We start from the raw sequence: 115,343 nt of genomic DNA, 5'->3' as shown, positions 1-115,343 counted from the left end.
GCAGATCGGCAATCCAGTAAGACTGCATCAGCACCAAAGACATCTGACTGCGGACAGGCTTGAGCAAGGTGAAACGCGCGTCCACGACCATGATGGCCACAGACAGCACGACCAGCACCAGTAGACGGACGCCCAGGGACGGGCCCTTGGAGAAAAGCGGTTTAATGGGCCGCTCCTTCCAGAGATGCGTGCAGAGGTGCTTGAGTGTGGCTGTGCTTATTCATGCGACATGAAACCGGCCTGATGCGGGTTGATGGAAATGCAGGGCGTCAGACTTGCAACATCGCTGCGCGACGTCAACAGGCCGGACACGAACAGGCAGCACGGTGAGGTGCTGCCCGTTAAGCGCAACATGCTGCGTTCCGGCGACTTATTCGCTGGAGAGCAGGTCCATGGTGTGCTTGTCCATCATTTCCAGCGCACGACCACCGCCACGCGCGACGCAGGTCAGCGGGTCTTCGGCAACGATTACCGGCAGACCGGTTTCCTGGGCCAGCAGCTTGTCGAGGTCACGCAGCAACGCGCCACCACCGGTCAGCACCAGACCGCGCTCGGCGATGTCCGAAGCCAGCTCTGGCGGAGATTGCTCCAGCGCACTTTTCACGGCCTGAACGATGGTTGCGAGGGATTCCTGCAACGCCTCCAGCACTTCGTTGGAGTTCAGGGTGAAGGCACGTGGGACGCCTTCGGCCAGGTTGCGGCCGCGTACGTCGACTTCACGCACTTCGCCGCCCGGGTAGGCCGTGCCAATTTCCTGCTTGATGCGCTCGGCAGTGGATTCGCCGATCAGGCTGCCGTAGTTGCGACGCACGTAAGTGATGATCGCTTCGTCGAAACGGTCGCCACCGACACGGACGGATTCGGCATACACGACGCCGTTCAGGGAGATCAGCGCGATCTCAGTGGTACCGCCACCGATGTCGACGACCATCGAACCGCGGGCTTCTTCGACCGGCAGGCCGGCACCGATGGCCGCAGCCATCGGCTCTTCGATCAGGAATACTTCACGTGCACCGGCGCCCAGCGCGGATTCACGGATCGCACGACGCTCGACCTGGGTCGATTTGCATGGAACGCAGATCAGTACGCGAGGGCTTGGCTGCAGGAAGCTGTTCTCGTGAACCTTGTTGATGAAGTACTGAAGCATTTTTTCGCAGACGCTGAAGTCGGCGATGACGCCGTCTTTCATCGGGCGAATGGCGGCGATGTTGCCCGGGGTACGGCCCAGCATCCGCTTGGCTTCCATCCCGACAGCAACAACGCTCTTCTGATTTCCGTGGGTCCGAATGGCCACAACTGATGGCTCATTCAGCACAATGCCGCGCTCACGCACGTAAATAAGGGTGTTGGCAGTGCCCAGGTCGATGGAAAGATCGCTGGAAAACATGCCACGCAGTTTCTTGAACATGGGGAAAGGACCCTAGGCAACGCGTGGGTAAAAAAGTGCGGCAAACTCTAACAACGACAGGGATTTTGGGCAAGGAGCCAATATGTTAAATTGGCGGTTTTTCCGAGCACTACCCTGGTAGATCGCGGCCTTATGACCGTTTAAAGGGCGTAGTGTTCCGCAATCTGACGTACGGCCTGGCCCGTACGCATTCCACTGGAGAACCCCATGGCGCTTGATCGCTCCGACGTGGAAAAAATCGCTCATCTGGCCCGACTGGGCCTCAATGACGCCGATATCCCGCGTACTACTGAAGCACTGAACAGCATTCTCGGGCTGATTGACCAGATGCAGGCGGTCGATACCACCGGCATCGAGCCCCTCGCGCATCCCCTTGAAGCCTCGCAACGCCTGCGTGTAGACGCCGTGACCGAGGTCAATCATCGCGACGCCTATCAAGCCATCGCACCAGCGGTCCAAGACGGCCTTTATCTGGTTCCGAAAGTCCTCGACTAAGGGAATGTGCCTGCAATGCATCAAATGACTCTGGCAGAGATCGCTCGCGGACTCGCCGATAAAAAGTTTTCCTCCGAAGAACTGACCCGCACTCTGCTGGCGCGCATCGCCCAGCTGGATCCGCAGCTCAATAGCTTCATTACTGTCACCGAAGACCTGGCGATCACCCAGGCCCAGGCCGCCGACGCCCGTCGCGCGGCAGGGGAAACCGGCGCGCTGCTGGGCGCTCCCCTGGCGCACAAGGACCTCTTCTGCACCAAGGGCATTCGCACCAGCTGCGCGTCGAAGATGCTCGACAACTTCAAGGCGCCCTACGACGCCACCGTGGTTGCCAAGCTCGCCGCCGCCGGCACCGTGACCCTGGGCAAGACCAACATGGACGAATTCGCCATGGGGTCGGCCAACGAATCCAGCCATTACGGCGCGGTGAAAAACCCGTGGAACCTGGAGCACGTCCCGGGCGGCTCGTCCGGCGGTTCAGCTGCGGCGGTTGCCGCGCGTCTGCTGCCCGGCGCCACCGGCACCGACACCGGCGGTTCCATTCGCCAGCCTGCCGCACTGACCAACCTGACCGGCCTTAAGCCGACTTACGGTCGCGTGTCGCGCTGGGGCATGATCGCCTACGCTTCCAGCCTCGATCAGGCCGGCCCGATGGCGCGCACCGCTGAAGACTGCGCGTTGCTGTTGCAAGGCATGGCGGGTTTCGACGTCAATGACTCCACCAGCATCGACGAGCCCGTGCCGGATTACAGCGCCAGCCTGAATGCCTCGCTGCAAGGCCTGCGCATTGGCGTGCCGAAGGAATACTTCAGCGCAGGTCTCGACCCGCGCATCGCCGATCTGGTCATGGCCAGCGTCGAGGAGCTGAAAAAGCTCGGCGCCGTGGTCAAGGAAATCAGCCTGCCGAACCTGCAACACGCGATTCCGGCTTACTACGTGATCGCGCCGGCCGAGGCCTCTTCCAACCTGTCGCGTTTCGACGGCGTGCGCTTCGGCTATCGCTGCGAAGACCCGAAAGACCTCACCGATCTGTACAAGCGCTCCCGTGGCGAAGGCTTCGGCCCTGAAGTGCAGCGCCGGATCATGGTCGGCGCCTACGCGCTGTCGGCCGGTTACTACGACGCTTACTACTTGCAGGCGCAGAAGATCCGCCGCCTGATCAAGAACGACTTCATGAACGCATTCGCTGAAGTCGACGTGATCCTCGGCCCGACCACGCCGAACCCGGCCTGGAAAATCGGCGCCAAGAATGCCGACCCGATCGCCGAGTACCTGGAAGACTTCTACACCATTACCGCCAACCTCGCGGGCCTGCCGGGCCTGTCGATGCCTGCCGGTTTCGCCGACGGCCTGCCGGTGGGCGTGCAACTGCTGGCGCCGTATTTCCAGGAAGGCCGCTTGCTGAACGTTGCCCATCAATATCAGCAAGTCACCGATTGGCACACCCGCTCGCCGGCTGGCTTCTAAGGAGAAAACACATGCAATGGGAAGTCGTCATCGGGCTGGAGATTCACACCCAGCTCACCACCCAATCGAAGATTTTCTCCGGTAGCGCCACCACGTTCGGCTCCGAGCCCAACACTCAGGCCAGCCTCGTCGACCTGGGCATGCCCGGCACGTTGCCGGTGCTGAACCAGGAAGCCGTGCAAATGGCGGTCAAGTTTGGCCTGGCCATCGACGCCGAGATCGGCCAACACAACGTGTTCGCCCGCAAGAACTACTTCTACCCGGACCTGCCGAAGGGTTATCAGATCAGCCAGATGGAATTGCCGATCGTAGGCAAAGGCCACCTGGACATCACCCTGGAAGACGGCACCATCAAGCGCATCGGCGTGACCCGCGCCCACCTTGAAGAAGACGCCGGCAAGAGCCTGCACGAAGACTACAGCGGCATGACCGGCATCGACCTGAACCGCGCCGGTACGCCGTTGCTGGAGATCGTTTCGGAGCCGGACATGCGCTCGGCCAAAGAAGCCGTCGCCTACGTCAAGGCGATGCACGCGCTGGTTCGCTACCTGGGCATCTGCGACGGCAACATGGCCGAAGGCTCGCTGCGTTGCGACTGCAACGTGTCGATCCGCCCGAAAGGCCAGGTTGAGTACGGGACCCGATGCGAGATCAAGAACGTCAACTCGTTCCGCTTTATCGAGAAGGCGATCAACAGCGAGATCCAGCGCCAGATCGACCTGATCGAAGACGGCGGCAAGGTCATTCAGCAGACTCGCCTGTACGACCCGAACACCAATGAAACCCGCGCCATGCGCAGTAAAGAGGAAGCCAACGACTACCGTTACTTCCCCGATCCTGACCTGTTGCCGGTGATCATCGAAGACGCGTTCCTGGAGCAGACCCGTGCCACCCTGCCGGAACTGCCGCCGCAAAAACGCGAGCGCTTCCAGTCGCAGTTCGGCTTGTCGCTGTATGACGCCAGCGTCTTGGCGTCCAGCCGCGAACAGGCGGACTTCTTCGAGAAGGTGGTGAGCATTTCCGGTGACGCGAAGCTCGCGGCCAACTGGGTGATGGTTGAGTTGGGTTCGTTGCTGAACAAGCAAGGCGTCGAGATCGACGAGTCGCCGGTCAGCGCTGAACAGTTGGGCGGCATGCTGCTGCGCATCAAGGACAACACCATTTCCGGCAAGATCGCGAAGATGGTGTTTGAGGCCATGGCTAATGGTGAAGGCAGCGCCGACGAGATCATCGAGCAGCGCGGCCTGAAGCAGGTCACCGACAGCGGCGCCATCGAATCGATGCTGGACGACGTCCTGGCTGCCAACGCCGAGCAGGTCGAGCAATACCGTGCGGCGGATGAAGCCAAACGCGGCAAAATGTTCGGCTTCTTCGTCGGGCAAGCGATGAAGGCATCGAAAGGCAAGGCCAACCCGGGCCAGGTCAACGAGCTGCTGAAGCGCAAGCTCGAAGGCTGAGTGCATTCACCCCAGTGATCGTTCCTGCGCCGGGCGCGGGAACGATCATCGCTTTCTGTAGGGACTCTGCCCCATGCAGCGAATCCTCGGCGCCTGCGCCCTGCTCTCTCTGCTGGCCGGCTGCGCCAGTGACGGCATCATCGACCCGCACGGTTACGACGCCACCGGCGGCGCCTCTTATTACGGCTCGCAACATCACGGTCAGCGCACCGCCAGCGGTGAACGCTTCGACGCCAATTCCCTGACCGCCGCGCACCGGCAATTGCCGTTCGGCACGCGCGTGCAAGTCACCAATCTGGACAACGACCGCAAGGTCATCGTCCGTATCAACGACCGCGGCCCGCACACCCGGGGGCGGCTGATCGATGTGTCACGTGCAGCCGCCGCGCAATTGGGTATGCTGCGCAGCGGAACCGCCCAAGTGCGGGTACAAGCCCTCGACGACTGACTGGTGCCCTGAATTCTCGCCCTAACGAATCTGCCCTTGCCCACACTGATCGAGCTAGTCAGCGGCCTGCTGCTGATGATCATCGGTGCGCAACTGTCGGTGCGCGCTGCCGTGGCCCTTGCCGCCCTGCTCAAAACCCGCCCGCTGTTCCTCGGCCTGACCGTCGTCGCGCTGGGCAGCAGCGCCCCGCAACTGGCGGTCGGGCTGCAAGCGGCATTCACCGACAGCACCGACATTGCGGTCGGCAGCGTCATCGGCAGCAATATTTTCAACATATTGGTCACGCTGGGGCTGTCCGCCCTGATCATCCCGCTGCGCGTGGCCCGGCAACTGGTGCGCGTTGATCTGCCGCTGATGATCGCTGCCACTGCCCTGGTCGCGGCACTGGCGTGGAATGGCGAGCTGAGCGCGCTGGATGGCGTCGTGCTGTTGCTGGGCATGGCGGCGTATCTGTTCGTTGTGGTCCGTCAGTTCGCCCACGGCGCGCGGCATGTGCCGAGAACAGACCTTGAGCCGCGCCGGCGCATCTGGCCGTTGCTGGGTCGTCTGGCACTCATGGCCTGCGGCCTGGCGCTGCTGACGTTTGGCAGTCATCTGCTGGTCGGCGCGGCGGTCTCGGTGGCGCTGGATCTAGGACTGTCGGAGCGGGTGATCGGCCTGACCGTGATCGCCGTCGCAACCTCGCTGCCCGCGCTGATGACCTCGCTGGTCGCCGCATTGCGCGGCGAGCGGGATATCGCAGTGGGCAATATCATTGGCAGCAACCTGTTCAACCTGCTGGGCGTGCTCGGCATCACGGCGCTAATCTCCACCGGGCCGTTGTCGATCTCGCCCAATGCGCTGGATTTCGATTTGCCGGTGATGCTGGGCGTCGCGGCGCTGTGCGTGCCGCTGTTCTATTCGGGGTACCGAATCACCCGGCTGGAGGGGCTATTGATGCTTGGGCTTTACGCGGTGTACGGGCTGCACATCGTTTCGTTTACCACGGGCATGCCACTGGCCGAGCGGCTGGAACGACTGATGATCCATTACGCGCTGCCGGTGATTGCGCTGTGCATTGTGGTGGGGACGGTGCGGGCGTGGCGGCGTCAGCATTGATTGGCGACAGCCCGAATCAAGACTAAATCCACCCGCCCCACTGCAGAATGAAAATCCCGACGTTGGTCGTCACCGCCGCCGCCAGGGTGGTCATGACGATGATTGAGGCGGCCAGTTCATGGTTGCCGTTGGCCGCGCGGACCATGACGAAACTGGCGGACGCCGTCGGGGCACCGAAGTACAGAAACAGAATCCCCAGTTCCGCATGTCGGAAGCCCAGCAGCCACGCACCGAGCGTGCAGATCAGCGGCAGCCAGACCATCTTCATCAGGCTCGCGCTGATCGCCAGCGTGCCGCTCTCTCGCAACGACTTCAAAGACAGCGTGCCGCCGATGCACATCAGCGCCAGTGGCAGGGTCATCTGCGCCAGATAGCTGCCGGAGGTGTCGAGCCATTTGGGGAGCGGGATCTGGAAGTAGGCGAACGGCGCCGCGACGACAATGCTGATGATCAGCGGATTGGCCATGACGCTCTTGGTGATGCTCCACGGGTCGGACTTGATCACCGGGCTGTAGACCGCCAGCACGACGGTGGACAGGGTGTTGTAGAAGAGAATGACCAGCGCGGCGAGGATCGCACCGAGGGAAATGCCGTAATCGCCGTACATGCTCGCGGCCAGGGCAAGGCCGATGACGCCGTTGTTGCCGCGAAACGCCCCTTGGGTGTAAGTGCCACGCTCGGCGAACGGCACGCGGTAGATCGCCCATCCCCACGACAACGCGAAACCCGCCAGGGTGGCGACGATGAAGTAGATCAACACGCCCGGCTGAAACGCCGCGTGCAGGTCAGCGTGAATGATCCCAAGAAACAGCAGCGCCGGCATGGTGCAGTTGAACACCAGCGACGAAGCGGTGTGGATGAAGCTGTCGTTGATCCAGCCCACGCGCTTGAGCAACACGCCGAGGAACAGCATCGCGAACACCGGCGCGGTGATGTTCAGGGTTTCCAGAAAGATTGCCAGCATGCACGCCAAACCCTGAGCCGTCGTTAGGTGGCTAATGATAGGCCAGCGGCGCGGGAAGTGTTACGGCAATTACGCAGTGGTCGTACAACCCAAGGGCTGCGTCAGGCGATGGGCGCAGGCTGCAGCTTCTTCTCGAACACTGAAACCCCGTCCAGATCCCGCAGCGTTACGGTCATCTCCCCTCTCTGACCGTCGATGTTCACCTCACCAAAAAACTGGAAGCCGGCGAAGGGTGAAGTGTTCTGCGCCGGGGGAGCTTTCTGGAACACCAGTTCAGGGCCGAAGGTTTTGTCCAACGTATTGGGCCCGAAGCTGCCGGCATTCAGCGGGCCGGCAACAAACTCCCAGAACGGATCAAAATCCTGAAACACCGCCTGATCCGGATGGTAGTGGTGAGCCGCGCAGTAATGCACATCGGCGGTCAGCCAGACGGTGTCGCGCACCTTCTGCTGCCGCAGGAAGCCCAGCAATTCGGCGACTTCCAGCTCGCGGCCTTTCGGCGCGCCGTTGTCGGTGTTGGCGATCGCTTCCCAGCGCATCACGCCAGGGCTGATCTCGCCGTCGGGCACACCGAGGCCGATGGGCATGTCGGCGGCGATGACTTTCCACTGAGCGCCGGAAGCTTGAAGTTCGCGTTTGAGCCAGTCCAGTTGCTGGCGGCCGAGGAATGCGGTGGTCGGCCCCGGTTTGTCGGCGAGATTGGCGTCGTTGCCGTCGCGGTAGCTGCGCATGTCGAGCACGAACACGTCGAGCATCGGACCGTAAGCGATTTTGCGATAGGCCCGCCCGCCGTTGTCGGCGCTCTGTAGGCGCATAGGGGAGTATTCGAGGAACGCCTGACGCCCGCGCGCCGCCAACAGTTGGACGTCTTTGACCTTGTAGCGATCGTCGAGCTGTTTGCTCGGCGACCAGTTGTTAGTCACTTCGTGGTCGTCCCACTGCCAGATCTGCGGGACCTCGGCGTTGAAGCGCCGCAGGTTTTCGTCCATCAGGTTGTAGCGGTAGGCGCCGCGGTATTCGTCGAGGGTTTCCGCGACCTTGCTTTTTTCTTCGGTGGTGATGTTGCGCCAGACGCGCCCGCCTTCGGTGACCACTTCAGCGGGCACCGGGCCGTCGGCGTAGATGGTGTCGCCGCTGTGGATGAAGAAGTCCGGCAAGCGCAGGCGCATGGCTTCGTAGATGCGCATGCCACCGATTTCGGGGTTGATGCCGAAGCCCTGGCCGACGGTGTCGCCGCTCCAGACGAAACGGATGTTGCGGCGATTGACCGGCACGCTGCGCAAGTGACCGAACCAGGGTTCGCTGGCGACGCCGGTTTGCGCGTCTTCGAAGAACACGCGATAGAAGATGGCTTGATCGGCCGGCAGGCCGGTCAGCTCGACGCGCGCGGTGAAGTCGGTGCGCTGGTCGGCGAGCAGCGAGACCGTGCGGCGCGGGTTGCTGAACATGCTGCGGGTGTCCCATTCGACCACCATGCGCGCCGGCCGGTCGCTGCGACTCCAGACCACCGCGCGATCGCCGAGCACGTCGCCGGACTGCACGCCGTCGGTCATCTTCGGACGGTCCTTGACCGAAGCGATGACCGCCGGCGCAAGCCCCGGCAACAACAAGCCGGCGCCAGCGGCCTGGATGATACGGCGGCGAGTCAGGTCGAACCGGGACATGTTTATCCTCCTCAAGCGAATGCCAAAAGAAGGACGCTAGCAGCGGATTGTTTGCGGGAGATGACAGGGCAGCGAACAAGCCAAGTGTTGTCTGTGTCTGGCACAAGATCCAGTGCCGAGCCCGGTCCCTGTAGGAGTGAGCTTGCTCGCGATGAGGCCGAACATCCGACACATCTCCGCGGCCGGACCGCGCACTTGTAGGACTGGCTTTAGCCGGGAAGGCGTCAGCATTCACACCAAACATCTGATGGCGAACACACCGGCCTCTTCCCGGCTAAAGCCGATCCCACTGACCGCATGCACTTTGTGGACTGGCTTTAGCCGGGAAGGCGTCGGTATTCACACCGCAATTTTGATGGTGTGCCGACGGGCCTATTCCCGGCTGAAGCCGGCCCTACAAAAGCATCGTGTGCATCCAACAGGACCGGCTGGAACCACAATTTGTAGAACCGGCTTTAGCCGGGAAGTGACCGGTGCGGTAGCGGTCAGGCGCCGGCGGGCACCGCGTCCAGCTCCGCCGTTTCCGGTCGTTTCAGCAGCGCGTACAGCACGCCCGTCACGACACTGCCTGCCACGATCGCCAGCAGATACAGCAGCGCATGGTTGATCGCATTCGGGATCAGCAGTACGAACAATCCACCGTGGGGCGCCATCAGTTTGCAGCCGAAGAACATCGACAGCGCACCGGTCAGCGCGCCTCCCACAATGCTCGCCGGAATCACCCGCAGCGGGTCTTTCGCCGCAAACGGAATCGCGCCTTCGGAGATAAAGCACAGCCCCAACACAAAGGCGGCCTTCCCCGCCTCACGCTCGCTCTGGGCAAACTTGCGCCGGGCAATCAATGCCGCGATGCCCATACCAATCGGCGGCACCATGCCGGCCGCCATCGTGGCCGCCATTGGCGCGCCACTGCTCGAGGCCAGCAAGCCAACGGAAAACGCATACGACGCCTTGTTGATCGGCCCACCCAGATCCACACACATCATCGCGCCCAGCAGCACGCCGAGCAGCACGGCGTTGGCCGTGCCCATGGTGTCGAGGAAGTGGGTCAGCCCTTCAAGCATGCCGGCAACCGGCTTGCCTACCACGTAGATCATCACCAGCCCGGTGAACAGGCTCGCCAACAGCGGAATGATCAGAATCGGCTTCAGCGCTTCGACACTCGCCGGCAGTTTCGCGTAGCGATTCACCGCCCAGGCGCTGTAGCCCGCAAGAAACCCGGCGATGATCCCGCCAATGAAGCCAGCGCCCAAGGTGCTCGCCAGCAGCCCACCGATCATCCCCGGCGCAAGGCCCGGACGGTCGGCAATGGAGTAAGCGATGTAACCGGCCAGCAATGGCACCATCAACTGGAACGCCGCGCCCGCGCCAATCTGCTTCAAGGCTGCCGCCAGCGTGCCCGGCTCTTCCGCCGCGTGAATGCCAAACACGAATGACAGCGCAATCAGCAGACCGCCCGCCACCACCATCGGCAGCATGAACGACACACCGGTCAGCAGGTGCTTGTAAACGCCTGTCTTTTCTTTTTTCGACGACGCCTTCGACGCCGAAGCCGTGGATTCGACTTCCGCCTCCGCCAACGCTTTTTTCAGCGTCGCTTCGGCTTGCTTGAGGGCGACACCGGTGCCGCAACGATAAATGCGCTTGCCAGCGAAACGCTCGGTGGCGACTTCAATATCACACGCCAGCAGCACCACATCGGCGTCAGCAATAGCCTGGGCGCTAAGCGGATTACGCGCACCGACCGAGCCCTGGGTTTCCACCTGCAGGTCATAACCGAGTTTTTTCGCCGCCTGCTGAATCGCCTCGGCCGCCATAAAGGTGTGGGCGACGCCGGTCGGGCACGCCGTTACCGCCACCAGACGCGGCTGCGCGCTGGACGTAGCAGACGGGGCGGAAGTCGCGGTGTGCTCGGTCGCCAGCGCCGCTGCTGAACGCAGAAAGCCATCGGCGTCCTGCAACGCTTGCGCGGGCGTGGCCTGATACAGGCGCTTGCCGGAGAAACGCGCCAGGTCCAGCGCGCCGGTGTTGACCACCAGCACCCAGTCGGCCGCTTCGATGTCGCCCGGCGACAGTTGCTTCTCCGGATGGCGGGGATCGTGGATCTCGACGCTGGTGCTCCAACCCTGGCGCTGGGCCGCCGCATCCAGCAGACGGGCACTGAGGACGCTGCTGATTTTGCCGTTCGGACAGGCCGTAACGATGGCTAACTTCATCACACTTCCTCTCTTGTTATGCCGTCAGGACGCGGACGTTGACGCCGCTTTCCAGACGTTTCAATTGCGCCGGATCATTGATGCCGAAGCCGATCTGAGTGACGGCCATGGCCGCAATGGCCGTGGCGGTGCGCAGGGTTTGCTCGGGTTTATGCCCGCAGAGCAAACCGTGAACCATCCCGGCCAGCAGCGAATCACCCGCGCCGACGGTGCTGGCGACCGTGACTTTGGGCGGCAGCGCCTGCAGCGCCACGTCGGCACTGAACCAGTGAACGCCTTCCGAGCCCTGGGAAATCACCACGTGCTCGATGCCGCGCTGGCGCAGGTCCGCCGCCGCTTGCGCTTGAGCGTCAATGGAAATGATCGGCGCATCGAGGGCGTCGGCCAATTCTTCGGTGTTGGGTTTGATCATCCACGGCGACGCTTCGAGCCCGGCGCGCAAGGCTTCACCACTCGTGTCCAGCGCCACTTTCAGGCCCATCGCGTTGAGGCGCAGCAACAGCGTTTTCAGCCACTGCGCGCTCACGCCACGGGGCAGACTGCCGGCCACGACCACCGCATCAAAACCCGACGCGATCTGCTCAACCCGAGCGGCCAGCGCCTGTTGCGCCTGGGCGCTGACTTCGGGGCCTGGGCCGTTGAGGTCGGTAATTCGCCCGCTGCTTTCGGCCAATTTGATGTTGCTGCGCGTCTCACCCGGCACCCGCACGAACTCATCGACGAAGCCGCGCTTGGCGAACAGGGTTTCAAACGGCTGCTGGTTATCCACGCCGAGGAAGCCGGCAACGGTCAGCTCGTGGCCCAAGTCAGCCAGCACCTGAGCGACGTTGATGCCCTTACCCGCCGCGTGGCTGAGCATGGCGTCGCTGCGGTTGACCTGGCCGATCTGCAAGGGGCCCAACTGCACGGTCAGGTCCAGCGCCGGGTTCATGGTCAATGTCAGTATTTTCGCCATTACAGCCCCTCCACCAAGGCTCGCACGTCTGCCGCGCTGCCAACGGCCAGGGCCGCCTGCGCAAGTTTTCGGGCTTCGATCAGATTCAATTCACGGACGCAGGCTTTGACTTCGCCGATGCTCCGCGCCGAGACGCTCAATTCATCCACACCCAGGCCGACCAGCACCGGCACGGCCAGCGGGTCGGCGGCCAGTTCGCCGCAGACGCCCACCCACTTGCCATGGGCATGCGCCGCACGCACGGTGATGTCGATCAGTTGCAACACCGCCGGGTGCAGGCCATCGGCCTGGGCGGACAGGGTCGGGTGACCGCGGTCGATCGCCATCGTGTACTGGGTCAGGTCGTTGGTGCCGACGCTGAAGAAGTCCACTTCCTTGGCCAGCACCGGCGCCAGCAGCGCCGCCGACGGTACTTCGATCATGATGCCCAGTTGCAGGTCGGCCACCGGGATCTCCAGACGCAGGCGCTCGGTCATGTCCCGGGCCTGACGCCATTCTTCAACGGTGCCCACCATCGGGAACATGATGCGCAGCGGGCGATTGTCCGACGCACGCAGCAACGCGCGCAGCTGGCTTTCCATGATGTCCGGGCGCTGCAAGGTCAGGCGAATGCCGCGCACGCCGAGAAACGGGTTTTCTTCTTTATCGATCGGCCAATACGGCAGCGGCTTGTCGCCGCCGACGTCCAGGGTGCGAACCACCAGCGGGCGACCGTCGAGGTCTTTGAGCACGCGACGGTATTCGGCTTCCTGGGTCGCTTCATCGGGCGCAGAGCTGTGGGCCATGAAAAGCAATTCGGTGCGCAGCAGGCCAATCCCTTCGGCGCCCTGCTCCACCGCGGCCGGCGTACCGGCGCTGTCACCGATGTTGGCGAACACCTCAACGGCGTGGCCGTCCTGGGTGATCGCAGGCTCCATGCGCAGCGCAGCCGCAGCCTTGAGGCGTTGCTCGCGGGTGTCGCGGTCCTGCAAGGCGCGCTGCAGGGTTGCTTCGCCTGGCGCGACGTCGAGACGCCCGCGCTGGCCGTCGATCAACAACTGCGTGCCGGATTTGATCAGCAACACGGCATCGCCGGCACCGACCAGCGCCGGGATTCCCAACGCCCGGGCAACGATGGCGCTGTGGGCCGTGGCGCCGCCGCGCGCGGTGAGAATCCCGGCGACGCGCGCAGGGTCCAGACGTGCGACGTCGGACGGCCCGACTTCGTCCATCACCAGAATGTACGGTTCTTCAGGCTCAACCAGATCCTCGACGCCGCAGATCTGCGCCAGCACGCGGCGACCGACATCCCGCAAGTCAGCGGCACGTTCGGCCAGCAGCGCGTCTTTGAGCTGTTCCTGCTGACGGGCGGCGGCCTCGATCACGTTCATCCACGCCGCTGCCGCGCTCTCGCCTTGCTTCAAGCGCTGGGCCACTTCGTCGACCAGTTCGGGGTCGGCAAGCATTTCCTGGTGGGTGACGAAAATCTCGCGAATGGCTTTCGCCGTGCTGCGCTCGATCAACTGCTCGATGTCGATGCGCACCTGCGCCAGCGCACTGTGCAGGCGTTCGTGTTCGACGCTTTGCGACTCGCCCTGCATCGGGTAATCGATCACCGGCAGAACCTGCACGTGGGCCGGGCCGAAAGCGATGCCGGGCGCCGCAGGAACGGCCTGAATCTGAGCGCCAGCAACGGGCGCGCTGAGGGTTTTCTCAACGATCGCCGGAGCTGGCGCGGATTCGCTGTGGGTCGGCAACGGCTCGATTTCTTCGCCCAGGCCTTCGAGCACCGCAGCGATCAACGCAGGCAAGGCATCGGCGGCAATGGTCGGCTCGGCAATGAACTCAAGGGACTGACCGCGCTGCACGCCGAGGCTCAGCAGCTTGCTCAGGCTCTTGGCGGACACAGGATTCTCGGTGCCGTCGACAATGCGCACGCGGATGTCGCCGTCGAAGCCTTTGGCCAACTGCGCGAGGATTTTCGCCGGCCGCGCGTGCAGGCCGTGGGCATTGGCCAGGGTTACGCGCTCGCTCGGCCAGTCTGGCGGCACTTCGCCGCCCAATGCCTGAAGCACGGCGCGGCTGCTGGTGGCCTTGCCCAGTTCGTGGCCGCGGCCTTCGATCAGCAACGAGCACAGGCGTTCAAGCAACGCCTGGTGTGATTCGCCCAGACTGGCGAGGCAGAACAGGCCGGTCAGCGACTGGCCCAGATGACGCATGGGTTTGTCCGGAGTGACGAAGGCCAGTCCGGGCTTGTTGACCATCTGCTCGCTGTGCAGCCACCACAGGCCTTCGCCCAACGGCAGCGGCTCGACCTGCTGCAGGACCGCCGCGAAGCCGTTGTTCACGCACTCGGCCTTGCGCAGCAGACGCGCGCCGCGCCAGACCAGTTCTTCGAAATCATCGACCATGACGCCCAGGCTGATCATCTGCGCATCGAGGGCCAGTTCTTGTGGCGCGCCCTGCAGCAGTTTGAGCAGCGACTCGGGGTCCTTCGCCTGACGCAGCGCTTCGCCCAAGTCGTTCTCACCGAGGGCGCGGGTCAGCAGTTGGAGCAAGCGCAAATGCTCATCGGACTTGGCGGCGATGCCGATGGCCAGATAAACCATCTGCCCGTCGCCCCAGTCCACGCCTTCGGGGAATTGCATCAGGCGCACGCCGGTGGCAAACACCTGGTCGCGGGTCTGTGGCGTGCCGTGGGGAATGGCGATGCCCTGCCCCAGAAAGGTCGAGCCCTGTTGCTCGCGCGCCTGCAAGCCTGCAAGGTAGCCGGCAGCCACCAGGCCATCGGCGACGAGCAAGTCAGCCAGCAGTTGCAACGCGGCGGGCTTGTCCACCGCCGACTGGTCCATGGAAATTTGCTCTATGGTCAGCTCGAGCATTGCGTTCTCCTGTGCTGCGCGGGGTCGCGCCAGATTCTTGTTGTAGGACCGGTCGTAGACACCGATGACTTACGGTTTGCGAGTATTGAATGCGGCATTCAGAGGTGCGATTGGGCAAAAAGTGCCATAAACAGGCCTGCTGAATCGTTTAATCTGAAGTGTCGCGCACGTTACTTGATAATCCCGGCGGTTTGAAGCTCATCCGGTCGAATCGTGTAGGAAACATCCCGAGCGGGCTACATGCTTCCTACAAGACGACGGTCTGCTGTCATGATGGCTGTTAATCGGTGAAAATCCCTGCCACGGTAGTTCAGCTCTCACTTCTGCTTCCCATCACGAAAGGATGCCCGGCTTGAAACTCAGTGATATTGCGCGTCTGGCCGGTGTTTCTGTGACCACGGCCAGCTACGTGATCAACGGAAAGGCCGAACAGCAACGCATCAGCAGTGCGACGGTCGAGCGTGTGCGCGCGGTGGTCGACGCCCACGGTTTCCGGCCTAACCCGCAAGCGGCCGGGCTGCGCAGCCGGCATACCCGGACCCTCGGCTTCATCCTGCCCGACCTGGAAAACCCCAGTTACGCGCGCATCGCCAAGCAACTGGAACAGGGCGCCCGCGCGCGCGGCTACCAGCTGCTGATCGCCAGTTCTGACGACGATCCCATCAGCGAGTTGCAGTTGTTGCAGCTGTTTCGCGCGCGACGCTGCGATGCGCTGTTCGTCGCCAGTTGCCTGCCGGCCAGCGATGACAGCTACCGGGCGCTGCAGCAGCAAGGGACGCCGGTCATCGCCATCGACCGGGAGATGGACCCCGCGTACTTCTGCTCGGTGGTCAGCGACGACCACGATGCCAGCCAGCAGCTGACCCGCAGCCTGCTGGAGATCAAACCCCGGCACATCGCCCTGATCGGCGCGCAGCCCGAACTGAGCGTCAGTAAGGCGCGCGCCAGCGGCTTTGAAGACGCGCTGGAGGGTTTCGAAGGCTCGGTGATCATCGAACACGGCGACGCGTTCAGCCGTGATTGCGGCCTGCGACTGGCCAGCGACATGTTTGATCGCCTGGGGTATTTCCCCGACGCGCTGATCACCACGTCCTACGTCCTGCTGCAAGGGGTGTTCGACCTGCTGCACCAGCGCCGCCTGAATCCGGACCAACTTCACCTGGGCACGTTCGGTGACACGCAGTTGCTGGATTTCCTGCCGTTGCCAGTCAATGCCATGGCTCAGCAGCACCCTTTGATCGCCGAGAAAGCCCTCGCGCTGGCGTTGTCGGCCATTGAGCAGGATCAGTACGAACCGGGCGTGCATGCCATCGTGCGGACATTCAAACAGCGGATTCACGAGGCGTAAGCAACGTGCGACTGATCGACACCCACACGCACCTGGATTTCGACGATTTCGACGCCGACCGCGACGACGTCCTCGCCAACAGCCGGCAGCTTGGGGTGGAGCGCATCGTGGTGTTGGGCGTCTATCAGCGCAATCTGCAGCGAGTGTGGGATCTGGCGCTCAGCGAACCTTCGGTGTACGCCGCGCTGGGCTTGCACCCGGTGTTCCTGGAAGAGCATCAGCCCGAGCATGTGCAGCAATTGCGCGACTGGCTGACCCGTCTGGCCGGGCATCCCAAGCTGTGCGCCGTGGGCGAGATCGGTCTGGATTACTACATCGAATCCCTGGACCGCCCGCCACAACAGACCTTGCTCGACCAGCAGTTGCAGCTGGCCGCCGACTTCAACCTCCCTCCCCTGCTCCACGTGCGCCGCAGCCATGCCGACACCATCGCAGCGCTCAAGCGTTTCAAACTCAAGCGCCGCGGCATCGTTCACGCTTTCGCCGGCAGCCGCGAGGAAGCCCGCGAATACATCAAGCTGGGTTACAAGCTGGGGCTGGGCGGTGCAGCGACCTGGCCGCAGGCCTTGCGCATGCACCGGGTGATCGCCGAGTTGCCGCTCGAAAGCATTGTGCTGGAAACCGATTCCCCGGACATGGCGCCTGCGATGTTTCCGGGCATGCGCAACAGCCCCGAGCACCTTCCCGATATATGCGCGGCCATCGCCGAACTGATGAAAATCCCTGCGAACAAACTGGCCGCAGCGAGCACCGCCAACGCGTGTGAAGTGTTCGGCTGGGACTGAAACCTGTCGCCGATTTCATGTTGCGATAAGAAATTTCAAAGACTTAGCGTGGTCCCTTGGGTATCTCTCTTGGTTAACTAAGGAAACCCGTTAATGAAATTCTCGAAGTTCGCGCAGGCCTTGTCGCAGTGGTCCGGCAGCCCACGAACCTTCCTCGTGGCGATTGCGCTGATCTGTGTGTGGGCCGTGACCGGGCCATTCTTCCACTACAACGACACTTGGCAGCTGATCATCAACACGTCCACCACCATCATTACCTTCCTGATGGTTTTTCTGATTCAGAACACCCAGAACCGCGACACCGATGAGATGCATATCAAGATCGACGAACTGCTGCGCGTGACGAAAGAGGCGCAGAACGCCGTGCTGAGTCTGGATAATCTTGATCAGAAGGAATTGCACGCGCTGCGCAAGAAATACAAGGCGATGGGCGAAGGCGTGGAGTTTGATCACACCGAGGCGTTTCCGGAACCGGAGCCTGAGGCGGGTGAAGAGAAAGCGGGGTTGGTGACTAGCCGCTGATGCCTTTGACTCTTCAGCGGCAGAAGTGACGTACTCGCGAGCAAGCTCGCTCCCACAGGGCGCTGAGTACGACGCAGAAACCTGTGGCGACACGACCACTCCCACATGAACCATGCACCAGCCGGACTACTAAACCCGGCTGGTAGAGGGCTGAATTCCGGCTTATGTGATCGGCGCCGGGTTGAACAGGGTGATGTCGTTGTGCAGACGATACTTCTCGGTCCAGGTCGTCTTCTTTCCGCTGGCGACGTCGAGGTAGAAGTGAAAAAGCTCCCATCCCAGGTCCTCGATGCTGGCGCGCCCGGTTGCAATGCGCCCGGCATCAACATCGATCAGATCGGGCCAGCGCTGTGCCAGCTCGGTGCGGGTCGACACTTTCACCACCGGTGACATCGCCAGACCATACGGCGTGCCGCGCCCGGTAGTGAACACGTGCAGGTTCATCCCTGCTGCCAGCTGCAGCGTCCCGCAAACAAAATCGCTTGCCGGCGTCGCGCAGAAGATCAGGCCTTTACGCGTCACCCGTTCGCCAGGGCCGAGCACCCCGTTGATCGCGCTGCTGCCGGACTTGACGATCGACCCGAGGGACTTCTCGACGATGTTCGACAGCCCGCCCTTCTTGTTCCCCGGCGTGGTGTTGGCGCTGCGGTCCGCTTCGCCCTTGGCCAGATAACGGTCGTACCAGTCCATTTCGCGAACCAGGCCCTCAGCGACTTCCATGTTTTCCGCGCGGGAGGTCAGCAGGTAGATCGCGTCACGCACTTCGGTCACTTCCGAAAACATCACGGTAGCGCCCGCGCGCAGCAGCAGGTCCGAGGCATAACCCAGTGCCGGGTTGGCGGTGATGCCGGAAAACGCATCACTGCCGCCGCACTGCATGCCCAGAATCAATTCCGACGCCGGCACGGTTTCGCGGCGACGCTGGTCGAGCTTCTTCAAGCGCGTCTCGGCCAATTCCATGATCTGCTCGATCATTTCGTTGAAGCCGTGCTTGGAATCCTGCAGGCGATACAGCCAAGGCTCGCTCAGATCGACCGAGGCGTCGTCGCTGTGCATGACCTGATCGGCCTGCAATTTTTCGCAGCCCAGGCTGATCACCAGCGCCTCGCCCCCCAGGTTCGGGTTGCGAGCCAGATTGCGCACGGTGCGAATCGGGATGTACGCGTCCTTGGCGGTGATGGCGACGCCGCAGCCGTAGCTGTGGGTCAGCGCCACCACGTCATCGACGTTCGGGTACTTGGGCAGCAGTTCTTCGCGGATGCGCTTGACGGCGAAATCCAGAACCCCCGTCACGCACTGAACGGTCGTGGTAATCCCCAGGATATTGCGCGTGCCGACCGTGCCGTCGGCGTTGCGATAACCCTCGAAGGTGAAGCCTTCCAGCGGTTCGCCCCTGACCGGCACCGCGTCAGACATCGGCAGACTGTCCAGCGCCGGCGCCGACGGCATGCGCAGCTGATCTTCCTTGACCCAACTGCCCTTCGGGATCGGCTGCAGCGCATAGCCGATGGTGTGGCCGTAACGAATGATCGGCTCCCCTTCGGCGATGTCCACGGTGTTCACCTTGTGGCTCTGCGGCACATTGTCGACGGTCACCAGACCGTTATCGAATTCAGTCCCCGCCGGAACGCCCTGGTCATTGACCACGACGACGACGTTATCAAGCGCATGCAAGCGAATGTAACGCGGCGAGTCGGCATGTTGGATCAAGTTCATCACGGTTTTTCCTCAGAGTTTCGCTTGAGAAAGCTCGGCTTCACTGGCCGGCAAGGCACCCTTCGTTGGGGTTTCCTTGAGTTCTACGCGTTTGATTTCACCGACGATGAAGATGTAGCTGATCACCGCCACCAGCGCGTTGGCGCCGACGAACACCAGGGCCCATTTAAACGAACCGGTGGTGCTGATGATGTAGCCGATGACGATCGGCGTGGTGATGGAAGCGATGTTACCGAACATGTTGAACAGACCGCCGCTCAAACCGGCGATTTGTTTCGGCGATGCGTCGGACATGACCGCCCAGCCCAATGCGCCCACGCCCTTGCCGAAGAAGGCCAGGGCCATGAAGCCCACGACGACCCATTCGATGTCGACGTAGTTGCACGTGACGATGGACGTCGACAGCAGCAAACCACCAATGATCGGCGCCTTGCGTGCGAAGGTCAGCGAGTGGCCTTTGCGCAGCAGGTAATCGGAGATGATCCCGCCGAGTACGCCGCCGATAAACCCGCAGATGGCCGGCAGTGAAGCGATGAAGCCCGCTTTCAGGATGGTCATGCCGCGTTCTTGAACCAGGTACACCGGGAACCAGGTCAGGAAGAAGTAGGTGATGCCGTTGATGCAGTATTGAGCCAGGTAAATGCCGAGCATCATGCGGTTGGTCAACAACTGGCGTACGTAGTCCCATTTCGGACCGCTGGCCGAGCCTTTGCCCTTGTCCTGATCCATATCGACCATGCCGCCGTTGTTGGCGATGTGATCGAACTCTTCCTTGTTGATGTTCGGGTGGTTGCGCGGGCTGTGGATAACTTTCAGCCAGATCAGCGAGAACAGGATGCCGATGCTGCCCATCACGACGAACACGTGCTGCCAGCCGAAGGTGTAGACGATCCAGCCCATGATCGGAGCAAACAGAACGGTAGCGAAGTATTGCGCCGAGTTGAAGATCGCCGAGGCCGTGCCGCGTTCGGACGTCGGGAACCAAGCCGCCACGATACGGGCGTTGCCGGGGAACGAGGGTGCTTCGGCGAGGCCGACCATGAAGCGCAGGGCGAACAGCAGGAAGATGGCGGTGGAGAGACCGAATTCACCGACATAGCCTTGCAGCACGGTGAACAACGACCAGGTGAAGATGCTCATTGCGTAGACTTTCTTGGAACCGTAGCGGTCCAGAAGCCAGCCACCGGGGATCTGGCCGGCGACGTAGGCCCAACCAAATGCGGAGAAGATAAAACCGAGGGTGACGGCGTCGATGCCGAGGCTTTTCTGCAGGCTGGAGCCCGCGATGGCGATGGTTGCACGGTCGGCGTAGTTGATCGTGGTCACCAAAAACAGCATGAGCAAGATCAAATAGCGGACGTGGGTCGGCTTGGTTTTCAGCATGTTCGAAACTCCCACTAATTATTTTTTTGTGCGGGTAAACGATCTTATGTGTGTGCTGCTCGCCCCTGCCCCTAAAACAGATGCGATGTGAAGCTGTCCTGCCAGGTATCCGTTAGCGAAGCCCCGAGGGCAAAAAACCGCTGATCGCTCAGCGGTTTTGCGGCAACTGGGCAGTTACTGCTTGCCCTGCTTGTCCATCAGAGCAGCCAGCATGTCGACTTCGTCCGACGTCAGATCAGTCAGCGGCGCGCGGACCGGACCTGCGTCGTAACCGGCAAGCTTGGCGCCTGCCTTGACGATGCTCACTGCGTAGCCGTGTTTGCGGTTACGGATGTCGAGGTACGGCAGGAAGAAATCGTCGATCAGCTTGCCGACGGTCTGGTGATCGTCTTTGGCGATGGCGTGGTAGAAGTCCATCGCCATTTTCGGCAGGAAGTTGAAGACCGCCGACGAGTAGACCGGCACGCCCAGCGCCTTGTAGGCGGCGGCGTAGACTTCAGCGGTAGGTAGGCCGCCCAGGTACGAGAAGCGGTCACCCAGACGACGGCGGATCGAAACCATCAGTTCGATATCGCCCAGGCCGTCTTTGTAGCCGATCAGGTTCGGGCAGCGCTCGGCCAGTTGTTCCAGCAAAGCTGGCGTCAGGCGGCAGACGTTACGGTTGTAGACGACAACGCCGATCTTGACCGATTTGCAGACCGCTTCAACGTGGAGGGCAACGCCGTCCTGGCTGGCTTCGGTCAGGTAGTGAGGCAACAGCAGCAGGCCTTTGGCACCCAGACGCTCGGCTTCTTGAGCCATCTGAATCGCCTGGCGAGTAGGACCACCGACGCCAGCCAGAATCGGCACGCTGGTTTCGCAGGTGTCGACGGCAGTCTTGATGATCTCGGAGTATTCGTCGCCGGTCAGGGAGAAGAACTCACCTGTGCCGCCAGCGGCGAACAGCGCGGAGGCGCCGTATGGAGCGAGCCATTCCAGACGCTTGATGTAGCCAGCGCGATGGAAGTCGCCCTGGGCATTGAAATCGGTAACGGGGAAGGAAAGCAGACCGTGAGAGAGGATGGACTTCAGTTCTTGTGGATTCATTATTCGAACACCCTGGGGAGCTATTTTTGTGGATGAAGCACCAGTCCTGCGCTGATGTCGTAAGTCATCGTACAACTGGGAGGGGGATCACTCAATAGCGTTTTGAAATATTTATGACGGGTGAGGATGAGTGGTGGATTTGAGGGAGGGCGAGATTTGGCGGAGGTGGCGACAGTCAGGTGGTGGTATTGCGTAGTCGCAGATTGCACGACCCTGTGGGAGCGAGCTTGCTCGCGAAGAGGCCCTTATATCCGGTACATCTGCAGCGCCTGAAATGCCGTCTTCGTGAGCAAGCTCACTCCCACACTGACAGTGTTTGCCACAACAATTGCATCTGCCTCCGGACCGGGGCGATGGGGCAAAGGGGGCAAAGGGGCAATCCCAAGGCTATTAACCAATCCCCGCAACCGCTTCAATCAAAGGGCAGCGCAGCTACGCCATGCCCTTTCAAACAATCCACCTCAAGCCCGCTGCGATTCAGCCTCTTCATGGGCATGGCGCAGTCGTTCGCGGCTGTTGGTCAGGTGCAGGCGCATGGCAGCGCGGGCGGCGTCGGAGTCCTGGCGCGCGATGGCGTCGTAGATTTCCTCATGCTCGCGGCTCAGGCGGCTCATGTAATGCTGGTTGTCGTCATGAGCGAGGCGCGCGGAGTTCAGCCGGGTACGGGGAATGATGCTCGTACCCAAGTGATTCATGATGTCAGTGAAGTAGCGGTTGCCGGTCGACAGGGCGATTGCCATGTGGAACTGGAAATCGGCGCCGACAGCGTCGCTGGCATGGGCCGCGCTTTCGTTGAGAGCGTCGAGGGCGGCGCGCATGTCCGCCAGTTGTTCGGCGGATCGGCGTTGAGCAGCCAGACCGGCCGATTCGACCTCAAGACTGATGCGCAGCTCGAGAATCGCCAGGACGTCACGCAGGGTGACGATGGTCGCCGGGTCGATACGGAATCCGCTTGGGCTTGGCGTGTCGAGGACGAAAGTGCCGATGCCGTGCCGGGTCTCCACCAGCCCGGAGGCCTGCAAGCGCGAGATGGCTTCGCGTACGACGGTACGGCTGACACCCTGCTCTTCCATGATGGCGGACTCGGTGGGCAACTTATCGCCGCGCTTGAGTCCGCCGGTGCGGATGCGCTCGGAGAGTTCGGTGACCAATTCCTGCGCGAGACTGCGGTGCTTTCTGCGGGCGCGAGGCGGAGCGCTCTGATTTTCCATATCCAACATGCATCTCTAAATACGCTGAACGCTGATGATAGCTCACCGGGTTGTCTGATCACACAACAACCCCGGCGAGGCGCCTGGTTACGACACTTTATCGCTTCAGCACTCTACGCTCAAAGTGCCGTTTCAGTTAGCGGCTGCTCGTGCAACTGGCCACCGTCAATGCGCACGTGACGACGATGGAAGCGCTTGAGGCTGCTGCGGTGGCCGATGCTGAGCAAGGTCACGCCCGGCAATTCGTCCAGCAGCGCCTGATACAACGCGGCTTCATCCTCTTCATCCATCGCTGATGTGGCTTCATCCAAGTACAACCAGTCCGGCGCGAACAGCAGGGCGCGGGCGAACGCCACCCGTTGTTGCTCGCCCGGCGAGAGCATGCGCTGCCAGTGCTCGGTCTCATCAAGTCGAGAGATCAGATGCCCGAGGCGGCAGGTTTCCAGCACCTGAGCAAAGCGCTCGGCCGGATAGACCTCGGGCGCCTGTGGATAACTCAACGCCTCCCGCAGCGTGCCGATCGGCAGATACGGTTTTTGCGGCAGGAAAAACGCGCGTTTGGCCGGTAATTTCACCGCACCATGGCCCTCTTTCCACAACCCGCCCATCGCCCGCAGCAGCGTACTTTTGCCACTGCCGGAGCGGCCGCTGAGCATGACCTTCTCACCGGCTGCAATGCTGATGTTTGCGTTGTTCAGGAGCTGGCGACCGCCTGCGAGGGATAGCGCCAGGCCTTCAAGCTGCAAGGCGTTGCTTTCATGACTGACCTGGATGGCCGGCACGCGCGCTTCGTTTTCGTCCATGGCCTGACGGAAGCTGAGCAGACGATCACAGGTGGCGCGCCACGACGCCAGTTGGGTGTACGCGTCGATGAACCAGCTGAAGTTCTCCTGCACATTGCCGAACGCCGAGTTGATCTGCATCAGCTCGCCCAGTTCGATCTTGCCGGCGAAGTAACGCGGCGCGGCCACGACAAAGGCAAAGACGATGGCGATCTGTGAGTAACCAGCGGTGAAGAACGTCAGGCGCTTCTGCACCTTCATGATCGTCCAGAAGTTGCTCCAGACCATGCCGAAACGCGCGCTCAGGCGCTGATTCTCGTTGGCCTCGCCATCGGACAGGGCGATGCTTTCGGCGTTCTCGCGAACGCGCACCAGCGAGAAACGCATGTCGGCTTCGTAGCGCTGTTGCTGGTTGCTCAGCACGATCAGGCGTTTGCCGATCAAGTGAGTCAGCAAGCTGCCCACCGCGGCATAAATAAGTGCGGCCCAGAACATGTAGCCCGGAATCGTGATGCCGAGCAGCTCGATGCTGCCGGACACACCCCACAGGATCACCGAGAACGACACCAGACTGACCACGGTGCGCAGCAGGCCGAGGCTCAGGCTGAGGGTGTCAGACGTGAAGTTGTTGAGGTCTTCGGACAGACGCTGGTCAGGGTTATCGGTGTAACCGCCCTGCTCCAGCCGATAGTAATTCTTGTGCGCGAGCCATTTGGCGAAATGCTGTTCGGTCAGCCAACGACGCCAGCGGATAGTCAGCATCTGGGTCAGATAGAGGCGATACACCGCGCCGAGAATGGCAATGGCGGCAATGCCGCAGAAGTAGAGGATGAGATGGGTGAAGGCCCCCAGGTCCTTATTCTGCAGCGCGTTGTAGAAGTCGCGGTACCAGCTGTTGACCAACACCGAAATGAACACGCTGAACAGCGACAGCACGATCACTGCGATCAACAGCACCCAGGCCATGCCTTTTTCTTCGCTGCGCCAGTAAGGCGTCACCAGCTTCCAGACCCGGGAAAAGAAATTCCCGTTCACAGCGTCATTGACCCTGGATTCATCAACATCAAAATTCATGGCAAAAAGCTCGGCAGCGGGCAGTTATAGGCGTTGGCGCCAATGTGCCAGACGCCACAGACGATCTTCCATGAATAAATCTTTAAAAAGCAGTCCCTGCTTAACGACGGACCGGGCGCTTCTGCAACTTGCGCTGCAAGGTGCGTCGATGCATGCCCAGCGCCCGCGCCGTGGCGGAGATATTGCCTTCGTGCTCGGTCAGCACGCGCTGAATGTGCTCCCACTGCAAACGGTCAACCGACATCGGATTTTCCGGCACCAGGGTGTCCAGATCGGCATGTTCGGACAGCAGCGCTGCCAGCACGTCATCGGCATCGGCCGGTTTGCACAGGTAGTTGCAGGCGCCGCGCTTGATCGCTTCGACTGCGGTGGCGATGCTCGAATAACCGGTCAGGATCAGCACGCGCATTTCCGGGTCCAGTTCCAGCAGCTTGGGCAACAGCACCAGCCCCGAGTCGCCTTCCATTTTCAAATCGACGGCGGCGTAGTCCGGAATATCCTGCTGTGCAAGGGCCAGGCCCTCGTCGGCGGAACCGGCAGTGCTCACGCGAAAGCCACGGCGCGCCATGGCCCGTGCCATCACGCGGGTGAAAGTGGCGTCATCGTCCACCAACAGCAGGTGCGGCAGTTCTTCGCCTTCAACCTGGATTTCGTCAGTCATGCTTCATCTCCTCGTGCGTCACGGGGCAGGCGCAGCTCGGTAAGCGTGCCGCCTTCCTCGTGAGGATAGAGTTTCACCGAGCCGCCCGCGCGGGTCACGCTGGCCTTACTCAAGAACAGGCCCAGGCCGAAGCCTTTGCCCTTGGTGGTAAAAAAGGGTTTGCCGATCTGCTCGGCGATGGCCAACGGGACGCCGGCGCCATGATCGCGGATGCTGATGCGAATCTCGGTGGCGGTCCAGTCCAGATTCACCTCGAGCCCTTCGGCGCAGGCATCGGCGGCATTGTTGAGCAGGTTCAGCAACGCCTGAGTGAGATCCGGCGGCGGCGCCAGCATCGGCACGTCGCCCTGCCCCAGGCGTTGAAAACGGTAAGTGGCTTCCGGGCGCATCAGGTGCCAGCGGTTGAGCGCCTGATCGAGCCAGTGCGTAACGGTCTGTTCCTGCACCGAGAGCCGACGATTCGCCTCAGCGGCGCGAACCAGTTGCTGCAGCGTCTCTTTGCACAGCTTGACCTGATCCTGCAGCACCGAGAGGTCTTCCTGTAACGCGGGGTCTCTGTGGTCCTGCTGCATTTCCTTGAGCAGCACGCTCATCGTCGCCAGTGGCGTGCCCAGCTCATGGGCGGCGCCAGCGGCTTCGGTCGCCACCGCCAACAGTTGCTGATCGCGCGCCCCTTCTTCGCGGCGCAAGGCACGCATGTGTTCCTGACGGCGTAGCTCTTCGGCCATGCGCGCGGCGAAGAAGGTGATCACCCCGGCCGCCAGCGCGAAGCTCAGCCACATGCCGTAGATCTGCATGTTCTCGCGGGCCACAAACGCATCCAGCGGGAAGAACTTGGCCAGCATCAGCGTGTACAGCGCCAGCGCTATGCCCGACAGGATCAGCGAATAACGCCACGGCAGGGTCACTGCAGCGATGGTCAGCGGCACCAGATAATAAGAAACGAACGGGTTGGTCGAGCCGCCGGAGAAATACAGCAGCGCGCTGTGGATAAACAGGTCGAACGCCAATTGCACCGCGTATTCGAGTTCGGTCACCGGCCATGAGGTGCGCAGACGAATGGCGGTCAGCAGGCAGACGATCGCCGAAAAACCGAGGGTGATGTCCAGCTGCAGCCAGGGCAGCGGCAGCAGATCGAAGAGGTAGGCGAACCCCACCGAGCCCGCCTGTGCACCCAGCACCAGAATGCGGATGAACGTCAGGCGCCAGAGGTTCTGACGGGTGGCGGAAAGCAGTTGCAAGGGGGCGAGCATGAGCTCTCCTGATGAGCGCTCCAGGCGAATCGGAGCGAGTATAACCAATGCGACAACAGTTGCCGTCAAAGTGCGTCAAAGCGCCACATCCATCTGACGGGTGTGTGACGGCGCAGGAACAAGCCTCCGGGTTCACAGTCTCATGGGCATCCGTCCGCCGGGGGCTTGCAATGCGCCTCAGGACGGTTCGCCAAACAAGGAGTTTTTATGTTCAGCCTTCGTCCCACTGCCACATTGTTTACCCTGGGCGCACTCGCGCTGGCCAGCGCCCCTGCCCTCGCTGACGACATTCACTACAACCAGGTTTCGGTCCGCGCCGAGGTCAGCCAGGAAGTGCAGCGCGACCTGATGACCGTCACGCTCTACACCGAATCCCAGAACACCGACCCGGCCAAACTGGCGGCCGGTGTCACTGAAACCCTGAACAAGGCCCTGGGCGAAGCGCGTCAGGTCAAGGACATCAACATTCGTCAGGGCAGCCGCAACAGCTACCCGATCTACGACGACAAAGGCCAGAAGATCACCGGCTGGCGCGAGCACGCCGAATTGCGTCTGGAAAGCGCAGACTTCGCTGCCCTCTCCAAGTTGACCGGCGACCTGTTGGGCGGCGACATGAAAATGGGCGGCATGGACTTCTCGATCTCCAACCCCGCGCGCAAGACCAGCGAAGACGCTCTGCTCAAGGACGCTGTGACGGCCTTCCGCGCCCGCGCCAAACTGGTGACTGACGCACTGGGCGGCACTGGCTACAAGGTGGTCAATCTGAACCTGAACACCTCCGGTTTCCCGCAGCCCTATCTGCGAGCGCCGGTCATGATGATGAAGGCCGCCCGTGCCGACGCTGCGCCAACGCCTGATGTCGAGGCCGGCACCAGTCAGGTCAGCGTCGCGGCAGACGGCGTCATCGAAGTCGCTATTCCTTGATGCACCCGGCGGCAGCCAAGGGCTGCCGCTTTTTCCCTCCCCCGCCCCTGCTTTTATCCCGCTGTCCGGTGGCCCCTTCCACATCCGCGCGCCCCTTATCTCCTACGTCCCCGGGCGATTCGGCCGATTTTCACGTCGCCTGAAATACATAGAATTGTCCCCGGCAGTACCCAACCTAAACGCGCAATGACGGCCGCCTCCTCCTATGGGGCGTGACCGTGCGCAGCTAATGATTCAAGGAAGAATCCAGTCATGCCTTTTCAAGCTCAACCCGTCATTCCGGTCGACATGACCACCCGCACGTTACGCACTAGCTTCGCGCTGGACCTGCTGACCCAAGTGGCCAAAAAACTCACGCCAGATTCTTTTGCTCTGGAGATGAGCAACATCTTCGGCAACGACATCCCGCATCACCTCTACACGAAGCTGCAGGACAAGCTGCTGGCAGGGGAAGTGGCAAACCCTGAGATCCTCCTTGCCTGGGAGCTGTGTTTCGAAGCGGACTACGACAACCGCGAGCGCGTCATCCGCGTCGATTGGGGATTCTTCGTCCGCACCACTCCCCACCCACAGCACTACTGGTGGCTGCTCACCGCACTGCTCCACGAATTCGGCCACCACATCGACAATGTCCTGCGCCATGAGCTGATCGACGAGAACACACCCGTGGCAACGGATGCGCCGTTCGAAGAGGGCCATCTGTTCACCTTGTGGATAACCGAAGCTGCTCGTCCGGCCCAAGACGAACTGACCTTTGCCACGTATTCCGAAAGTGCAGCCACCGGCCGTCAGTACGCGATGTCGTGGAAAAAAGCCTGCGAAGCCATTCGCGATTATCTGGCCTCGACCGATCTGCGCTTCGAGCCAACCCACAGCAATTCCGATCGGGAAGCCTTCGAAGCGGGCACTGACGCCAAAGGCAGCACCCACCAGACAATCGAGTGGGTTCTGCGGGATTTCAATTTCAGCCGAGTAGAGATAGACGCCGTGTACTTCGGCAACTGGCTGCGAGATTACTCCCAGGTCGTCGATCCCAAGATCACCCGCGCAGCAGACATGCCAAAGGAGTTTCCAGCGGCCCTCTCTCGCGCAAGCTGGACCCACCTCGTCGATGTGCTGGCCGCTAAAAAATTCGTCGATTTGCGGATGCGCTACCCCAACGAAATGAAGGTCACGCCCGAAAAGCTCGGCGTTTATCGCCCGACGGAGCACATCGACAATCCGCTGGTCACTGATCCGCCCTTCCCGGACCCGAAGGTGCGTGATCCCGACTTTGAAGCCTGGGTGCTACCCGGCGATCCATCCCTGGGTGCGGACCGAGCCACGTCGATGAAGCGCTACATCGGCAATGCGGTGAGCTACATGGAGCAAGAACTGCGTCTTGCCATGAGCAAAGGCCGTTCCCTCGACGGGCTGCGCAGCTTCGGCGCCGCCCTGCATGTGCTCGAAGACCTGTTCGCCCATTCAAACTTCGCAGAGCTGAGCCTGATCAAGGCCGGGCATGTCAGGGTTCTGCCCTGGACAACGCCTGTTCACGTCAAATGGAATCTGCCTTTGGTCACGGGCACGTTCGGGGCCACCGACGTGATTGCCAGTCTGGCGGGGCCGCTGGGCAAAATCCTCTTTTCCACCCAGGAACTGGAGTTCGAGCTCACTCAGCCGGGTTATCGTTCGGACCGGGATAAAGTGATGCTGGTGTTGCTGAGCGAACATCCTGATCAGGACTATTTCAAGGCATTCGACGCACTACTCACGGCCAGGGACGGCCTGGTGACGCTTGCGAAGCAAATGGGCGTAGACACCCTCAAGTTCTATCGCTGGCTGATCAACACCCCGGCGGGCATTCTCTTGAACGCTTATAACAGCGCGGCGCAAGGTGTTCTGACCTGGATCGGCAACAGCGTCGACGACGCGCAAACCCTGCTGGGCAGTGACCCGAATATAGATCCGACTCTGGAGCCGAGCCACTCGCAACTCTCCAAGGACCACGCCGAGCACCCTCTTCACGATCTGGCAGCGCTGCTCGCTACCGAAGCCGTGCGCCAGGTCGCGCAGGCCATGGTTGATCACTGGGCAGGAAAACCTGGCGCCGATCCGGTCGCCGTCGCATCGGCGTTCTTTTGCCATCCCGCCGACAGCGAGTGGCAGTACCCGATCGTCACGGCATGGGCGGGCAGCAATCCGGCGGAAGTGGCGCGCAGTGAATCGAAGAGCGAGCTGGACAAAACCCAGCAAGCGGCGATCGATGAACTCCGCGCCATCCAGAACACCCTCATCAAAAACAGTCAGAGCTATCTGGACTACGTGTTCAACAGCAAAACCTCTCAGACCTCTGGCGTGCAGGGGTTTCTGGAGCAGGGTTTCATGAAAGTGGTTTCCAGCACACCCTGGTGGAAAGAGCTGCAAACGTTCATCAAGTAATAAGCTTATGAATTTCCGTGGCTTGTTGCCCAAGTGAGCCGTGCGGCATTCTTGGCGGTCTATCATCCCGTCGATGAATTCAGGCATGAGTGCCGCACTTAATGAGGTTCACATGGACACAACCTTCAAACCCCTGCTCCTGGCAGCCGCAATGGCGCTGTGCGTTCCCTCGGTGCAGGCGGCCAGCACCCTTGTCTATTGCTCGGAAGCCAGCCCTGCCGGCTTCGATCCCAGTCAGTACACCAGCGGCACCGAGTTCGATGCGTCAGCAGAAACAGTCTTCAACCGCCTCACCCAGTTCAAGCGCGGCGGCACCGAGGTCGAGCCGGGGCTGGCTACCAAATGGGAAGTGTCCGACGACGGCTTGACCTACACCTTTCATTTACGGCCCGGGGTGAAATTCCACACCACGGACTATTTCAAACCCACCCGCGACTTCAACGCCGATGACGTGCTATTCACCTTCAATCGCCTGCTGAATGCGGATGATCCGTTCCGCAAGGCGTACCCGTCGGAGTCGCCGTACTTCACCGATATGGGCATGAACACCACCATCAAGCAGGTGGAAAAGCTCGACGATCAGACCGTCCGCTTTCAACTGAACAACATCGATGCCGCCTTCATCCAGAACCTGGCGATGAGCTTTGCCTCGATTCAGTCGGCTGAATACGCGGCGCAACTGATCAAACAAGGCAAGGCCGGCGACATCAACCTGAAGCCGATCGGTACAGGCCCATTCGTGTTCAAGCGCTACCAGAAAGACGCGCAGATCCGTTACGTCGGCAACAAGGAATACTGGAAGCCGGAGGACGTGAAGCTCGACAACCTGATCTTCTCGATCAATACCGACGCCGCCACCCGCTTGCAGAAACTCAAGGCCGGCGAGTGCCAGATCAGCGGGTATCCGCGCCCTCAGGACATCGAAGAAGCGCAGAAGGACCCGAACCTCAAGGTGCTGAGCCAGGCCGGTTTCAACCTGGGTTTTCTGGCCTACAACGTGACCCATCCGCCGCTCGATCAACTGAAGGTGCGCCAGGCACTGGACATGGCGATCGACAAGCCGGCCATCATCAAAGCGGTTTACCAGGGCGCAGGCCAACTGGCACAGAACGCGCTGCCACCGGCGCAATGGAGTTTTGACCCGAACATCAAGGACGCGCCCCACGATCCTGAAAAAGCAAAGCAACTGCTCAAGGAAGCGGGCCTTGCACCGGGCACGCAGATCAATCTGTGGGCGATGACCGTACAGCGTGCATCCAACCCCAACGCGCGCATGTCGGCGCAGATGATTCAGTCGGACTGGGCAAAGATCGGCATCAAGGCCAACATCGTCAGCTATGAATGGGGCGAGTACATCAAGCGCGCCAAGGCCGGCGAGCATGACGTCATGATCTACGGCTGGACCGGTGACAACGGTGACCCCGACAACTGGCTGGGCGTGCTGTACAGCTGTGGCGCGGTGAAGGGCAGCAACTACGCGAAGTGGTGCAACCCGGCCTACGACAAGCTGGTCACCCAGGCCAAGCTGACCAGCAACAAGGACGAGCGGATCAAGCTGTACCAGCAAGCGCAGAACATTCTGAAAAACGACGTGCCGATCACACCCATCGCCAATTCCAAAGTATTTCAGCCGATGCGCAAAGAGGTACAGGATTTCAAACTCAGCCCATTTGGCCTGACGCCCTTCTACGGCGTGAGCCTGGCCAAATAATTCGCTGAAACCAACAGCGAAGTAACACTTGATGACCGAAGCGGGTGCAATCGCCACGCTGCGATGCACCCTTTTGGTGCTGCAAAGATATCGATATGCGACACGCAAACGTTCAACAGCGTCAGAAATTACACTTATGCGACATTCGTGTACGTTCGTGCCACTGTTTGTCACCTTGCTGGCGCCAGCATCTTGCTTTGGGTATGGCGCCTGCATAAGTATCCGCGGGACAGGCTCAAAAGGCCGTACCCTCAATCAAAAAATGACAACAACTGAGGCCACCATGCTCAAAAAAGCGGTCATTCCGTTTCTTCTCGGCGCAGGTTTGATCGCCAGCGCTCCCTTCGCCCATGCAGCATCGAATCTGGTGTTCTGCTCCGAAGGCAGCCCTGCTGGTTTCGATCCAGGTCAATACACCACCGGTACCGACTTCGATGCTTCGGCCGAGACCGTTTTCAACCGTTTGAGCCAGTTCGAACGTGGCGGCACCGCTGTCATTCCAGGCTTGGCCACCAGCTGGGACGTTGCCCCGGATGGCCTGACCTACACCTTCCACCTGCGTGAAGGTGTGAAATTCCACACCACGCCGTACTTCAAACCGACGCGTACCTTCAATGCCGATGACGTGCTGTTCACGTTCAACCGCATGATCAACAAGGACGACCCGTTCCGTAAGGCGTACCCGACCGAATTCCCGTACTTCACCGACATGGCGATGGACACCAACATCACCAAGATCGAGAAGGTCGACGATCACACCGTCAGAATGACCCTCGGCACCGTTGATGCCGCGTTCATCCAGAACCTGGCGATGAGCTTCGCGTCCATTCAGTCCGCTGAATACGCCGCCCAGTTGCTCAAAGAAGGCAAGCCGGAAGACATCAACCAGAAGCCGATCGGCACTGGCCCGTTCGTGTTCAAGAGCTACCAGAAAGACTCCAACATCCGCTTCACCGGGAACAAGGACTACTGGAAGCCTGAAGACGTCAAAGTCGACAACCTGATTTTCGCCATCACCACTGACGCCTCGGTTCGTGCGCAGAAGCTGAAGAAAGGCGAATGCCAGATCACCGCTTACCCGCGTCCGGCCGACCTCGCGCCACTGAAGGCTGACCCTGCTTTGAAGATGCCTGATCAGGCCGGCTTCAACCTGGGTTACATCGCCTACAACGTGATGCCGAAGATCAAGGGCGAAGACAAGCCAAACCCGCTGGCTGACCTGAAAGTACGTCAGGCGCTGGACATGGCTGTCGACAAGAAAGCCATCATCGACGCGGTGTATCAGGGCGCGGGCCAACTGGCGACCAACGCCATGCCGCCGACCCAGTGGTCCTACGACACCACCATCAAGGATGCTCCGTACGACGTCGCCAAAGCCAAGGACCTGCTCAAGCAGGCGGGCGTGAAGGAAGGTACCGAAATCACCCTGTGGGCGATGCCGGTTCAGCGTCCTTACAACCCGAACGCCAAGCTGATGGCCGAGATGCTCCAGAACGACTGGAAGAAGATCGGCATCAACGCCAAGATCGTTTCCTATGAGTGGGGCGAGTACATCAAGCGCGCCAAAGCCGGCGAGAACGGCGCCATGCTGATTGGCTGGAGCGGCGACAACGGCGACCCGGACAACTGGTTGGGTACCCTGTTTGGCTGTGACGCCCTCAACGGCAACAACTTCGCCAAATGGTGTGACAAGCCGTTCGATACCTTGATCCACCAGGCCAAGGAAACCACCGATCAGGCCAAACGCACCGAGCTGTACAAGCAGGCTCAACATCTGCTGAAAGATGCCGTGCCTATGACTCCAATTGCCCACTCGACTGTTTATCAGCCGATGCGCAAGGAAGTTCAGGACTTCAAGATCAGCCCGTTCGGTCTGAACTCGTTCTACGGCGTCAGCGTCAGCGGCAAGTAATATCTTTAAATGACCAACCGGTCGCGTTGCCTCAGGGCAACGCGACCGCGTTGTCATGTGCACGATCGTTAAATGAAATTGACTATCGTTAGATGAGTAGCGACTTGCTTACAGTCCTTGCCTACTAACGATAAGCACTTTTCCTACAAACTTTGAAGCACGCGTAACTATGGACTGTGTGGCGCCAGAGACATACCTTCTGACAAGCCGCCAATATTGTCCGTTGTTTATCTTGAACAGTGAGATGTATCCGGGCGTTGACTGTCCATTTGCGCAAACAATTGCCATGGATCGCGCAGGCATTCGCATTTAATGCGCTTCTTACGATAAGGAATATCATGCGTTCGAATATCGTTATGCCATCACTTATTGCCGCAGGGCTTCTGGCTATGACGCCCGGCGTTCAGGCTGCCAGCAAAAGTCTGGTCTTCTGTTCGGAAGGCAGCCCGGCCGGGTTTGATATCGGTCAGTACACCTCCGGCACTGACAACGATGCCGCCGAGCCGATCTACAACCGTCTCGCCGAGTTCGCCCGCGGCGAGACCACCGTCGTACCCGCTCTCGCAACGAGCTGGGACATCTCCCCTGACAACCTGACCTACACGTTCCATCTGCGCGAAGGCGTCAAATTCCACAGCAACAAGACCTTCACGCCCACGCGCGATTTCAATGCCGACGACGTCTTGTTCACGTTCAATCGCATGCTGCACAAAGACCATCCGTTCCGCGTTGCTTATCCGACGGAGTTTCCGTTCTTCACCAGCATGGGCCTGGACAAGAACATCAAGTCGGTGGAAAAGACCGATCCAATGACCGTCGTGTTCACACTCAACAAAGTCGATGCGGCATTCATCCAGAACGTCTCGATGAACTTCGCGTCAATCTTGTCTGCTGAATATGCAGACAAACTGATGGCGACGGGTGATGTGCGCGATATTAACCAGGCGCCTATTGGCACCGGCCCGTTTGTGTTTCAGCGCTATCAAAAAGATTCGCAGATTCGCTACGTGAAAAACAATGCATTCTGGGACCCGAGTCGGGTCAAGATTGATCAGTTGATCTTTGCGATCAATACAGATGCGTCGGTGCGCATTCAAAAGCTCAAGAAGAATGAATGTCAGGTCACGCTGAATCCGCGCCCGGCAGACGTTGAGTCGATCGAAGCGGACAAAAACCTGCAGGTCATCAAAAAGCCCGGTTTCAACCTCGGCTACATCTCGTACAACGTACGCCACGCCCCGCTGGACAACTTGCAGGTCCGCCAGGCGCTGGACATGGCGGTGGATAAACAAGCGATCATCGCTGCGGTGTACCAAGGCGCCGGGCAACTGGCCCAGAACTCCATGCCACCGACGCAGTGGTCCTACGACGACACGGTCAAGGACGCGCCCTACAACCCGGAAAAAGCCCGCGAGTTGTTGCGCACCGCCGGCGTCAAGGAAGGCACCGAACTGACCCTCTGGGCCATGCCGGTCCAGCGCCCCTACAACCCCAACGCCAAGCTGATGGCCCAGATGCTTCAGGCCGACTGGGCCAAGGTGGGCATCAAGGCGACCATCGTCAGTTACGAGTGGGGCGAATACCTCAAGCGCAGCAAGAACGGCGAGCACGACATTTCGCTGATCGGCTGGACCGGTGACAACGGCGACCCCGACAACTGGATGGGCACGCTGTACAGCTGCGCGTCCATCGGCGGCAACAATTACTCGATGTGGTGCGACGAAAAATACGACGCGCTGGTCAAGGCCGCTGTCTCGAATACCAACAAGGACCAGCGCATTGCGCTGTACAAACAGGCGCAGCATTACCTGAAGGAACAGGTCCCCATTACGCCGATTGCCCACTCGACGGTGATCCAGCCGCTGCGTAAGGAAGTGCAGGGTTTCCTGGTGAGTCCGTTCAACCGCAACAACTTCTCGGGCGTCAGCATCGCCGACTGATTCAAAAACATGCCTGGGGGCGCAACCACGCCCTTTGGCATTGCTTTATCCGCGTTTAGCCGGATAGGCAGAAAAATGGCCATGAGGCCGCACCACCGAGCGGGCTACACCATAAAAAGCCCGCCTCTAAAAAAGCAGCAATCGGGAGCTTCAAAACGTGAAAAAAGCCAGCACCGCTGTATTCGCCTTATCCGTCCTCGCCCTCAGCGTCGCGGCTCAGGCAGAGCCGACCAGTCAGGAATTCGTTCCGACCACACTGGCCACCAGCAACCTCCAGGGCGAAGCCAAGGGATTCCTGGAAGACTCGAAACTGACCGGTTCGACCAAGAACTGGTACGCCAACGAACTGTTGCGTCGTGGCGGCGAGTTCCGCCGCAGCGAGAACGGCGTTGTGGTCGACAGCGACCCGCGCCGGATCAACTGGGTTCAGGGCACCATCGTTGACTACAGCTCGGGCTTCACCCAAGGCACTGTCGGCTTCGCCACGCAAATGGCGGTCTACAACGCCGTTGCGCTGGACCGTGACAAGGACGACCTGATGGGCGGCGCCAACCGTACGCTGACCGAGAACAACGGCGACCCTGTCGGACAGTGGAGCAAGTTGGGCCTGGGCAACATCAAGGCGCGCGTTTCCAACACGACCCTGACCGCCGGCCGTCAGTCGATGAACACCCCGGTGCTGGCTTACATCGGCAACCGTGCGCTGCCTTCGAGCTTCGAAGGTGTGAGCATTCTGAGCGAAGAGTTCAACAACATCTCGATCCAGGCCGGCAGCTTCGACCGCGTGTCGCCACGTACCGAGCAGAGCCTGACCAAGTTCCGTTCCGAGTACACCAACAACACCGCCACCGCCGATCGCGTTGACATGGCGGGCGTGGATTACAAGCCGTTCAAGAGCCTGACCACCAGCTTCTACGCCTCCAACGTCGAAGACTTCTGGCATCAGTACTACTTCGCTTTCACCCACGAACTGGGTGACCCTGATGTACTGGGCCTGAGCACCAACCTGAACTACTACAAGACCAAGGATTCCGGTCAGAAGAAGATGGGCGAGATCGACAACGACACGTACAGCCTGTCGTTGACCGCCACTCACAAGGCGCACAGCTTCAGCGTTGCGTACCAGGAAGTCGAAGGCGACACCTACTTCGACTACGTCCACGACACCAACGCCATCTTCCTGGCCAACTCCCTGCTCTCGGACTTCAACGGCCCGAACGAGAAGTCGGTTCAGCTGAGCTACCTGCTGAACATGGCCGACTACGGCGTGCCAGGCCTGAAGTTCAACATCTATCAGGCGCGCGGTTTCGACATCGACGGTACCCATTACAAAGGCACCGCTTACGATGTCCGCGGCATGGACGGCGAAACTCACTACGAATACGGTGTTGGCTCGTCGTACACCCTGCAGTCCGGCCCACTCAAGGCCTCGACCATGCGTGCGACCTACACCACTCACCGCGCGAGCGCCAACCAGGCTGACGGCAACATCAACGAGTTCCGTCTGGTGACCACGATTCCATTCAACATTATGTAATCAGCACGATCGATCGGGCCTCAAGGTGCGGTTTACCGAACTTCGTGGCCCGATACCGACTCACTTATGGCTTCATCACTTGCGGAGTGCGTTACTTGAAATCGACATTCAAACTCGCAACATTGCGCAGCGCGATCGCACTGGCGGTATTCAGCGTCGCGGTCGGCGTATCGGCCAAGCCTCTGGTGGTCTGCACCGAAGCCAGCCCGGAAGGTTTCGACACGGCGCTCTACACCACGGCCGTGACCGCCGATGCGTCGGCGGAAACCATTTACAACCGTCTGGTGGATTTCAAGCCGGGCACCACGGAAATCGTTCCGGCACTGGCCGACACGTGGGAGATCAGCGATGACGGCCTGACCTACACGTTCCACCTGCGCAAGGGCGTCAAGTTTCACACCACCGACTACTTCAAACCGACCCGCGAGATGAACGCCGATGACGTGGTCTGGAGCTTCCAGCGTCAACTGGACCCCAACCACCCGTGGCACAAACAGTCGCAGGTCGGCTACCCGTACTTCGAGAGCATGGGTTTCAAAGAGCTGCTGAAGAACGTCGAGAAAGTGGACGACAGTACCGTCAAGTTCACCCTGACCCGCCGCGAAGCGCCGTTCCTGGCTGACGTCGCCATGGCCTTTGCTTCGATTTACTCGGCTGAATACGCCGATCAACTGCTCAAGGCCAACAAGACCGATAACCTCAACAGCCAGCCCATCGGCACCGGTCCGTTCGTCTTCCAGCGCTACGCAAAAGATGCTCAGGTTCGCTTCAAGGCCAACGCGGATTATTTCCGGGGCAAGCCGCCGGCTGACGCTCTGATCTTTGCCATCGCCACCGACAGCAACGTGCGCCTGCAGAAGCTCAAGGCAAACGAGTGTCAGATCGCCCTGTACCCGAAGCCCGATGACATCCCGAACATCAAGAAAGACCCGAGCCTGAAGATCGACGAACTGAACGCGATGACCACCGCGTACGTCGCCATGAACACCACGCACAAGTACATGAGTGACGTGCGGGTGCGTAAAGCGATCGAGATCGCGTTTGATAAAGAAGCCTACGTCAACGCCCTGTTCGGCAAAGGCAACGCCACCGTCGCCGTGAACCCGTATCCGGACACGCTGCTGGGCTACAACAAAGACCTGAAAAACCCTGCTCACGATCTGGACAAGGCCCGCGCTTTGCTCAAGGAAGCCGGCGTTCCTGAAGGCACCGTGCTTACCCTGTTCACGCGCAACGGCGGTGGCGCGACCAATCCGAACCCGACCATGGGCGCACAAATGATGCAGGCCGACCTGGCCAAAGTCGGCATTAAGTTAGATATACGCGTCATGGAATGGGGCGAAATGCTCAAACGTGCCAAAAACGGCGAACACGACATGGTGTCGGCCGGCTGGGCAGGTGACAATGGTGACCCTGATAACTTCCTGACTCCACTGCTCAGCTGCGAGGCCGCTAAAAACGGCGAAAACTACTCGCGCTGGTGCAATCAGAAGTTCCAGACGTTGATCGATCAGGCGCGGGAAAAAACCGACCCGGCCGAACGCGCTTCGCTTTACGAGCAGGCTCAAGTGATCTTCAACCAGGATTTGCCATGGATCAGCATGGCCCATACCAAAATGTTCACTGCAATGCGCAATAACGTGGAGGGTTACCACATCAGCCCTCTCACCACTAATAACTTCGCTACCACCCAAGTGAAGTAGAAGAAGAATCCGGCGGGCTCTGCTACCCAGAGACCCGCCGGTACCTGATGAGGTACACGAGAAGATGTTTAGTTTTATCGCTCGCCGAGTGGGGTTGCTCATACCCACCTTCTTCGGCATCACCTTGCTGACCTTCGCCCTGATTCGCCTGATTCCTGGCGACCCTGTCGAAGTCATGATGGGTGAACGCCGGGTCGATCCGGAAATGCACGCCCAAGCCATGGAACGTCTTGGCCTGAACAAACCCCTTTATGCGCAATACATCGATTACGTCGGCAAGCTCGCCCATGGCGACCTGGGCGAATCGCTGCGTACGCGCACGAGCGTGTGGTCCGAATTCACTTCGCTGTTCCCGGCAACACTGGAACTGTCGATTGCGGCGCTGATCTTCGCAGGCATTCTCGGTCTGCTGGCCGGTGTCATTGCGGCACTGAAGCGAGGGTCCCTGTTCGACCATGGGGTCATGGGTATCTCCCTGGCGGGGTACTCGATGCCGATCTTCTGGTGGGGCCTGATCCTGATCATGTTCTTCTCGGTATCCCTGGGCTGGACCCCGGTATCGGGCCGTATCGACCTTCTGTACGACATTCCCCCCAGAACCGGTTTCATGCTGATCGACACCCTGCTCAGCGACGAAGAAGGTTCGTTCATGGACGCTCTGCGTCACTTGATTCTGCCGGCCATCGTGCTGGGTACCATTCCGCTGGCGGTCATCGCCCGGATGACACGCTCCTCGATGCTCGAAGTCCTGCGTGAAGACTACGTGCGCACTGCGCGCGCCAAGGGTCTGTCGCCGGCTCGCGTGGTGTTCGTTCACGGTCTGCGCAACGCGCTGATCCCGGTGCTGACGGTGTTCGGTCTGCAAGTGGGCACGCTGCTGGCCGGTGCGGTGCTGACCGAAACGATCTTCTCCTGGCCGGGCATCGGCAAGTGGCTGATCGAAGCCATCGGCGCCCGTGACTACCCTGTCGTGCAAAACGGCATCCTGCTAATCGCCTGCCTGGTGATTCTGGTCAACTTCGTGGTGGACATCCTCTACGGCTTTGCCAACCCACGCATTCGTCATCAGCGCTGAGATCCCTTTTTATGAGCACACCTACTCCCGTAGCAGCAGTCGATCAAAGCCTGCTCTACCCGTCCGTTTACAAAGAGTTCTGGCAGCACTTTTCCAAGAACAAAGGCGCCGTCGCCGGTCTGGTGTTCATGCTGGTGATCGTGTTCTGCGCCCTGTTCGCGCCGTGGGTTGCCCCCCATGACCCGAGCGAGCAATACCGCGATTTCCTGCTGACCCCGCCGGTCTGGCTGGAAGGCGGCCAATGGCAGTTCCTGCTGGGGACCGATGAACTGGGCCGCGACCTGCTGTCGCGTCTGATCCAGGGTTCGCGCCTGTCGCTGCTGATCGGTCTGTCGTCGGTGGTGATGTCGCTGATTCCGGGGATTCTCATGGGTCTGCTGGCCGGTTTCTTCCCGAAAATCCTCGGCCCGACCATCATGCGTCTGATGGACATCATGCTGGCGCTGCCATCGCTGCTGCTGGCTGTGGCCATCGTCGCGATCCTCGGCCCTGGCCTGATCAACACCGTCATCGCCATTGCCATCGTTTCGCTGCCGTCCTACGTACGTCTGACCCGTGCAGCCGTCATGGGCGAGCTGAACCGTGACTACGTGACCGCCGCGCGTCTGGCCGGCGCAACGCTGCCGCGCCTGATGTTCATCACCGTGCTGCCCAACTGCATGGCGCCGCTGATCGTTCAGGCCACTTTGAGTTTCTCCTCGGCGATCCTCGACGCTGCGGCGCTGGGCTTCCTGGGTCTGGGTGTACAACCGCCGACGCCTGAGTGGGGCACCATGCTCGCTTCGGCCCGCGACTACATCGAACGCGCCTGGTGGGTGGTAAGCCTCCCGGGTCTGACCATTTTGCTCAGCGTGCTGGCAATCAACCTGATGGGCGACGGTCTGCGCGATGCGCTGGACCCGAAACTCAAGAACGCCGCCTGAGGACGTCCGAATGTCTCTTTTAAACATCAAGAACCTCAACGTGCGCTTTGGCGATGCCACGGCCACCCCGGTGGTCGACGGCTTGGATCTGGCCGTCGACAAGGGCGAAGTACTGGCAATCGTGGGCGAATCGGGTTCGGGTAAATCCGTGACCATGATGGCGCTCATGGGCCTGATCGAGCACCCCGGCATCGTCACCGCCGACGCCTTGGTCTTCGACGGCAAGGACATGCTCACGCTCAATGCGCGCCAGCGTCGCAAGATCGTCGGCAAAGACATGTCGATGGTCTTCCAGGACCCGATGACCGCGCTGAACCCGAGCTACACCGTGGGCTTCCAGATCAAGGAAGTGCTCAAGCAGCATTTGGGTCTGTCGGGGCGTGCCGCCCATCAGCGCGCACTGGAGCTGTTGCAGAAGGTGGAAATCCCGGGCGCCGCACAGCGTCTGGACGCCTACCCGCACCAACTGTCGGGCGGCATGAGCCAGCGTGTTGCGATCGCCATGGCCATCGCCGGCGAGCCGAAGCTGCTGATCGCCGACGAACCGACCACCGCGCTGGACGTGACCATTCAGGCGCAGATCATGGACCTGCTGCTGGCCCTGCAAAAAGAGCAGGACATGGCGCTGGTGCTCATTACGCACGACCTCGCCGTGGTGGCTGAAACCGCTCAGCGGGTTTGCGTGATGTATGCCGGTCAAGCCGTGGAAGTGGGTCAGGTGCCGGGGCTGTTCGACGTCCCGGCGCACCCGTACAGCGAAGCGTTGCTGGCGGCGATTCCCGAGCACAGCATGGGCGCCGCGCGCCTGTCGACGCTGCCGGGTATCGTTCCGGGTCGCTACGACCGTCCAAGTGGCTGCCTGCTCTCGCCGCGCTGCCCGTACGTCCAGGACAAATGCCGCCAGCAACGCCCGGGCCTAGACCCGAAAGCCCATAGCCTGGCGCGTTGCTTCTTTCCGCTGAATCAGGAGGTGGCGTGATGAGCGAAATCGTACTGACCGCTCGTGACCTTACTCGTCACTACGATGTGTCCCGTGGGCTGTTCAAGCCCCATGCAACCGTGCGCGCGCTCAACGGCGTGTCGTTCGAACTCGAAGCCGGCAAGACGCTGGCGGTGGTCGGCGAGTCCGGCTGCGGCAAGTCGACACTGGCCCGCGCGCTGACGCTGATCGAAGAGCCCTCTTCGGGTTCGTTGAAAATCGCCGGCCAGGAAGTCACCGGCGCGACCAAGGCACAACGCAAACAGCTGCGCAAAGACGTGCAGATGGTGTTCCAGAGCCCGTATGCATCGCTCAATCCGCGGCAGAAAGTCGGTGATCAACTGGGCGAGCCCCTGCTGATCAATACCAGTCTTTCCGCCGCCGAACGTCGCGAGAAAGTGCAGGCGATGATGGCGCAGGTCGGTCTGCGTCCCGAGCACTATCAGCGGTACCCGCACATGTTCTCCGGCGGTCAGCGTCAACGTATCGCGCTGGCGCGGGCGATGATGCTGCAGCCTAAAGTGCTGGTGGCGGACGAACCGACTTCCGCGCTCGACGTGTCGATTCAGGCCCAGGTGCTGAACCTGTTCATGGATCTGCAACAAGAGTTCAACACCGGTTACGTGTTCATCTCCCACAACCTGGCGGTGGTGCGTCACGTCGCCGACACGGTGTTGGTGATGTACCTCGGTCGCCCGGCCGAAATGGGTCCCAAGGACGAGATCTATAACCGTCCGCTGCACCCGTACACCCAGGCGCTGCTGTCTGCGACTCCGACAATCCACCCGGACCCGTCGAAGCCGAAGATCAAAATCGTCGGCGAGCTGCCCAACCCGCTGAACCCGCCGTCAGGCTGCGCGTTCCACAAGCGCTGCCCGTACGCGACCGAGCGTTGCGCCGTCGAAGTGCCGGAGCTGCGTTGGGTCGACAACCGTCAGGTTGCCTGCCATTACGCGGAACAGTTTGTGGCGTGATGGTTGAGTAAGAAAAAGGCCGTTGCGTGTGAGCGCAACGGCCTTTTTTTTGTGGCTTTGATTATGACGTTTACATCATCGCCGCCGTTGCCATTCGTGGCGTCCACCTCATCACGGATAAACGGAACTCGCGCAGCAAACACAGTCCCTGTGGGAGTGAGCTTGCTCACGAATACGGCATTTCAACCGCTGAAGACTTAGCGGATGTTGAGGCCTCTTCGCGAGCAAGCTCGCTCCCACAAATCCATCATCAGTCGAGTTAGTAAACATCCCGCCGATACCGAACCTGCTCGATCAACTCCCGCACCGCGTCCTCACCCAGCAGAGCGTTCAACGTTTCATCCACGCCAGCCGCCATGCCTTCCAGACTGCCGCAGATGTAAATCACAGCGCCCTCGGCCAGCCAGTGACGCAGCTCATCAGCCGCTTCCCGCAAGCGGTCCTGCACATAGATTTTTTCAGCCTGATCCCGGGAAAACGCCAGGTCCATACGCGCCAGATCGCCACTCGCCAGCCAGCCGTTAAGTTCGTTCGCGCAATGGAAATCGTGGTCCCTGTTTCGCTCGCCAAACAGCAGCCAGTTGCGTTGCTCACGTGCAGCCACTCGCGCCTTGAGCAAGCTGCGCAGGCCTGCCAGTCCGGTGCCGTTACCAATCAGAATCATCGGCGCAGGCTCGGCAGGCAGATGGAAACCACTGTTGCGACGCACCCGCACGCTGACGGCGCCGCCCACGGCGACATGCTCGGTCAACCAGCCCGAGCACAGCCCAAGGCTGCCATCGGGGTGCAGCTCCTGACGCACGATCAGCTGCAACACACCGTCCTCGGGAATCGAGGCGATTGAATACTCGCGCATGGCCAATGGCACCAGCGCATCGACCAGAGCCTGGGCGTGCAAGCCGACTAGATGACTGCGATTGACCGGCAGCTGCCGCAAGCACAAGGCTTGGCCGAGGGTCTCGTTCAAGCCGTCGACGGTGACTTGGGTGTCAGCAGCGATGCCCAGCCCGGACAGGAACTGCTCGACCGCAGACGCCGGGTTACGCGGCAATATCTCAACCAGATCGCCGGCCTGCCAATCAGCCGCCGACTCACACGTCAGTCCCAGCAAGAACACTTTCGAACCCAAGCTTCCGGGGTTCAGCCATTCCCGAGCCACCAGCGTCCAGTTCTGATACTCCGGCGCTTGCCAGACGGTCGCGGGCGTCGAGCCCGTCAGTTGGCCCAGCTGCTGTTGCCAGTGTTGCAGCGCCGCACCGTCGCCGCTGTCCACTTCCACCGGCGCGAACAGCGTGCGTCCGCCGCGTTCGGCCAGCCAGCCGTGCAGCCGCTGAGCGAAACCGCAGAACTGTTGATACTGGCGATCGCCCAGCCCAAGCACCGCGTAGTTGAGGTTCTCCAGCGCCAGCGGCCGGCCGAGCACCTTGCGCTCGAAGCCACGGGCGCTGTCCGGTGCCTCGCCGTCGCCGAAGGTGCTGACCACGAACAGTGCGTTGCGGCTCTGGTGCAGGTCCTGCTCGGTGATGTCGCCCAGCCGCTGCACCTTCACCGGCACTCCGGCGGTTTGCAACTGGCCGGCCGTCTGCCAGGCGAGTTGCTCGGCGAACCCGCTCTGGCTGGCAAAGCCGATCAGCCACCCCGCGCCCTGCTCGCCCGTCGTCGTCGACACTTCACCGCGCGCATTGCGGATCTCGCGCTTCTTGCGTCGGCGGTCGAGGTAGAGCAGCCAGCCGGTGATGAAAAACAGCGGCATCAACAACGCGGCCACGGTCACGACGATGCGCCCAATCAGGCCGAAGTAGCTGCCGGTGTGCAGGGCGTAGTTGCTGATTAACAGCTGCGCGCCGAGGCTTTTCTCGGAGTAACGCGACACCGCTTTGAGCGAGCCGTCGGCAGGGTCAAGGGTGATCTGGTTCAGCGCACGGGGGTGCGGCGCTGATTTGAGGAGGTAGAACACCGTCGCCATCTGGCCCGGTGCCTGGGGCATGCGCAGGTTGTAGGTCTTGAGGTCCGGGCCGGCAGCGCTCTGGATGGTCTGCCAGATGGCGTCGTAATCCGGGGCCGAAGCCGTGACATTTTTAGGCGCCTCTTTCACTGCAGGGCCAGGACGCGGCCCTCCGCCACGGCGCTGTTCGCCCGCCACGGGAGGATCGCCAATCAGCTTGGTCATGCCGCTGCTGAACCAGTCGTAAGACCACATCAGCCCGGTGATCGCCAGCAGCAGATAGATGATCAGGCACCAGGTGCCGAACACCGAATGCAGGTCCCAATTGAAACTGCGTCCCTTCTTCGCCCAGTCCATGGTCAGCCAGACGCGCCAGTTCAGCGGCTTGCGCGGCCAGCGCAGATACAGCCCGGACAGACAGAAGAACACGAGGATCAGTGTGCACGCCGCGGTGACTTGCTTGCCGTACTCCCCCGCGGCGAGGAATCGGTGCAGGTTGAGGATGAAGCCGAAGAAATCCTGGCCTACAGCGTCCTCGGTGAACGCGCCGGTGTAGGGGTTGAAGTTGTGCATCTCGCCGCGACGCTGGCCCGGTGGAGGCTTGAACCAGACCTGGGCGACCTTGTCGCCGTCGACGTCAATGCGGAACATCGCCGCCGTGTCGTTGCCCTGGGCTTCGACCTTGCTGACCATTTCCGCCAGTGACAGTTGACGACCCTGGGGCTGCACGAACAACACATCGGGGTTGAGCACGTCGAGTATTTCGTCCTCGAAGGAATACAGCGCGCCGGTGATCCCCATCAGGGCGAGCACCAGACCGGCCGTGATTCCGAAGAACCAGTGCACTTGAAACAGGACTTTCTTCAACACCCTCGACACCTCACTCACCCGCTACGGCGCGCATTATGCGCACAAACGGCATACATTCTCATCTGTGGCTGATTCTTAATGCAAAACCTGTGGGACCGAGCTTGCCCTGCCGCCCCGCGCTCACCCGGCCAACATAAATCCTGTAGGAGTGAGCTTGCTCGCGAAGAGGCCGGCACAGTCGCTGAAATCTTCAGCGACTGAACTCAGGTCTTCGCGAGCAAGCTCGCTCCCACGAGGCAGTGGACTGACTCGATATTTCGGATCGTTCGCCGGACTTGTGGGAGTGACCGGATCAGAAGTGGAAGCTGGCACTCATCAGCGCGGTACGCCCGGCAGCCATGTGGGCGTAGTGGGTGGTGAAGACCTGATCGTAGTAACGCTTGTCGGTCAGGTTCTGCACGTTCAGTTGCAGGTCGACGTTCTTGGTCAGCGCGTACGTGGCCATGGCGTCGTAGCGCCAGTAGGAAGGCACTTCCACCGAGTTGGCTTCGTTGCCGAAACGGGAATCGACGAACGTCGCGCCGCCGCCCACGGTCAGCTTCGGCATCAGTTCGTAGGTCGACCAGAAATTGAAGCTGTTGCGCGGCGTGCTCGGCATGTGATTACCCTCATCCGCCTTGCTGGTCGCACTGACGATCTCACTCTCCATGTAGGTGTAGCCGCCGTAGACTTTCCATTTGCCGGTGATGTTGCCGCTGTAAGTCAGCTCCAGACCATCGACACGCTGCTCGCCGTCCAGCACCTGGAACGTCGCGTTGTCAGGGTCAGTGACCCGCGCGTTGGTCTTCTCGGTGCGGAACAGCGCGGCGGTCAGCGACAGGTTGTCGTCGAAGAAGTCCCACTTGGTGCCCAGCTCGTAGTTGCGGTTCTTTTCCGGATCGAGGTTGGCATTGTTCGCCGCGATTTCCAGACCGCCATTGCCGCTGGTCTCACCCGACGGGTTGCTGGACGTCGACCATGCCGCGTAGATGCTGCCGTTCGGCAATGGCTTGTAGGTTACGCCGACCTGGTAATTCCACAGCTGGCTGGTGTTTTCACGCTTGAAACTGCCCGCCACCGAGCCCCGGCCACCGGTGCTGTAACCGCTGGAACGCACGTCGTAATCGTCGTAACGCAGGCCGAGGTTCAACGACCACTGCTCGTTGAATTTCAGCGTGTCGAACACATACGCGGCACTGGTTTTGGTGTCGGTATCGGTGTACGCCTGGCTGTCGGTGATGGTGCCGTTCCAGTCGTCTTTCGGCGACGGGTTGGACAGGCTGGTGCAGTCGCCGGACGCCAAGAGCGCTGCGTTACACGTCGAGCCGATGGTCCCGCCACTGGCACTGAGCACGTTGTAGCCGCGGTTGTGGGTGTCCTGATACGAAAACTCGAGGCCTGTCACCAGGCTGTGCTGAATGAAACCGGTGTCGAATTTCGCTTGCAGGTCAGTCTGGTTGACGAAGCCGCTGGAGGTGGAATTGCGGCTCTTCGCGGAGCGCGAGACGAGGCCCCTGGCGACGTTGCCGCGGCTGTCGTCGGGGTTGGTGACGATGTAGTCCAGCGTCGAGCGCGACATGCGGAAGCTGTTGGAGATCGTCAGGTTGTCGTTGAGGTCGTGTTCGAGGCGGATCGTGCCGCTGTCGTTGACGCTCTTGCGGTAATCGCGGTCGGTCAGACCGTAGAAGTTGTTTTCGTTGACGTGGGCCGGCTTGTCGACCACGTACTTGCTGCGGCCGGTGGTGTTGGTCAGCGGGATGCCGTAGTCGGGCATGTCGTCGGTGGACAGGTGGTAATAGTCGACCTTGACCCGCGTGTCGGTGCCCAGACCGAACGCGAACGAAGGCGCAACGCCCCAACGGCTGTTGTCGACATCGTTGCGGCCGGCGACGTTGGAATCATGCTTCATCAGGTTCAGGCGGAAGGCCGAGGTGTCGGTCATCTGCTTGTTGACGTCGAGGGTGTAGCGCTGGGTCTGGTCCGAACCGAAGGTGTAGCCGCCGTTGAAGGCATCGCCCAGATGAGCGCCCTTGGTGACGAGGTTCAGGCTGCCACCCGTGGAGCCTGCACCCGTGAACGCCGAGCCCGGGCCTTTGCTGACCTCGACTGACTCGACGTTGAAAATCTCCCGGCTCTGCGCCGCTACGTCGCGCATGCCGTCGACGAATACATCGCTCTCTGCGTTGAAGCCGCGAATGATCGGGCGATCCGCATTCGGGTTGCCGCCCTCGCCCGCACCAAAGGTAATGCCGGGAGTGGTGCGCAATGCGTCAGCCAGGCTCGTCGCTGCGGTGTCGCGGATGACTTGCTGCGGGATCACCGTGACGCTCTTCGGCGTTTCGCGCAGGGGTGCGGTGTACTTTTTCGAGGCCGATTCTTCGGTCTTGTAAGCCGTGTCGGCGCGCTCGCCGTCAATATTGGTGGCCCCGAGATTCAGAGCATCCGATGCAGGTTCCACAGCCTGCGCCATATGGGCGGCTGACATCGCCGCAAGGGCGACGCCCACGGCGCTGACAATGGAACGCTGCGAATGGGCGGTAACCGGTTGTGCTTGGCGCGACATTTTCCTTCCCCAAGGAAACAATAAGGCGGCGGAATATAGTTGAGACTGCTTCGCATTCGCAGAAAACTTACATTCTTTACACTTTCCCATTACTCAATTTTCACATCTGCCCATTCACACGCGCGGGAGGCGTTTTACACGACCAATAAGAATCACTATCATCCGCCGCTTCATTCTTCTCGCAGGTCGCGATTCATGCTCCTACATATCCCCGGTCTGTTTTCACCCGAGGAGGTGCGTCGCATCCGACAGGCGCTGGAGGAAACCCAATGGGCGGACGGCAAGATCACCGCCGGGCACCAGTCGGCGAAAGCCAAGCACAACCTGCAGTTGCCGGAGGGCCATCCACTTGCCGTGGAGATTGGCGCGGCGATGCTTGAGCGCCTGTGGCACAACCCGCTGTTCATGTCTGCTGCCCTGCCCCACAAAGTCTTCCCGCCGTTAGTGAACTGCTACACCGGCGGCGGCAGTTTCGATTTCCACATCGACAACGCCGTGCGTCAGGCCAACGGCAGCAATGAGCGTGTGCGCACGGATTTGTCATCGACGCTGTTCTTCAGCGATCCCGATGATTACGACGGCGGCGAACTGGTGATTCAGGACACCTTCGGCACCCGTCAGGTCAAGCTGCCGGCGGGTGACCTGCTGCTTTATCCGGCCAGCAGTCTGCACAAAGTCAATGCTGTGACGCGGGGCGCGCGGTACGCCTCGTTCTTCTGGACCCAGAGCCTGGTGCGGGACGATGGCCACCGCACGCTGCTGTTCGAAATGGACGCAGCCATTCAGCAATTGAGCCGCGACGTGCCCGATCATCCTTCACTGCTGCAACTCACCGGCACCTATCACAACCTGCTGCGGCAGTGGGTCGAGGTCTGAGTCATGACCTGGAATCTGCGACGTGAAGAGGTGCTCGACGGCGACCAATTGCGCGCCATGCTTGAAGACAGTTCAGCCAGTGCCGCACGGGCGATTCTGATCGCGGCGCAGGCCAACATCGTCGACGCCCAAGCGCTGCTCGGGCAGATATTGCTCGACGGCACCGGCATAGAACGCGACCCGGCGCTGGCGTTGGTCTGGTTCCAGATTGCGGCCCGTCGCGGCCACGCGATGGCGCAGAACATGGCTGGCCGCTGCCACGAGCATGGGTGGGGCTGCGAGCCGGACGCGGCAAAGGCTGCCGAGCATTATCGTCTCGCCGCCGAGGCCGGTCTGGATTGGGGCTTTTATAACTACGGCAACCTGCTCGCCACCGGGCGCGGGGTGAACAAAGATCAGGCCCGCGCGCTGGCCTGCTATCGCAAGGCGGCAGAGCTGGGCCACGCGAAGTCGATGAATCTGCTGGGGCGTTATCTGGAAGAGGGTCTGTGCTGCGAGCAGGATCTCGATGCAGCCCATGAGTGGTATCAACGGTCGGCGCAGGCAGGTGATTTCCGTGGGCAGTTCAGTCATGCCGCAGTGCTGGCAGATCACGGACGCGTGGAGGAAGCCGTCGGCTGGCTGAAAACTGCCGTGCAGAATGGCAATCTCAACTTCCTGCGGGTCAGTCGCAAGACGCTGTTGCAAGCACCCCATCCTCAGGTTCGAGCGCTGGCTCTCGATTACCATAAGCGGGCGGCGGAGTTGGGAAATGAAGCAGACGCGGCGGAATATCGTGAACTACTGAAAGTTATATAACCGCCAATTGTAAGTTCATTTGCCAACCACAGTTTCACGAGCAGCCATCAATCGTGTGTTACGCCCCCATTTCCGGGGACATGCCAACATTGCGCATGGGCGGGAAGGAATCATCCTACAAACTCAGACTGCCTTCGCACTTTGACCGCCTCAAAAACACGACTTACTCTCCTTCTCGTGCAGACAACTTAACCATTCTGCATCTGAAGCGTTAATTGGCTTCAGAACATTTAATACGCATCATTAAAGGATTAATGATATGTCTCAACTTACGGAAAACCTCGTCACCGACGCAGCGAGTGATCCTGCAAGCCTTTTCGGTTCATCGGTCGCAACAAACGGGAGCGATACCCGGGACACCGGGCTTATACTGACCAAAGAGCAGCTCAAGCACCTCAAGAAATATGAAATCGCCGGCCTGGCCCTTCCGACCGAACTGGACAACGTCATCGCTTATCTGGGCTATGAAAACGGCGCCGGTCTCGGGCTGGAGCCCGTTGACTTCCAGCGCACCTTCAAGCTCGTCAATGGCCACGCCAGGCTGTGGAATCCGCTGCGCACCGACCTGCTGACCGTCAATACCAAACTCGTGGTATTCGCCGGCTCCATGCAAGTCTATGGCGCGAGCATGAGGGAAGTATTCGATGATATGGCGGTATTGGGCCTGATCGAAAAATACAATATCAAGACACTTGAAGATCTGCGAAAAGTCGAACTTAAGCTGGGCAAAAAATTTCCCGGCATTGAGGCTATGGATCGTCTTGATTTGGGTTTTTATCTGGATGAAATACTCAAGAAAGTAAGAGAGCAAGAGGCGGAGGCGCTTGCAATAAAACAGCGCCTGGACTCATTCGGCCGACAACTGGCCCAACAGGTTGGCCCTGCCATCAAGCTCAAATTGGCGAGCATCGACAACAACACCATGAGCAGCGAGATCCAGGCGCTTCAGGTGAAAATCGATAACCGCGCGCTGGCCATTGAAGAGAAGAACAAAGAATACAAAGAGATGGTCAAGCAGGCCATCGGTGCCGTCATGGGCAACCTGGTCATGATGATTTACTCCAGCGTCCAGGCCGAAAAAATCCGCAAGGAACGCAACAAGCTCACCGAAGAGCAAGAAAAAGATATCGCGCTGATGGCGAAGAAAAACCGGATCCTGGCGTCGCTGGGTCGTATACGGATGGACTTCCAGAACCTCGATCTGATTGTGATTGATGCCGACATCGCCACCCAAAACCTGATCAGTGTCTGGAACTCGTTAAGCACGTTCATCGCTGCTTCCGCCGCTGAAGTAGATGGTATCCACGACGGCCTGTCCATGCGCAGGTTCCGCAACCAATTCAATCTCGTGGTTAAACCGTGGGAAACCATTGAAGTGGACGCCCAAAAATTACAACACGTGTTTGCAGAAGCGGACCGCGAATTCAGAGAAGATTACGGAGTTTAAACATGAATAACATTTCTCAATTTCCAGGCAGCCTCGACTACCCGGAGCTGAACGCTCAAGCGTTCAAACAGGCGAAAGCCAATGCCAACGATGCAACCATTCAAATGAAAGTTCTGTTCATTCAGACACAGTATCTGCCGTCATTGCACAACCGAGTCTCTGAATTGGACAAAGCGATACGTGAGTCTGACTTCAGACTTCGGGACACCGTTCAATCACTGGGTACTGTTTTAGGGATTCAAGTGGGCGCCCTCAGAGAACTTCAAAGTGAGTTCCTGGGCGCCCCTGAGTCCGACAAAGAAGAAATCATTGAAGACATCGTCATTCGAATTCAGACCATCATGAACACCGTGGGCAATAAAGAGCTGATGCTCCACAATCTGATCACGGCCATGGCAACGCCGATTGATCGTGCTGCCACTGGCACGTACATCAAGCAGCTTGAAGCCGACCAGGCGCGCCTGCCGGCAGAAGTGCTGAAGATCAAAGAACGCCAGGACACGCTGGAAGCAAAGCGCAAAGCGCTGACTGACGCCATGGCACTGATCGAAGCCAAGGGCTTCACCGAGCTGGCCAAAGATACAGCGCTGACCGCTCAGGAGCTGGTCAAAATGGGCATGACACCCCCCCAGTTGATTGCCGTAGAGGCCGCCATCGGCTTGGCGCAACAGGTCCTGGAACGGGCCGAAAGCCTGATCAACTACCTGGGGATGGTTGAAGCCCGCAACACCCTGCGCAAACAGATTGATGACCTGATCAGCAGCACTTACGCGAAGACCAATGAGTTGCGCCTGGTCACATTAAAAAAAGAGCTGATCACGGCGTGCCATAACTTCGATGAACATCGGGCGCAGTACATCACCGAGTTCGAGAAATGTGTCGCGGCCAAACGGGCCTTCCTCGCGACTTACAACACCGTAAACGGTGGTGATCAGGACGCGGTCACTCAGTTCAGCGTTGACGCGCTGTCGCTGGCAAAACACTTGAAAGTCATGGCCTGATTTCATCCGCCAACGCGCAACAATGCAGGCCGGGTAGTACAAGTGATGTTCTTCCCGGCCCCATGCCGGAGCGCCTGATTCACGTCAGGCTTCCCCTTTCACGCCATTCATCTCATTAAAGGATTAACGATATGAAATCATCCGGAGCCATGGATGACGCGCCCGTTCGGGATGAGAAGCTTGACTTGGCAGAGCGCCTGCCCTGCACGTTGATTTCCGCTGCAGCGGGTACGGTAGAAGAAGCCATTCGCGCGCCAGGCCTCTTCCTGACCAAATCACAACTGATTGACCTTATGCGTTATACAACCCACGGTCTCGCGCTTCCCATCGCACTCAAAGATGTTGTCTGGTATCTGGGCTACGAAACAGGCGCCGGCCTGAATCTTGAAGCCAGGGATTTTCAGGCGAGTTTCAATCGCATTCATCTTCACGCCGCGCAATGGAAACCGCTTCGTACCGACCTGATAAACGTAGGCAGCGAGTTGTGGGTGTTCGCCGATCAGATGCAAGTTTACGGCAACGGTGTAAGAGAGCTTTATAACGAGATCAGGGCAAAGGCTGCAGAGACGCTCGAGCCGGCCGATCACCAGGATTTTCTGCATTACATCGAGCAGGTCGCCGCGCTCGTCTTGCATCGACGCAGCACAACCGAAGCACTCAAGGGTCGGCTCGATGCCTTTTCGCGGGAGTTGTCGACACGGGTAATGCCCGACGTACAGCTCAAGTTAAAGAGCATCGACAACAATAATGTGCCGGCCGACATCAAATCGCTGAACGACGCCATCAACCGACGTGCCGCAGACATTGAAGAAAAACAGCGGGCATACAAAACGCTGATCAAAAAGTCGGTGGGTGCCAGTTTTGCCCTGATCGGTTTGGGTATTTACTACGGGGTTGAAGCAGGCAAAGTGCGTAGAAAGATCAATGCATTGCGCCTGGAACAAGAGAACAGCATTCTTCTACTGGAGCAAAAAAACCGAATCCACGCCTCACTGCAGCGCGTTCGTCATGATCTGCATGATCTAAGCCTGATCATTCTGGATGCAGACATTGCCATCCAGAACATGGTTGTGGTGTGGAACGGTCTGCATATTTTCCTGATCCACTCGGCTCAAGAAGCGGGCAAAATTGATAACGCGCTGTCAATGCGCCGCCTCATGAACGCTTTTAATCTGGTGGCTGAACCCTGGACCCAGATAAAACGGGAAGCGGACACGTTGCTCAATGGGAAATTGCAACCCATTTGACCAGCCATTTGCATTCGACTTGACCAGTCGTTTGCATCGGAAGTGACCAGGCATTTGCATTGGACTTGACCACTCGCCTAGCGAGTCATTTGAAAGGCTAAAGCAGCGGTACTGGTGGCACTGTCTGTGGCGCGCCATCGATGATGCACATCCATCCCCAAGTTCTCAGTGCCGACGTCTTCTTAAACTCCTCGACCAGCTCGGCCGCAATTTCCCCTATGTCCGTCCGCAACTCGAACTGAGGGCGCATTGCGTGCAAAACGTCAATTCCCATGTCCCCGGCAAGCAGCTTGCACATCAGCTTATTACGAAGCTTCCAAGGTAGGGCTTTTCCGCGCCTTTCCGGATGCTGGTAAACCATGGTGTTCAAATGCGCCGACGCGTGGATGTAGTCAGCGCTGCTCATCCAGATATGCAGATGGGCAGGCACTCCAAGGGGTAGGACGTTGAACACGAGCCAATCGATTAGGCCAACGGCAACACCGCGCGCTTGAAGCTCCATTGCCAGCATCAGAAGTACTTTGTGCAAGGTGCCTGCTGCCTTGATAGCAACGGTTTTTCGACCTAGGAGATCTGCTTCGACCACTATCGCGATCAACGCAGCGAGGGCATCCAAGCTTGCCCTGCGTTCGAGTTTTTCGAGTAGAACTTGAGTGATTGGTTCGCGCTGAACACTGTCCCAAATCATGTTGCTGGTGCTGCGATAAAGCACCAGTTGGACATCGGTATTTAACGCACGGAAGTAGCTGTCGAAGCTGATTTTCTGTTGCCGGGAGATCAGCTTCATCAAAGTCCATATGGGATGATTCAGGTCGCGGGACGATCCAGGTGCTAGCAGTTCCACCCTACTCAAGGTCTTGGCCTTGGGGGAGATCATTTTCTGTTCGTACCTAGACCACTTGCTTCGGTAATGCCGGATCGTGCCATTCGTATTTCTTCGAAATGACTCTTTTTCGAAATACAGCTCAAGGGCATAGGCAGTTTTGAGGCCTGTCCGCTGCCTCAGTCCTTCGAACCAGTAGCCCACTGCGAGCATTTCCACTGTGTTGCTTCGGGGGCGGCTATTTTCCGGAATTTGTTCGCGCAAGCTGCCTGCGAACTCCGAATAAATGTTTGCAATTCTCTTAAAATCAGACACTTAAAAATCCCCGAACGATCTTTGTACCGTAAAAAATGTAGAAGTCTTACGGCTGGAGCGCAAGGGGGCGGTTTATTACTATCAACTGTGACCAAACCGGACATTAAGTGCGATGCGCGAGCCCCTTGAAATCCAATTTCTGTCATTCGAATTAGAGCTCGACCTCAAACAGCGATATGGCCTGATGGTGGGTGGCAGCGCGCTGTGGAGAGAGTTGGGTTACACATCGTACGACGCGTTTCGTAAAGCTAAACAGCGAGGGACAATTGAGGTGCCGCTATTTGAAGTGCCTAATCGTCGGGGGTTCTTTGCTCTGTCCAAAGAGGTCGCTTGGTGGATTGCTACGCAGCGCTGCGCACGGCAGCAGGCCGTATGAACTAAGCATATGAGGAGTATCACAATGAGATCAGGATAGGAGCTAGCCGGTGGATTTGGAGCACAAAAAAGCCCAGGGGTGGAGCCCTAGGCTTTTTTGATGGTGTTAGGTTTCAGCCCTACGCGCCGTCATTCTGTGTTCCCTCGCGTTCGGCGTCAAGTCGATCACATTCCGTTTGTCTGCAATTTTCACACGGCGCGACCTGTGAGGTGTTCACACACCTGTCGCGAGGAGAACATATGAGGCTGCCAATAAGTACGCAGCGCGAGGTGCTACGCCTTACGAGCGACCCCAAGCTGTCGAATAGGGCTATTGGCCTATTAGCCAAAGTGTCCCATAACACTGTTCGCACCATTCGGGATCAGTTGGCACAGTGTGGACAAAGCTGGGAAGAACTGAAGCACCTTGACGACAAAGCGCTGGCGGAGCGTCTGCATACCCAGCCAAAAGTCTCATCTCAAAGGAAGGCTTACCCGTCATGGCCTGCCATCCATGAACAGCTAAAACTTCCTGACATCACCTTGGAACTCCTATGGCAAGAGTTTCGTACAAGCGAGCCAGAAGGCGTGTCTTATGCTCAGTTCACACGGATTTATCGTGAATGGGTCAATAGGCAAAAGCTGAGCATGCGACAGACTCACCTCCCCGGAGACAAGTGCTTCGTGGACTTTTGTGGCAGGACAATGCCTGTGACCAACCCGGATACTGGAGCAATCAGCCAAGCTCAGGTGTTCGTGGCAACGCTAGGTGCCTCGGGATACATTTTTGCCACCGCCGTGAGAAGTCAAACGATCCCAGACTGGCTCAGATGCAACATTCTGGCCCTGGAGTTCTTCGACGGGGTTCCACGGTTCGTTGTGCCTGATAATTTGAAGTCAGCAGTGACGAAAAACACGAGAGATGTGGTGACCCTAAATCGTGCCTACGCCGAGTTTTCTGAGCACTACGGATTTCAAATTTACCCCGCCAGACCGCGTAAACCGCAAGACAAGTCGCTAGGTGAGATTGCTGTTCAACTGGTACAAAGATTCGTTCTCGCAAGGCTGAGAGCGAGCACCTTTTTTTCCTTAGAAGAGCTCAACGAGAAAATCAGCTACTGGGTTGATGAGCTAAACAGTCGAATCACTCGAACGTACCCTAAGAGCCGAACCAGCCGCTTCCTTGAGCTTGACTATCCAGCCCTCAAGCCGCTCCCAGAACATAAGTACAGCTACAGCAAGTGGGTGTATCAGGTTAGGGTAGGCAGCGACTACCACGTACAATTTGAAGAGCACAGCTACTCGGTTCCTTACCACTTCGCGAATCTTCTTGTCGATTTGCGCGTGCGAGACGATTGGCTCGAAATCATTCATCAGCGCCGTCTCATCGGCTCGCACAAGCTCAATCGTCAGCGGGGCACTAGCACTCTCAAAGAGCACTTGGCCCCGAATCACAGATATTTCCAGGACTCCCAGCCGGAAGCTCTGATTGTCTGGGCTGAGACTATTGGGCCGGAAACGCTCCGTTTCGTGAAGGACAACCTCAACCTGCGGAAAGATTTCTCGACCGGTTTGAAGGTCGTTGTTGGCCTGAAACGTGACGTTCGCAAAGGGGCAATCACACCGTCACGCCTTGAGTCCGCGTGCGGCTATGCGAATAGCTTGAACATCCTAAGTTCTGAGCGGCTGCGTTCGATCCTTCGGAACGAATCTGACCTGCGCCCCAACTACCGAAGATCCGCCCCCTTGGTCGAACACGCCAACATACGTGGTGCTGAATACTACGCCTCACAGGGAGATGAGCCGCTATGAAGTCAATCCTCGATACTGCCCAAAACCTTATGTCTCTTGGTCTGCACGGGATGGCAGCAGCCTACGAGCGTCAGCTTGAAACACCGGCGCTGCTGAAAGAACCATTCGAAACAAGGCTTGGTTTAATGATGGATGCCGAAAATAGCGAGCGTGAGAGCAGAAAGGTTGGACGTTTGCTAAAGAACGCAAGGCTTCGTGAGAATGAAGCCACAATAGACAGCATTGAATTCAAGGCGTCTCGAGGCATAGACCGCAATACGGTCATGTCCCTTGGTGAGTGCGAGTGGTTAGCGCGACGTCAGAATGTGATCATCACGGGCGCTACGGGCACTGGCAAAACCTGGCTCGCTTGCGCACTCGGAAACCAAGCCTGCCGCCTTGGGCGAGCGACGCTGTATCGCACTGCCACGAAGCTTTTTGAAGAAATCTCACTTTCTTACGCTGACCACACCACGCCTAAACTACGTCGGCATTTGATCCGCGCAGAATTATTAGTCATAGATGATTTGGGCATCGGTGGCATTGACGCCCAGTTGGGCCCGTTCCTCCTGGACGTTATCGACGAGCAGTCACAGAACGGCTCATTGTTGATTACAAGTCAGTACCCTAAAGAAAAATGGTATGACCTGTTCTCCGACCCCACGATTGCCGATGCAATTCTTGACCGTATCGTTCACAAGTCCCACGTTATAGAACTGAAAGGCGAATCAATGCGAAGGATCAAAAGTCGCAAACGGTTGCAATAGGATCCGGTGTTTATCCAGGTGGGCAATACGAATGCAATTGGTCAAATTGAATGCAAGCAGTTGGTCAAATGCAACGCAATCACCTGTTTTTTCAATAATGTATAATTGGCGGGATTAAGATTTTTGCTATGCTCTTTGAATCATCCTACCTTAATCAGATCTGAGGGTTGAAACCTTTAGTAAGTCCCAGCCCCAGTGCTAGCCCTATTTAAATTTAACAGTCCAGAGGTGATCCAGCTGGGTTGTGCAAATGGGGCTTAGCATCTGGCGCTTCATACCCCAGTATGGCGTTATGGGAACATCTCAAGAGCGTACGGTGCCTCGGCCCCATTTTACGTTGATCTGATCCATCATGCTTTGTGAGGCGCAGCGGCCGCACGTTGGCGGAACTATCAGGTAGTTAAACTTCTAGTTTGCGCCACTGACAAAGCCAGGGCGCATGCTAGCCTGTTAATTAATGAGGTTACGGTTTAGCAACGTGCCAGACTTGGTTGACACCGTCGCCGGTTGTATCCCCTGGCTTGGTATCTTTGACCCAGCTGTAAAGTGGCATGCCTTTGTAAGCCCATTGTTTTGTGCCATCGTCTCGAGTGACGACAGAATAATCATGATCCGCTTTGGCGTTTGCCGACACTGCCAGAGGTGGCCAGTTTGCAGCGCATGGCCCAGTGCAGACCGACTTGCCCGAGGTGTCCTTACCGAACGTGTACAGAGTCATTCCTTTCGCGTCTACGAGTACTTTTCCCTTGTCTGTTTCAGCAACCTTGACTGGCGCGTCGGCGAACGCAAAACCAGATATGCAGCAGACGGCAACAGCAGCGGTGAGGATCATTTTTTTGAACATACGTATTCCTTTGGTTTTTGTGAATTTTTGTAGGCTCGCCTGCTATTTGAAATAGTACGCGACCAGACAGTAGACGAACGCCAGACAGTTCTATTCCAGTTCCGTAAAAAACTTCCCAATATTATGTTTTACCGGAACCCTGATCTTTCCCCCCCTGTTGATCCAATGGCGTTCTTATTTGAGCAAAACGACGTTCACGCTCAAGCATCACGAGCTTGGGCGCCTCACTCCACAGCCGAAGTTCAGGGCTGACCCACCAAGCTACAACGAATGCAGAAACGATCAGGGTCATCACAATTACCATTGAAGCAAACATGATTCACTCCTGCTCGGTAGGTTGGTATAGCGTACGCAAATAGGTAACTACAGCAGTTCGTTGTTCGTCCGAGAGCACTGCTTTCCAGGGAGGCATTGCCGTACCTGGTATGCCTTCACGCAAGACGTTCTCCAGATACGCCGTGTTGCCTTTCTTCTCCCAGAAGTTCGCGGGGCGTGGGGAGAGCCCGCGAGATGCAGGCCCATTGCCCTGGCCACTGGCACCGTGGCAGCTAGCACAATTGGTGGAAAATAGAGACTGCCCAAGCGCTACGTCGCTAGACGGCAAGGCGCGCTCGTCCGCTGTATGCAGGCTTTGCACATAAAGCGTGAGTGCCACCAGCGTTGAGTTATCAAGGTCTCTCCAAGCGGGCATTGCTGTCCCGGGCCTGCCGTTCCACAAAACATCGGCTAAATGCCGGGTTGTAAATTGTGCATCGCGCAGGTTAGCCGGACGTGGCAGCAACGTCGGCGCCGCTAAGCCATCACCTGTTCCACTCGGACCATGGCACCCGGCGCAGTTCTCCGCGAAAGCCGCTTGTCCCAGACGTAATGCGATCGAGCGGTCATTTGCGTTAGTAGGTATCACAAAGCCAGGCACTGGCCCATCCAAGCGAGGTCGCGCGGCGATTGCATCTTGGCTTACATTGAGTGACGCCGACATTTCTTCATCTGCCATGCTGTCGTGCGACATCGCGTTACTGCTCTTCTGGGTTGATTGTTGAGCGTCAACCTGCGCCTGAAGCGGATCGTCATAACCCGAAACTTTTCTAGCTCTACCAAGCGTCTGTAAGTAGGCAACGAGGTCAATTCCATCCGATGTCGGTTTGTTGGCATCACCTTTAAACAACCAGGGATAGCCAGGCATTACAGAGTCACGAACGACATATCGAGGATTGAATAGGTGGGTCAGATGCCAATCATTACTTCGTACCTCGGTTTCCCGAGCTAAATCAGGACCAATGCGGCGAGTCCCCCAGAGTTGTGGGTAGTCGTATTTCGTTTCCCATGCTTCAGTGGGCGCCCCCCAGCGACTGACGTCCTGAGCTACGAATCGTACTTGTTGAGTATGACAATAACCGCACCCTTCGCGGGCATATACAATGCGCCCTCGTTCTTCTTTCGCGGAATACTGTTGCATGTTGGCAGGTGCACGGGCCTCGATTTCCTTTTGCAGTTGCTTCCCAGGCAATATCCCGAGCAGCATAAACGACAAGATAAAGAAGCCGATACCGGCTACAAATATGATCAGATAGGCGCTATTGAACAGGCGATGCTTGGTAACCGTTTGCATACCTTAAACTCCCGCTAACGTAGGGTGAATGACGGGAGAGGTACTTACGGCAGCACCGTTGTTTCGGGCTCCTGTAGTTAGGCCCAGGAAAAACGCGATGAAGCCTGCCAGAATCGGCAATCCGCTTAGGTCTCTGATCCACCAGTACGCCAGAGATGCGCGTACAGAGTCCATCCACGGCGCGGTGGTTTCCCATATTTGTGCCTGTACCAAACCGCCGGCCGTTAGTGTGGTGAACATGGCCAGTAGGCCGATAGTTATCAGCCAGTAAGCCCAATTCATCGCCGCTGCGCTGTAGCGGTTGTTTGGTATACGCTGCCAGGCATGGGCAATCCCGCCAGCGGCAACGAAGGTTGCAAAACCCAGCATCGCGAGATGCGAATGGCCAATTACCCAATCGGAAAAGTGAGTCAATCGGTTGACCGGCATCAGAGCCTGGAACGCGCCCTGCAAACTGACGATTAAATAGAACACCGTGCCCGTCCAGACAAACCTCAGAGGGACATCGCTTGCGACTGTCGAAGCTTGGCCTCGCAGTGACATCAGTTGGTTGAATACAACTAGTATCACGTCCATGCCCAAATACACGGAGGCGATAATGGCCGCCTTCTGCGCGTCCATGGGGATAGCCGAATAGACGTAATGGTGAGTGCCATTGAGCGGATAAAAAAAGAATAGAAACCAGAAACCGATCATTGACAAAAAGTGGCTATAGATAGGTCGATTGGTGGCGGCCGGAATAATGTAGTAAGAGATCGCAAGTACAAATGGCGTAACGAACAAACCCACTGCGTCGTGAATCCAAAGCCCGCTGAATGCAGCACCTTGCGCGCCGGGGATAAATGCAGGCGCGAAATTTCCTACTGGATATGCAAGCAGCGTAAATACGGCTCCGCCGATCAGGTACCAAGCCGAAATATACAAGCCTCCTCGTTGCCGCTTAAGCAAGAAAGGCCCCGCGAATTGGGCACATACCAAAATCAGACCGAGTACTACCACTAGGTCCACGATCATTGGGAACTCCGCCCATTCTAAAGACTGTATTGCGAACCATGGGCTATCGAGCCCGAGGGAAATAAGTAACCATCCGGGCAAAAGGACACCAAGATTCCAAATATAGAAAATGACCCAGCCCAATCTGCGACTGAACACCGGGCGATCAGCCAGGCGCGGGACCATGTGGTAACAGAACGCAAAGAAAGCATTGGCAAGCCAACCAAAAAAAATACCTTGTGTGTGATCGAACCTCAGGCGACCCCAGGTCAGCGCTGCGTGGCTACTCAGCAGATCGGGCATTGTCAGCTTCAGAGCAACAAGCAGGCCCGCAAGAGCTGATAGAAACAGTGTGATCACTGCTGCATAACCGTGGGCTTTGATAAGATCGTAATCAATGCGCGGCAAAATATCCGAGGGTTGATTCGCGTCTAGAGCATGCTCTGTTCCAGCTATCAGTCTACTCATGGCTTAGCTCCTTCAACGAAACGGTTTTGGAGCGGCTTAGAATCCATGCTGCCGTTCCTGATCGCTCCTCCGGCGTCAGTGTTATGTCCGTAGGCCCTGCAGAATAACCATCCCATCCTGGTTGGGGATGGGAAATGGCAGCGACCATGACAGCCAATGCTTCGTGATTAAGCGGCTTCGTCCCAATTACAGATTTATATCGTGCAAGGACTGCATTCCAGCTAGGACCTACCGAACGTTGAGTCGCGTCATGACACCCTGCGCAACGCTGTTGGACCACAATTGCGCCTGCGCCGACCAATGCAGTGGTCAACTCGACCTTATCTGTTGAGTCCACTCGCGACGGGAGAGCATCTCCTCGTCGGGTGATATCCGAGGCGCCGTGGGTGCCGATGACCTTCCAAGATATCAACGTGCCGAGCGCCAATACACCAATCAACATAGCCAATGCAGTTCGGGAAATCCCATGGGCCGATGTGTCGCGAACAGGATCACTCATGGTGTCTCCTTGCCATTGAAGAACATCAGATAATCGATGATTGGTTGTACGGCTTCGTCGGGGATGGGCGCTCCATATTCGTCGCGCATTTTGGCGACCTCAGCCGCCCAGGTTTTACGCGGAAATGCAGGTTGGTTGGTAACGTAACGAGGAGAATGGCAGATCACGCATTGTGCCAGAAATTCGCTGCGCCCCGGACCGTCCGGCAAGTAGGGCTCGTCGTGGGGAACAGTGATTGAGTGCACGGGAGCACCAAAATCGACCTTCGGTTCCTCGGCCGCAAAGGCGCTTGGTATCCAAATAGGTAGGCTACACATCAAGGCAAAAAAGAGCATTCTAGGCTGGAGAAATGTCGTCATCTCACACCACCATTCCAGTGGTTTGTTCGATAACCCGGCGCGCATAGCCTCCCCGATTCCACTGGGTGGTCAGTTGACCTTGCCCGGCGCGGTTGGTGGCGCGGACCTTGAACGTGTATCGGCCTTTGTCAAGGGGGGTCCATACGAAGCGCCACCGACGCCAAGAGAACCGGCCGATCTCGGGGTCGAGCGTCGCATCTGCCCAAGTACGCCCGCCGTCAACTGAAACCTCAACCCGAGCGATACCATCGCCGCCATCATTGGCTAAGCCCTCTAGCATGTATGGATGATTTACAAGCAATAGTTCTTCGGGTTCTGGACGTACGAATACGGAGTGAGTGACAAAGCGGTTGATGGGTACCGTTTTCTTGGAGAGGTTTCCTGGCTCCTCGTTGATCTCTGGATTATCAGGAATTCGGTAGGCTTGGTTCATCCAAATATTGCTTAAAGGTTTATCTAGCACCTCAATGTGAGCCAATGATTTAATCCAGTAAGTCGCGTACCAACCGGGTACCACTAAGCGCAATGGAAAGCCATTGAGCATCGGCAGTGGTGCGCCATTCATTGCGTATGCAACCATCACATCACCATCATTGGCATGGTCAAACTTCAATGACTTCACGATCTTTGGCAAGCCTGGCATTGGCGACTCATCCAGCCCAGAAATTGCCACCTCGACTGCTCCTGCTTTAACACCTGCACGATCAAGGAGGTCCTTGAGGCGAACGCCTGTCCACTGTGCATTTCCCATCGCGCCAAATTGCCATTGCCCACCAGGAGGTTTAGGACCAAACAAGCTTCTGGCATTGCCTGAACATTGGTTCATGGCCACCAGTGTCACGGGCTCGAACTCGTTGACCAAGGCATCAAGAGAAAAAGACTGAGGATTGGCAACCTGGCCATCGAGACGCAGTCGAAAGGTTCGCGTATCGACCTGAGTTGGATACCCCGACAGATGCCACCGAACAAAATAGGCTTCGTTAGGCGTCAGGTCCTGGCGAAAATAATGCAGCGGCGTTTCCAACTGCGGCGGACGATCAGTAATCAGAATCAGTCCCGTTTTCTCTGGAAAACGTACAAGGCGTCGTTCGGACTCTGCGGATTCGATCCTATCTAGTTGCGCCAAGTCCGTTCCAGAAAGGGCTTGGCGCGGAAGCAGGCTAGCGAGACCAGCGCTAGTGGCCAACCCGAGTAAACGACGGCGATTCATCATCCAGAACTCATCACTTCCATTCATTATTATTCACCAGGTCGTGGAGTATCAGCAGGCCCTCGAGAAGGCCTGCGTTGTTTCGATCAGTCAGCCTTGAGCGTCGATACCACCTTGTTGCTGGCGAGATCGACGGTGGAGATGCTCAGGTCCTCGTTGAGGACATAAGCCTTCGACTTGTCTTTGGTGAAGACAATGGCCTGGCGGGGTGCCTTCAAACCGGTCACAGTGGTCGTCACTTTCAGCGTTTTGGTGTCTATCACTGACAGGGTGTTGTCACCCAGGTTACCCGAGTAGACGTGCAGTCCGTCTGGAGTCAGGGCTGCACCGTAGGGGTCTTTGCCCACCATAACGGTGGTTGTGATAGCGCGTTTTTGAGTGTCGACAACTGCGATGCTGTTACTGCCGCTGTTAGCCGCGTACAGCGTATTGCCGTCGGCCGATATGGAGATGGCGCGCAACTTGTTGAAGCCAGTGATCTCACCTTCGATCTTATTGGTCTTGCTGTCGACCAGGGTGATTTTGTCGCCAAGAAAGTTGGTGACATAGACGGTTTTGCCGTCAGGGCTTACTCGGATGCCTTGGCGCGGTTGGGAGAAGCCAGGTACCACAGCTACTGGTCGTTGGTGATCAAGGTCAATAACCGACAAGGTGCTGGCGGCCTCGTTGTTGACGTAGAGCAGGCTCCCATCCTTGCTGAGCGTGGTACCAAAAGCACCTGCACCTAACGGAAGATCTGCGATGACTTTTAATGTTTTGGTGTCGATCTTACGAACGACCCCTAAGCTGCTGTCGGAAAGGTAGAACACATCGCCGTTTGGAGAAAAGACAATGTTGCGTGGCGTGATATAGCCGGTGAGAACCTGACGAACCTTGCCGGTTTTCAAGTCGTAGACCACCACGTCAGGACGCTGACTGTAGGAGACTACGGCTGTCGATTCGTCAGGGCTGACAGCCAGTGAGTTGTTATGAATATCACCATCGAAGGTCCAGCGATCTTCCGCTGCCGACGCACTCATTGATGCGGCGAGCGCGATACCCAACGCCAGTGCAGTCACTGTTTTCTTGATCACATTCATCAGAGGTTCCTCACAAGGGGCAGCCAGGCGTGAGATTGCGCCTTGGCAAATGCAGCTCGCTGATTGCTGCTAGACAATGAGTTGACCTTAAGCGCTTGGGATAAATTCCGAAAACAAGTTGTTGTGGTAGTAGTTACCTACTTTTCAAATAGATTTCGTTAGCTTTGGCTCGCAAACTGAGTGCAACTTTGCCAGAACCGTTCAAGTCCGGACGAGATGAATTTTTCCCGGTGGCGGATCAGAAAAAAGCGCCGGCTCAGCCCAGGCAACGCATGCGGCAGTTCAATCAGGTCTTGAGAAGTCAGCAGATCCCGAACGACCCTGCTCGACAGGCAACTGATGCCGATGCCTTGTGCAAGGACGTGTTTGATGGCTTCTGAGCTGCCGATCTGGCGGGTTTCAGCGAGGTCGTGCAGGTGACGCAACAGCAACTGTTCGACTTCCTCCCGAGTGCCCGAGCCAGGTTCGCGGAGAAGCCACTCAGCAGTACGCAGGTCATCAAGGGTGACCTGCGACTTGAGTGCTAAAGGGTGACGTTGGCCCGCTACAATGAGCAGTTCATCTACAAGCCAAGGTTCGGCACTCAGTTCGGGCAAGTGGCACGGTCCCTCAATCAGTCCCATATCAATCTCGAAATCTGCGACCTTCCGGGCGATAGCCATGCTGTTGGCCATATCAACATCGACCCGCAGGTGCGGAGCCGATTGGCGTAACTCGCCAAGTATCAATGGCAAAACATAGTTGCCTATAGTGGTACTACAGCCTACCCGCAAGCGAGTCTTCAGCTCTGCATGCCCTGGAAGGAAGCTGTTTTCTATCTGCAACGCGTTCTCAAGCATGCTTCTGGCCTGGGGCAGTAATGCTTGGCCGTTATTGTTTAACACCAAGCGTTTGCCTACGCGATCGAAAAGCCGGGTATCCAAGGCGCTTTCCAACTCGTTGAGTGCGGCGCTGGTGGCCGATTGCGAAAGTGACACAGCGATGGCCGCGCTGGTGGTGCTGCCCTGTTGCGCAATGGCGCAGAAGATTTGCAATTGACGTAGGCTTAACTTCAATTTTCTACCTCTTTAACAGGTAACGTAAACCTATACTATCCGTTTAGCCGCTAACCTCATCAAGCTATACTTCAGGCAAGTCACATTGAATGAACACTGAAGCGGGAGCGCGAAAATGAGTGATACACGACTCGCAGCGATTATGGGCGGCAGCCATCCACTGGCAGCATTGTCCAATCCACGAGAAGCGATCCGGCAGTTCACACCTAACTGGTTCGCCGCCACGATGGGCACCGGGATTCTGGCTCTGGCTTTGGGCCAACTGCCATTTGCCGCGCAGTGGCCCAAAGTGTTAGGTGAAGCCTTGTGGTTTTTCAATATCGCGTTGTTTTGCCTCTTTACGGTGTTGTACGCAAGCCGCTGGGCCCTGTTCTTTAATGAAGCCAAACAGATCTTCGGTCACTCCACCGTGTCGATGTTTTTTGGAACCATCCCCATGGGGCTGGCGACAATCATCAACGGATTTCTCCTTTATGGCTTGCCACGCTGGGGGGATGGGGTTGTCGCTTTAGCTGAAGTCCTGTGGTGGATCGATGTCGCCATGGCGTTGGCGTGCGGGGTTCTGATCCCGTTCATGATGTTTACCCGCCAGCAGCACAGTATCGACCAGATGACAGCAGTATGGCTGCTACCTGTGGTTGCGGCCGAGGTAGCCGCCGCCAGTGGTGGGCTACTGGCGCCGCACCTTGCTGATGCGAGTGCACAGTTCACCCTGTTGATCACCAGCTACGTGCTATGGGCATACTCAGTGCCCGTGGCCTTGAGTATTCTGGTGATTCTGCTGCTGCGCATGGCATTGCATAAATTGCCTCATGAGAGCATGGCGGCATCGAGCTGGCTTTCATTAGGGCCCATTGGTACTGGTGCGTTGGGGATGCTGGTACTCGGCAGCGACGCTCCGGCGATCTTCGCCGCTCATGGAATGGCCGGCATCGGAGGCGTTGCCGAGGGCATTGGCTTGATCGGTGGTGTGCTGTTTTGGGGGCTTGGATTGTGGTGGATGGTTTTGGCGCTGCTGATTACCGGTCGCTACTTCAGGGAGGGTATTCCTTTCAACCTCGGCTGGTGGGGTTTCACCTTTCCGCTAGGCGTGTATGCGGTGACTACCCTTAAATTGGGCTCCATGTTGCACCTCGCGTTCTTCAATTTTGTGGGCGTGGTACTGGTATTGCTGCTTGCGATCATGTGGATCATCGTCGCGGCCAAAACTTTGGTAGGCGCGTATCGCGGCAACTTGTTCATCTCGCCCTGCATCGCCTCGCTGAACAAGATGAGCAAACCCTGAACCTTTGGCTACTCAATCGACTGTTTGGCGTCACGCAGCGTGGATAGGATGCGTTGCCGAACACTCGGGTGAGTGCAAACAGAAAGCGGGCTGGGGTGTGGCATCTCGAGCAATGAGATATCGGGAAAGGCGTGTCGAACCCGCAGCATCGCCTGCTGAGCGACACGTCCGGCAAATACGACAGTCGCGAGATCAGGAAAATGCGGAAGCAGCGTGATTAGCTTCTCAATTCCCTCCTCAATTTGCGCCCTGCGGAGCGACGCCTTGGGCTTTTCAAGATCGGGCAGCCAAGGATATAGATTCCAGATAACGGTCTCTCGGCGTTCCAACCCAACCTGTTCCATGAAACTTTTGAGGTTGCGTTGTGCAGGCCCCGGATTGTCTCGTGAGACATACCGTGCACGACTGACCGTTCGCGCGGGTGACTCTAGCAATATCAATATTTTGGCGTAGACGCCGCCATCCAACGGATCGAAATACGGCAAGGTTTTGTCGCCCGTGGACTGGGAAATCACCCAGCGCGTCAGTTGCGCAACGTTCGGCATCAGCAGAAAAATTTCTCGCGCTTCAAGCGAAATCCCGAGGGGGGCGGTGCCTTGGTGAGTCGACACTGACAAGACGCTTCCTCTATTGATACGAAATTGCCATTAGGAGGCCACGATATGTTCGATCTTCAAGCTCTTGACCTCGCGCGAATGCAGTTCGCTTTCACCGTTTCATTCCACATCCTGTTCCCGGCAGTTACCGTCGGGCTGGCTGCTTATCTAGCAGTGTTGGAAGGTCTTTGGTTGAGGACGCATGACAATACCTATCGGACCTTATACCACTTTTGGATCAAAATCTTCGCAGTCAACTTCGGTATGGGTGTGGTGTCAGGATTGGTCATGGCGTATGAGTTCGGTACCAATTGGAGCAGATTTTCGTATTTCGCCGGCCCTATAACGGGGACCCTACTGACCTACGAGGTACTGACGGCTTTCTTTCTTGAAGCTGGATTCTTGGGTGTGATGCTTTTTGGTTGGAGTAGAGTCGGCCGTGGCCTACATTTCTTTTCTACCGTGATGGTGGCCGTTGGCACCTTGGTTTCCTCGTTCTGGATTCTCGCCTCTAATAGCTGGATGCAAACCCCACAGGGCTTCAAAATTGATCATGGTCAAGTGATTCCGATGGACTGGCTGAAGATTATCTTCAATCCGTCTTTTCCTTACCGCCTGGTGCACATGTCGATTGCTGCCTTCGTGGCAACGGCGTTCTTTGTCGGCGCTTCAGCAGCCTGGCACCTGTTGGGAGGTCGCGATAACCCGGCCGTCCGTCGAATGTTATCAATGGCGATGTGGATGGCGTTGATTGTGGCGCCGATACAAGCCGTGGTGGGCGATGCTCACGGGTTGAACACTTTGGAGCATCAGCCGGCAAAAATTGCGGCAATAGAGGGCCACTGGGAAAACGTGGGCAATGAGCCGACGCCGTTGATCCTGTTTGGCTGGCCCGATATGAAGGCTGAGAAGACCCGGTTTTCCGTCGAGATTCCCTACTTGGGCAGTTTGATCCTTACCCACAGCCTGGATCGTCAGATTCCTGCCTTGGCATCCTTTGCGCCGGAGGATCGCCCCAACTCGACTATCGTGTTCTGGTCGTTCCGTATCATGGTTGGCTTGGGAATGCTGATGATTTTCACTGGACTGTGGAGTCTATGGTTGCGAAAGCGCGGCACGCTCTACCGGTGCCGCTCGTTCTTATACTTCCTGATGCTTATGGGGCCGTCAGGGCTGATCGCCCTATTGGCCGGCTGGTTTACCACTGAAATCGGTCGTCAGCCTTGGGTAGTGTATGGACTGCTGCGCACTGCCGATGCTTCGTCGAACCATAGCGTGGCGCAGATGAGCATTACCTTAGTGCTGTTTGTCCTGGTTTATTTCGCGCTTTTCGGAACCGGCTTGGGCTACATGATGCGCCTGGTACGTAAAGGACCCCAAAATCACGAAGGCGACGCGCTTAGCCACGGTGGGCCTGGCCATCTGCGAACACCTGCCCGTCCTCTATCTGCCGCCCACGGTGGCGATGCTGATAGCCATCACAAGGGGCATTGACTCATGGGCATTGATCTTCCGCTGATTTGGGCCGTGATCATCATCTTCGGCATCATGATGTACGTAATTATGGACGGCTTTGACCTAGGGATTGGCATTCTTTTTCCTTTCATGAAGGGCTCGGGCGATCGCGACGTAATGATGAACACGGTCGCGCCTGTCTGGGACGGCAACGAAACCTGGCTCGTGCTTGGCGGCGCGGCGTTGTTCGGCGCCTTCCCGCTGGCCTATTCGGTGGTCCTGTCGGCCCTGTACCTGCCGCTGATTTTCATGCTGTTCGGGCTGATTTTCCGCGGCGTGGCCTTCGAGTTCCGTTTCAAGGCCACTGACGAGAAGCGCCACATCTGGGACAAGGCCTTTATCGGCGGCTCCCTGGTGGCGACCTTCTTCCAGGGCGTGGCGTTGGGCGCCTACATCGACGGCCTCCCGGTGGTCGATCGCCAGTACGCCGGGGGCGGCCTAGACTGGCTGACGCCGTTCAGTCTGTTCTGCGGCGCTGCGCTGATAGTTGCGTATGCCTTGCTTGGCTGCACCTGGCTGATCATGAAAACTGAAGGCGTGCTGCAAAAAGCCATGCATAACCTGGCCCGTCCTTTGACGTTGGCACTGCTGGCTGTGATCGCCGTGGTCAGCTTATGGACGCCGCTCGCCCATGGCGATATCGCTGCACGCTGGTTCTGCCTACCGAACCTGTTCTGGTTCCTGCCGGTGCCAGTCCTAGTGTTGGTGACTATGTGGGGGTTGTTCAGGGCCGTGGCGAGCAGTGCTCACTACGCGCCTTTTATCTTGACCCTGGTATTGATCTTTCTGGGTTACAGCGGCCTCGGCATCAGCCTGTGGCCGAACATCGTCCCACCGTTGACGTCGATCTGGGATGCCGCAGCCCCCCCGCAAAGCCAAGGTTTTATGCTTGTAGGTGCTCTGCTCATTATCCCGATCATTCTGGGCTACACCATTTGGAGCTACTCCGTGTTCCGAGGAAAGGTTAACGATCAGGCAGGCTATCATTGAGTGAACTGACACCCTTTAAATGCCTCGGGAATCTCTAGTCCGTTCAGGAATGCAGTCCTTGGGTTACTTCGCCATCAGTGACATTATTGCAGTGCTTGGAGCGTAGCTCGGTACACAGGTGGCCACATCCTTTAATGTGGCGAGTGGTCCCCCTTTTTTGGTTTATACGTAGCTACCGATTTGCGAATCTCTTCTCGGGCCTCATCTGCGCTCCCCCAACGGCCCATCTTTACCCACTTACCCGGCTCCAATGCCTTGTAGCTTTCGAAGAAGTGCTGGATCTGTGCGAGGAGTAATGCAGGGAGGTCAGAGAATTCCTTTATGTTGCTGTACACAGAGCTTAGTTTTTCATGAGGCACCGCGATCACCTTGGCATCCGCTCCAGCTTCGTCCGTCATGTACATCACGCCAACCGGGCGACTACGAATGACAACGCCAGGCGATACCGGGTAAGGGCAAATCACCAAGACGTCCAACGGGTCTCCGTCATCGCTCAACGTATTTGGAATGAACCCGTAGTTGGCCGGATAGAACATGGGCGTGCTGAGGAAGCGGTCTACGAAAATTTGTCCACTCGGCTTGTCCACCTCGTACTTGATCGGCGAGTGGTTTGCAGGAATCTCGATAACGGTGAAGAAGTCATCGGGGATCGCGTTACCAGCTGGAATATCCGTGTAGCTCATGCTCATATCTCCAAGCGTCTAGGAAAGGCCAATGCCACTGACGTTTTTGCCAACAGCGATATGTGGTTCGTTTTTTACGGTAACCAGTACAACAGGTTTACCGGCTATAGGCCGTCAGCGCACGAATGCATCATGTCCTGCATAAAACGCATGGCTGCCAAGATGCTCTTCTATTCTCAGAAACTGATTGTATTTCTCGACCCGCTCCCCTCGACATGGAGCGCCCGTCTTGAGATGGCCAGTACCCATGGCAACAGTCAGATCTGCGATGAAGCTGTCTACAGTCTCCCCGCTACGATGAGAAACCATAGCTCCCCAATTTGCCCCGTAAGCCATTACGATGGCGGCTTTGGTCTCAGTCAGGGTTCCGATTTGATTGGGTTTAATCAGTACAGCATTGGCGACGTTTTCTTTGATGCCTCGTTGAATCCGTTCGACGTTGGTGACAAACAGGTCATCTCCAACCAACTCGATCCGGTTACCCAGCGCAGCATTCAATTGCTTCCAGCCCGACCAATCGTCTTCCGCGAGGCCATCTTCCAGTACCGCAATCGGGTACTTGTCGACCCAGGAGGAATAGAGACTAATCAGCTCTTGAGCATCGACCTTACGACCTTCAGAGCGCAGATGGTAAAGACCGTTCTCATAGAAACCGCTGGATGCTGGGTCGATAGCGATCTCGATCTGAGATCCAGGGGTATAACCGGCCCTTTCAATTGCCTTAATGATCAGCTCAATGGCATCTGAGTTTTTCTTGAGCGTCGGCGCAAAGCCGCCTTCATCTCCGACCGCTGTTGAGTAGCCGGCGTCCTTAAGCACCGCTTTCAGCTCGTGGTACACCTCAGCGCCCCAACGCAAGGCTTCCTTGAAACTGCCAGCCCCTGTAGGTGCAATCATAAATTCTTGGAAGTCAGGGCCTTGCCAGTTTGCGTGAACACCGCCATTGAGAATATTGAACATTGGGACGGGCATTCTTGCTGCTTGCTCGCCGCCCAGATATTGGAACAAGGGCACTTTCATCGCAGAAGCCGACGCTCTGGCTACGGCGAGGCTGACGCCCAAGATGGCGTTTCCTCCAAGCCTAGACTTATCAGGTGTTCCATCCAGCTTAATCATCAGATGATCAATCTGTTCCTGGTCAACTGCATCCTGGCCTCTCAGAGACTCAAGTATTTCGGTATTCACATTGCTAACGGCCTTTAACACTCCTCTGCCGGAATACCTCTTTGGATCATGGTCACGCAACTCAACAGCTTCGTGAGCGCCTGTAGAGGCACCGGACGGGACTGAAGCCCGGCCCAGTGTTCCGCACTCCAAGGTGACGTCGACTTCAACGGTAGGGTTACCGCGTGAATCGAGAATTTCACGTGCATGAATAGCCTGGATTTGCGTTTTCATTGATTTTCTCCAAGGGACGATTCGGGAACGTCATTAACCATGTGAATAAGTCGAGAGGCCTCGATTTCGGAAGTCAGCTCTCCATGAGTATTCTGAACAGCTGCACTGCCGACACCGCAATTGCGGGAACCAAGAAGCCTCCAATAATTAGCTCAGGAATCTCTCCCACCAAGGGCATGAATTGCCCTCCCTTTGCCATCTGGAAAAGCTCCAGCATTTGGTTTGACGCAACCATCACAGAACAGCAGTACGCAGTCTGGGCTTGTAGCATGGCCCGCCTTTGATCTAGCAGATGAAACGTCAGCAACGACACTCCAATGCTTACGATGAAAAGCGCGACGAATTCATAGACGGATCCTGTAAAAAGCCTGCCCATCACAAGCCCGAATACGATGCTCAGCATCACTGCGCTCATGTGGTATCCCATTTCTCTAAAGTGGTTTTGATGAGCCGACGTCGGTGAGTTCCATTTCGCAATCTCATCTTTGGATTGCCCACCACCATCGCGCTCGTAACGTTCAACGTTGCTGTGCTCTCAGCTCGTAGCCAGGTACGCAGGTGATGGTCACGTCTGCCTTGCAGGATTTCTCACTGGGCATGCGCATCGTGACCAAGGCGCCTTCGAGCGAGGTGACGATGTACCAACCCTCGCTCGATACCTTTTGGCTGCCTGCAATGCCCGCCAAAAAAAGCGCCCAAAAAACCAGTCCTACGAGGAGCGGCCTGTTGTCACGAGCCCAGTTGACGGGGGCTGGCTGTGGACGCAGGTTATAAATTCGGTACATGGCGTTTATCCTTTTTACTGGTTGTCCAACAAACCGTGGTTTTCAGCTTTTCGCCTGGCCCACTCGACCGTACTCGATGGGCAATTTGATAAAGCTCAGCGAAAACGCCTCCTTGGCCAATGCTTCCAGCAACTTCTCGCACCCGGGCTCATCAGTGGATATCGTCACTGTGACCGGATGATCAGCACCGCTGAGGAAATGCGCGGTATGCAAATGTCCTAAATGATCCAGGCCTTCCGTACCGCTCACCAGCGTCGCTCCCAACATGCCCTCTCGTTTGGCGAACTCAACCAGCCACTCCCCGAGTGGAAGATGCTGGTAGTTGGTACTCTGTTCAGTGAAAAACGTCAGTTGAAAGCCATTCATGGCAACATCCTCTAATGTGGCGAGAGCGACCAACGGTTAGTCGGCTATGCCTCTTCATTTGCGAACTGTTTCTTCGAACTGAATTACAAGGCTTCACTGAGCGGTAACTCGCATAAGAGAAGAACTGCTCGCACCTTGCGCAACTCGTCAGCGTGGTCGCGCAGGAAGGTGCGCAGCTTGACCTCTGTATCCAGCAATTCCAGACACTGCGGATGACGCATATCACCAAGCTCCGGGTGATGATGGGAAATGCGATGGCCCGTCAAATAGCCCGCAGAAATCGGTTTGAGCATGACCTGATCAATCTTGGCTTTCTGCGCGACTTTAAGAAGGTGTTGGGCAAGTGCGGGCGCACTCAGGTGATGCCAGAAATTTGTAACTCGAGCCCGACTAGCGCCAGGGAAATAGAGCTGCAAAGCTGTCAGGCGATCTTGGCGATGTTCGGTCATTTCTCTTCCCCAATAAAAGTCACTTTGCGCTCGCTGGCGGATTCACTTTGAGCATGAAATTGCTTGATATCGGAGAGCCGGATTTCCTTCGGCAGAGGACGGTGATGCTTGCTGTGACCGACGCGCTGGGCGTGATAGATCCCGGTATGCCCGGATACGAGGTAACTTGCGATACAGGCAATGGCTGCAAGCGGAGCAATTTCAGGCCCGAAGAGCTCCATGGCCATGACAATGGTTGCCAGTGGCGTATTAGCTGCACCAGCGAAGACAGCGACAAAACCGATACCAGCCAGCATGCCGAAGGGAAGATGTAAGAGGGGCGCTAGCGCGTTCCCCAAGGTGGCTCCAATGTAAAACAGCGGAGTGACTTCGCCGCCCTTGAATCCAGTCCCCAGGGAGACAACGGTGAACAACATCTTTCCAAGCCAGTCCCAAGGAGCCATTGGCATTTGAAAGGATTGGACGATGCTCGGAATCCCCAGTCCGATGTACTTATCGACATCGGTGTAATGGTTGCTACCAAGCGCCCACACTGCCACTGCGATCAGAAGGCCGCCGGCGAATGGTCGTAATGGCGAATAGGAGATAAGTCGTTTAACGAAAGCCCCTAGCTTATGGGTGGTCGTCGCGAATAGCAGGCCAGTGAGGCCGAAGATAATCCCAGCGGCGACCACAGCCATGACGCTCCAGAGCTGCACGGGAACCACTTCGCCAATGACGTAATGCGTATGAACCACTCCCCAGGCTTTCCCCACCTGGTCAGCAACGATTGCCGCAACCACGCAAGGGAAAAGCGCGTCGTAACGCATGCGTCCGATGGCCAACACTTCAAGTCCGAACAAAGCCCCGGCAAGAGGGGTGCCGAAGACGGACGCAAAGCCAGCACTGATACCGGCCATGAGAATCACCCGGCGATCTTCGCGGCGTAGCCGAAAGACATGCGTCAATTGATCCGCAAGAGCGCCGCCCATCTGCACCGCCGTTCCCTCACGTCCCACAGATGCACCGAAGAGGTGGGAAACCACGGTTCCGATTAGCACCATCGGCACCATGCGCAAGGGAATAGTCTTTTTAGGATCGTGGATCTCATCGATGATCAGGTTGTTTCCGGCATCAACTGGTTTGCCTATCAGGTGATACGCAAGTCCCACGGCAAAGCCAGCAACTGGCAGGAGCCAGAGCACCCAGGGATGGGCTTCTCGCCACTGGGTGGCATGATCCAAAGAAAGGAGGAATAACGCAGAGGCAGAGCCTGCCAAAAGAGCTACAAGACCAGCAAGCGCAAGCCATTTCGCAATATAGGGCAGTAAGTCGAGTTGTTCAGGTCGTCGAAATTTAGACATTTGGCCAGCCACAAAAATGTAAGTGGGCCTGACCAAAAAGGGGATTCTGGGCGCGAACGCCTACAGACCTGGTTGATCAGGTTTCTGTAGGCATCATCAGCTGCTACGGGCACAGCGGTTGGTTAATGGAGGAATGCCATCTCCAATGAGCCGATCTTAGCGAGCTCTGTCCAAAATGTAAAATCGTGTTTCGGAGCACGAGGCAAGCGTAGGCGTCTTCGAGTCACCGCTTATGAAAGCAGGCCAGACTAGGTGACTTCTGTTCCGGCGAAGCCCATCTCAACTGGGGTTTTTATGTAAAATAACGAGATATCTTCAAGCTCCAATCGCTTGAATAACTGCACAGATTCGTCCTCGGTAATGGCCATACGAATTTCGGTAGGCTGATCCGCTAGTTCAAAAAAATGCGAGGAATGCAGCCGGCCGGTATGCCCAAAGCCTTCGATACCTGTGGACAGAGTCGCACCCCGCAGTCCCATTTCTTTCGCCAAATCAACGATCCAGTCGCCGAGCATCTTTCCCTGATAGCGACGATTCTGTTGAGTAAAGAAAGTGACCAGAAAACCTTTCATGTTCCTCTCCTAAGCGCGTGCTGATTATTTGATAGGACAGAAGCCCGGCAGCCGTCATTGCCACCCGGGCAGGATTCACACTGGCATCATGCGCACTGGTCAAGTCGGATGCAAACGACTGGTCAAGTCGAATGCAAATGGCTGGTCAAGTTCATGCAATTGCCCAGCTCAAAGTGTTCAAAGAGGCAGACCGCGAGTTCCGCAAGAATTATGGGCATCAGGCATGACGAATTCGAACGCTTCGACGTAGACAAGACCTGCGCCACCGCGCAGTGGCAACACAACGAGTTTGCGCTGTAACGCCATGGAGGGCGGCATCATGACAACACATCTCATCGAATACGACGATGTCGGGTACTTGGGATACAACATCGGCTATCTGGAAAAACTTCCCCAGCACATTGAAGCCTTCAAGATCAAACTCGGTTTGGTGCCTCAAGCCGAATACGGTAAATACAGGGAGCCTGCGATGGATCAAGCCGTCGCCATCGCGCGGCAGGGCAGTACGCTCTGGAGCAGCAGCGTGAAGCAGATTCGCTCGCTCCATCACGACACCAAAAAGACACTGGCTGAGCTGGTCGCACTGCTGGACAGCAACCCGTTCGACAACCGAATCGCGCAGCTCACGCAGGATCTGCTGCGCCACGATGCAGAGTTCAAGCGGCAACAGGCGGAATGCGACCGCATCATCGAATGCGCAACGCAGACCATTCCCCGGTTCATCGACTTCATGAACGTCAGGACGTATGAATATGCGAAACGAAAAGGGCTGCTGGTTAAAGGAAAGTCCAGCAACGTACCGGAAACGCTGAGCAGCGCGGTGACGGACGAGAGCAGTCTGGATTCGGCAAGAGGCGCAATGCAATGGCATCGTCGCGCCTACAATACGACGATCCTCTCGGCAGGAAATATGGGGGCCTATTGCTCGCGATTGTCCGGCCTCTTGAACGCCACACTCCGTGAAGTCCAGGCGCTCAAGGCCAATCAAACCGCGCGGCGCATGACCGTGTCGTGTCAATCCGCGGCCATCTCAGCACGCGAGGCTCAGCGCCTGATCAACTACACCCTCGACAGTATTCTTCGATTCAGTATTTGAACCGCAAAAAAAGGCACCCACCGGGTGCCGTTTTCTCGTTACTGCGCAGATTTACACGTAGTAAGACTTCAGCGGCGGGAAGCCGTTAAATTCCACAGCGCTGTAGCTGGTGGTGTACGCCCCGGTGGACAGCCAGTACAGACGATCACCGATGGCCAGGTTCAGCGGCAGGCCGTACTTGTAGTTCTCGTACATGATGTCGGCGCTGTCGCAGGTCGGGCCGGCGATGACGACTTCTTCCACTTCGCCTTTCTTCTCGGTCCAGATCGGGAACTTGATGGCTTCGTCCATGGTTTCGATCAGGCCGGAGAACTTGCCCACGTCCGTGTACACCCAACGCTCGACGGCGGTGCGGGATTTACGCGACACCAGCACCACTTCGCTGACCAGAATACCGGCGTTGGCGATCAACGAACGGCCCGGCTCCAGAATGATTTCCGGCAGGTCATCACCGAAGTCTTCTTTCAGATAGCGGATGATTTCTTCAGCGTAGGTTTCCAGGCTGTTGGTGCGGGTGATGTAGTTGGCCGGGAAGCCGCCGCCCATGTTGATCAGCTTGAGCACGATGCCGTCTTCTTCTTTCAGACGCTCGAAGATCACTTTCACTTTGGCGATCGCGGCGTCCCAGACGCTGATGTCGCGCTGTTGAGAACCGACGTGGAACGAGATGCCGTAAGGCACCAGGCCCAGTTCACGGGCCAGAATCAGCAGGTCCATGGCCATGTCGGTCTGGCAACCGAACTTGCGTGACAGCGGCCAGTCAGCCGTGGTCGAGCCTTCGGTGAGGATGCGAACGTAGACTTTCGAGCCCGGCGCAGCCTTGGCGATGTTGCGCAGGTCGGCTTCGGAGTCGGTGGAGAACAGACGCACGCCCTTCTCGTAGAAGTAGCGAATGTCTTTGGATTTCTTGATGGTGTTGCCGTAGCTGATGCGATCCGGGCTGACGCCGCGGTCCATCACTTTGTCCAGCTCGTAGATCGAGGCGATGTCGAAGCTGGAGCCTTTTTCCTTCAGCAGATCGATGATTTCGACCGCCGGGTTGGCTTTGACTGCGTAATACACTTTGGCGAATTCGAAGCCTGCACGCAGGTCGTCGTAGGCCTTGCTGATCATCGCGGTGTCGATGACCACGAACGGGGTTTCTTGCTTGTCGGCAAACGCCTTCATTTTATCGAAGGTGCTTTTCTCGAAATAGTCTTCGACCTGGATCGACATGCGGGGACTCCTGTTGGCAAACGGTAAAAAACAATGGGTGTGAGCGCGCGGCTCGTGAACGTCCTCCGTATCCCCACTTTGGTTCGCCTACTTCCCAAGGCTGCTCGGCCGAAAGCAAAAAGGCCATGGGAACGCGATGTCCCGTGGCCTTGCTGTCTCGTCGTCAGTACTTGAGCCGGATGGATCGTTTCCAGCATGGACGTTCGGCGCGAACTGTAGGACCTGAGGGGCCGGAGATCAACTAAAAATGTCGCGTTTCTGCCCGTTTTTGCCAGACGGGAATCCACGCGCGTTCAATCAACCCGTAGTAACCGACCGATGTGACAGGGTGATGTTCCCGGTGGGTGGCGAATGGGCAATCCGTTACGAAAGCCACCTGTCCGTCAGACATCGGCTACCTGATCATCAGAAGTCCGCTACGCACTACGTCTCTCCGCCCCACGTATCACACTGATCCCGATCACTAGGTTGGCGTCCATTCGCCTCGCACGAACTGTGCGAGGCGCTGAATCAACCCGACCAAGGATCAACGTCATGCAAGAGAACGCCCTTTCCCCGCTGTACAACAACGACATCACCGCCGAGTACCTGCGTGATCAGAATCGACCGCACTTTTCAGACGAGGCGCTTGCCACGTTCAGTCCGGAAGCCTTGACTCGGGCAAACGAGAACGAAGCGTTCAAGCAGGCCCACCCCGCCACTGGCATTTTCCGGGTGGCAGCGGAAGGCAGCCAGACCCGCGATGGCGGTGTCATCGTGAAAGGCACACTGGGTATGAATTTCACGCTCGCTGACGGCCGTGAGGTCGCGGGCGCACGAGTCGGTGATTACGCCGTTTACCCCGATGGCACTGAGGCGCAGATCCTTACCGGTGCAGGAGAAGCGAACAGTCAAATTGCGCTGGTTGGCAGTCGCTTGAGCAACGGCGACGAGATCATCAATACGCCCCAGGGACACCTTCTGTTGCTGCAACGCCAGGATGTCGCGTGGCCGGACGATTTCCTTCCTGCTGCGGAGTGTTGATGCATGGGATTCTTCGGCATCCACAATCGGGAACAAGGCCTCGATGGAGACGCGACCACCACCGGCGCAATCTGCCACGCCAGTCTTGTGCAGTCATCCCTGGAACAGGGCCGGATGGCATTGCGGCTAGGCGACAAGACCAGCCCTTGCGGCGTGTGTGGGCAGATCGGTGAAATCGTCGAAGGGGACAGTCGCTTCGTGTGGCTAGGCATCCCGACCGCCGTGCATGACGCGCTTGTGTTGTGCGCGTGTCCGCCGGGCACGAATCGATTGATTGCTTCGCGGTCAGGGCGCGCGGGAGCCGCTCGCGTTGCGCCTACTCCTGCGACGCCACGCCACGTGACGCCCACATCGAGTACCCCGCCTTCTCTTTATCCCCACACCACTCGGGCGTCGGGAAGAGTCTTCGTCCGTACCTTCGTCATCCGCGACAGCGAAACGGGACAGCCGCTGGTGAACCGGGCGTTTGTGGCGAGGGTGGACGGTCAGCAGAAGACCGGTATCACCGACAGCTATGGACTGGCCCGCGTTGAGGGTTCTTCAGCGGAGTCCGTCGTGTCTCTCCACGTCATGTTCCGCTCGCCAGTGCGAGAGTTGAGTGAGCTTGCGGGAATGACCACGCGCGAAGTGACGACCACAACGCGCGTGGAGACGTTGATCCATGGGGATGCGCCGAAGCCCATGGTGATCACCGTGAATGATCGGGCCGCGACGCGAGAGGCGATTATTCGGAAAGTGCGGGAGCTGGGGCACGGGTTTGTTGAACGTTCGGAGTGGCATGCGACTTCGCCTAAAAAGCCGTTGGACCGAGACTGGGATTACAGCATGGTTGCACTTCATCACGCGGGGAGAAGCTACGCATGCGGTATTGGGGCCGAACAGATGCGGTATGTACAAGATTCTCAAATGGCCGAAAAGTCTGATGACGTCGGTTACCATTTTGGAATCGACTGTTCCGGCGTCGTCTACGAAGGTAGGGACATACGCTTCAAGGGCGAACACCTCAAGCTTTATAACTCCAACGTGTTAGGCATCGTGCTTCTGGACAACCTAAGTAGTCCAGAAGAGGGCGGAGGGCTGACTGCGGTAGCACGTACGATTTTCAGTCACCTTGGAATTAACACCACGATGCAAGTGCCAAATATTCAGCAGGAGGCTGCTATCAATCTGATCAGGGCTTTTAACCGCGAGTTTCCTATAAAACACCTCGGCGGCCACAGAGAGTTCCCTCATCAGACGGAGGATCAGCATAAAATCTGCCCCGGAAATATTGGAATGAATTTTGTGAAAGTAGTGCGTGCCACTACCGGACTACACAGGCCACTACAAGAATGAAAAAGATTATTCTCTTGTTTACGGTGGTTCTTATCATCACAGCATGGACCGTCCTCAACATCGGCTACTACGACACGCACTGGGCGGAAGACAACATCACCGTATTTTTTATAAAAAAAGAACCCGCCCTACAAATCGAATTCGAGAATATGTTCGCGACCGACAGCGATTTTGATCCGGTGCATGAGCTGAGGGATGACGACCGCCAGGACTTGATCGATTACTGCCGATACCATTTAGGGTATATCACGCAAATAGAGGACGAATCAGACAGAGATGGATGCCACAAGGCATATATCGATTCATTCAAAAAACAGACTACAGCCACGACACATTGACTTGAATATGAAAAAACTTTACTCGCTAGGCCTGACCGCACTAATTATTTTTCTAACTGGCAATGCCATGACAATGAATTACATCACTTACAAGCAGAACGTGGACTTGGAACCCATCGTCCTTGCCGCCGTTGCATCGTTGGCATCAATCATCATAGCGTTACCCCTATTCCTGTTTACCCCCACTCCGCCAACCACCACATTCTCTTCAAGACAACTGATCAAGAACTATTTTTGGATCGCCCTGTTTACGTTCACCTGCTGGGCAAGTGGCTACACAGCTTTGCTAAACCTTAACCCAGCCGTGTTTGCCGGCATCGCCCTCTCGGTGAGCTCGATCATCATCGCTCTGACGAATATAAGAAAGTCAGGCAGATTGGGCCTATTTGGCTTTCTGCTTACACTGGGCACAGGATGGGTGCTTTGTACTTCTTACAGCTCAGTCATGCAAGGCAGTGGCATACATGATGATTACGAGCTGGAAACAGGTGTGACGTTTTCAGTAACGTGCGGCATTTCGCTTTATTTAATTACACTGTTAACCCAGCGACTTAACAATCTAGGCCAACCCTTCCACAACCTATATGCGCGCAGATCACTGTTCGCTTTCCTGGTCTGCGCAACGATTGGATTGCTGGATGGTGCCCTCGTGACCATCGTGTCTGAGGCGCCTCAGTTGACGGCCCTCACCGTGATCTTCCTGGTCCTGATGCAATCAGCACTGGTGCTGTCCATAAGAACAATCGGCCGACATGTCGTAACGGTGGGTATTGCTGGAACAGCCGTTTACACGCTGATCGTTCAGGTAGCGGTTTTTCAACAGTCCGTTGACTCGCTCATGGTCATCACGATTGTTGGGAACGCTGTGGGCTTGATCCTCATGTCATTCACGCAGACCAATTACAACCCTGACTGTCGGCGATAACGACTCAGCGTCGTCACCGTCAACAGTAGCCCGGGCACCAAAGCACCCGGACCCTTCACATCAACTCAACGCAGCCTGCTCCACCAACTCAGCCGGCGAAACAATGCTGGTCTTCATCCCGCGCGACTGGCCGGAACTCAGGTAAGCCGCAATAGATTCCTGCGTCACCTCACCCAGGAACACATTTTCGGCATCCAGCACCGGCAGCCACGAGCGGTTGAACTCGTACATGCGCGACAGCAGGATGCGCAGGTGTTCGTCGTAAGCGGCGGTGCCGTTGAACGGGCGCAGGTATTGCTCGCACGTGCCGGCCTGACGGTGCAGGTCGCGGCGGCGGACGTAGCCCATCGCCTTGTTTTCGGCATCGGTGACGACCACGTAGCGGCGGTCGTTCTCGTCCATGATTTCCAGCGCATCGGCGACCGGGGTTTCCGGGCTCACGGACGGCGCGTTGTCCGCCGCGTCTTCGGCCTTGACCAGCAGCAGGCGCTTGAGCGTGCTGTCCTGGCCGACGAAGTTGCTGACGAAATCATCCGCCGGGTGCGCCAGCAGGGTGTCCGGGTGATCGATCTGCAGCAGCTTGCCGGCGCGGAAGATGGCGATCTTGTCGCCCAGCTTGATGGCTTCGTCGATGTCGTGGCTGACCATGATCACGGTCTTGTTCAGCGCGCGTTGCATCTCGAAAAACTCGTTCTGGATCATCTCGCGGTTGATCGGGTCGACCGCACCGAAGGGCTCGTCCATCAGCAGCAGCGGCGCGTCGGCCGCCAGCGCACGAATCACACCGATCCGCTGTTGCTGACCACCCGACAACTCGCGCGGATAGCGATGCAGGTACTGCTTGGGTTCCAGCTTGATCATGCTCATCAGTTCGCGAGCACGGTCGTGGCACTTCTGCTTGTCCCAACCCAGAAGCTTGGGCACGACCACGATGTTTTCCTCGATGGTCATGTTGGGGAACAGGCCGATCTGCTGAATCACGTAACCGATGTTGCGGCGCAGGGTGACTTCGTCGAGACCGGTGGTGTCCTCGCCATTGATCAGCACTTTGCCGGAGGTCGGCATGATCAGCCGGTTGATCATTTTCAGTGTTGTACTTTTGCCGCAACCCGACGGACCCAGGAACACGCAGATCTCGCCTTCATTGACGGTCAGGCTCACTGAATCGACGGCCTTCACTTCCTTGCCGTTGCTCTGGAAAGTCTTGGTCAGGTTCTGCAGCTCAATCATTTGTTTGGCGATCATTTCAGGAGTCCTTTTGGAGTCAGCGAGCGTTGCAGCCATTGCAAAAGCAGGTCGGCGAAGATGGCCAGAATGCTGACCAGTACGGCGCCGACGATCAGCATCGACATATCGCTGCGGCTGATGGAAGCGAGGATGAGTACGCCCAGACCGCCCGCGCCGATGGTGGCGGCGATGGTCATGACACCGATGTTCATGACCACGGCGGTGCGGACGCCGGCAAGGATCACCGGCACGGCGATCGGCAGTTCGACCATGCGCAGGCGCTGGCCGAAGGTCATGCCGATGCCCTTGGCGGCTTCACGAATGCCGGGCTCGACGCCGGTCAGCGCCAGGTAGGTGTTGCGCATGATCGGCAGCAGCGAGTAGAGAAACACCGCTGTGATCGCCGGCATCGGGCCGAGGCCCTGACCGAACTTCGAATAGAACGGCAGCAGCAAGCCGAACAGGGCAATCGACGGGATGGTCAGCAGCACGGTGGCGCTGGCCTGCAACGGCCCGGCGAGGGTCGGGAAGCGCGTCATTAACACGCCGAGCGGCACGCCGACGACAATCGCCAGCGTTACCGCGATGCCGACGAGGGTGATGTGCTGCAGGGTCAGGTGCATGACCTGATTCCAGTCCAGATGGGAGAAAGCGCTGAGGAAACTCATGGTTTCTCCTCCTGTTTTGCCGCCGACGCCGGCGGGACCGGCACGCTGTCGGCGGAAGGATTGATCGGATGCTCGCGCAGGAATTCTGCCGCCACGACGGTAGGACTTTCGTGGTCGACGTCGATGCGCGCGTTCAGCGTACGCATGGTCTGGTTATCCAGCAGCGCGGCAAGTGGCTTGAGCAAATCGGCCAGTTCCGGGTGCTTGTCGAGGTACTCTTTGCGGATGACTGGTGCGGCGGTGTAGTCCGGGAAGTAGTGCTTGTCGTCCGCCAGCACCTTGAGTTTGAACGCGTTCAGGCGGCCATCGGTGGTGTAGACGAGGCCCGCAAAAACCTGCCCGTTGCGCAGCGCGGTGTAGACCAGGCCGGCGTCCATCTGACGAGTGTTTTCACGCCCCAGGTTCATGCCGTAATGCTTGACCATGCCCACCAGACCGTCGGAACGGTTGGCGAACTCGGTGTCCAGCGCAACGATGTGACCCTTGTCGGCTTCAGCTTTGAGCACTGTGGTCAGGTCAGACATGGTGTTGACCTGCGGATACTGCTGGGCAATTTTGTCCGGCAGAGCCAAGGCGTAGGTGTTGTTGAACTTGGACGGCGACAGCCAGACCAGCCCCTTTTTCGCGTCCAGTTCCTTGACGCGCTGATAGGTCTGCTCGCTGTCGAGCTTCTCGTCGACATGGTTGTAGGCCACCAGCGATACACCGGTGTATTCCCACAGCAGATCCAGCTGGCCGCTTTCCTGGGCACTGCGCGCCAGGTTACTGCCCAGGCCGCCGGTGATCTGGACGTCATAGCCCTTGTCGCGCAGGTATTGAGCCGTCAGTTCGGCCAGCATGGTCTGCTCGGTGAACACCCGCGCGCCGATCCGCAGAACCGGCGTTTCAGCGGCTGCATCCGCGGCATGGGCGAAACCGGACAGCAACAGCCCGAAGCCCATGATTAATGTGCATAACTTCTTCATAGCAATTCCTTTCTCAGCGGGGCTCGAGTTATCGAGCCAAGCCGCGTTCCAGCCAGAGACGGCTTGCCAGGGTCACGGCGCCATCGAGCAGCAGCGCCAGCAACGCGGTACACGCGGCGCCCAGCACCAGTTGCGGCTGATTGTTCAGGGCGATGCCGGGGAAAATCAGGCTGCCCAGGCTGTTCGCGCCGATGAGGAAGGCCAGTGGCGCGGTCCCGACGTTGATCGCCAGTGCCACACGCACACCGCCGATGATAATCGGCACGGCGTTGGGCAGCTCGACACGCCACAACACCTGACGCGGTGTCATGCCGATGCCGCGAGCGGCTTCTTTGAGGGACCCCTGAACGTTTTTCAGGCCTTCGTAGGTGTTGCGCACAATGGGCAACAACGAAGCGAGGAACAAAGCGAAGATTGCCGGACCGCTGCCGATGCCCAGAATACCCAGAGCAATGGCCAGCACGGCGAGAGGAGGAACGGTGTTACCGATGTTGAAGATCTGCATGAAGCGTTCGGCGCGGCCAACCATGTTCGGTCGGCTAAGGACAATGCCGGTCGGGATGCCGACCACCAGTGCCGCGAGCATCGAAGCCAACACAAGCCAGACATGGGCTTGCAGATAAAACAGCAGATCATCCTGATATTGCCTGATGGTACTGATGCCGATCCATTGGACCAGCAGGGCCAGGAGTGCGATGACAATCACACCTCCCAACAGCCCCTTGCCATAGCGATTTGCCACGGGCGGACTCCTTATTTCAGTCGGCGAACGTCTGGCGTGAAACTGGCTCTTTCAGGCAGCACGCGAACGTTCGCGAAGAGCAGCGGGTGGGTCGCCGGAAAGGTTGATACCTCGGCGAAAACACAAGCCATGAGCGCAGCTTCGTCAAGCTAACTTGCTGATTTTGCAACCCTTGGCGTCTTGCGATACCAGGGAATGGACGTCTCCGTAACCGCAAAGGTTCCCACGTGCGATGGTATCTGGCCACCCCTTATTGACTGAACGGTTCGGTTATTGCTTTGGTTTGGGCTATAATCGCCGCCCTTTTTTTGAATCACCTCTCGGGCGATTTCCCATGACCAGACAGGCCGCCGAAGTCGCGAAACGCCGCACTTTCGCCATCATTTCCCACCCCGATGCGGGTAAGACCACCATCACTGAAAAGCTCTTGCTGATGGGCAAGGCCATTTCCGTCGCCGGTACGGTGAAGTCGCGTAAATCCGACCGTCACGCCACCTCCGACTGGATGGAAATGGAGAAGCAGCGCGGCATTTCCATCACCACCTCGGTCATGCAGTTCCCGTATCGCGATCACATGATCAACCTGCTCGACACCCCGGGCCATGAAGACTTCTCCGAAGACACCTATCGCACGTTGACCGCCGTCGACTCGGCGCTGATGGTGCTCGATGGCGGTAAAGGGGTTGAGCCCCGCACCATCGCACTGATGGACGTCTGCCGCCTGCGCGACACGCCGATCGTGAGCTTCATCAACAAGCTCGACCGCGACATTCGCGACCCGATCGAGCTGCTCGACGAGATCGAAGCGGTCCTGAAGATCAAGGCCGCGCCCATCACCTGGCCGATCGGTTGCTACCGCGATTTCAAGGGCGTGTATCACCTCGCCGACGACTACATCATCGTCTACACCGCCGGTCACGGTCACGAGCGCACCGAGGTGAAAATCATCGAGAAGCTCGACTCGGACGAAGCGCGCGCCCACTTGGGTGATGAGTACGATCGCTTTGTCGATCAGCTGGAACTGGTGCAAGGCGCCTGTCATGAATTCAACCAGCAGGAATTCCTCGACGGCCAGTTGACCCCGGTGTTCTTCGGCACGGCGCTGGGCAACTTCGGTGTCGACCACGTTCTGGACGCCGTCGTGAATTGGGCGCCGAAGCCACTGGCCCGGGTTGCCAACGAGCGCACGGTCGAGCCGGTCGAGGAAAAGTTCGCCGGTTTCGTGTTCAAGATTCAGGCAAACATGGACCCGAAACACCGCGACCGCATCGCGTTCATGCGCATCTGCTCGGGCAAGTACGACAAGGGCATGAAGATGCGCCATGTGCGCACCGGCAAGGACGTGCGCATCGGTGACGCACTGACGTTCTTCTCCAGCGAGCGTGAGCAGTTGGAAGAAGCCTACGCCGGCGACATCATCGGCCTGCACAACCACGGCACGATTCAGATCGGCGATACGTTCACTGAAGGCGAGGCTCTGGGATTCACCGGCATTCCGCACTTCGCCCCGGAGCTGTTCCGCCGCGTGCGCCTGAAAGATCCGCTGAAATCCAAGCAGCTTCGTCAGGGTTTGCAGCAACTGGCCGAGGAAGGCGCCACTCAGGTGTTTTTCCCCCAGCGCAGCAACGACATCATCCTCGGCGCCGTCGGTGTGCTGCAGTTCGATGTGGTCGCCAGCCGCTTGAAGGAAGAATACAAAGTCGAGTGCGCCTACGAGCCCATCACCGTGTGGTCAGCCCGCTGGATCGATTGCAGCGACAAGAAGAAGCTCGAGGAATTCGAGAACAAGGCCGTGGAAAACCTGGCCGTGGACGGCGGCGGTCACCTGACCTACCTCGCGCCGACGCGGGTCAATCTGGCCTTGATGGAAGAGCGCTGGCCTGACGTGAAATTCCGCGCAACGCGGGAGCATCACTAAGGCTCACTCCTCCGAGTGATTGTTCCCACGCTCTGCGTGGGAACAATCATCGACCGGGCGGGGCTGTATCAGATCTCGGGGTGATGCAAAACCTGTGGGAGCGACCGGGGTGGCGCTCCACATTGCTCGCGAAAGCGGCAGGACGGGCGATTGGAGTAGCCTGAACTGACGCATTCGTGAGCAAGCTCACTCCCACATGGGCCTCTCGTTACTTCACCACCATCCCCACACCCCGCCCACGAGGATCGGACGCGGTTTCGACCTTCGTGCCGTCGATCTTGATCGCCTGCACATTGCCCATCGACCAACCCTGGTCCTTCAGCGTGTAACCCATGGCCGTCAGCTCGTCAGCCACCGGTGCGGCCAGCGGTGCAAATTTCTCGGTGTAGATCGTGTCTTTCGGCAGCAACTGGTGATGAACCCGCTGCGCGGCAACCGCGTCTTTCAGCGGCATGTGGAAGTCATAGAGGTTGTTCAGCACCTGAAACACCGTGGTGAAAATCCGTGAGCCGCCCGGCGTGCCCAGCACCAGCGTGACCGCACCATCGCGGGTGACCAGGCTCGGGCTCATCGACGACAACATGCGCTTGCCGGGCTGAATGGCATTGGCATCTCCGCCGACCACGCCGAACGCATTGGCCACGCCGGGCTTGGAGCTGAAATCATCCATCTCGTCGTTCAGCAAAAAGCCTGCGCCCTTCACCACCACGCCGCTGCCGTAATCCCAGTTCAGGGTGTAGGTGTTGCTGACCGCGTTGCCCTTGGCATCGACGATGGAGAAGTGCGTGGTCTGGTGGGATTCAAGCCCGGCCTTTACGTTTTCCGTGGGCGAAATCGCTGTCGGGTTGACCTCATGCGCGCGCTTGGCCAGGTAGGCGTTATCGGTCAGCTGATTCACCGGCGCCACGGAAAAGTCCGGATCGCCCAGGTAGTTGGCGCGATCGGCGAACACACGTTTTTCAATTTCAGCGAGCAGATGGATATAGCGCGCCGAGTTGAGCGGCACGTCTTTGAAGTCATCGGCAAGCAGCTGCTTCATGCCGATCAATTGCGCCAGCGCGATGCCGCCGGAACTGGGCAGCGGCGCGGTATAAAGCGTGTTGCCGTTGAAGTTCACGTGCAGCGGCTTGCGCCAGACCGCCTTGTAATCCTGCAGGTCCTCTTTGGTGATCAGTCCGTTGTCGTGCTGCATCTGCGCCACCAGCAGCTCGGCCGTCTGGCCCTGATAAAACTCGTTGGCGCCTTTGTTGGCGATGCGTTCCAGGGTCTTAGCCAGCTCCGGCTGACGGAAGGTCTCCCCGGTCTTCATGTCGCCGAAGTAATCCGCAAAATTGGTTTTGCCGTTGAGCTGTTTGATGGCTTCGGCGCCGTACATGTACTGCTTGTCGGCGACCTTGAAGCCGTTTTTGGCGTAACCAATGGCCGGCGTCAGCAGCTCGGCCCACGGCAGCTTGCCGAATTTCTGATGGGCTTCCCACAGCCCCATTACCGTGCCGGGCACGCCCGAGGCACGTGCGCCCACCAGACTCATGCCCGGGATGACCTCGCCCTTGTCGTCCAGGTACATGTTGCGCGTAGCGGCTTTCGGCGCGGTTTCGCGGTAGTCGAGAAAATACGGCCGACCGTTCATGAACAGGGTCATGAAGCCACCGCCGCCGATGTTGCCCGCTTCGGGGTAAGTGACCGCCAGGGTGAAGGCCGTGGCGACAGCGGCATCGACGGCGTTGCCGCCCTTTTTCAGAATCTGCGCAGCGACCTGAGCACCGTATTGGTCCGGGGCCGCAACGGCGCCGCCTTCCAGCACCACGGCATACACTGGCGAACTCGCGGCGAAGATCACCGACAGGGCAAGGGTTTTCAGGGTCACTGCACGCATGGGGCTTCCTTGATGGCAAATGCGACAGCTTGGAACTGATGGGCTGTCTGGAGGCTGAAGAGACTAACGGTCCGGCTGCACATTAATGATGAAACTTGGCGCAAACGCAAACGGCCAAGCGCCTAAACCGGGGCACGTTCAGGTTCATCCCGAACGGGAAACACCACCGCCCTCTCCCGCCGCAGATTGAGCGCCAACACGCTCGCCAGCACCACAATCGACCCGACGATCACCCGCTGTGAAGGCAACTCGCCCAGCATCACCGACGCAATGGCGATGGCCATAGGCGGCGTCAGGTACAAACTCATCGAGGCGCGGCTGACGTCCATGTGCTTCAAGACATACGCCCAGGCCAGATACGCCAGCGCGCTGGGGAACAGCCCCAACACACCAACGGCCACATTGACCCGCAGCGGCGCGTTGACGATTTCGCCAATGAGCCCCGGCAGGTAAACCAGCAGGAACACCGTGCCGGCCCAGACCGTGTAACAGACCATGGTCAGGCCGTCGTACCGGTGGCTGTGACGCTTCTGCAATGAGAAATAAATGCTCCAGGAAAACGCCGCCACCAGGATCAGCAGCCCGCGGGCGTCCATGTGGCCAATGCCGCGATCACCGGTGACAACAATCGCGGCGCCCACCAGCCCGAGCGCCACACAGCCCCAACGCCAGGCGCTGACCCGCTCCTTGAACACGAAATGCGCCAGCAGCGCGGTGAACAGGGGCGTCGACTGAACCAGCACGCTCGACGCCCCGGCAGTCACGCCGGCCTGGCCGAAGTTGAGGGCGATGTGATGCAGGCTGACGGCGAAGAAACCCAGCACCGCGAGCAACGGCAGATCTTTCAGGCGCGGTAACGCGATGCGTTGCGATGAGGCGATTAACAGCATGAACACCGACGCGATCAGAAAGCGCAGCAGCGCCAGATGCCCCGGCTCATAGGCCTGCAAACCGATGCGAATGCCGGTCGGCGAGAAGCCCCAGCAAGCAACCACGAAAAAAGTGGCAAGGGCGACTTTCACCCCTTGCCAAGGCACTGCAGCACTAACCGTCGTCTCCGACTTGCAAACGGGTTCAGCCACCACGCTCATCTCGATACTCCTGCCGACAAGCACGGCGCTTGCCCATGGCTGCGAGTATCGAAACAACCTATGCTCACCACAACCGAACAATAATGACTCAACCCCTCACTTTTGGTGATGAATGGAACTGGCCCAGATTCGCATGTTCAAGACTGTCGTCGACACCGGCAGCATTGCCCGCGCGGCGGAGGTCTTGCATTGCGTGCCATCGAACATCACCGCACGGATCAAGGCGCTTGAAACAGAGCTTGGCACCGAGCTGTTCTACCGTCAGGGTCGCGGTTTGCGCATCAGTGCGGCGGGAGAAATCTTTCTCACCTACGCCGGCAAGATGCTGAGCCTGGCCGACGAAGCCAAACGCGTGGTGCACCCGGACGCCGCGCCATCCGGGCCGTTGCGCATCGGCGCCATCGAATCTTCGGCCACGGCGCGGCTGCCGCGACTGCTGGCGCGCTTTCATGCGCGTTATCCGCAGGTGTCGCTGGAGCTGACCACTGGCACCGGCACGCAACTGCTCGACGCGACGCTCAACCAGAAGCTCGACGGCGCCATTGTCGCCATCGATGTCAAACGCCCACGGCTCAAGCGCACGTCGATGTACCGGGAGGATCTGGTGCTGATTGCCGCCGAGTCGTTGGGGCCGATTCGCAGCGCGGCGGATCTGCAGGGCAAATCGATTTTCATGTGGCCCGAAGGCTGCCCTTATCGCGCGGCGCTGGAGCGCTGGTTGCAGAGCGACGGCCAGACTCAGCCCATCGTCAGCATCGCCAATTACGGCACCATCGTCGGTTGCGTCAGCGCCGGGGCCGGGGTGGCGCTGGTGCCCAAAGGGGTTTACGAGCAGTACCGCAAAGGCTCGGGCTGGGTCGGTTATGAATTCCCTGAACTGACCTCCATCGACAACCTGTTTTACTGGCACGAGAGCGCCGAGCATCACCCGGCGCGGGAGGCGTTTGTGCAGATGTTACGGGCGGAATTCAGCGGGGTGGGCGAGGCGTGACGCGTCAGGCGGCGTACGCCGCCAGTTTCTCCTGAATGAAATCCAGAAAGCACTGAATCCGCAACGCCAGCTGCGAGTTGCGGTAGTAAACGGCGTGGATCGGCTGTCGATAGCCGCTGTTGGCCTGGGGCAGGATGACATTAAGGCGGCCCTGGCGGATGTCTTCGTGGGTCATGAAGTGCGACAGGCACACAATGCCCTCACCCGCCAACGCCAACTGGCGCAACGTCTCGCCGCTGGAGGCCGAAACCGTCGGCTGGATGAACAGCCGATCCCCGTCCGCGTGGCGCAACGGCCAGTGATTGAGGGTATCGGTCTGGGTGAAGCCGAGCAGGGAATGCTCGCTCAGCGCTGCAACGGTTTTCGGCGTGCCGTACTTTTCGAGGTATTCAGGGCTGGCCAGGATGTTCAGCGGGCTGCTGCCAAGAGGCCGGGCATGCAGGGTGGAATCAGCCAGCACGCCAATACGGATCGCCACATCGGTGCTCTGTTCCAGCAGATCGATGATCAGATCGTTGCTGTTCAGCTCCAGCTGGATGTCCGGGTACAGCGCGCGAAACTCGGCGACGTACGGGACGATGGAATGCAGCATGAAGGGCGACGCCGCGTTGATCCGCAAACGGCCGGAGGGCGTCTGCTGTCGCACCGACATGCGCTCTTCCAGCTCTTCCATCTGATCCAGAATCTGCCTGGCCCGCTCAAGGAAATACTTGCCCTCCTCGGTCAGGTCCATGCGCCGCGTGGTGCGATTGATCAACGTCGTGCCCAGCTTGCCTTCGAGTCGCGACAGCGTGCGGCTGATTGCCGAAGGCGTCTGCCCGACCTGCTCGGCCGCAGCTGAAATCGAGCCGCTTTCGATCACCGTCACAAACACCTGCAACTCATCCGACCTGGCTTTCACTGTTGTCTCCCGCTCACAAGAGACTGGATATTAGCGTGCTTGCTGGCAAGAGCGGCAAGCGGCAGGCATTGAGCTTTAAGCTTGCCGCTTGAAGCTTGTAGCTCGCTCCTCCCCCTCAGATCCCGAACACCGAGGCCAGATGCGCCTCGTACCGCTTCACGTCTGCTTCCACATTCGGCATCTTCATCACGTCCACCGCCAGGAAGGTCGGCAGGCCGGTCATGCCCAAGAATTGGTTGGCCTTGTGGAAGGGGAAGTACACGGCATCCACGCCCTTGGCTTCGAAGAAGTCGGCCGGGTCGTCGAACGCTTGCTGCGGCGCATTCCAGGTGGCCGAAATCATGTATTGCTTGCCGTGCAGCAAGCCGCCGCTGCCATAACGCTGGGAGGCATCGGAACGGGTGCGACCGTCGTTGGCGTACAGGCTGCCGTGACCTTCGGTGAACACTTCGTCGATGTACTTTTTCACCGTCCACGGCGCCCCCATCCACCAGCCCGGCATCTGCCAGATAATCACGTCAGCCCAGAGAAACTTCTGCACTTCTTCGGCCACGTCGTAGCCGCCGTCGATGAAGGTCTGTCGTACTTCAAAACCGGCACGGTCCAGCAGCGCCAGGCCGGCTTCATGCAGCGTGGTGTTGTAGCGGCCGTCGGAATGCGCGAATTGTTTGCCGCCGTTGAGAAACAGTACTTTTTTCATATCAAGCCTCGTCCGTCGTCAATGCAGCCCGCGGTTCAGCGTTACTGGATTGAGGGTCTTCAATTGGAATGGACGGCAGAATATCTGGCAGACGAGGCGGGAATAAGCCGCAGAGGGGCAAAATACATTTGCGCCTGAATCACGAGTCAGGCGGCTATTGATGAATTTATGTTGATAGAACGGCAGCGTGAATCCGAACCGAACGCCGCGTAATCAGCCCGCGATCATCAGATGCGCGCCCAGCAGGGCCATGCCGATAAAGAACATCCGCTTGAACACCAGCGCGCTGATCCGTTGACGCAGCCACTGACCGAACATCATCCCGAGCAACGCGGGAATCAGTGCCAGCAACGAGGCGCCCATTTCGGCGCTGCCCACTGCGCCGTTCCAGAACAGACCAACGCCCAGTGCCAGGGTCGAGACGGTGAACGACAAACCCAGCGCCTGCACCAGTTCATTACGATCCAGCCCCAGGCCCTGAATGTAAGGCACCGCTGGAATGACGAAGACGCCGGTGGCCGAGGTGACCAGGCCGGTGATGAATCCGCACAACGGCCCGAGCCAGCGCTCGGCCGTGGGCGGAACCTTGAGCGTCGGTAGAAACAGGCCACACAGCGCGTAAACGAAAAGCGCGCCGCCCAGTGCCCTCGCCATGCCGTGCCCGTTGCCGAGGCCCAGCGCGTATGAGCCGAGCAGCGTGCCAATGACGATCATCAACAGCAGCGGCCACAAACGCGTGCACAGTCCTCGCAGATGCCCGCCGGTTGCCAGCTGCCAGAGGTTGGTCAGCGTCGAGGGGATCAGCAGCAACGCCGCCGCCTGGGTCGGCAGCATCATCACGCCCAGCAGCCCCATCGCGACCGTCGGCAGGCCCATGCCTATCACGCCCTTGACCGTCCCCGCCAGCAAAAATGTCAGCAGCACCAGCACTGACAAGGTCCAGCCGAGGTGTTGATGGAGCGATAGAAAATCAGTCATGGGCGCATCCTGCGAAAGGTCGACGACGGGAAACAGCGAGCGTGGTGATCGGCGCCACTTCACCACATTCCGGCACCTGCGGTAACGAAAAAAAGTCTGCACCACGCTTCTGATCAGCAGGCCGAATCAAGCAGCTTTCCATTTCTGCCAACCCGACTTGCCATTTGTAACATTTCACCGGCAGCCGGTTTTTCCTAGGATCCCCTGACGTCGCCGACGCCTGGCTCGCCAGCAATCACGTGTTTGAGGGGGAATGCATATGTCTGATGCAACTGAGCGTCTGTGGGGCGCGCGCTTTAAATCAGCGCCAGCCGAAGCGATGGCCAACCTGTCACGCTCGCCCGCCGTCTATTTCCGCATGACGCCTTATGACGTGGCAGGCTCCAAGGCCCACGCCCACGAGCTTGAGCGCGCCGGTTTGCTGGACGCCGACGAAACCCGCCGCATCACCGACGCGCTGCAATCGATTGACGAGGATTTTGCCGCCGGCACGATTCAGCCCATTCCCGCCGACGAGGACGTGCACACCTTCATCGAGCGCCTGCTTACCGAACGCCTTGGCGCACTGGGCGGGAAGCTTCGCGCCGGGCGGTCGCGCAACGATCAGACAGCCAATGACATGCGGCTGTTTTTGCGTGACCGGATTCGCGTGCTGACCCTGTCGATTCTGGATCTGCAGCAGGCCTTGGTCGGTCAGGCCGAAGCGCATATCGAGACCATTGCGCCGGGTTTCACTCACTTGCAACAAGCGCAGCCAATCGTGTTCGGTCATCACTTGATGGCCCACGCCCAGGCAATTCATCGTGACATCCAGCGCCTGCAGGATTGGGATGAGCGCTTCAATCTGTCGCCCCTCGGCGCCGCCGCCATGGCCGGTTCCGCCATCGCCCGCGACCCGCAACGTTCGGCGGCGGAAATGGGCTACGCCGGGCCGTGTGAGAACTCCATCGACGCCGTCGCCAGCCGCGATCACGTGGCCGAGTTTCTGTTCTGCGCGAGCATGCTGGGGATCAATATTTCGCGCATGGCCGAGGAGTTCTGCATCTGGACATCGCGGCAGTTTCGCTGGGTCGAGCTGGATGATGCCTACGCTACTGGCAGCTCGATCATGCCGCAGAAGAAGAACCCGGACATCGCCGAACTGGCCCGGGGTAAATCCGGCCGGTTGATCGGTTCGCTGACGGCGATTCTGTCGGTGCTCAAGGCGCAGCCGCTGTCGTACAACCGGGATTTGAGCGAAGACAAGCACGCCATCTTCGACGCTTTGGACACGCTGAATCTGGTGCTGCCCGCCTTCGCCGGCATGGTTCGAACCATGAAGGTGCGCAAGGACGAATTGCTGCGGCAGGCACCTTTGGGGTTCACCCTGGCGACGGAAATCGCCGACTGGCTGGCCGTTCGCGGTGTGCCGTTCAAGGAAGCCCACGAGATCACCGGGCAACTGGTGCAGCTGTGTGAGGCCCAGGACATCGGGCTGCCGGAGCTGACGCCAAAGATGCTCGCCGACACCGATCCGCGCCTGACGCCGGAGGTGTTGGAGAGCCTGACGCTTGAAGCTGCACTGGCGGCGCGCAGCGGCTGGGGCGGAACGTCGCCGGTGCGAGTGGCCGAACAGATCGCGCGGTTTAAACAGCACTTGGTGGCGCAAGAGCAGTGGGCCAAGGATTACAGCGGCCCGCGGGGTTAGTTCTCGGTGGGACTCCGTGCATTTAGTAGGACCGCGTGCACATTGTAGGACCGGCTTTAGCCGGGAAGGCATCGGATGTCACGCCGCGAAAATGCGGGTGTTCGAGCTGGCCTCTTCCCGGCTAAAGCCAGTCCCACTGACTGACCGCGCGCACATTGTGGGACCGGCTTTAGCCGGGAAGAGGCCGGGGCGTGCACCCTCAGTTTTCCTTCTTGATGTAACCCTGAACCACCGCCGAGAAATCCTTGCCGCCATCACCGCGCAGACTCATCGCCTGATACAGCTGCTGCGCCAGCGCGCCCATGATCACGGGTTGGCGTGCGGCTTTGGCGGCTTCGGTTGCCAGGCCCAGGTCCTTGAGCATCAGCTCTGCGCCAAACCCTCCGGTGTAGCCGCGCGACGCCGGGGCGGTTTCCACGACGCCGGGCCACGGGTTGTACATTTCCGAGCTCCAGCAGCGCCCGGTCGAGCTGTTGATAATGGTCGCCAGCACGCCGGTGTCGATGCCCAGGCTATTACCCAGCGCCATGGCTTCTGCCACACCGATCATGGAAATGCCCAAGAGCATGTTGTTGCAGATCTTGGCGATCTGCCCGGTGCCGACATCGCCGCAATGAACGATGTTGCGGCCCATCTGCGCGAGGATCGGCTTGAGCACCGTGAAGTGCTCAAGACTGGCGCCGACCATGAACGTCAACGTCCCGGCCTGCGCGCCGCCCGTGCCGCCCGACACCGGCGCATCGCCGACCACCACACCTTGTTTCGCCGCTGCGGCCGCCACATCGCGAATGGTCTGTGGATCGATGGTGCTGCAGTCCACCGCCGGCACCCCTGCGCTGATGCCAGCCAATACGCCGTCTTCATTCAGATAAACCGCGCGAACGTGAGCGGCTGCCGGGAGCATGGTGATGACGAGGTCGGCACCCTGAGCAGCATGTTTGGGCGACTCACTGATGCGGCTGCCCAATTCGGCTAGCTCGGCCAGCACCTGTTGGTTCAGGTCGAACAAATGCAGCTGATGCCCGGCACGGATCAAGTTCCGCGCCATCGGCACCCCCATATTGCCCAGGCCGATGAATGCGATTTTCATGGTCGTTCTCCTTGTTCAGTTCCAGTTCCACAGGCGACGCAAGCCCTTGTGGGAGCGAGCTTGCTCGCGAAGCGATCGTTCAGATGGCACAGCGCTGAATGACGCAACATGATCGCGAGCAGGCCAAGGCCCGCTTAAAGCGCGTCGCACTCAACGCAAATTGATCGTCGTGTTCACCCCGTCATTCACGCTGTCGTCATCGAACCAGCGGCTGGTGACGGTCTTGGTCTGAGTGTAGAACTGCACCACCTGCTTGCCGTACGGCCCCAGATCTCCCAGCTTCGAACCGCGCGAACCGGTGAAGCTGAAGAACGGCACCGGCACGGGAATCGGGATATTGATGCCGACCTGACCCACATCGATTTCACTCTGGAATTTGCGCGCCGCCGCACCGCTCTGGGTGAACAGCCCGACGCCGTTGCCGAACGGGTTGGCGTTGACCAGCGCAATGGCCTGATCCAGCGTGTCGACTTCCAGCACCACGAGCACCGGCCCGAAGATTTCCTGAGTGTAGATCTGCATCTCGGTGGTCACGCCCGTGAACAGCGTCGGCCCGACGAAGTTGCCCTCCTCAAAACCCGCCACCGTGATGCCCCGCCCGTCCAGCTCAAGGGTGGCCCCTTCCTGAACGCCGCTCTCGATCAGATCAAGAATCCGCTGTTTCGCGCGCCTGGAAATCACCGGCCCGACATCGGTGCCCGCCTCGCCGCCCGCGTTCACCTTGAGCTTCTGCGCCAGCGCCTTCAGATCGGGGATCCACTGCTTCGCCGCGCCAACCATCACCACTGCCGACGTCGCCATGCAGCGCTGACCCGCCGCACCAAAACCGGCGCCGACCAGTGCGTTGAGGGTCTGCTCGCGATTGGCATCCGGCAGCACAACGGCATGGTTCTTCGCGCCCATCATCGACTGCACGCGCTTGCCGTGTTTGCCGGCCAGGTCGTAAACGTGAGTGCCCACTGCCGTCGAGCCGACGAAGGAAACCGCCTTGATGTCCTTGTGGGTGCAGATCCCGTTGACCACCTCTTTGCCGCCATGCACGACATTGAGCACGCCTGCCGGCACACCCGCTTCGACGGCCAGCTCCACCAACAGCATGGTCGACATCGGGTCCTGCTCGGACGGTTTCAGCACGAAGGTGTTGCCGCAGGCAATGGCCATGGGGAACATCCACAGCGGAATCATCGCCGGGAAGTTGAACGGCGTGATGCCTGCGCAGACGCCGATGGGCTGACGCAGGGTGTAGGTGTCGACGCCGCCGGCGACGTTTTCAGCGAATTCGCCCATCTGCAGCGTGCCGATGGAGCATGCGTGCTCGACCACTTCCAGGCCGCGGAAGATATCGCCCTCGGCGTCCGCAATCGTCTTGCCCTGTTCGGCGCTGAGCACCACGGCGATGCGTTTGGAGTGTTCCCGGATTAACGCCTGCAGCTTGAGCATGATGCGCATACGGGCGCCAATCGGCGTGTGCCGCCAGGTGGTGAATGCCTTCTGCGCAGCGGCGACGGCGGCATCGACCTCAGCGGCCGTGGCGAACGGCACGTGGGCCAGCACTTCTTGGGTGGCGGGGTTGACCACGTCGAGCCACTCGGTGGTTTGCGACTCAACCCATTCGCCGCCGACCAGCAGCTTCACGCGGGCCACGCTGGTGTTGTTTTTGTTCAGTGACACGTTCATTGCCATTGCTCCATTCAAGGCAGCGCGCCGGCGTGGGCGCGCTGAAAAAAAGTCGATTCAGGCTGCGCGATGGCGAGGCGGATCGCGCTTCATCAGCGCGGTGCAGACCAATGCCACCAGCGCCATGCCGATCAGGTAGACGATCACGTAGTGCGGACTGCCGCCGCCCATGGCCAGTAATTGCGTGGCGATCATCGGGGCAAATCCGCCGCCCAACACGCCCGCCAACTGCACCGAGACAGAGATGCCGCTGTAGCGAATTTCCGCCGGGAACTGGCGAGCAAATAACAGGGATTCCGGCGCGTACAGGATCGGGAACACCACGCCCACCGCCAGCACCATCGCCCACCACACCATCTGCGGTTCGCGGGTGCCGAGCATGGCGAAGAACGGATAGACGAAGGCGCAGAGCAGCAAAAGCCCGGCGAAATACAGACGTTTCTGACCGACCTTGTCGGACAGGTGCCCACACAGCGGCATCGTCACAAGAGAAAGCGCAGCGCCAGCGGTGATCGCGCTCAGCACGTCGGCACGGGGGATGAGTAACTGGTTGGCGGCGTACGCCAGGGCGAAGGTCACCGACATGTAAAACCAGGCGTTCTCAGCGGTGCGCGCGCCGATGATGGTCAGGGTTTCTCTAGGGTGCTCGCGGAACACGTTGAACAGCGGCACCTTGACGGCGATGTTGTCTTTTTTCAGCTTCTCGAAATCGGGCGACTCCGGGACTTTCAAGCGAATCAGCCAGCCCACGCCCAGCAGCACAACGCTGGCCAGAAACGGAATCCGCCAGCCCCAACTGAGCATGTCGGCTTCCGGCAATTTGGCGACCATGCCCATGGCCAGCGAGGCCAGCACCAGCCCTGCGCCAACACCGGTTTGCGGCAGGCTGCCGTAGAAACCTTTGCGGCCCTCGGGCGCATGTTCAACGGCCATCAACACTGCCCCGCCCCATTCGCCGCCGACTGCCATGCCCTGTAAGAAACGCATTGCGACGAGCAACACCGCGGCCCAATAGCCGATCTGTTCGTAGGTCGGGATCAGGCCGATGATGATGGTCGGAATGCCCATGAGCATCAGGGTGAACAGGAGCATGGACTTGCGCCCGATCTTGTCGCCGAAATGGCCGAACACGATGCCGCCCAGTGGCCGGCCGAGAAAGCCCACGGCGTAGGTGGCAAACGCCGCCAGCACACCAATGATCGGGTCCAGTGCAGGGAAGAAGATCTTGTTGAAGATCAGTGCGGCAGCGGTGCCGTAGAGGAAAAAGTCGTACCACTCGATGGTCGTGCCAGCCATGCTCGCCGCGCCGGCAAGCCGGTAGGATCGAGCGTTTTTTACGGGGCCGGCATCGAGTGCGCCAGCGTCCGCCGTAATAGCGTTCTTCATAAACTCCTCCGCTTATTTATTGTTGTGCAGGGTGTTATGGCATGTGGGATGGGGCGGTTTGTCGGGGCGTTACCTCGTTGGTTTCAGCTGCTGCAACAGGCGTTGACGGACAGGTTGGATCCGGCCGCGCTTCGGAGTATAGATGTGCAAACTTCTAATAAGAACGCACATAAAAGCAGGTTCAACATGCAAAAAAACATCACGTCCCTGAGCGCGCTGAACTGGGATGACCTGAAGTTTTTTCTCGAAGTGGCGCGCACGCGCAAGGCCAGTTCCGCGGCCAAACGCCTTGCGGTGGACTACACAACGGTGTCGCGCCGGATCAGCTCGCTGGAGACTTCACTGGGCACGTTGCTGTTCGAAAAATCCCGCAACAACGGCTTCATCCTCACGGCGGAAGGCCAGCGATTGCTCGGCGCGGCAGAGTCCATCGAAAGCACGCTGCACATTGCCTGCGAGCAGGTTTCCGGCTCCGGCGTCGCGTTGTCGGGGCACGTGCGCATGGGCTGCACCGAAGGCTTCGGCAGCTTCTTCACCACCCCGCAACTCAGTCACTTCACCGACACGTACCCGGCCATTTCGGTGGACATCCTGCCGCTTCCGCACTTCATCAGCCTGTCCAAGCGCGAGGCCGATATCGTCATCGCGCTGGAGCGTCCGGAACACGGGCCTTACGTGTGCTGCAAGCTGTGCGACTACAGCCTGAGGCTCTACGCCACTCAGGAGTATCTCGACAACCACGCGCCGATCCGCAAGACCGAAGACCTCGCCGACCATCCGTTCATCAGCTATGTCGACGACCTGGCCTTCAGCTCGGAATTGCTCTACCTCAGCAACCTCCTCCCCGGCGCCCACGCCACCCTGCGCAGCACCAGCGTCATCGCCCAATACGTCGCCGCGTTGCAGGGACGAGCGCTGGCGATCCTGCCGTGCTTTCTGGCGGCACAGGATGCTCGGCTGTTGCCGGTGCTGGAAAGTGAGGTGGATATCACGCGGCAGTTCTGGATGTATTGCCGGGAGGATTTGAGGAAGCTCAAGCGGATTACGTTGTTGTGGGATTACATCCGTGATGCTACCGAGCGCAATCAGGGGTTTCTGCTGGGCAAGACGGAACGGATGACGTTTGTGGATTGAACGAAAAGTCGGCTGCAGGTAGGGGTAGCGCCCAACTTGCCTGCGGATGAAACGCGATCCTGTGGGAGTGAGCTTGCTCACGAATGCGGCAGATCAGGCGCTGAATATGCGATGGATGCCCGTCCGTCTTCGCGAGCAAGGTGGAGCGCCACCCCGGTCACTCCCACATGACCGTCGCATGCCTGAAGTCTGGGTCTACCTCGCCCCTTCCGAACATAGTTCAGAAATCTCTGAACTATGCATTTGAGCTTTCCTATTCTTCCCGTTCATCGGCCGAATCTAAGATCGGCCGCAATAAAGGAGCCCGTCCAGTAGAGACACGGCCCGAAGATTGCCTTTTCTGATGTGACTGCCGCTGTACCCGTCTCGGCCTGTGCCGTGGCGAAGCCCTGTCTCGGGTCACACGTCAGCCGCTTGCTGCAATCTTTGAGGACGCTCGATGAAACTGGAAATCTTCCGCACGCTCTGGGGGTATCGCGCCAGCAAGGCCCAGGCGCTGGATGAGCTGCTGGAAGCCGGATTCGACGGCATGGAAGCACGCCTGCCACTGACGCCTGTCGAGCGTGCGGAATTCGGTGCCTTCCTGCGCGCCAATCACGTGCCTTACATCGCCACCGTTCTCACCGCCTACGACGTCCTCCCGGAACAATCAGCGACCACCGCGGAACACCTCACCGATCTGGAACAGAAGCTCGCCTGGTCAACCGAACTGGCGCCGCGCTTCGTCAACGTGCTGGCCGGCAACGACCGCTGGCAATTGCCGCAGCAGGTGGACTTCTTCGGTCGGGCACTGGAGGTGGCGCGCAAGCACGGGCAGACCGTCACTTTCGAAACCCATCGCGCCCGCTCGCTGTTCAATCCGTGGGTCACCCTTGAGCTGATCCGCCAACTGCCCGATCTACGCTTCACCAGCGACATCAGCCACTGGATCGTCACTTGCGAGCGTTTGCTCGACGACCCGGAAGACGACCTCAGCGCGTTTGTCGAGCGCGTTCATCACATTCAGGCTCGGGTCGGCTACGACCAGGGTCCGCAAGTCTCGCATCCCGCTGCCCCCGAGTACGCCCGAGAGCTGGCTTTCCATCAGCAGCACTGGGAAGCCGTGTGGACATCCCAGCAGGCCCGCGGTTATCAGGTCAGCACGATGACGCCTGAATTCGGCGCCGACGGCTATCTGCATCATCTGCCCTTCACCAATGTGCCGGTGGCCGATCTCTGGTCGCTGAACGTGGGGATGGGCCAGACCGAACGCGAACATTTCCAGCGCTTCACCCACACAACAAGCCGATAAGGAGCGTTTCGTCATGCCAGATCCGTCGCACACGGCAGCCCCGAAGGTCGCCAATTTCAGCAGCATCCCGGTGGTCGATATCGCGGGGTTGTTCAGCCCCGACATCGCACTGCGTCAGGCCGTCGCCGACGAACTGGGCAAGGCGGCGCGGGAAGTGGGCTTTCTGTACGTCAGGAATCACGGTATCGCGCCGTCTTTGATCGACGGTCTGCGTCAGGCGGCCAAGGACCTGTTCGCCCAATCCCTCGATTACAAAATGCAGCACTACATCGGCACTTCACGCAGCCACAAAGGCTTCGTGCCCGAAGGCGAAGAGGTGTATGCCAAGGGCAAGCCGGATCACAAAGAAGCCTTCGATATCGGTTTTGAGGTGGGCGACGAAGACCCGCTGGTGATCGCCAAAACCCCGCTGATCGGCGCTAACGAGTGGCCGCACCTGCCCGGCTTTCGCCCTGCGGTCGAAGCGTATTACGCGGCGGTATTTGCCCTGGGCCGCCGCCTGTTCGACGGCTTTGCGCTGGCGCTGGGCCTGGAGGAAGGCTACTTCGAGGCGATGGTCACCCGTCCGCCGTCGAAGCTGCGACTGATTCATTACCCGTTTGACGGCGCTGCTCAGGACGCGCCCGGAATTGGTGCGCACACCGATTACGAGTGCTTCACCATGCTGCTGGCCGACAAGCCCGGGCTGGAAGTGATGAACGACCTCGGGCAGTGGATCGACGCGCCCCCGGTGGAGGGCGCGTTTGTGGTCAACATCGGCGACATGCTGGAGGTCATGACCGCTGGTACGTTCGTTGCTACGGCTCATCGGGTACGCACGGTCAGCGAGGAGCGCTATTCGTTTCCGCTGTTCTTCGCCTGCGACTTCCACACCCAGATCAAACCCCTTCCGCAGTTCGACAAGGGCACTGCCGACTACGAAGAAATCACCATCGGCGAGCATATGTTCGGTCAGGCGTTGCAGACCTACCAATACCTGCGGCGCAAGGTCGAGAACGGCGAAATCAAGCTGTACGAAAAGGCGCGCAAGCCGTCGAGCTTCGGCCACCTGAAGAATCAGACACAGGACGTATCTTGATGCGATACGGCGCCCTGCCTCACCCGAATACCCAGCACACCCAGCCCTACCTTCCTGACGTGGAGTCACCGACGATGCGCAACACTTTAAAAACTGCTGTCCGCTTGACCGTGATTGCCTCCGCCATGCTCGGCGCGTCGTTGTTGGCTGCCACGGCCGTGCAAGCGGCTACTACCGTGACGCCGGGGCAGTTCAAGGTCGGCATGGAGATCACCTACCCCCCATTCGAATCCTACGACGAGAAGAAGAACGTCGTCGGTGCCGACCCTGACCTCTCGCGCCTGCTCGCCAAGCACATGGACCTCAAAGCGGAGTTCGTCGACACCAAGTTCTCTAGCCTGATCCTCAGCCTCAACGCCGGGCACTACGACGCGATTATTTCGGGCATGTACATCACGCCGGAGCGCCAGACCCAGGCACAGACCATTCCCTACGCTGTAACCGGCGCGGCGATCATGGTGCTCAAGGACAGTCCGCTCAAACCCAAGGTGCCGGAAGACTTGTGTGGGCTGAAAATCGGCCTGGAAAAAGGCACCACGTGGGTCACCCAGTTCAACAAGCTCTCCACCGAATACTGCGTGCCGAAGGGCAAAGGCCCGGTCGCCGTCAGCGAATTCCCGTCGGCACCGGAAGTGACCCAGGCGCTGCTGTCAGGGAACGTGCAGGCGCAGGTAGAAATCGACGGCGCCGCCGGCATGATCGCCGAACGCACCAAGGGCCGCGTGGTGGTCAGCACCGAGCATTCGATCTATCAGCAAACGCTCGGCATCTACGTGAAGAAGGGCAATGACGAGCTGTATCAGGCGTTGCTCAAGGCCTTCGACGAGACCAAAAAATCCGGCGAATACGCGGCGCTCTTGAAGAAATACAACCTGGAAGAGCCCGCGAACTGACGGCTTGATGCGTCACCCGTGTAGGAGTGAGCTTGCTCGCGATTGGCCGTGACAGACGATGAAGGTGTGTTGGCTGTACCGAAGTCATCGCGAGCAAGCTCACTCCCACAGGGATCGCGTTTGACAAGAGAATCCCGCCGGGCCCCGCCCTGCTGAGGTGTGTGTATGCAATTCGAATGGTCCTACTTTTTTTCTCTGTTCTCGGTCGCTGACTTCTGGGAATCCTGCATCACCGTGATCGAACTCAGCGCCCTGGGCTGGTTCATCGGCATGCTGCTGGGTTTCCTCCTGGCCTCGGCCAAGCTCTCGACCGCGCGCTGGATCAGCGTGCCGGCGTCGATTTATATCTGGTTCTTCCGCAGTGTCCCGCTGCTGGTGTTGGTGGTGTTTACCTACAACCTGCCACAGATGTTTCCGGTCACCCGCGACGTGCTGTCCAACCCCTTCTATTCCGGCCTTCTTGCGCTGGTGGTCACGGAAGCGGCGTACATGGCGGAGATCCACCGGGGCGGCCTGATCTCCGTTGCCAAGGGCCAGAAAGAAGCCGGTCGCGCTTTGGGCGTCGGACTGATCGGCATGCAGCGTCTGATCGTCATCCCCCAGGCATTCCGTATCTCCCTGCCGACGCTGGTGAATGAATACATCACCGTGGTGAAACTGACCTCACTCGTGTCAGTGATTTCCCTCACCGAGCTGCTGACCGTGGGCCAACGCCTCTACGCGCAAAACTTTCTGGTCATGGAAACGCTGTCAGCCGTCGCGGTGTATTACGTGATGATCGTCACGGTGTTCGGCTGGCTGTTTCACTGGCTGGAGCAGCACCTGGAGCTGAGCAATCGCAAGCCGCAAACCCTCGACGACCCTGCCCTGAGTAACCTGCGCACCAGCCTGGTCGCGCAGCCCACGGTAGTGCGCCAGCCGACAATAGGGCCAGGTTCGGCGCCAGCGCTGCAACTGGTCAACGTCCACAAAAGCTACGGGCAGCATGAGGTGCTCAAGGGCATCAATCTGGAGGTGGAGGCCGGGCAGGTCATCTCCATCATCGGCCCGTCGGGCTCGGGCAAGACGTCGCTGATTCGCACGGTCAACAGCCTGGAGACCATCGACAAGGGTGAGATCATCCTGTTTGGCGAGGGCTATATTCACGCCGGCGACAACCCCAACGCGCCGCAGATCCGCCGGGGCGTGCAGCGCATCGGTATGGTGTTTCAGAACTTCAACCTGTTCCCCCACCGCACCATTCTCGACAACGTGACCCTCGCGCCGCGTTACCACGGCCGGGACCGGGACCTCAGCGAGCAACGCGCCTACGCCCTGCTCGACAAGGTCGGGCTACTGGCCCACGCGCACAAATACCCCCATCAGTTATCCGGCGGTCAGCAACAGCGCGTGGCGATTGCCCGGGCACTGGCGATGGACCCGCAGATCATGCTCTTCGACGAACCGACGTCTGCGCTGGACCCGGAGTTGGTGGGCGACGTGCTCAAGGTCATCGCCGACCTGGCGAAGGAAGGCATGACGATGCTCATCGTCACCCATGAGATGGACTTCGCCCTGTCGATTTCCGACCGGGTGATTTTCATGGAAAACGGCATCGTGCAGGTCGACGCCGCGCCGCAGACGATTCTTGCCGATCAGTGCGGCGAGCGCGTGCGCAGGTTCATGGGGCTGGATCACGCCGTGACGCAACAAACGCCTGCGCTCAAAGAAGCTTGAGCCTCACAGCCCCAGCATCAACCCGCTCAGGCGCTTTACCTTGCGCCGCAGCGCTTCTTCAAACACGCCCTGACGCGGCTCGATCAGGCTGAACCAGTGCTTGGCCCGGGTGATGCCGGTGTAGATCAGCTCCTTGGTCAGCACCGGGTTCAGCGCCTCCGGCAGAATCAGCGCCGTGTGCGCGAACTCCGAGCCCTGGGATTTGTGCACCGTCATCGCGTACACCGTTTCCACGTCATTGAGCCGGCTTGGCAGCACGAAGCGCACACCGCCGCTGCCGTCGTTACGCGGGAACGCAACACGCAGCGCCTGACGGTTTTCCTCGACCGGCCCCTCGGGCAAACGCAGGGCAATGCCGATGTCGCCGTTCATCAAACCCAGCCCGTAATCGTTGCGCGTCATCAACACCGGGCGCCCCTCGTACCACTGATGATCGCTCTCGATCAGTCCGGTGCTGAACAGCGTTTCAGTGATCCGTCGATTCAGCCCTTCCACGCCCCACGGCCCTTTGCGCACGGCACACAGCAGCTGGAACTCATCGAACGCATTCAGCACCTGCCGCGCCCACTCGACACTGCGCGGGTCTTCGATCTGCGTCAGGTCTTGCGGCCGCTGCGCGTGCATCACGCCCAGATAATGGCGATAGCCTTGCGGGCCATCGCCGTGACCGTCGAGCAGCAGTCGCGACAGCGCGCGGTCCTGCTCACCCTTGAGCGCCAGGGAAAACAGGTCCGGGTACTGGCGAGCCGCGAGCAATGCGCGTGCTTCCTGGTCCTGCTGCTGATTGACCAGCTTCGCCAACTGACCGATGCCGCTGCCGGCCACGAAACGCCGTGAATGGCGCAGCATCACCACCTGTTGCGCCAGGGCGTGATGCTGATCGTCGCCCTGCTGCAAACCGCTTCTGGAAAGATCTTCGCCGCTGACCGATTCCAGCCACGCCTGGGTCTGCGGGCTGTACATGCCCGCCTCCGCGTCGCGGCACAAATCGCCCAGCACGGCGCCAGCCTCAACTGACGCCAGTTGATCCTTGTCGCCCAGCAACACCATCCGCGCATGGGGCGGCAATGCGTCGAGCAGGTTGGCCATCATTTCCAGGTCGATCATCGAGGCTTCATCGACCACCAGCACGTCCAGCGGCAACGGGTTGCCCGCGTGATGCCGGAAATGCCGCGTGCCCGGACGACTGCCCAGCAAGCGGTGAACCGTCGTGACTTCGCTGGGGATCTTCTGCCGCACGTCTTCCGGCACTTGCAGCGACTGCACCTGATGACTGATCGACTCGGTCAGGCGTGCCGCGGCCTTGCCGGTCGGTGCCGCCAGACGAATACGCAACGGCTTGCCGCGCTCAACCGCTGGCGATTGCAGCAGTGCCAGCAAACGCACGACCGTGGTCGTCTTGCCCGTGCCGGGGCCGCCGGTGATGATGCTGAACGCGCCTCGGGTTGCCAGGGCGCAGGCCAACTTTTGCCAGTCGATTAAGGCGTCAGGCGCCTGGTTGGCCGGGCCGAACAGCGCATCCAGCCGCTGGGGCAAATCGCTGAACCCCGTTTCCACCTGAGCCAGTCGACGACGCAACGCCGCATCGATCCGCCGTTCATACGTCCAGTAACGACGCAGGTACAGGCGCCGATCGGACAAAACCAACGGCCTCTGTGCCGCTGCTTCGCTGAGGTCCCCTGCGTGGGCCACCAGCGCGCTGGCTTCCAGCGCCTTGCACCACGTCGCGCCGTCGAGGGATTTGAGCAGCGAGGACGGCAGCAGCATCGGCGTCGACAACACATCGCCCTCCGGCGGCAGCGACAGGGCGAAGTCCGGCTCTTTCAGGGTTTCATAGAGGTCCAGACAGACGTGCCCGTGGCCCAACTGGTGGCTGGTCAGCGTGGCCGCCAACAGAACCAGCGAATCGGCGGCAGGATCGAGCTCAGCCAGAAACGCCACGAAGGCTTTGTCCAGCGCGCGCAACCAGCCGCGTTCGACCCAGCGCTGCAGCAACAGCAGCAGGTCATCCACCCGGCTGAGGGGCTTCAGCTCGGCGAGGCTGTCGGCGTCCAGCGCCGAGGGCATCAAGTGAGCGAAGGTCCGGTTCATACGAGGTCTCCTGACAGCACGTCGGCCGTGATCGGCACTCGGCCCTGAAACAGCAGATCGAGACTTTCGATCAACTCACGGCGCGGTCGGGTGAACCACGCACCCTGACTCGCCCCACGACTGCCACGCACGAACAGGTACACCGCGCCGCCCATGTGCCGGTCGTAATCGTAATCGGCGAGCCGCGCCTTGAGCTGACGGTGCAAGGCCAGCAGGTAAAGCACGTATTGCAGGTCGTAGCGGTTGTCCAGAATCGAGTTTTCCATCGCCTGCTCGGTGTAGGCATCGTCGTCGACGCCCAGCCAGTTGGATTTGTAATCGGCAACGAAGTAACGGCCTTCGTGCTCGAACGTCAGGTCGATGAAGCCCTTGAACATGCCGTTCAGCGAAACCGTTTCTGCCGCCGCCCTCGGCGCACCGTTGTGGGTGTATCGGCGAACCAGCGCGTCCATCTGCGCCACATCGACTTTCGAGCAGGCGAACCAGAACTCCATTTCGACGCGGTACTGGTTAGGCTGATCCAGCTCACACAAGGCCATGGGCTGCACATCTGAGCCCAGACGCAGCGGCAGGGTCAGCAGATGCTGCAGCCAGTCGGTCAGCGTGTTGATCCAGCCTTTCCAGTCGCGCCTATTGCAGCGTTGGGCGACGACTTTCTCCAGCGCAAGCGGATCGGCAGCCGCCTCGGCAAAGCCCTTTTCGCCCGCCCATTCCAACAGCCCGTGCAGGAAGGTGCCGGGGTTGGGGCCACGCGGGAATCGGTGGATATCGCCGCCGCTGACCATGACCTCGCGCGGCGCATCCGGATCGAGACGCTCATCGTCGAACAGCTTCTGCGCTTGCGGACTGTCCGGCGACTGATCGCCGCTGTCAGTGATGGTGTCGCCAATGCGCAGCGCGCTGTAGGACGCAATCCACCAGTTCTCCCGAGCGCTGCGCCGGGGCACGCGTGGCTTGCTCAATGCGACCTCGTTGCGCGGCGCGCTGAAGGATTCGGTGGTCGGCAGTGGAACGGGTTCAACTTTCACGGCCGGGTGGTCCTCTGCCAGCGATCGCAGCCATTGGCCCAATGCCACTGACTCAGCCAGCTTCTGCCCGCCGCCGAGCAAATAGCCCAGTGCCGAGCGGTGCAATATCGAAGCGCTGTTGCTGCCGCGCTTGAGATCGGCAACGCCCAGCCAGCACGCGTGTTGCGCGCGGGTCAGGGCCACATAAAGCAGACGCAGGTCTTCCGCCAGACGCTCGTCATCCGCCTGTTCGATCAGCGCCGGCGTGGGTTTGAGACTGATCTGCGCGTGGCCGGCGGCGTCGTGGAAGTGCAGCGGCAAACGGCTGCCGTCCACCGGCTTCGTCGAGCAGATGAAGGGCAGAAACACCAGCGGGTATTCCAGGCCTTTGGATTTGTGAATGGTCACGACCTTGACCAGTTGCTCATCGCTCTCGAGGCGCAGGATCTGCTCTTCCCCCGCTTGGCCGGACAGGGCCAGATGCTCGCTCAAATGACGAATCAGGGCCTGCTCGCCATCCAGCTCGGCGGCGGCCTGCTGCATGAGTTCGCTGAGGTGCAGCAGGTTGGTCAGCACACGCTCGCCATCGGTTCGCTGAACCAGCGCCTGCGGCAGTTTGAAGTCGTGCAGCAGCCGCCGCAGCATCGGCAGCACGCCTTGGGTGCGCCAGATGCGTCGGTAATCGCGGAACTGCATGACGCGGTTTTCCCACGCCAGCTCGTCCTGATTCAACAACTCGAGTTCGGCCAGCGGCAACGCGAGGGTGATGCAGGCCAAGGCCGCGCGCAGGGTTCGCTCGGCGTCAGGCTCGGCGCAGGCCTTGAGCCAGGCGAGCAGGTCATGGGCTTCTTGCGCGGCGAACACCGAGTCCTTGTCCGAGAGATACACACTGCGCACACCCCGCGCCGACAACTCGCCACGCACCGCCTGGGCTTCCTTGCCATCACGCACCAGAATTGCGATGTCGGCGGGCAGCAGTTGTCTCAATGGCTCTCCAGCTTTGGCAAAGCCCGCTTGCCCTTGTTGCCCGGCGTTGAGCAAACGCACGATCTCACTGGCGCAGCTCGCCGCCAGTTGCTGACGATAGACCGTGCCCGACACTGGCTGATCGGTTTCCAGCTGCCAGACGTTGAGCGCCGCAAGCACCTGACCGTCGACCTGCAAAGTCTCTTTACGGCCTTGAGACCCGACTGCCAGAAACGGCACGGGATTGTCCTCGGGCGTGCGGAACAGGAACGCCCCGCGACCGGCCTCGCTCGTCTCCGCGCGCGTAAACACGTGGTTCACCGCATCGACCATCGCGTGGCTGGAACGGAAGTTGGTGCCCAGCGTGTGCAAGCGTCCGGTGGTGGCCTGACGGGCGCGCAGGTAGGTATAGATGTCAGCACCACGGAACGCGTAGATCGCCTGCTTCGGATCGCCGATGAGAAACAGGCCGGTGCTCTCGTCGTTGGCCTCAAGCCGGTAGATACTGTCGAAAATGCGGTACTGCACCGGGTCGGTGTCTTGAAACTCATCGATCAGCGCGACGGGAAACTGCTCGCGGATCAGGGTCGCCAGGCGCTCGCCACCGCTCCCGCGCAGGGCGGCATCCAGGCGCAGCAGCATGTCGTCGAAACCCATTTCCGCGCGGCGCCGCTTCTCTTCTTCGAAGCGGGCGCCGACCCATTGCGCGGCGTGTTCGAGCACCGCTGCATCGGGCGTTGGCAGCGTGTCCAGCGCCACCTTGAGCTCGACCATCGCCTCGAACGCGGGGTGCGATGGCGGATTGTTCTTCCACGCTTCGGCAATGCCATCAGGCGTCAGCCGGGTGAAACCGGTGCCGAGGTCGAGTTGCTCTTGCTCGTCGTCATTGGCCCAGGCAATCAGCTTGTCGAACCAGGGTCTGAAATAACGCTCCTGCATCTTGCGGCCATCGACCACTTTGCAGGCGACGCCGTCGATGCAGATCGCATGCAGCTCTGCGGCCCAGTTGGCCCACGGCGCCTTGAGCTGGCGGAGGGTTTCGCGGCGCTCCTGAATCGACTGCTCGATGATCTGCGTCGGGGTTTCAGTCACGCTTGCCCGTTCACTGCCGAACAATGCGCGAACCCTTGGCAGTAGCGCCGCGGGTCCGCCCCAGTTCTCGCGCACCCATAGCAGCGCGTCGCCGCTCATGGGGTAACAGAACTTGCGCCAGTAATCGCGCAGCACTTCGCTCAGCAAATCGGTGTGATCGGTTTCCAGGCTCTGGGTGAACAGGCTGCCGCTGTCGAAGGCGTGCTCGCGCAGCATGCGCTGACACCAGCTGTGGATGGTCGAGACCGCCGCTTCGTCCATCCACTGCGCCGCGATGTCGAGACGGCTGGCGCACCCGGGCCATTGCTCAATGGCGAACTCGTCCCGCAACCCAGCGATCAACGCATCAGGCGCTTCGATTTCTTCACGAAAGAACCGCGCGGCTTCGGCCAGTCGCGTGCGAATACGGTCGCGCAGTTCCTTGGTCGCTGCGTCGGTGAATGTCACCACCAGAATCTGCGGCGGTAACAGCTCTCGGCCGAAGCCAGAAATCTCGCTGCCGTGACCCAATACCAGACGCAGGTACAGCGCCGAGATGGTGAACGTCTTGCCGGTGCCGGCGCTGGCTTCAATCAGCTGGCTGCCTTTCAGTGGGAAGCGCAGCGCCAGAGGTTGTTGTGCGTCACTCATGCGCCGGCCTCCTCGCGAGAAAGTGCCTGCCAAGGCGCTTCAAAAATCGGTTTGTACAGCGCCTCGCACCAGCCCACGAATTCCTCGCTGCCCAGCAACGCATCAAAGTCCGGGAACTGGCGCGCCAGCGCAGTGCTTTCGGCACGCTCGCCCTTGCTGTTCTGGCCATCGCCTTCATAGGCTTTACGCGCGGCAGCTTCGGCTTTGATTTCCTCGTTCTGGCCTAGCCAGGAAAACGCCGTCTTCACCGCAATCGGAAGCGGTCGCTGCATGCCCTGATGCCAGGCCAGCAACAGGTCATTCAGCGTGCGCGTGGCAGTGTCCTTGTCCAGCGGCGGCAGCAAGAGCGTCTCGTCACTGGCCACCAGCGCGGTGGTCAACGGCAGATCGCACGCGCAGGCCACCAGATGGTTCACCCAAGGCTTGGTCAGGCGATGCCACTTGCGTGTCTTCTTGCTGGCGATGGCATTGGGGATAGCGGTGATCGCGAGTAACTCGTTCTGAGGATTCTGATAAAGCCCATCGACCCAGCCATCGAGCTCGACGCCCTGATGCTGATAACTGACCGGCAACGCGCTGTGCAGCCGCACCGGCCAGCGAATCAGCAATTCGTGATAGCGGGCGACGAGGTCGGGTAGCGGTTCGATCAGTTCATCCTGCAGCAACGTGCCAAACCCGGCCATCGGCAGCAAGCCGCTGCCCTGCAAGCGCGTTGCTTGAGCATGGAGCGATTCCTGAATGTCCTCGGGATCTGTGAGCGCCGCTTGCAACAGACTGTCGCTGAGGCCATAGCGCTCGAGCGCGTCGAGTACGAACGGCTCCTCGTCCGCCAATGGCGCTTCGGCGACTTCAAAGAATATCTTCAAGCGCTGACTGAAGAAGTGCTTGACCGGATTGCGCAGGAAATCCTGCAATTGCATCAGGCTCAACGGCTCTTCCTGCTGGTGCTTTTGCAGCGCTTTTGTTTCCCCTGCTTCGGTGACGGCTTCGTGCAGCACCTGCCATTCTCGGGCGAAGCTGAAGAACTCCGGGTTCTCCTGAAAGTACTTGGCGCTGAAAGGCTGCAGCGGATGCTCGACGGTGAGTCTGTGCAGCAACTGCTGGCCCGGATCACGCTTTTTATCGTCCTCGGGCTCGATGGCATCGGCCAGCCGCCAACCGCTGGACAGATGATCGCGCAGCTGCCCGATGAGCACCGAAGCCGGCCGCTCGGAGTTGTCGCGAATACTGCGCCCCACCCAGCTGATGTACAGCTGATCACGGGCGGACAACAGCGCTTCCAACAGCAGATAACGATCATCCTCACGCCTGGAACGGTCGCCGGGACGGTAATCGCTGCCCATCAGATCGAAATCCAGCGGCGGCTGCGCGCGTGGGTAATCGCCATCGTTCATACCCAGCAGGCAGACGATTTTGAATGGAATGGCGCGCATCGGCATCAGCGTGCAGAAGTTGACCGATCCGGCCAGAAAGCGTTGGGACAACCGCCCTTGATCAAGCCCGGCCAGCCAGGCTTCACGCACGACCGTCAACGGCAATTCTTCTTCCAGGCCAACGGTCTCGCAGATCTGCAGCCAGGTTTCACGCAGGGTTTCCAGCTGACTGAGCAGGTAGTCGTCGTGCTCACTGTCGGCCATGAAGAACAGCTGCATGATCGCCTGAAGGCGCGCACCCCACATCGCGGGCGTCGCGGGTTGGGAGAGTTCGTTGTGCGCGACCTGAAGCGCGTCGATCAGGGACACCAACGGGCCAATAAGAGCCGCATCGAGCCCGCCGATTTCGTCATACGGCTGAATGCCGTCGTAAGCCGCACCCGCCCCAACGGCGTACCCCAGCAACATGCGACGCAGACCGAAATGCCAGCTGTTCTGCTCAAGCTGTTCCGGTAGCCCTAGCCCTTCACGCTGCTTCGCATTGAGCCCCCATCGCACACCCGCGCCCTCAATCCAGCGATGGAGGGTTGGCAGGTCTCGCTCATCAATGCCGAACCGTGCTCGTAATGCGGGGACGTCCAGCAGATCGAGGATTTCACTGACCGGGAATCGACTGTCCGGAATCTTCAGCAAATGCTCGACGGCGATCAGCAACGGATCACGGCCACGCTGGCCCTGATCGGCGAGGGTGAAGGGAATAAAGCGGCGATCGTCGCGATCCAGTTGGCCAAACACTGCGCGAATGTGAGGGGCGTAGCTGTCAATGTCTGGGACCATGACGATGACGTCCCGCGGACGAAGGTCCGGATCCCTGCTGAAGCGCGCGAGCAGTTGGTCGTGGAGCACCTCCACTTCGCGCTGGGCGCTGTGGGCGACATGAAAGCGAATGGAGCGGTCGGTCTTGATATCCACGGGCGGCCAGACTTCGCGGGTCTCGCTCAAGGGGCGCAGCTCGAGGATATCGTCCTGGAGTTGATTCAGGAGTGTCTTGGGCTCGCTCTCGCTGAACAGGTCGATGCGCCCGTCGCGAAAGATCGAGCGATAGCTGTTCGGGTCGTCATGACTGTCGAGCAGATTGATGTAGTCACGACCCTGCTTGCCCCAAGCGGCCAGTAACGGGTGAGCGTGCTGGTGCAGCGCATCAGGGTTCAGCACCACTGGCATGCCGGGTTTTCGCGATTGGCGTTTGTATTCGTGGCGCAGGAGATCCTTGTCAGCCACGATGTCTGCCCAGTGATGGCGGCAAGGGTTGTGAACGCAGAGCAGGACCTGACTGAAACGGGCTAGCCCGGCAAGCGCCTCTAATGCCTGGGCGGGCAAAGAGGAAATACCGAAAACGATCACCCGCGCCGGCAAACCGGCCGGTGCCTCGACCAGGCTATTGATGCGTTCGATGTAACGTTGATGCACGCCGGCCCGGCTCTGGGCCATCCCCTCTGCCCCGACATCATGGAGCAGCGCACGCCACAGTTCGGCCTGCCAGCAGTTCTCTGCTTTGAGCGGCTTTGCCTCTCCCCGCCCGGTCCTGAGTTGGTGCTTGCCCGCGGCCCAATCCTCCAGCCAGTCGGCGCGATACACCTGATATTGATCGAACAGGTCAGCGAGTCGTTCGGACAACTGGTAGCGCTTGCGCAGGTCTGTATCGGCCGTCAGGAATCGCTGCAGCGGCTCGAAGTGCGGCTGATTGATCAGGCCGGGCAATAGACGCATCAAACGCCAAGTCAGGGGAGCCTTATCGAGCAATGAGGTTTCCGGGATCTCTGCCTTGCCCAACACCGCACGGTACAGCTGCCACATAAAGCTGCCAGGGAGCTGCACATCGATCGCAGCGGCAATGCCGCAACCCCCTTGATCGTCGTCCTGTGCATCTTCTGCCAAAGCAAGCTTCAGCCACTGCGCAATGCCGTTGCTTTGAACCAGCGCTACTTCGTTCTCAAGCGGAGTCAGGGGATAACGCCGCATCCAGGACACCACAAGGCCACGCAGTTCATCCAGGCGATTCCCATGGACCACCATAAATCCGGGGTTGAGATTGGATGTCACCGGCATAGCTGCGTCCCTTGGTCTTTCAAAAGAGGGAGAAGACTAACAGAGGGTGAGGATTCGTTATCGGTCGATCTTGTCAGGGCGACTGACAACTGCGCTCATCCGCTGTTAGGTATGAGGATGACTGCCCGCTTTTCCGCGCGCAAAAAACAAAACCCCATCTGCTTTCGCAAATGGGGTTTCGGAATTTAATCTTGACGATGACCTACTCTCACATGGGGAAACCCCACACTACCATCGGCGATGCATCGTTTCACTGCTGAGTTCGGGATGGGATCAGGTGGTTCCAATGCTCTATGGTCGTCAAGAA

Annotated in this window: 95 protein-coding genes, 1 rRNA gene and 1 riboswitch (1 of these 97 running past the window's edge); of the genes, 43 read left to right on the top strand and 53 right to left on the bottom strand. The window is 59.1% G+C overall.

Going from position 1 to position 115,343, the window contains the following annotated elements; all coding sequences use genetic code 11:
* The 3 genes in view from mreC to mreB are tightly spaced (at most 50 nt apart) and all read right to left on the bottom strand, a layout consistent with a single transcriptional unit that may run on beyond the window.
* Window positions 1–166, bottom strand: partial view of a rod shape-determining protein MreC gene (gene mreC / locus ABEH28_RS11505; protein ID WP_346630225.1) — the 5' end (the start) only. 1,007 nt of this gene lie to the left of the window's left edge; only the first 166 of its 1,173 coding nucleotides appear in the window; its start codon is at window positions 164–166; its stop codon lies beyond the left edge, outside the window.
* Window positions 167–216: 50 nt separating this feature from the next.
* Window positions 217–354 carry a hypothetical protein gene (locus ABEH28_RS11500; protein WP_346629983.1) on the bottom strand — a complete coding sequence of 46 codons (138 nt, stop codon included), beginning with the start codon at window positions 352–354 and terminating at the stop codon, window positions 217–219.
* A 16-nt stretch (window positions 355–370) separates the two neighbouring features.
* Window positions 371–1,408, bottom strand: a complete 1,038-nt coding sequence (mreB, locus tag ABEH28_RS11495; protein WP_020292894.1) for a rod shape-determining protein MreB — start codon at window positions 1,406–1,408, stop codon at window positions 371–373.
* A gap of 207 nt (window positions 1,409–1,615) precedes the next feature.
* Between mreB and gatC the strand changes: the two genes are divergently transcribed.
* From gatC to ABEH28_RS11470, 5 genes are all read left to right on the top strand, one after another.
* Window positions 1,616–1,903, top strand: a complete 288-nt coding sequence (gene gatC, locus ABEH28_RS11490; RefSeq protein WP_122534975.1) for an Asp-tRNA(Asn)/Glu-tRNA(Gln) amidotransferase subunit GatC — start codon at window positions 1,616–1,618, stop codon at window positions 1,901–1,903.
* A 15-nt stretch (window positions 1,904–1,918) separates the two neighbouring features.
* Window positions 1,919–3,370 carry an Asp-tRNA(Asn)/Glu-tRNA(Gln) amidotransferase subunit GatA gene (gene gatA, locus ABEH28_RS11485; RefSeq protein WP_192170697.1) on the top strand — a complete coding sequence of 484 codons (1,452 nt, stop codon included), beginning with the start codon at window positions 1,919–1,921 and terminating at the stop codon, window positions 3,368–3,370.
* Window positions 3,371–3,381: 11 nt separating this feature from the next.
* Window positions 3,382–4,827, top strand: a complete 1,446-nt coding sequence (gatB, locus tag ABEH28_RS11480) for an Asp-tRNA(Asn)/Glu-tRNA(Gln) amidotransferase subunit GatB (protein ID WP_192170696.1) — start codon at window positions 3,382–3,384, stop codon at window positions 4,825–4,827.
* A 73-nt stretch (window positions 4,828–4,900) separates the two neighbouring features.
* Entirely contained in the window at window positions 4,901–5,275 is a 375-nt protein-coding gene (locus tag ABEH28_RS11475; protein WP_192170695.1) for a septal ring lytic transglycosylase RlpA family protein, read from the top strand.
* A 45-nt stretch (window positions 5,276–5,320) separates the two neighbouring features.
* Window positions 5,321–6,373 (top strand): calcium/sodium antiporter, encoded by a 1,053-nt coding sequence (locus tag ABEH28_RS11470; RefSeq protein WP_192171043.1) that lies wholly within the window; start codon window positions 5,321–5,323, stop codon window positions 6,371–6,373.
* Between the two features lie 22 nt (window positions 6,374–6,395).
* On the opposite strand, the gene ABEH28_RS11465 is transcribed toward ABEH28_RS11470, so the two are convergent.
* From ABEH28_RS11465 to ptsP, 5 genes are all read right to left on the bottom strand, one after another.
* The gene (locus ABEH28_RS11465) at window positions 6,396–7,337 is read right to left on the bottom strand and encodes an AEC family transporter (protein ID WP_133776254.1); all 942 of its coding nucleotides are present in this window, start codon (window positions 7,335–7,337) and stop codon (window positions 6,396–6,398) included.
* A 101-nt stretch (window positions 7,338–7,438) separates the two neighbouring features.
* Window positions 7,439–9,001, bottom strand: a complete 1,563-nt coding sequence (locus ABEH28_RS11460) for an alkaline phosphatase D family protein (protein WP_346629982.1) — start codon at window positions 8,999–9,001, stop codon at window positions 7,439–7,441.
* Between the two features lie 485 nt (window positions 9,002–9,486).
* Window positions 9,487–11,217: a PTS fructose-like transporter subunit IIB gene (locus tag ABEH28_RS11455; protein ID WP_192170693.1), complete on the bottom strand. Its 1,731-nt coding sequence runs from the start codon at window positions 11,215–11,217 to the stop codon at window positions 9,487–9,489.
* Between the two features lie 16 nt (window positions 11,218–11,233).
* A complete protein-coding gene (gene pfkB, locus ABEH28_RS11450) occupies window positions 11,234–12,172 on the bottom strand; it encodes a 1-phosphofructokinase (RefSeq protein WP_192170692.1) in 939 nt (312 codons plus the stop codon).
* Window positions 12,172–15,033, bottom strand: a complete 2,862-nt coding sequence (ptsP, locus tag ABEH28_RS11445; RefSeq protein ID WP_192170691.1) for a phosphoenolpyruvate--protein phosphotransferase — start codon at window positions 15,031–15,033, stop codon at window positions 12,172–12,174. The genes pfkB and ptsP overlap by 1 nt, the downstream gene beginning before the upstream one ends.
* A 352-nt stretch (window positions 15,034–15,385) precedes the next feature.
* Between ptsP and cra the strand changes: the two genes are divergently transcribed.
* The 3 genes from cra to ABEH28_RS11430 all read left to right on the top strand — a co-directional run bounded on the left by cra (window position 15,386) and on the right by ABEH28_RS11430 (window position 17,688).
* A complete protein-coding gene (cra, locus tag ABEH28_RS11440; RefSeq protein ID WP_192170690.1) occupies window positions 15,386–16,381 on the top strand; it encodes a catabolite repressor/activator in 996 nt (331 codons plus the stop codon).
* A 5-nt stretch (window positions 16,382–16,386) separates the two neighbouring features.
* Window positions 16,387–17,166, top strand: a complete 780-nt coding sequence (locus ABEH28_RS11435) for a TatD family hydrolase (RefSeq protein WP_192170689.1) — start codon at window positions 16,387–16,389, stop codon at window positions 17,164–17,166.
* Window positions 17,167–17,259: 93 nt separating this feature from the next.
* A complete protein-coding gene (locus ABEH28_RS11430) occupies window positions 17,260–17,688 on the top strand; it encodes a low affinity iron permease family protein (protein ID WP_346629981.1) in 429 nt (142 codons plus the stop codon).
* A gap of 162 nt (window positions 17,689–17,850) precedes the next feature.
* Here the strand turns inward: ABEH28_RS11430 and garD are convergent, their stop codons facing one another.
* The 7 genes from garD to ABEH28_RS11395 all read right to left on the bottom strand — a co-directional run bounded on the left by garD (window position 17,851) and on the right by ABEH28_RS11395 (window position 26,854).
* The gene (garD, locus tag ABEH28_RS11425; protein ID WP_192170687.1) at window positions 17,851–19,404 is read right to left on the bottom strand and encodes a galactarate dehydratase; all 1,554 of its coding nucleotides are present in this window, start codon (window positions 19,402–19,404) and stop codon (window positions 17,851–17,853) included.
* A gap of 12 nt (window positions 19,405–19,416) precedes the next feature.
* Window positions 19,417–20,787: an MFS transporter gene (locus tag ABEH28_RS11420; RefSeq protein ID WP_192170686.1), complete on the bottom strand. Its 1,371-nt coding sequence runs from the start codon at window positions 20,785–20,787 to the stop codon at window positions 19,417–19,419.
* 174 nt (window positions 20,788–20,961) lie between these two features.
* Entirely contained in the window at window positions 20,962–21,873 is a 912-nt protein-coding gene (gene kdgD / locus ABEH28_RS11415; RefSeq protein WP_346625627.1) for a 5-dehydro-4-deoxyglucarate dehydratase, read from the bottom strand.
* Window positions 21,874–22,334: 461 nt separating this feature from the next.
* The gene (locus ABEH28_RS11410; RefSeq protein ID WP_133776307.1) at window positions 22,335–23,084 is read right to left on the bottom strand and encodes a FadR/GntR family transcriptional regulator; all 750 of its coding nucleotides are present in this window, start codon (window positions 23,082–23,084) and stop codon (window positions 22,335–22,337) included.
* A gap of 119 nt (window positions 23,085–23,203) precedes the next feature.
* Complete coding sequence (locus tag ABEH28_RS11405; RefSeq protein ID WP_346629980.1) at window positions 23,204–24,940, bottom strand: ABC transporter ATP-binding protein/permease; 1,737 nt, start codon at window positions 24,938–24,940, stop codon at window positions 23,204–23,206.
* Window positions 24,941–25,040: 100 nt separating this feature from the next.
* A complete protein-coding gene (locus ABEH28_RS11400) occupies window positions 25,041–25,601 on the bottom strand; it encodes a response regulator transcription factor (RefSeq protein WP_065990162.1) in 561 nt (186 codons plus the stop codon).
* Entirely contained in the window at window positions 25,598–26,854 is a 1,257-nt protein-coding gene (locus ABEH28_RS11395) for an ATP-binding protein (protein ID WP_192170683.1), read from the bottom strand. Before ABEH28_RS11395 ends, ABEH28_RS11400 begins: the two co-directional genes overlap by 4 nt.
* A gap of 207 nt (window positions 26,855–27,061) precedes the next feature.
* Between ABEH28_RS11395 and ABEH28_RS11390 the strand changes: the two genes are divergently transcribed.
* From ABEH28_RS11390 to ABEH28_RS11340, 11 genes are all read left to right on the top strand, one after another.
* Window positions 27,062–27,778, top strand: coding sequence for an SIMPL domain-containing protein (locus tag ABEH28_RS11390; RefSeq protein ID WP_346629979.1), 717 nt, complete (start codon window positions 27,062–27,064; stop codon window positions 27,776–27,778).
* 252 nt (window positions 27,779–28,030) lie between these two features.
* Window positions 28,031–30,199, top strand: a complete 2,169-nt coding sequence (locus ABEH28_RS11385) for an HET-C-related protein (RefSeq protein ID WP_346629978.1) — start codon at window positions 28,031–28,033, stop codon at window positions 30,197–30,199.
* A gap of 112 nt (window positions 30,200–30,311) precedes the next feature.
* Window positions 30,312–31,910, top strand: a complete 1,599-nt coding sequence (locus ABEH28_RS11380) for an ABC transporter substrate-binding protein (protein WP_346629977.1) — start codon at window positions 30,312–30,314, stop codon at window positions 31,908–31,910.
* A 283-nt stretch (window positions 31,911–32,193) separates the two neighbouring features.
* On the top strand, window positions 32,194–33,822 hold the full coding sequence (locus ABEH28_RS11375; protein ID WP_282372486.1) for an ABC transporter substrate-binding protein: 1,629 nt from the start codon (window positions 32,194–32,196) through the stop codon (window positions 33,820–33,822).
* Between the two features lie 338 nt (window positions 33,823–34,160).
* Window positions 34,161–35,762: an ABC transporter substrate-binding protein gene (locus ABEH28_RS11370; protein ID WP_346629976.1), complete on the top strand. Its 1,602-nt coding sequence runs from the start codon at window positions 34,161–34,163 to the stop codon at window positions 35,760–35,762.
* A gap of 157 nt (window positions 35,763–35,919) precedes the next feature.
* A complete protein-coding gene (locus ABEH28_RS11365) occupies window positions 35,920–37,299 on the top strand; it encodes an OprD family outer membrane porin (protein WP_192170677.1) in 1,380 nt (459 codons plus the stop codon).
* A gap of 95 nt (window positions 37,300–37,394) precedes the next feature.
* Complete coding sequence (locus ABEH28_RS11360; protein ID WP_346629975.1) at window positions 37,395–39,002, top strand: ABC transporter substrate-binding protein; 1,608 nt, start codon at window positions 37,395–37,397, stop codon at window positions 39,000–39,002.
* A 64-nt stretch (window positions 39,003–39,066) separates the two neighbouring features.
* Window positions 39,067–40,077, top strand: coding sequence for an ABC transporter permease subunit (locus ABEH28_RS11355; protein WP_037012635.1), 1,011 nt, complete (start codon window positions 39,067–39,069; stop codon window positions 40,075–40,077).
* Between the two features lie 11 nt (window positions 40,078–40,088).
* The gene (locus ABEH28_RS11350; protein WP_192170675.1) at window positions 40,089–41,000 is read left to right on the top strand and encodes an ABC transporter permease subunit; all 912 of its coding nucleotides are present in this window, start codon (window positions 40,089–40,091) and stop codon (window positions 40,998–41,000) included.
* 10 nt (window positions 41,001–41,010) lie between these two features.
* A complete protein-coding gene (locus tag ABEH28_RS11345; RefSeq protein WP_065990186.1) occupies window positions 41,011–41,979 on the top strand; it encodes an oligopeptide/dipeptide ABC transporter ATP-binding protein in 969 nt (322 codons plus the stop codon).
* Complete coding sequence (locus tag ABEH28_RS11340) at window positions 41,979–42,953, top strand: peptide ABC transporter ATP-binding protein (protein WP_108120822.1); 975 nt, start codon at window positions 41,979–41,981, stop codon at window positions 42,951–42,953. The genes ABEH28_RS11345 and ABEH28_RS11340 overlap by 1 nt, the downstream gene beginning before the upstream one ends.
* Window positions 42,954–43,212: 259 nt before the next feature.
* On the opposite strand, the gene ABEH28_RS11335 is transcribed toward ABEH28_RS11340, so the two are convergent.
* Both ABEH28_RS11335 and ABEH28_RS11330 read right to left on the bottom strand, forming a co-directional pair.
* A complete protein-coding gene (locus tag ABEH28_RS11335) occupies window positions 43,213–45,765 on the bottom strand; it encodes a sulfite reductase flavoprotein subunit alpha (protein WP_346630224.1) in 2,553 nt (850 codons plus the stop codon).
* Between the two features lie 295 nt (window positions 45,766–46,060).
* Window positions 46,061–48,310 carry a TonB-dependent siderophore receptor gene (locus ABEH28_RS11330; protein ID WP_346629974.1) on the bottom strand — a complete coding sequence of 750 codons (2,250 nt, stop codon included), beginning with the start codon at window positions 48,308–48,310 and terminating at the stop codon, window positions 46,061–46,063.
* Between the two features lie 195 nt (window positions 48,311–48,505).
* Here ABEH28_RS11330 and ABEH28_RS11325 point away from each other — a divergent pair, with 195 nt between their 5' ends.
* The 5 genes from ABEH28_RS11325 to ABEH28_RS11305 all read left to right on the top strand — a co-directional run bounded on the left by ABEH28_RS11325 (window position 48,506) and on the right by ABEH28_RS11305 (window position 53,679).
* Window positions 48,506–49,186, top strand: coding sequence for a Fe2+-dependent dioxygenase (locus tag ABEH28_RS11325; RefSeq protein WP_346629973.1), 681 nt, complete (start codon window positions 48,506–48,508; stop codon window positions 49,184–49,186).
* Window positions 49,187–49,189: 3 nt separating this feature from the next.
* The gene (locus ABEH28_RS11320) at window positions 49,190–49,984 is read left to right on the top strand and encodes a tetratricopeptide repeat protein (protein ID WP_192170671.1); all 795 of its coding nucleotides are present in this window, start codon (window positions 49,190–49,192) and stop codon (window positions 49,982–49,984) included.
* Between the two features lie 259 nt (window positions 49,985–50,243).
* Window positions 50,244–51,431, top strand: coding sequence for an alpha-xenorhabdolysin family binary toxin subunit A (locus ABEH28_RS11315; protein WP_346629972.1), 1,188 nt, complete (start codon window positions 50,244–50,246; stop codon window positions 51,429–51,431).
* A 2-nt stretch (window positions 51,432–51,433) separates the two neighbouring features.
* Window positions 51,434–52,432 (top strand): alpha-xenorhabdolysin family binary toxin subunit B, encoded by a 999-nt coding sequence (locus tag ABEH28_RS11310; RefSeq protein ID WP_346629971.1) that lies wholly within the window; start codon window positions 51,434–51,436, stop codon window positions 52,430–52,432.
* A 131-nt stretch (window positions 52,433–52,563) separates the two neighbouring features.
* Window positions 52,564–53,679, top strand: coding sequence for an alpha-xenorhabdolysin family binary toxin subunit A (locus ABEH28_RS11305; RefSeq protein WP_346629970.1), 1,116 nt, complete (start codon window positions 52,564–52,566; stop codon window positions 53,677–53,679).
* 97 nt (window positions 53,680–53,776) lie between these two features.
* On the opposite strand, the gene ABEH28_RS11300 is transcribed toward ABEH28_RS11305, so the two are convergent.
* The gene (locus ABEH28_RS11300) at window positions 53,777–54,817 is read right to left on the bottom strand and encodes a hypothetical protein (RefSeq protein WP_012723149.1); all 1,041 of its coding nucleotides are present in this window, start codon (window positions 54,815–54,817) and stop codon (window positions 53,777–53,779) included.
* A gap of 112 nt (window positions 54,818–54,929) precedes the next feature.
* On the opposite strand from ABEH28_RS11300, the gene ABEH28_RS11295 reads away from it, so the two are divergent.
* The 3 genes from ABEH28_RS11295 to istB all read left to right on the top strand — a co-directional run bounded on the left by ABEH28_RS11295 (window position 54,930) and on the right by istB (window position 57,729).
* On the top strand, window positions 54,930–55,193 hold the full coding sequence (locus ABEH28_RS11295) for a hypothetical protein (protein WP_012723150.1): 264 nt from the start codon (window positions 54,930–54,932) through the stop codon (window positions 55,191–55,193).
* A 239-nt stretch (window positions 55,194–55,432) separates the two neighbouring features.
* The gene (istA, locus tag ABEH28_RS11290) at window positions 55,433–56,983 is read left to right on the top strand and encodes an IS21 family transposase (RefSeq protein ID WP_032657045.1); all 1,551 of its coding nucleotides are present in this window, start codon (window positions 55,433–55,435) and stop codon (window positions 56,981–56,983) included.
* Window positions 56,980–57,729 (top strand): IS21-like element helper ATPase IstB, encoded by a 750-nt coding sequence (istB, locus tag ABEH28_RS11285; RefSeq protein WP_012723152.1) that lies wholly within the window; start codon window positions 56,980–56,982, stop codon window positions 57,727–57,729. Before istA ends, istB begins: the two co-directional genes overlap by 4 nt.
* 463 nt (window positions 57,730–58,192) lie before the next feature.
* Here the strand turns inward: istB and ABEH28_RS11280 are convergent, their stop codons facing one another.
* The 9 genes from ABEH28_RS11280 to ABEH28_RS11240 all read right to left on the bottom strand — a co-directional run bounded on the left by ABEH28_RS11280 (window position 58,193) and on the right by ABEH28_RS11240 (window position 65,845).
* The gene (locus tag ABEH28_RS11280; protein WP_012723153.1) at window positions 58,193–58,573 is read right to left on the bottom strand and encodes a hypothetical protein; all 381 of its coding nucleotides are present in this window, start codon (window positions 58,571–58,573) and stop codon (window positions 58,193–58,195) included.
* A gap of 121 nt (window positions 58,574–58,694) precedes the next feature.
* Window positions 58,695–58,889 carry a hypothetical protein gene (locus ABEH28_RS11275; RefSeq protein WP_032657047.1) on the bottom strand — a complete coding sequence of 65 codons (195 nt, stop codon included), beginning with the start codon at window positions 58,887–58,889 and terminating at the stop codon, window positions 58,695–58,697.
* Between the two features lie 3 nt (window positions 58,890–58,892).
* Complete coding sequence (locus tag ABEH28_RS11270) at window positions 58,893–60,182, bottom strand: cbb3-type cytochrome c oxidase subunit II (RefSeq protein ID WP_012723154.1); 1,290 nt, start codon at window positions 60,180–60,182, stop codon at window positions 58,893–58,895.
* A 3-nt stretch (window positions 60,183–60,185) separates the two neighbouring features.
* Window positions 60,186–61,643 carry a cbb3-type cytochrome c oxidase subunit I gene (locus tag ABEH28_RS11265; RefSeq protein ID WP_046722265.1) on the bottom strand — a complete coding sequence of 486 codons (1,458 nt, stop codon included), beginning with the start codon at window positions 61,641–61,643 and terminating at the stop codon, window positions 60,186–60,188.
* The gene (locus tag ABEH28_RS11260; RefSeq protein ID WP_012723156.1) at window positions 61,636–62,142 is read right to left on the bottom strand and encodes a hypothetical protein; all 507 of its coding nucleotides are present in this window, start codon (window positions 62,140–62,142) and stop codon (window positions 61,636–61,638) included. The genes ABEH28_RS11265 and ABEH28_RS11260 overlap by 8 nt, the downstream gene beginning before the upstream one ends.
* Window positions 62,139–62,501 carry a hypothetical protein gene (locus tag ABEH28_RS11255; protein ID WP_224265906.1) on the bottom strand — a complete coding sequence of 121 codons (363 nt, stop codon included), beginning with the start codon at window positions 62,499–62,501 and terminating at the stop codon, window positions 62,139–62,141. Before ABEH28_RS11255 ends, ABEH28_RS11260 begins: the two co-directional genes overlap by 4 nt.
* 1 nt (window position 62,502) lies before the next feature.
* Window positions 62,503–63,738: a molybdopterin-dependent oxidoreductase gene (locus tag ABEH28_RS11250; protein ID WP_103388956.1), complete on the bottom strand. Its 1,236-nt coding sequence runs from the start codon at window positions 63,736–63,738 to the stop codon at window positions 62,503–62,505.
* Between the two features lie 59 nt (window positions 63,739–63,797).
* Window positions 63,798–64,790, bottom strand: coding sequence for a beta-propeller fold lactonase family protein (locus ABEH28_RS11245; RefSeq protein WP_012723159.1), 993 nt, complete (start codon window positions 64,788–64,790; stop codon window positions 63,798–63,800).
* Between the two features lie 158 nt (window positions 64,791–64,948).
* Window positions 64,949–65,845: a LysR family transcriptional regulator gene (locus ABEH28_RS11240; RefSeq protein WP_012723160.1), complete on the bottom strand. Its 897-nt coding sequence runs from the start codon at window positions 65,843–65,845 to the stop codon at window positions 64,949–64,951.
* 115 nt (window positions 65,846–65,960) lie between these two features.
* Here ABEH28_RS11240 and ABEH28_RS11235 point away from each other — a divergent pair, with 115 nt between their 5' ends.
* Entirely contained in the window at window positions 65,961–67,130 is a 1,170-nt protein-coding gene (locus ABEH28_RS11235) for a TDT family transporter (RefSeq protein WP_012723161.1), read from the top strand.
* A gap of 8 nt (window positions 67,131–67,138) precedes the next feature.
* Here ABEH28_RS11235 and ABEH28_RS11230 read toward each other — a convergent pair whose 3' ends face one another.
* Complete coding sequence (locus tag ABEH28_RS11230) at window positions 67,139–67,741, bottom strand: uracil-DNA glycosylase (protein ID WP_032657055.1); 603 nt, start codon at window positions 67,739–67,741, stop codon at window positions 67,139–67,141.
* A 51-nt stretch (window positions 67,742–67,792) separates the two neighbouring features.
* On the opposite strand from ABEH28_RS11230, the gene ABEH28_RS11225 reads away from it, so the two are divergent.
* Both ABEH28_RS11225 and cydB read left to right on the top strand, forming a co-directional pair.
* Window positions 67,793–69,220 carry a cytochrome ubiquinol oxidase subunit I gene (locus ABEH28_RS11225; protein ID WP_012723163.1) on the top strand — a complete coding sequence of 476 codons (1,428 nt, stop codon included), beginning with the start codon at window positions 67,793–67,795 and terminating at the stop codon, window positions 69,218–69,220.
* A gap of 3 nt (window positions 69,221–69,223) precedes the next feature.
* On the top strand, window positions 69,224–70,231 hold the full coding sequence (gene cydB / locus ABEH28_RS11220; RefSeq protein ID WP_012723164.1) for a cytochrome d ubiquinol oxidase subunit II: 1,008 nt from the start codon (window positions 69,224–69,226) through the stop codon (window positions 70,229–70,231).
* A gap of 131 nt (window positions 70,232–70,362) precedes the next feature.
* Here the strand turns inward: cydB and ppa are convergent, their stop codons facing one another.
* The 8 genes from ppa to ABEH28_RS11180 all read right to left on the bottom strand — a co-directional run bounded on the left by ppa (window position 70,363) and on the right by ABEH28_RS11180 (window position 75,827).
* On the bottom strand, window positions 70,363–70,914 hold the full coding sequence (gene ppa / locus ABEH28_RS11215) for an inorganic diphosphatase (protein WP_012723165.1): 552 nt from the start codon (window positions 70,912–70,914) through the stop codon (window positions 70,363–70,365).
* Window positions 70,915–71,028: 114 nt separating this feature from the next.
* Window positions 71,029–72,312, bottom strand: coding sequence for a phosphopyruvate hydratase (eno, locus tag ABEH28_RS11210; RefSeq protein ID WP_012723166.1), 1,284 nt, complete (start codon window positions 72,310–72,312; stop codon window positions 71,029–71,031).
* 73 nt (window positions 72,313–72,385) lie between these two features.
* Window positions 72,386–72,727, bottom strand: a complete 342-nt coding sequence (locus ABEH28_RS11205; RefSeq protein WP_032657050.1) for a hypothetical protein — start codon at window positions 72,725–72,727, stop codon at window positions 72,386–72,388.
* 103 nt (window positions 72,728–72,830) lie between these two features.
* Window positions 72,831–73,097, bottom strand: coding sequence for a hypothetical protein (locus ABEH28_RS11200; protein ID WP_012723168.1), 267 nt, complete (start codon window positions 73,095–73,097; stop codon window positions 72,831–72,833).
* 42 nt (window positions 73,098–73,139) lie between these two features.
* Window positions 73,140–73,463, bottom strand: a complete 324-nt coding sequence (locus ABEH28_RS11195) for a DUF190 domain-containing protein (protein ID WP_012723169.1) — start codon at window positions 73,461–73,463, stop codon at window positions 73,140–73,142.
* 83 nt (window positions 73,464–73,546) lie between these two features.
* The gene (locus ABEH28_RS11190) at window positions 73,547–73,912 is read right to left on the bottom strand and encodes a hypothetical protein (RefSeq protein WP_012723170.1); all 366 of its coding nucleotides are present in this window, start codon (window positions 73,910–73,912) and stop codon (window positions 73,547–73,549) included.
* Window positions 73,909–75,255 (bottom strand): voltage-gated chloride channel family protein, encoded by a 1,347-nt coding sequence (locus tag ABEH28_RS11185; protein WP_012723171.1) that lies wholly within the window; start codon window positions 75,253–75,255, stop codon window positions 73,909–73,911. The genes ABEH28_RS11190 and ABEH28_RS11185 overlap by 4 nt, the downstream gene beginning before the upstream one ends.
* Window positions 75,256–75,335: 80 nt before the next feature.
* A riboswitch (Fluoride riboswitch) is annotated at window positions 75,336–75,408 on the bottom strand.
* Window positions 75,409–75,503: 95 nt separating this feature from the next.
* Window positions 75,504–75,827: a DUF190 domain-containing protein gene (locus tag ABEH28_RS11180; protein WP_012723172.1), complete on the bottom strand. Its 324-nt coding sequence runs from the start codon at window positions 75,825–75,827 to the stop codon at window positions 75,504–75,506.
* Between the two features lie 319 nt (window positions 75,828–76,146).
* On the opposite strand from ABEH28_RS11180, the gene ABEH28_RS11175 reads away from it, so the two are divergent.
* Complete coding sequence (locus tag ABEH28_RS11175) at window positions 76,147–76,923, top strand: hypothetical protein (RefSeq protein ID WP_346629969.1); 777 nt, start codon at window positions 76,147–76,149, stop codon at window positions 76,921–76,923.
* A gap of 51 nt (window positions 76,924–76,974) precedes the next feature.
* Here the strand turns inward: ABEH28_RS11175 and ABEH28_RS11170 are convergent, their stop codons facing one another.
* On the bottom strand, window positions 76,975–78,138 hold the full coding sequence (locus ABEH28_RS11170) for a type III PLP-dependent enzyme (protein WP_192170666.1): 1,164 nt from the start codon (window positions 78,136–78,138) through the stop codon (window positions 76,975–76,977).
* Between the two features lie 534 nt (window positions 78,139–78,672).
* On the opposite strand from ABEH28_RS11170, the gene ABEH28_RS11165 reads away from it, so the two are divergent.
* The 4 genes from ABEH28_RS11165 to ABEH28_RS11150 are packed head-to-tail and all read left to right on the top strand — an operon-like array spanning window position 78,673 to window position 81,759.
* Window positions 78,673–79,161: a hypothetical protein gene (locus tag ABEH28_RS11165; protein ID WP_346629968.1), complete on the top strand. Its 489-nt coding sequence runs from the start codon at window positions 78,673–78,675 to the stop codon at window positions 79,159–79,161.
* A gap of 3 nt (window positions 79,162–79,164) precedes the next feature.
* On the top strand, window positions 79,165–80,496 hold the full coding sequence (locus tag ABEH28_RS11160) for an N-acetylmuramoyl-L-alanine amidase (protein WP_346629967.1): 1,332 nt from the start codon (window positions 79,165–79,167) through the stop codon (window positions 80,494–80,496).
* Window positions 80,493–80,834 (top strand): hypothetical protein, encoded by a 342-nt coding sequence (locus ABEH28_RS11155; protein ID WP_192170664.1) that lies wholly within the window; start codon window positions 80,493–80,495, stop codon window positions 80,832–80,834. The genes ABEH28_RS11160 and ABEH28_RS11155 overlap by 4 nt, the downstream gene beginning before the upstream one ends.
* Before the next feature lie 7 nt (window positions 80,835–80,841).
* Window positions 80,842–81,759: a hypothetical protein gene (locus ABEH28_RS11150; RefSeq protein ID WP_346629966.1), complete on the top strand. Its 918-nt coding sequence runs from the start codon at window positions 80,842–80,844 to the stop codon at window positions 81,757–81,759.
* A gap of 60 nt (window positions 81,760–81,819) precedes the next feature.
* On the opposite strand, the gene ABEH28_RS11145 is transcribed toward ABEH28_RS11150, so the two are convergent.
* The 4 genes from ABEH28_RS11145 to ABEH28_RS11130 are packed head-to-tail and all read right to left on the bottom strand — an operon-like array spanning window position 81,820 to window position 85,361.
* Window positions 81,820–82,989 carry an ABC transporter ATP-binding protein gene (locus ABEH28_RS11145; protein ID WP_282372735.1) on the bottom strand — a complete coding sequence of 390 codons (1,170 nt, stop codon included), beginning with the start codon at window positions 82,987–82,989 and terminating at the stop codon, window positions 81,820–81,822.
* A gap of 11 nt (window positions 82,990–83,000) precedes the next feature.
* The gene (locus tag ABEH28_RS11140; RefSeq protein WP_065990219.1) at window positions 83,001–83,654 is read right to left on the bottom strand and encodes an ABC transporter permease; all 654 of its coding nucleotides are present in this window, start codon (window positions 83,652–83,654) and stop codon (window positions 83,001–83,003) included.
* The gene (locus ABEH28_RS11135; RefSeq protein WP_346629965.1) at window positions 83,651–84,619 is read right to left on the bottom strand and encodes a glycine betaine ABC transporter substrate-binding protein; all 969 of its coding nucleotides are present in this window, start codon (window positions 84,617–84,619) and stop codon (window positions 83,651–83,653) included. The genes ABEH28_RS11140 and ABEH28_RS11135 overlap by 4 nt, the downstream gene beginning before the upstream one ends.
* 28 nt (window positions 84,620–84,647) lie before the next feature.
* Entirely contained in the window at window positions 84,648–85,361 is a 714-nt protein-coding gene (locus ABEH28_RS11130; RefSeq protein WP_074886589.1) for an ABC transporter permease, read from the bottom strand.
* A gap of 334 nt (window positions 85,362–85,695) precedes the next feature.
* Between ABEH28_RS11130 and ABEH28_RS11125 the strand changes: the two genes are divergently transcribed.
* Complete coding sequence (locus ABEH28_RS11125) at window positions 85,696–87,279, top strand: peptide chain release factor 3 (protein ID WP_282372734.1); 1,584 nt, start codon at window positions 85,696–85,698, stop codon at window positions 87,277–87,279.
* 208 nt (window positions 87,280–87,487) lie between these two features.
* Here the strand turns inward: ABEH28_RS11125 and ggt are convergent, their stop codons facing one another.
* On the bottom strand, window positions 87,488–89,155 hold the full coding sequence (gene ggt / locus ABEH28_RS11120) for a gamma-glutamyltransferase (RefSeq protein ID WP_346625647.1): 1,668 nt from the start codon (window positions 89,153–89,155) through the stop codon (window positions 87,488–87,490).
* 122 nt (window positions 89,156–89,277) lie between these two features.
* Window positions 89,278–90,246, bottom strand: coding sequence for a DMT family transporter (locus ABEH28_RS11115; RefSeq protein ID WP_346629964.1), 969 nt, complete (start codon window positions 90,244–90,246; stop codon window positions 89,278–89,280).
* 112 nt (window positions 90,247–90,358) lie between these two features.
* On the opposite strand from ABEH28_RS11115, the gene ABEH28_RS11110 reads away from it, so the two are divergent.
* Complete coding sequence (locus ABEH28_RS11110; protein ID WP_346629963.1) at window positions 90,359–91,237, top strand: LysR family transcriptional regulator; 879 nt, start codon at window positions 90,359–90,361, stop codon at window positions 91,235–91,237.
* A 4-nt stretch (window positions 91,238–91,241) separates the two neighbouring features.
* Here the strand turns inward: ABEH28_RS11110 and ABEH28_RS11105 are convergent, their stop codons facing one another.
* The 3 genes from ABEH28_RS11105 to ABEH28_RS11095 all read right to left on the bottom strand — a co-directional run bounded on the left by ABEH28_RS11105 (window position 91,242) and on the right by ABEH28_RS11095 (window position 93,816).
* On the bottom strand, window positions 91,242–92,138 hold the full coding sequence (locus ABEH28_RS11105; RefSeq protein ID WP_346629962.1) for a LysR family transcriptional regulator: 897 nt from the start codon (window positions 92,136–92,138) through the stop codon (window positions 91,242–91,244).
* A gap of 115 nt (window positions 92,139–92,253) precedes the next feature.
* The gene (locus tag ABEH28_RS11100; protein WP_282372873.1) at window positions 92,254–92,838 is read right to left on the bottom strand and encodes an NAD(P)H-dependent oxidoreductase; all 585 of its coding nucleotides are present in this window, start codon (window positions 92,836–92,838) and stop codon (window positions 92,254–92,256) included.
* A gap of 213 nt (window positions 92,839–93,051) precedes the next feature.
* The gene (locus ABEH28_RS11095; RefSeq protein ID WP_346629961.1) at window positions 93,052–93,816 is read right to left on the bottom strand and encodes a sulfite exporter TauE/SafE family protein; all 765 of its coding nucleotides are present in this window, start codon (window positions 93,814–93,816) and stop codon (window positions 93,052–93,054) included.
* Between the two features lie 259 nt (window positions 93,817–94,075).
* On the opposite strand from ABEH28_RS11095, the gene argH reads away from it, so the two are divergent.
* A complete protein-coding gene (argH, locus tag ABEH28_RS11090) occupies window positions 94,076–95,503 on the top strand; it encodes an argininosuccinate lyase (RefSeq protein ID WP_346629960.1) in 1,428 nt (475 codons plus the stop codon).
* A 199-nt stretch (window positions 95,504–95,702) separates the two neighbouring features.
* On the opposite strand, the gene mmsB is transcribed toward argH, so the two are convergent.
* The 3 genes from mmsB to ABEH28_RS11075 all read right to left on the bottom strand — a co-directional run bounded on the left by mmsB (window position 95,703) and on the right by ABEH28_RS11075 (window position 99,656).
* Window positions 95,703–96,593 carry a 3-hydroxyisobutyrate dehydrogenase gene (gene mmsB / locus ABEH28_RS11085; protein ID WP_346629959.1) on the bottom strand — a complete coding sequence of 297 codons (891 nt, stop codon included), beginning with the start codon at window positions 96,591–96,593 and terminating at the stop codon, window positions 95,703–95,705.
* A 150-nt stretch (window positions 96,594–96,743) separates the two neighbouring features.
* Window positions 96,744–98,270, bottom strand: a complete 1,527-nt coding sequence (locus ABEH28_RS11080; protein ID WP_346629958.1) for a CoA-acylating methylmalonate-semialdehyde dehydrogenase — start codon at window positions 98,268–98,270, stop codon at window positions 96,744–96,746.
* Between the two features lie 57 nt (window positions 98,271–98,327).
* A complete protein-coding gene (locus tag ABEH28_RS11075; protein ID WP_346629957.1) occupies window positions 98,328–99,656 on the bottom strand; it encodes an MFS transporter in 1,329 nt (442 codons plus the stop codon).
* Between the two features lie 186 nt (window positions 99,657–99,842).
* On the opposite strand from ABEH28_RS11075, the gene ABEH28_RS11070 reads away from it, so the two are divergent.
* The 5 genes from ABEH28_RS11070 (at window position 99,843) to ABEH28_RS11050 (ending at window position 105,768) form a co-directional block, all read left to right on the top strand.
* A complete protein-coding gene (locus ABEH28_RS11070) occupies window positions 99,843–100,790 on the top strand; it encodes a LysR family transcriptional regulator (RefSeq protein ID WP_346629956.1) in 948 nt (315 codons plus the stop codon).
* Window positions 100,791–101,229: 439 nt separating this feature from the next.
* Window positions 101,230–102,081: a TIM barrel protein gene (locus ABEH28_RS11065; protein WP_346629955.1), complete on the top strand. Its 852-nt coding sequence runs from the start codon at window positions 101,230–101,232 to the stop codon at window positions 102,079–102,081.
* Window positions 102,082–102,094: 13 nt separating this feature from the next.
* Window positions 102,095–103,159 (top strand): 2-oxoglutarate and iron-dependent oxygenase domain-containing protein, encoded by a 1,065-nt coding sequence (locus ABEH28_RS11060; protein ID WP_346629954.1) that lies wholly within the window; start codon window positions 102,095–102,097, stop codon window positions 103,157–103,159.
* 74 nt (window positions 103,160–103,233) lie between these two features.
* Complete coding sequence (locus tag ABEH28_RS11055) at window positions 103,234–104,052, top strand: ABC transporter substrate-binding protein (RefSeq protein ID WP_346629953.1); 819 nt, start codon at window positions 103,234–103,236, stop codon at window positions 104,050–104,052.
* A 165-nt stretch (window positions 104,053–104,217) separates the two neighbouring features.
* Complete coding sequence (locus tag ABEH28_RS11050; RefSeq protein WP_346629952.1) at window positions 104,218–105,768, top strand: amino acid ABC transporter permease/ATP-binding protein; 1,551 nt, start codon at window positions 104,218–104,220, stop codon at window positions 105,766–105,768.
* Between the two features lie 3 nt (window positions 105,769–105,771).
* On the opposite strand, the gene recD is transcribed toward ABEH28_RS11050, so the two are convergent.
* The 4 genes from recD to rrf all read right to left on the bottom strand — a co-directional run bounded on the left by recD (window position 105,772) and on the right by rrf (window position 115,341).
* Window positions 105,772–107,859 carry an exodeoxyribonuclease V subunit alpha gene (gene recD / locus ABEH28_RS11045; protein WP_346629951.1) on the bottom strand — a complete coding sequence of 696 codons (2,088 nt, stop codon included), beginning with the start codon at window positions 107,857–107,859 and terminating at the stop codon, window positions 105,772–105,774.
* Complete coding sequence (gene recB, locus ABEH28_RS11040; RefSeq protein ID WP_346629950.1) at window positions 107,856–111,554, bottom strand: exodeoxyribonuclease V subunit beta; 3,699 nt, start codon at window positions 111,552–111,554, stop codon at window positions 107,856–107,858. The genes recD and recB overlap by 4 nt, the downstream gene beginning before the upstream one ends.
* Entirely contained in the window at window positions 111,551–115,036 is a 3,486-nt protein-coding gene (recC, locus tag ABEH28_RS11035) for an exodeoxyribonuclease V subunit gamma (RefSeq protein ID WP_346629949.1), read from the bottom strand. The genes recB and recC overlap by 4 nt, the downstream gene beginning before the upstream one ends.
* Window positions 115,037–115,225: 189 nt before the next feature.
* Window positions 115,226–115,341 (bottom strand): 5S ribosomal RNA (rrf, locus tag ABEH28_RS11030).
* Window positions 115,342–115,343: the final 2 nt, after the last annotated feature.

Source organism: Pseudomonas sp. Ps21-P2, from assembly GCF_039672565.1.
Lineage (GTDB): Bacteria > Pseudomonadota > Gammaproteobacteria > Pseudomonadales > Pseudomonadaceae > Aquipseudomonas.
This window is presented reverse-complemented; position numbering and strand designations above follow the sequence as displayed.

Coding starts and splice junctions, on each gene's coding strand:
- ABEH28_RS11075 (WP_346629957.1), bottom strand. CDS start 99,656: ATGAAGAACGCTATTACGGCGGACGCTGGCGCACTCGATGCCGGCCCC.
- ABEH28_RS11190 (WP_012723170.1), bottom strand. CDS start 73,912: ATGACCGAACATCGCCAAGATCGCCTGACAGCTTTGCAGCTCTATTTC.
- ABEH28_RS11460 (WP_346629982.1), bottom strand. CDS start 9,001: ATGTCCCGGTTCGACCTGACTCGCCGCCGTATCATCCAGGCCGCTGGC.
- ABEH28_RS11430 (WP_346629981.1), top strand. CDS start 17,260: ATGAAATTCTCGAAGTTCGCGCAGGCCTTGTCGCAGTGGTCCGGCAGC.
- ABEH28_RS11165 (WP_346629968.1), top strand. CDS start 78,673: ATGCAAGAGAACGCCCTTTCCCCGCTGTACAACAACGACATCACCGCC.
- ABEH28_RS11160 (WP_346629967.1), top strand. CDS start 79,165: ATGGGATTCTTCGGCATCCACAATCGGGAACAAGGCCTCGATGGAGAC.
- ABEH28_RS11060 (WP_346629954.1), top strand. CDS start 102,095: ATGCCAGATCCGTCGCACACGGCAGCCCCGAAGGTCGCCAATTTCAGC.
- ABEH28_RS11400 (WP_065990162.1), bottom strand. CDS start 25,601: ATGACTGACGAAATCCAGGTTGAAGGCGAAGAACTGCCGCACCTGCTG.
- gatA (WP_192170697.1), top strand. CDS start 1,919: ATGCATCAAATGACTCTGGCAGAGATCGCTCGCGGACTCGCCGATAAA.
- ABEH28_RS11500 (WP_346629983.1), bottom strand. CDS start 354: ATGTTGCGCTTAACGGGCAGCACCTCACCGTGCTGCCTGTTCGTGTCC.
- ptsP (WP_192170691.1), bottom strand. CDS start 15,033: ATGCTCGAGCTGACCATAGAGCAAATTTCCATGGACCAGTCGGCGGTG.
- ABEH28_RS11055 (WP_346629953.1), top strand. CDS start 103,234: ATGCGCAACACTTTAAAAACTGCTGTCCGCTTGACCGTGATTGCCTCC.
- ABEH28_RS11175 (WP_346629969.1), top strand. CDS start 76,147: ATGACAACACATCTCATCGAATACGACGATGTCGGGTACTTGGGATAC.
- gatC (WP_122534975.1), top strand. CDS start 1,616: ATGGCGCTTGATCGCTCCGACGTGGAAAAAATCGCTCATCTGGCCCGA.
- cydB (WP_012723164.1), top strand. CDS start 69,224: ATGGGCATTGATCTTCCGCTGATTTGGGCCGTGATCATCATCTTCGGC.
- ABEH28_RS11115 (WP_346629964.1), bottom strand. CDS start 90,246: ATGAGCGTGGTGGCTGAACCCGTTTGCAAGTCGGAGACGACGGTTAGT.
- mmsB (WP_346629959.1), bottom strand. CDS start 96,593: ATGAAAATCGCATTCATCGGCCTGGGCAATATGGGGGTGCCGATGGCG.
- ABEH28_RS11370 (WP_346629976.1), top strand. CDS start 34,161: ATGCGTTCGAATATCGTTATGCCATCACTTATTGCCGCAGGGCTTCTG.
- istA (WP_032657045.1), top strand. CDS start 55,433: ATGAGGCTGCCAATAAGTACGCAGCGCGAGGTGCTACGCCTTACGAGC.
- ABEH28_RS11125 (WP_282372734.1), top strand. CDS start 85,696: ATGACCAGACAGGCCGCCGAAGTCGCGAAACGCCGCACTTTCGCCATC.
- ABEH28_RS11340 (WP_108120822.1), top strand. CDS start 41,979: ATGAGCGAAATCGTACTGACCGCTCGTGACCTTACTCGTCACTACGAT.
- ppa (WP_012723165.1), bottom strand. CDS start 70,914: ATGAGCTACACGGATATTCCAGCTGGTAACGCGATCCCCGATGACTTC.
- ABEH28_RS11385 (WP_346629978.1), top strand. CDS start 28,031: ATGCCTTTTCAAGCTCAACCCGTCATTCCGGTCGACATGACCACCCGC.
- ABEH28_RS11095 (WP_346629961.1), bottom strand. CDS start 93,816: ATGACTGATTTTCTATCGCTCCATCAACACCTCGGCTGGACCTTGTCA.
- ABEH28_RS11050 (WP_346629952.1), top strand. CDS start 104,218: ATGCAATTCGAATGGTCCTACTTTTTTTCTCTGTTCTCGGTCGCTGAC.
- ABEH28_RS11235 (WP_012723161.1), top strand. CDS start 65,961: ATGAGTGATACACGACTCGCAGCGATTATGGGCGGCAGCCATCCACTG.
- ABEH28_RS11325 (WP_346629973.1), top strand. CDS start 48,506: ATGCTCCTACATATCCCCGGTCTGTTTTCACCCGAGGAGGTGCGTCGC.
- recB (WP_346629950.1), bottom strand. CDS start 111,554: ATGAGTGACGCACAACAACCTCTGGCGCTGCGCTTCCCACTGAAAGGC.
- ABEH28_RS11065 (WP_346629955.1), top strand. CDS start 101,230: ATGAAACTGGAAATCTTCCGCACGCTCTGGGGGTATCGCGCCAGCAAG.
- ABEH28_RS11140 (WP_065990219.1), bottom strand. CDS start 83,654: ATGAGTTTCCTCAGCGCTTTCTCCCATCTGGACTGGAATCAGGTCATG.
- gatB (WP_192170696.1), top strand. CDS start 3,382: ATGCAATGGGAAGTCGTCATCGGGCTGGAGATTCACACCCAGCTCACC.
- ABEH28_RS11310 (WP_346629971.1), top strand. CDS start 51,434: ATGAATAACATTTCTCAATTTCCAGGCAGCCTCGACTACCCGGAGCTG.
- ABEH28_RS11350 (WP_192170675.1), top strand. CDS start 40,089: ATGAGCACACCTACTCCCGTAGCAGCAGTCGATCAAAGCCTGCTCTAC.
- ABEH28_RS11185 (WP_012723171.1), bottom strand. CDS start 75,255: ATGTCTAAATTTCGACGACCTGAACAACTCGACTTACTGCCCTATATT.
- ABEH28_RS11345 (WP_065990186.1), top strand. CDS start 41,011: ATGTCTCTTTTAAACATCAAGAACCTCAACGTGCGCTTTGGCGATGCC.
- ABEH28_RS11455 (WP_192170693.1), bottom strand. CDS start 11,217: ATGAAGTTAGCCATCGTTACGGCCTGTCCGAACGGCAAAATCAGCAGC.
- ABEH28_RS11380 (WP_346629977.1), top strand. CDS start 30,312: ATGGACACAACCTTCAAACCCCTGCTCCTGGCAGCCGCAATGGCGCTG.
- istB (WP_012723152.1), top strand. CDS start 56,980: ATGAAGTCAATCCTCGATACTGCCCAAAACCTTATGTCTCTTGGTCTG.
- ABEH28_RS11465 (WP_133776254.1), bottom strand. CDS start 7,337: ATGCTGGCAATCTTTCTGGAAACCCTGAACATCACCGCGCCGGTGTTC.
- ABEH28_RS11180 (WP_012723172.1), bottom strand. CDS start 75,827: ATGAAAGGTTTTCTGGTCACTTTCTTTACTCAACAGAATCGTCGCTAT.
- mreB (WP_020292894.1), bottom strand. CDS start 1,408: ATGTTCAAGAAACTGCGTGGCATGTTTTCCAGCGATCTTTCCATCGAC.
- ABEH28_RS11410 (WP_133776307.1), bottom strand. CDS start 23,084: ATGGAAAATCAGAGCGCTCCGCCTCGCGCCCGCAGAAAGCACCGCAGT.
- ABEH28_RS11070 (WP_346629956.1), top strand. CDS start 99,843: ATGCAAAAAAACATCACGTCCCTGAGCGCGCTGAACTGGGATGACCTG.
- ABEH28_RS11475 (WP_192170695.1), top strand. CDS start 4,901: ATGCAGCGAATCCTCGGCGCCTGCGCCCTGCTCTCTCTGCTGGCCGGC.
- ABEH28_RS11280 (WP_012723153.1), bottom strand. CDS start 58,573: ATGTTCAAAAAAATGATCCTCACCGCTGCTGTTGCCGTCTGCTGCATA.
- ABEH28_RS11320 (WP_192170671.1), top strand. CDS start 49,190: ATGACCTGGAATCTGCGACGTGAAGAGGTGCTCGACGGCGACCAATTG.
- ABEH28_RS11260 (WP_012723156.1), bottom strand. CDS start 62,142: ATGAGTGATCCTGTTCGCGACACATCGGCCCATGGGATTTCCCGAACT.
- ABEH28_RS11270 (WP_012723154.1), bottom strand. CDS start 60,182: ATGCAAACGGTTACCAAGCATCGCCTGTTCAATAGCGCCTATCTGATC.
- recC (WP_346629949.1), bottom strand. CDS start 115,036: ATGCCGGTGACATCCAATCTCAACCCCGGATTTATGGTGGTCCATGGG.
- ABEH28_RS11145 (WP_282372735.1), bottom strand. CDS start 82,989: ATGATTGAGCTGCAGAACCTGACCAAGACTTTCCAGAGCAACGGCAAG.
- ABEH28_RS11135 (WP_346629965.1), bottom strand. CDS start 84,619: ATGAAGAAGTTATGCACATTAATCATGGGCTTCGGGCTGTTGCTGTCC.
- ABEH28_RS11150 (WP_346629966.1), top strand. CDS start 80,842: ATGAAAAAACTTTACTCGCTAGGCCTGACCGCACTAATTATTTTTCTA.
- ABEH28_RS11100 (WP_282372873.1), bottom strand. CDS start 92,838: ATGAAAAAAGTACTGTTTCTCAACGGCGGCAAACAATTCGCGCATTCC.
- ABEH28_RS11195 (WP_012723169.1), bottom strand. CDS start 73,463: ATGAATGGCTTTCAACTGACGTTTTTCACTGAACAGAGTACCAACTAC.
- eno (WP_012723166.1), bottom strand. CDS start 72,312: ATGAAAACGCAAATCCAGGCTATTCATGCACGTGAAATTCTCGATTCA.
- ABEH28_RS11170 (WP_192170666.1), bottom strand. CDS start 78,138: ATGTCGATCCAGGTCGAAGACTATTTCGAGAAAAGCACCTTCGATAAA.
- ABEH28_RS11265 (WP_046722265.1), bottom strand. CDS start 61,643: ATGAGTAGACTGATAGCTGGAACAGAGCATGCTCTAGACGCGAATCAA.
- ABEH28_RS11255 (WP_224265906.1), bottom strand. CDS start 62,501: ATGACGACATTTCTCCAGCCTAGAATGCTCTTTTTTGCCTTGATGTGT.
- ABEH28_RS11205 (WP_032657050.1), bottom strand. CDS start 72,727: ATGAGCGCAGTGATGCTGAGCATCGTATTCGGGCTTGTGATGGGCAGG.
- ABEH28_RS11315 (WP_346629972.1), top strand. CDS start 50,244: ATGTCTCAACTTACGGAAAACCTCGTCACCGACGCAGCGAGTGATCCT.
- ABEH28_RS11200 (WP_012723168.1), bottom strand. CDS start 73,097: ATGTACCGAATTTATAACCTGCGTCCACAGCCAGCCCCCGTCAACTGG.
- ABEH28_RS11405 (WP_346629980.1), bottom strand. CDS start 24,940: ATGAATTTTGATGTTGATGAATCCAGGGTCAATGACGCTGTGAACGGG.
- recD (WP_346629951.1), bottom strand. CDS start 107,859: ATGAACCGGACCTTCGCTCACTTGATGCCCTCGGCGCTGGACGCCGAC.
- ABEH28_RS11275 (WP_032657047.1), bottom strand. CDS start 58,889: ATGTTTGCTTCAATGGTAATTGTGATGACCCTGATCGTTTCTGCATTC.
- ABEH28_RS11390 (WP_346629979.1), top strand. CDS start 27,062: ATGTTCAGCCTTCGTCCCACTGCCACATTGTTTACCCTGGGCGCACTC.
- ABEH28_RS11295 (WP_012723150.1), top strand. CDS start 54,930: ATGCGCGAGCCCCTTGAAATCCAATTTCTGTCATTCGAATTAGAGCTC.
- pfkB (WP_192170692.1), bottom strand. CDS start 12,172: ATGGCGAAAATACTGACATTGACCATGAACCCGGCGCTGGACCTGACC.
- argH (WP_346629960.1), top strand. CDS start 94,076: ATGTCTGATGCAACTGAGCGTCTGTGGGGCGCGCGCTTTAAATCAGCG.
- ABEH28_RS11420 (WP_192170686.1), bottom strand. CDS start 20,787: ATGCTGAAAACCAAGCCGACCCACGTCCGCTATTTGATCTTGCTCATG.
- ABEH28_RS11395 (WP_192170683.1), bottom strand. CDS start 26,854: ATGCTCGCCCCCTTGCAACTGCTTTCCGCCACCCGTCAGAACCTCTGG.
- ABEH28_RS11110 (WP_346629963.1), top strand. CDS start 90,359: ATGGAACTGGCCCAGATTCGCATGTTCAAGACTGTCGTCGACACCGGC.
- kdgD (WP_346625627.1), bottom strand. CDS start 21,873: ATGAATCCACAAGAACTGAAGTCCATCCTCTCTCACGGTCTGCTTTCC.
- ABEH28_RS11330 (WP_346629974.1), bottom strand. CDS start 48,310: ATGTCGCGCCAAGCACAACCGGTTACCGCCCATTCGCAGCGTTCCATT.
- ABEH28_RS11355 (WP_037012635.1), top strand. CDS start 39,067: ATGTTTAGTTTTATCGCTCGCCGAGTGGGGTTGCTCATACCCACCTTC.
- ABEH28_RS11245 (WP_012723159.1), bottom strand. CDS start 64,790: ATGAATGTGATCAAGAAAACAGTGACTGCACTGGCGTTGGGTATCGCG.
- garD (WP_192170687.1), bottom strand. CDS start 19,404: ATGAACTTGATCCAACATGCCGACTCGCCGCGTTACATTCGCTTGCAT.
- ABEH28_RS11225 (WP_012723163.1), top strand. CDS start 67,793: ATGTTCGATCTTCAAGCTCTTGACCTCGCGCGAATGCAGTTCGCTTTC.
- ABEH28_RS11250 (WP_103388956.1), bottom strand. CDS start 63,738: ATGAATGGAAGTGATGAGTTCTGGATGATGAATCGCCGTCGTTTACTC.
- ABEH28_RS11375 (WP_282372486.1), top strand. CDS start 32,194: ATGCTCAAAAAAGCGGTCATTCCGTTTCTTCTCGGCGCAGGTTTGATC.
- ABEH28_RS11155 (WP_192170664.1), top strand. CDS start 80,493: ATGAAAAAGATTATTCTCTTGTTTACGGTGGTTCTTATCATCACAGCA.
- ABEH28_RS11080 (WP_346629958.1), bottom strand. CDS start 98,270: ATGAACGTGTCACTGAACAAAAACAACACCAGCGTGGCCCGCGTGAAG.
- ggt (WP_346625647.1), bottom strand. CDS start 89,155: ATGCGTGCAGTGACCCTGAAAACCCTTGCCCTGTCGGTGATCTTCGCC.
- ABEH28_RS11305 (WP_346629970.1), top strand. CDS start 52,564: ATGAAATCATCCGGAGCCATGGATGACGCGCCCGTTCGGGATGAGAAG.